This is a genomic window from uncultured Rothia sp. (genome assembly GCF_916715725.1).
Lineage (GTDB): Bacteria > Actinomycetota > Actinomycetes > Actinomycetales > Micrococcaceae > Rothia.
In genome coordinates, this window is sequence record NZ_CAKAPD010000001.1 from 288,357 (window position 1) to 403,699 (window position 115,343).

Genomic DNA, 115,343 nt, shown 5'->3' on the forward strand with positions numbered 1-115,343 from the left:
AGAGGGAGAATCTGCGATGGAGACGGAGACGACGTTGCCGTCAGCATCCTTGTTGATGCCGGAGATGTACACGCCGGTCTCAATCTCAATGCCGGTTGCCTTGATCTGGGCGTTCACGGCGTAACCGCCGCCCTGGTCAACCTCAACGGAGAGCAGCCAGGGTGCCACGTCCAGGATGGTGGGCTCTGCGCCCAGGTCCTTCAGACCCTCAGCTGCTTCGAGGCCGAGCAGACCGCCACCGACGACGATACCGCGGGGTGCGCGGCCGAGGGTGTCCTGCAGGCGCTTGACCTCGGAGACCATGTTCTTCACGTCGTCAATGGTGCGGAAGACGTGTGCGGCGTCCGAGTTAAGAATGGGGATGCGAACCGCGCGGGAACCGGTTGCGAAGACCAGCACGTCGTAGGGGTACTCGTTGCCTTCGGTGTCGGTGACGACGCGGCGGGTGCGGTCAAGCTTCTCTGCGCGGCAGTTGTTGACCAGGTTGATGTTCTCTGCATTCCACAGTTCGGGGTCACCGAGGGTCAGGTCCTTCTCGGTGTCCTTGAAAATCTTCTCGATAGCAACGCGGTCGTAGGGGATGTAGGGCTCATCGTTGAGGACGGTGATGGTGTCCGCTGCGCGACCGGCAGCTTCAGCGCCTTCGTGGTACGCGCGTACAAAACGCCACGCAGCGGGGCCTGCGCCGACAACGAGAATGTTGCGGGGGGTGTGCGACATGGATTTTCCTTCCTAGTTGTAATGCAGGTAGTTCATGGCACTTAATCTACCCTCAGTGTGCGGCTGGATCGTGCCCGGCATTGGAACTCCTAGTTTCCGTACCGTTGGGCTCGTACCTGATGCGTACCGAGTAGTTGGAGCGCCCGCTTCTTTAGAATGCATCTGAAAATTACGAAACATTTTTGTGTGGGATTATGTTGTTTTCTTCAGGCAGTCAAAAGGCGTTTTAAACTACGACTTTTATCGTACACTCTAGCGCGGGGTCGAAGCATCGAAAATCCGTATTTTTTGGGAAAATTTTCCAAAAAATCCGCGGAATACCGGGCTGAAATAGGGTATTCTTACCTTATCTAAACCTAATTTAGGTAAGGCTAATCTATAAAATTTGAGATCATCTTTTAGGGTAAAAATAACCTTTAGCACCCTCCGCGTGCCCCATTTCCAAATGTGGGTTTCATAAGGTAAACTCCAAACAAAGAACACACGAACCGCTATTGTGTCCTGCACCCCGCGCGGCGCAGACCACCACTTCGAAAGGAAACCCCCATGGCTGAGAACTGGGTACGCATCTGCGCCGAATCTGACCTCGAAGAAAACTGGGGCGAAGTCGCCCTGGTCGACGGCTACCAGTACGCCATCTACAAGACCAAGCACGGCATCTACGCTGGCGACCACCTCGACCCGCACAGCCAGGCACTGGTCCTCGCACGCGGCATCGTCGGCGAGAAGAACGGTAACCCCACCATCACCTCCCCCCTCTACAAGGAGGTCTACGACCTGACCACCGGTGAGTGCGTCTCTGACCCCTCCTACTCCATCAAGGTCTACCCCGTAGAGGTCCGCGACGGCGACGTCTACCTCAAGACTGCCTAAGCACTCAGCTACTTCAGCTACATACAAAAAACCTCGGGAACATTACGTCCCGAGGTTTTTTGTATGTGCTTTTAGAAGCCCCAAACTAAATTGGGCGAACAGCTAGGCGGCATCCAGCTGCGCAATAGCCGCATCCATGCGGTCAATAAAGCACTCCGCCACCACGGCAGCAGAAGCGCCACCCTGCGCGTTCACCAGCGGCGCGGCAACCTTCACCGGCACACCGGTCGACTCAGCATCACGACGCATCTTACCGGCGAAGAAACCCTCCGCCAGCAGGTAGGTCGCAGCAAACTTAGGCTGATGTTCGGCAACCACCTCGTGGAACTTCGGATCAATCGCGGCAACGAAGCCGTGATGCACCGGAGCGTTCAGTTCCTCAGCCAGCAGCTCAGCGGCACGGCTCATGTCCGCACGACCATCAGCACGAGAAGAACCCGCAGCACCCTGAACCACAGGGCCGTCACCGGGAGTCCAACCAGCCTCTTCCAGGCGGGCGCGGGTCAGCGCGGCAAGGCGCGCATCCGGGCCCAGAGACTCACCAATACTAATACGCTCAATACCGCTATTGCGTGCGGCACGGCGCAAATCCACCTGAGTGTGGAAGCCAGTCGACAGCAGAATCGGCACGATCACACAGGGCTCATCATTGGGCAGAGAGGCTGCGGCATCATCAACGCTGGGAGATTCCACATCCACATATGCGGCGTGGACACGGTACTCCACACCGTCGTTACGCTGGGCAAGCAGGAACTTAATCTGCTCACGAATCAGCGTGATAGCCTCGCGACCGGCGACCGAGTCGGTGCCGTGCGAGGTTGCGATTACATTCAGAATAGTCATATTTCCATTGTATGAAAGGAACACCCCGCTCCCCCACTCATGAACACGAGTGGCGAAACGGGGTGTTGCACGAACGCTAAATCTTAGCTCTTGCGGCGGCGAGCCACGACCAGTGCGGTACCTGCAGCCAGGGTGATAGCACCAGCTGCTGCGGCGAACATAGCGCCGGATGCGCCGGTCTGTGCCAGCTTCGAGGAAGAGTTACCGGAGGTCGAGGAGCTACCTGCGGAAGAACCACCGTTGGAGCCGCTCACACCCAAGTTGTCGGAGGCGCCGGAACCAGCGTCAGAACCGCCGTTGGAGCCGCCCTTGTGGCCGGCAGCGTTCTGATCGACAGTGGCGCTCTCAGATGCGGACGCACTCGCGGATGCAGACTCGCTCGCGGTTGCGTTCGAGGAAGCAGACTCGCTTGCGGAAGCCGACTGGCTTGCGGATGCGCTCGCGGACGCGGATGCACTCGCAGATGCAGACACGCTAGCGGACGCCGATGCAGACGCGCTCATCGAGGGGATCACGGCGGGAACGCTCGGAACCGCAGTCGGGGACGCGCTCACCGATGCGCTCGGGGACATAGAAGCACTCGGGGTTGCAGAAGGAGCTACAGAAGGAGCCACGGAGGCGCTGGGTGCCACGGACGCGGTCGGCAGAGACGGCGAGGTGGGCGCCTCCGAAGGCACTGCGGTGGGTTCTGCAGTCTTGGTGGGCTCAGCGGTTGCGGAGGGCTCCACGGTCGGCTCTGCAGAAGGTTCTGCGGTCGCGCTGGGCTCTGCGGTTGCCGAAGGCTCCACAGTCGGTTCTGCAGTTGCAGAGGGAACCTCGGTCGGAGCAACAGTCGGTTCTGCAGTCTTGGTGGGCTCTGCAGTCGGTGCCATGGTGGGAGCAACAGTCGGCTCAGCAGACTTAGAGGGCTCAACGCTCGGCTCTGCAGTAGGAGCAACGGTCGGCTCGGGTGCCTTAGTCGGCTCAGCAGAGGGCGCCACAGTGGGTGCAACAGTCGGCTCTGCAGACTTGGTCGGCTCAGGTGCCGGGGTCTGTTCCGGAGCCGGCGCCGAGTTTGCTGCCAGGCGGTTCAGCCACAGCTGATCCTCGTAGGTGTTCGGGTTCTCGAAGCTGGTCGGGTAGATAATATCGCCGTTGGGCAGTTCGAGAGCGTTGTAGCCGCCGCTCTTGTCGGTCTTGCGCATCGAGGAAAGAACCACCTCGTTCACCTTGTTCAGGGTGTCGTCCATGAACACCAGGCGGGAGCCGGATGCGTCCACCACAACCACGTTGCCCGCACGGGTCAGGAACATGGTGGCGACCTCGGTCTTCTCGAAGCCCTCAAGAGTTGCGGACTCGCGGACCACGCTGAAAGTGCCGTTCTCGTACTTGAGGATCTGCACCTTACCGCCGTACCAGTTGTTCCAACGGTAAATGTAGCCCTTGGGGCTGACCAGGGTCGAGGGCAGGGCGGTGTCATAGCCTGCGGGTGAAGAGTTCGGCACCAGGGACACGCCGTTGCTGCTCATGTGCAGCAGGTGACCCTTCTGAACCACCTTTTCGCCGGCCGCATCGTAGATGGAAGTCGACGGCGCGTACACGAAGCTGCCGTCGGGTAGCGGTGCGAGGGTCACGGTGTTGTTGGAGAACGAGTCACCGTAGTACTCGTCGAGCGAGTAGGCGTTCACAACCTGCGGGTCGATAGAGTCGGGCTTCGGCAGAGCCTGCGAGGTTGCCTTGCCGGATGCGTCAATGATGGTCAGCTTACCGCCGCCCTGGCCGTCAATGCTGACGATGCCCCAGGTGTTGTTGGCGGGGTTGTAGCCGATTGCCTTGACGGTGTTGGCGCCGAGCTCTGCGTCGGAGTAGGTACCGGAGGAGACGAGCTTACCCTCAGCGGTCACGGTGTACAGCTCGGGCTTGTTGGTCTCGCTGCCGATGACGAGCATGCGGTTGCCGTCAGCATCCACCGCGAAAACGCCCTTGATTGCCTTCAGAACGCCGGTGTCGGTCATCTTCAGGTTGGAGCTGGTCAGCACGGTGTAGGTGGTGTTGCCGCCGAAGCTCGGGGGTGCCACGTGCACGATGTGGTTCTGACCCAGACGTGCGGTGTTCTGGGGCAGGCTCACGCCCGCGCCGGTGTTGTAGGACTCGGCGACGCTGTAGGCGCTCTTGGGGGTGTTAGCTGCGCTACCGTTGTAGGAGATGCTCAGCGGGTCGAGGCTGGCGCCTTCGTTGTAGAAGTCGGAGAAGGCGTGGTTACCGTCGGCGGTCAGGTTCGCGGAGATGCCGCTGATGCTGACCACGCCGTCCTTCTCGCTCTGCTTAGCGGTGCCGGTGCTCAGGGTCGCCATCTTGACTTCCATGGGGCCCTCGAACTTGCCGGAGGCGTAGTTCTTGGTGCGCACGGTCATGTAGAGGGAGCCGGTGCCGTCAGCGAGGTTCAGTTCCACGCGGGGGTTGGAGAAGGTGAGGTTCAGGGCGCAACCGGTTTCGGGGTCCTGACCTTCGGCGCAGTGGCCGGTGAACCAGAGGCGGCCGGCAGCCTGCAGGGTGACCTGCTTGCCATCTTCAGAGACCGTGGTGGAGGTCGGGGTGAAGGTGAACTGCTTTGCGGTTGCGTCCCAGGATGCGCCGTCGGTCATTTCGCGGGGCATACCGTTGTAGGACAGGAAGGAGGCGCGCACGCCCCAACCGAAGGACGCGCCTGCAGTTGCCTGGTCGCCTGCAGCGACGTTCTGTGCGGCAACGTTCTGGGCAGCGATATTAATGTTCTCGGCGAGAACGGGTGCCAGGGGCAGGGCAACAGCGCCAGCAACGGCGAGGGCGCAGGCTCCCTTGGAGAGGCGGGTGCCAGATGTGAAAATCTTCATTGGTGTGCATCCATACTATCGACATTGTTAGGACAGGCTTACTATATCGATAGCGTGAGTATTTCTCAACATCAGGTTCCAAGAAACCGTTTTGTGACAAACCACCCCACAGCACACTGACAGGGCAATAAAACCACCCCACACCAGCACACCTCAACAGGCAACAGGGGCCACTACTCCCCCACCCCCCTACGCGACTAATCCTTCTTCGAGGTATGCATGCGTGACATGCCCAGAGCACCAAGAATCAGGCCACCGCCCAGGGTCACCAAAATCGGCAGAAGAGGCGAGCTCTTATCCATGTTGCGGGTAATCTGCGCCTCCGTTGCCTTCACACCGTTCGGCGATCCAGGCTCAGTACGAACCTGAGAGGAAGAACCGTTCAGAATCGCGGCACGGCGAGACTGAGCCGCCGAATCGGTACCCGAAGGTAGGTTAGAATCGGGGGTCGCGACCCGAACAGGCTGCGCCTCCTCAGTGCGGTACCCCAGAGCCGAGGAAGACTCGGTAGCGGAACCACCCGAGGGGCGCGGAATAGAAATCGTGGCGTCATTAGTACCCGGAGCCATGGCGGTATCAGCCTGAATACCGCGGGTCTTAGACTTAGAACCCGCAGCGGGTGCATCCGCAGTCTCAGAGGCAGACGCGGAAGGTACAGCAACCGGCTTCTCCTCGTTCACAGACGAAGAATTGGACGATGATCCACCGCCCTCAGAGGACGCCTGAGTCACCGTAAAACGCACCGTGTTGAGCTGAAGGTTACCGTCACCGGCAGCGTCAAAAGCCGCCACCAGGTACGTCTTACCGATCTGTAGGGACGCACCGGGCACACCAATCACAGCCTCGAACGCACCCGCAGAAATAGATTCCGGACTAACGTGCACAATGGCGAGCGCGTCACCCACGGTGTTGCCATTGGAGTCGACTTCCATGACGATCAGGTCGTAGCCCTTGTCGTTCTGGGGGAAGTTCGTGGCACGGACCGTGACAGGCTTCGTATCATCCTGAGAGTCACCCTGCGAATCCTGAATAGACATGTGCGCCTTGCCCTTGCGCTGATTCATCGGGTCATACACGCTGTTGTCTTCGGAGATAACGTACTGCCCAGAATCATGGTTCTGCGGGTTGTCCACGGTACGGCGAACCGCGTCACCATTCTCAGCGGTGGGTGATGTAGCGGTAGGCGAAGGCAGGTTTACCGCCTCGGGACTTGGGGTGGCACTTGCCTCAGCGGTTTCTGCCTCTTCACGCTCAATGTCGACCGGCGGTTCAGTAGGCTTTGCCTTACCGTTGCGCGGGTCAGCGGCCTCAACCAGGCGGTTCCCCCGCTCGGTGACAAAGAATTCGTAGGAGACACCGTGCGCGGTATCCTCCAGAACAATCACGTACACGACGTTAGAGTCCGTCGCCGGGCTCATCAGGAGGCGAAACTCCCCCTCCTTGGTCCCCTCAGCTAGGGTCGGGCTTTCCAGAACGGAGCCACCATACTCACCGGAAGGGGTGTAGAAGTTCACATCAACCAGAACGCTGGAGGCCTCCAGATCTTCAGGGAAACCCGTCCAACGTAGAAGGTAGCCACCATCCTTGAGCTGCGCCTTCATGGTGATGATGGAGGCGGCGCCCTGCGTCTCCTGATTGTCTTCAGCCCGGTTCGCGTTCAAAGTCGCGGTTTTTTGCACGGCAGAGTGCGTCGTGACGGGCGCTTCCGTTGCGACAGAGGGTACAACAAGCCCGCACTGAAGCCCCGCAACCAAAACGGTTGCGGTGACAATACGGTGCTTCGCTGAATAAATACTCATGCAATGCGTCTTTTCATGATGGAAATGTGCGTGCTACTGCCCGTTCTTCATGTGCCGCGCGGACCCCCGAGTGCGCCATACACCCGGATTCGTCGTACCATACTCCGCTTCATATTTCAGGTGAAGAAGACCTGACAATAGCTCGCATCTATTTATCGGTTATTTCAACCCTATCACGAACCTTAAGGTTTATTCACGCGAGGGTAGAGTTTTTTTGAACACCCTGAACGCACGACTCGCCCCCGCGATCTGCGCCAACAGATAGCGGGGGCGAGCATTCCTCATGAAACAACGAACATACTATGCGATGCCGTCAAAAAGCACGGATTAGGGGCGTTAGCCGCCGAGGACTCCCCTGCGGTGAGCCATCCATGCGGCACCAACCACCAGCGCCAAACCGGCGCCTCCAAGAGCCCAGAAAGCTACACCGTGCTGCGCAACCTCTTCACTAGCGGGAGACGCCGCCGAAGCTACAGCCTTCACGCCATCCTGACGATCAGCATTCGCGTTGGAGTGCACCTGGGTGGTATTCGAGTTCACCGTAGCGGAACGATTATTAGATTCCGAATGAACCACGGGGGTGAAACCCTTATTGCCATTACCAGAAGCTGCCGACGCCGCCTTTTCTTCATCCGTCAAAGCAGCCGAGTTCGCGGCAGCAGCGATAGATGCCGGATCAGAACCCGAACTGTACGCCGAAATCTGATTGGTGCGGGTCGGTTCAAAAGCCGAACGCGGAGCTATCGTACGTGCCTGAGCCAAAGCCTGCAGAGCCTGACGCTGACGCTCAGCCTTCGCTTCCTTTGCCTTGGACATGGCGCTCACCGCATCCAGAGTGGAGCGGGGTGCGCTCGCGGCAGACTGACCCGAGCCCGACTGGGTATCATCAGAACGAGTCGAGACGGCGCTAGTAGCAGCGGAGGGGCTACCCTGAGTGGCACCGGTCGCCTCGGCCGCATTAGTGCTGGGCGTGAGCGATGCGCTTGCATCCTGGCGGGGCGACTCATCCTTCGTCAAGGAGGTTGAGTTGCCGGTCGCCTCGCCACTGACCTTGAATCGCACCGAGACAACTTCTTCCGCATACTCAGTATCGTCCGCACGCACCAGGTAGGCGGTGTACACCGAGCCGGTCTTCAGCAGAGAGCCGGGCATGCCAACCTCTTCCTTGAACGCGCCATTCACGATGCGATCAGAGCTGATGCGTGTAATGGACAGCGCATCACCCTTATGGTTGCCACTCATATCGGTTTCAACCACGATCAGGTCGTAGCCAGCCGCATTCGCGGCCAGACGCTCTGCACTGATAGTCACCGGCTTGGTTTCCTTATCGGAGCGAACCTCAGCATAGGCGACCTTCAGTTCCGTAGCACTCAGGGTCTGAGTATCGCGAGAAGAGGTCGATCCACCGGGAATCTGCTCCAGCTTCTGCGTGTGGGTTTCGAGGTTCGGGTTTTCAGCAGACTCGGAAGGCACCTCAGTCTTAACCTTATCCTTGCTACCCTTCTGATCTGCAGCCTGCTGGTTCTTCTGCTCCTCTTCACGGAGCTTTTCCATCGTCTTCAGCTCGTCAATGGTCGGAACACGGTGGGCGTTTTCCTTCTTATCCACCATAACCTCGTCAGGGTCATCCTCAATCGGGATAACGTGCGGAACGAGGGAACCCTCAGAAATCATGAATTCGCCATAACCCGCGTCGGAGGTCACAAGATCCATGGCACTAATGGAGTAGTAGCCCTCCTGGGGCATCTGCGGCATCTCAAAGGTGACGAGCATCGAGCCGTCGTCCGCACGCTCAACCTGCATTGCGGAGGGCTCGTAAGTGTCAGACCCAAGCAACGTGCCAGTGGCGTCGTAGTACTGCATTACCAGGTACACCCTAGAGGCATCGCCCACGTAGCCGCCCTCATAGAGGGGCGCGAGCTTAATGGTTGCCTGACCGTCCTTGATGGACTGAATCTGAATCTCAATGGTATCGACCTCAATTTCGAGGTCTTCGTAGGGGCAGCTTGAATTAAAATCGCTATTAACCAGAGCCGCCAGGCAATCATTCACGTTAATTGCTTCAGCCTCTACTGCGGAGGCGCCAGGAAGCACAAAAGCGCTTGCACCTAAAGCGGCTACAAGCGAAAGAGCATGAATGCGTTTCGGAAGTCGAGTGATAGTCATGTGCGCCATTTCGATCGATGTAGGCGCAAAGCGTGGACTAGGGAAGGCTCACCACAAGCCGGTGTTTCTATCCAAGTATTTGCGCACCAGTACGTCGGTTACACCCTAGCCTAACACGGATATTGCACTTAATGTTGCATTGCATTCACGTGCTAAAACTTTATGTCGCGATAATTGCCGAAATAAAAGGGAATTAAATACTTTACTGAGATATAAATAACGCAAAATTCGAATGTCAAAATATATTCCCCAGAGTGCACCAAAAAGAGATTTTTACACCACCCCAAAGCGCACCAGACCACCGCGCAATAGAGTCAAACATCCGGGCACACAGAAGGCGCCCCACCAAACACGCACCCACACGGCACGCACCCGACAGAGCGCCTCCCACTCAACAAACTCCCCTACAGAGAGCCACGCCTCACAGCGCTAAGCAACAAATAGCTGAACTACTCAGCACCCAGCTCCTCAGCACCCTCAAGGCGACGACGATACACATTCACCGCCACAGCAGTACCCACAAAAGCAACCGAACCCAACAGAGCAATACTCAGCGGCAAGGTACCCTCCGGCAGCGGGCCATTATCCTGAGCGCTCGCCTCCAGCTTCGAACCGGCAGAATCACCGCGCGACTTCGAGCTACGCGTATAGAAACTACCCGAACCTGCAGCACCCACATTCTCCTGAGGCGAAGCAACAGTCACCGTCTCCCCCTCAGCAGACTGGTAACCCAACAGGTTCACCACGGTACGCCCCGGCAACATCACCGCATAACCAGACATCACCATCGTCGAAGGAACCACCGCAGTCTCAGCCACAGAACTACGAGCCTGCGCGGTAATCGCACGCGCCGACTGCTGCGCCTGCACAATATAGCCCAGAGCGCTATCCACCGAGGGAATCTTAGCAACAGAATCAGTCACCAAATCTTGAGCATCCGCAGAGGCACCTGAAGAATCCACAGTGCTCACGCGACCCGAAGGGGCCGAAGGGCTCACACGCTGATTCGCATCAGAAATCATCGGGACCTGCGGGTGAACAACAGTATTCGTAGGCTTCGGAGCCGGATCAACAGGAACCACACGCTGAATCACGCTCACACCAAAAGCACTGGTCGCCATGAGCTGCAGCTCCTCAGTGGAGTTACCACCCACCACAACCACACGATAGCGCTTACCCGCATTCAAAGAGGTACCGGGAACCTTCAAATCAGCAGAGAAAGAAGCATCAGTCACCTGCCGAGGGCTCACATGCGTGGTCGCCAGCGGCGAACCCACGGCACCGCCGTCAGCAGGCATCTCAAAGACCATCACGTCATAACCCAGGCCACTCTCCGCAACGTTCCTAGCGCGCACGCTAATCGGCTGCAGCTCATCCGATCCGCGCAGCTCTGCGGTAGAAATTTCCAGGGTCGCCTCACGGGTCTCCGAGGGAGCCCGATCGGAGCGAGAGTGCACCAGCAGACGATCCTCGGTCACCTCAGCGGGCGCCGCATCATCGGTAGAAGAACTCGCCGAAGCAGACTCACTCGCGGACGCACTCACCGAGGCGCTAGCAGATGCACTCGCAGAAGGACGAGCCGAAACTTTCTGCGATGCAGACGGCGCTTCAGAAGGTACCGGGGCGACCGTCGGGCGCGGGCTATCCTTCGCGGCGCTCGGGGATGCACTGGGGCTCAGGGACACCTCAGGGGCGGGATTCGCCTCCACGCGGTTAGCACGGGGAACGCCAGGGGTGTCAGGGAAGAAAATGTTCTGGCGGCTCGCCAGAATCTCATCAACGGTCGCACCCTGTTCAGGCATAAACTCAACCGAAATAGCATCCTTGGTGCTCAGGTTCTGCACCTCAACCATATACGGCTGCTCAACGTTCAGACGCTGGTGAATACTGACCTCTAGCGCACCCTCATCGTTCAGAGAGGCAGTCATCTGGGAGGCGGGCACGGTCATCGCCGCCACGATACCATCGTCAACGGAAATAGCGACCAGGCGAACCCTCAGATTCTCCAAAGAGGTTACACCGGTCAACGACAGCAGGGTGTAGTCATTGCTCTGAGCAACCAGGTTCAGGGTAAAGTCGTGGCTGACCACATCGGCGGCAACGGCGATGGGAAGTTCAGGCTTCGGAGTCTGCTGAGTCTGCGCGTGAGCGGCAGAGGCGAAGGTGGCGGGGGCCAGAGTTGCAGGCGCGACGGAGCCACCCAAACCGAGGGCGGCAGACGCTACTAGCGCCGCGCCGCGAGCAGTTCGCTGCGTGGAAAACATGGTCACCTATTTTCGTGAGTGAGTGTGATGAATCGTCGTGTGACTCCTGCGCCCAAAGGTCGGAAGTAGGCGCAGAATAACGGTTCTCTGATATCGGTGACCGGAGGCGCTTCACAGCGACTCCTCACCTCGGGTGAACGAGGTGGTAAAGAGTGATAGTACCGTCTATGACAGCACTCTAAATTATAGGTATAACCTTAGAAAAAGTTAAAGATGTAGGGACGCCCGAATCTTGCATTTCGGACGTCCCTACATCTATATGCGTATTTTGCCTAGTGGGGCAATAATTGACCCGTTTTAGCGGTGAGAACTGAGCTGCATCTCACTACGGCGACGGCGACTCAAACGCATACCGGCAAGCAGTGACAGCGATCCAGCGGCACTAATGACCAACATATTGGAGGCGCCGGTAGCCGCCAACTGCTCGCGCTTCTGCTGGGCACCGGAGGCAACCTTCTGGGAGCCAGATGCCTGTGCTTCAACCTTCTGTGCTTCAACCTTCTGTGCTTCAACCTTCTGTGCTTCAACCTTCTGTGCAGAAACATTCTGCGCGGGAGCACCCTGAACACCAGCCGGAGCGTCCTTCTTCTGCTCAGCACCGCTCTCCCCCGCCTTCTGCTCGGTAGCGGAAGCCTGATCAGCCACAGGCTCAGTAGGCGCCGAAGCATCGACCGCGGGAGTCTCGGCTGCGGAAGTGTCGGCTACGGGAGCCTCGACAGTGGGCGCATCCTGCTCAGGGGTAGTGGGCAGGGGGGCTGCGGGCTGGCTATCCACGCCATCGCGTTCGACAGTAAAGCCGCCATTGACCATGCGCACAGTACCCTGCTCATCCTCCGCCACAGCGCTCACACGGTAAGTAGTGCCGGGCTTGAGTGCCGAGCCAGGAATCTGCACCTGGGCAATGAAAGCACCGGAGGCATCAATCTCAGAGACATCAGCCGAAGCAATCACGCCGCCGGTTGCCACACCGTATTCGTCGACAGCACTAACCATCAGGTGTACCGAACTGACACCGGTGAAGCCCTCGCCACGCAGGGTCAGGGTCTTAGCTGAGTCGTTTTCAGGAACTACGGTTTCTTCTACGTGCAGGCGGGCGGTCATCACGGGGTTAGAGGTGTTGTTCTGTTCTTTAGTGGTGTCGTGGACGCGGTCGAAGACGGTATTGCGCGGCAGGCTGTAGTGGCGGCGCGGGTCATCCTCGGGCAATACGTGGTCGAACTTCTCGACGGGGCTCACGGCAACTACCTGCTCAGAATCAGCCTGGGCGTTCTGCTCGGGCTGCGCTTCCTCTGCAGGCTGCTTCTTCTCGAACTGTGCCTGCTCCGCCATTGCACGCTCAGCGGTAGCAACCGGAGCGGAGCCATTCTGTGCATTCCAACCATTCATGAAGGGAACCTCAACTTCCTGGGCGGTGTAACCATTAGCGGTAGAGGGCGCAACCTCAACGCTCAGCACATAGCGCAGGTCTTCGTGAACAGCCTGCACTTCTTCCAGCCTGGATCCGGGCACTTCAATGCCATCCAGGAGGGTGCCGTTCATAACGTCGGCGCGCGCGGGAGAGGCAGCGAGCAGGATGCGGTTACCCTGGCTATCCAGGGCGTAAGCGTAGGTCATGACTTCGAAAGCCTGCGCCTCACCCAGACCGGTGACCTTGTAGACGACAAGGTTCTTATCCTGCGGGATTTCCAGCTGCCCCGAAAGAATCTGAGCGTTGAGCGGCTCATCCTGGGTGTCCGCGGGCAGCAGCTCAAGGGGTGCGGAGGAGTTGTAGGAGGGGTCCTCGGTTGCGTAGCCCTTACCGGGGTCGACCACGGCAGTTGCGACGACGTACTGCTGGTTGGGGTCGAGGGTACCTGCAGGCAGGGTCAACTGGGTGCTGAAACGGCCACCATCCACATCGAGTTCGGGCACGAGGGTCATCGTCACTGCGGAGCCGCGACCCAGTGCGTAGAGGGGGTACTGGCGGTATTCGCTCACGTACACCGCCACGCCGTAACGTTCAACGGCACCGCCGGTGAAGCCTTCACCTGTGACGGTGATGCTCTGCGAGCGTGCGGGGTTAATGACGACGCCCTGCTCGACGTACACCTGCGGGGAGGTTTGGGTAGCGACGTTTTCGATGGGGGTTGCGTTTGCTGCGGAGGGGGGATTGTCGGGTTCTACCGCAGTCGATGAAGCAATTCCGCCAGTATTTTGCACCTGCACATCTGCGTGCGCAGCACCAACACCGGTAACGGACAGGACGGATGCAGCAATAGCGGCTGTTGCTCGGGTTTTTGAGTGAGCGGGTTCGGGCATGGAACACACCTTTTCTGTGAGTGTGAACGATACCCTCCGGAGGGTGCCACGGAGTGAAGATGGTTGGGTACCTCTTCAGGAATGAACGCTATAACGCACGGACTAGTCATAACATTCCTGTAATGGTGGAAGTTACCGCGAAGGGAATCGCTCTATTTATCGGTAATTCCACACTAACAATACTTTTTAGATTATTGCTGTAAATACGCTTTACGTCCTGACTATTTTCTTGTGCAATAACCACATGGAATATTTTTTACTCTCCAGAACAGTATCAAGAGCACTCAAATTGCATGGACTAGGCGAAATTTTTCAACTCTCCCTTGAGGCTCAAGGTTTTATTGCATGCATATGCAGTTTTAATGGATTTGAGATAAAAATATTCTGCACATCCATGCATTTAATTTATTTCTTTTAAGTGAAAAAATTGCAGGTCACAGCGCTTTTCCCCGCACATTGATTAAAAGCGTGCGTACCAATAACCACGCACAAAATAAGTCGACAAAATCATTCCGTTACGTCAGTCTGCACCCCCAATACGGAAGAGCCCCCCTCTCACCCCGCTTGCCGCACACACCTTGCCACACACAACTACCCCCCCCAGATCCAAAGAACAGCTCAACAAAAACTGCTAGCACGCAAAAGTGCCGCCAATACCCTTTCAGAGTATTGGCGGCACTTAAATCACTCACCTTGCGGCGAGTATCAGATATTCAGAACCTAGCCTATAGAGGCTGAGCTATTAGAGGCTGCGGCGGCGCAGGAGCATCAGTGCGGCACCAGCAATCAGAGCTGCGGCGCCAACGCCTGCGATACCTGCAACACCCTCAGCACCGGTGTTAGCCAGCTGCGGCTTCGAGGAAGCCGAAGAAGAGGTCGAAGTCGAACCCTTGGTGCCGGAGACACCTACAGTGTGCCCCTTGGAGCTAGAGGAGGTAGCAGCGGATGCGTTACCAACCTTAGCCTTGGGTGCCTGAGAAGAAGGCATGCGGGTCTCGGTTACGACAACCGAACCATCTTCGCGCATCTCAGCGGTGAAGACGCTGGTGGTGCCGTCGCCGTTATCGCGAACGGTGGTGTTCTCGTCCTCGGTAGCTGCCGGCAGGGTCGGTGCGGGGTTGTTCGCATCGCTCACGGTAGCGGTGGTGACTGCCACCTGGTGTACCAGGCCGTTGGGGTCACTGGTTGCCACCATTGCGTAGGCGTAACCGGGCTGCAGCAGTTCAGCAAGAACGCTGACCTTGACGCGGAAGGTGCCGTTCACGATTTCAGAAGCAGGCACATCGTGGGTTGCCAGAGCATCACCGGTGATGTTGCCGTTTGCATCCAGGCGGAAGATAGCGATCTGCACACCGTTAGCGACGGACTCGTGGGTGAAGCCGGAGCCATTGAAGGTCAGAACGTTGTACTGATCGTTCGGGTTCAGGGAAGCATCCTCGGTGGTGAGGGTTGCGTTCTCGGGTGCCGCGGGCGCCTCAGGAGCGGGGGTCTCGTCAGCCTTGGGGGCTTCCGGAGCAGGAGTTTCTTCCTTGGGAGTCTCAGTCTTGGGAGCCTCGGGTGCCGGGGTCTCATCAGCCTTCGGGGTCTCGGGCGCCGGGGTTACGGGAGCGGGAGTCTCGTCAGCCTTGGGGGTCTCAGGCTTGGGAGCTTCAGGGGCGGGGGTCTCTTCGGTCTTCGGAGCTTCGGGAGAAGCGGAATCGGTGACCTTGAAGGAGGAGAGAGCTACGAGCTTCTGATCGGGCTGACCCTGCGGGTTGCTGACAGCAACCAGAGCGTAGGATGCGCCTGCGGGCAGCTTGCTTGCCTCAACGGTGAACGCGGTCTTGAAGGAGCCGTCCTGAATCTGATCTGCAGACACAGAGACGGTAGCGATAGCATCGCCGGTGACCTGCTTGTTTGCATCCAGTGCGTAGATGCTGACCTGAACGCCAGGGCCAACCTTCTCACCGTAGAAGCCGGTGCCAACAACGTTCACGGTGTTGAACTGTGCGTCACCGGGGAAGTGAGCGTTCTCAATAACGACGGAGGGATCAGCCTGCTTTGCCTCGGGAGCCGGGGTGGAGGGGGTGGTCGGCTCAGGGGTTGCAGGAGCAGTGGGGGCAGGGGTCTCTGCCTTGGGGGTCTCTGCCTTGGGGGTCTCGGTTGCATCAGCCTTGGGAGCCTCGGTAGCGTCAGCCTTAGGAGCTTCGGTCTTGGGTGCTTCAGCCTTAGGTGCCTCGGTTGCAGGAGCGGTGGGGGCAGGGGTCTCAGTCTTGGGAGCTTCGGTTGCCTCAGCCTTAGGAGCCTCAGCCTTGGGGGTTTCAGCCTTAGGAGCCTGGGTTGCCTCAGCCTTGGGGGTCTCGGTTGCGTTGCCGCCAGGCAGGGAAGAAGTCTGAGCGGTTGCCTTCTGATCGACAACCTGCTGCTGGTCAGCGGGTGCTTCTGCCGCGAAAGTTGCCGGGATTGCTGCCACGGAACCGGCAGTAAAGGCTGCCGCTGCTGCGATCTTGTAAACGCGACGGGTAGTCTTCGACATTTTTCCTCGATCTCTGATTATCGGTGTTGAACCTACCGTGGTTCACCCCCGTCTTTGAAGGTGCAGTAGGCCCATACATGGGTGTGACTGCTAAAAGGCTAGCATTTGCCCCTGGACGTTTAGCATGCTTACCGTCATCTTTGCCCAACTGTAACGAAATCGTTATAAAACAACCCCTTAACTTGAGGGTTAATACAGACCAATCCGGGGATTTTGCACCCATCTACTGACATACGAGGACATATAACCCTATCTTTTGATTGCATTTGAAGAAAATATAGGGTGTTCCATAGGTGATTTCAGCTCGCCATTTTCACCTTAGTGAACCTTAAAGTCTCACGTACCACTTCACAGTTCCCTCAAGTTCTCCTTCATGCCTCTCCCCCGCCTCTCAACACCCCACGGGCACCTTCATGTATGCCTTCTCTACGCGCCGAGAACACAGAGAAACACCCCGCCCACATCCAGATAGGGATGCGGGCGGGGCTACCAAAGTCGATGCCTCACTGAGGCTCAAGCGTCACGGCGCGCCGCGAGCTTAGCTCTCCTTGCGAATCACCTTGAACTGGCTCGGCTGCGCCACCGGGCGAATAGTAATACGGTCAAGGTTCACGTGGTGCGGAACGTTCAGCGCAAAGGTCACGGTCTGCGCCACATCCTCGGCGGTCAGCGGCTTTTCAACGCCCGCGTAGACGCGCTCGGCGGCTTCCTTGGAACCCAGGCGGTTCAGAGAGAACTCCTCGGTGTGCACCATGCCCGGGCAAATCTCAATCACGCGAATATTATTCTCTGCCTCTTCCAGGCGGAGCGCCTCGGTCAGGCCGCGAGCGCCGAACTTCGCCGCATTGTATCCGGCGCCGCCTTCGTAGCCGTGCTCGGCAGCGGTGGAGGTCAGGTTCAGGATCGTGCCGTGACCGTTCAGGCGCAGAGCCTCCGCGAAGGCGCGCACCATGTGCAGAATACCCAGCACGTTCATCTGGTACATCTTCAGATAATCGGCGGTCTTACCGTCGGCGACCTTGTCCACGCCGATAGCGCCGCCGGCAATATTGACCAGGGCGTCAATGGTGCCCTGCTCTTCCAGAATCTGCTCGGCAACAAAGCGGACGGAGTGCTCGTCGGTCACGTCGCAGGTCACCGGGTGAGCACCGGTCTCCGCGTAGAGGGTGTAGAGGCGGTCGGTACGGCGCGCCAGGGCGTAGACGGTCCAGCCGCTCGCCACGAGCTGCTGCACGGTAGCGCGACCAATACCGCTGGATGCGCCGGTCACCACGGCAACTTTGCCGTCGCCGGTATGAGGCAGGAAAGGAGATGCAGGAATGTGGGTGTTCTCAGTCATACTTTAATCCTAGTAGAGTGATGCCCGCGGGTGCTCTGATCGAGCAGACTCGCGGGCATATATTTTGAAATTTTCGATAGTGAGATAGGCGCCGGTACCACAACCGCCCGACACCCCGTCAGGCTACTACCTGCGGCGGCGCGGCAGACCCCAGCGGCTCCTGCCGCCGTCACGGAATCCGAGGCGATGCTCAAAATACACGGGCGAGCTACTACCGGTCTTAATCGTGTCCGGAGGGACCGTACCCTCACGCGCCGACAGCAGATAAAGAATCGCAGCGCCGGGCATGAACACAATCAGCGGCAGCACGAAACGCATGCGCGCCTCGCCATAGCCGCTACGCACCGTCAAATGCCAGATGCACAACGCCACCAGCACCAGGTGCAGTATCAGCAGAACAGTTTCAGGCGTACCCAAACCAAAAATACTCAGAGAACTCATTGGCAGCTCCTTGAAAGTCGTGTACTTTCAGTCTACGCCGCGCCAGCGCCCCTGAGAAGGATTCGTGAGCTGTTGATAGGCAAGATTTTCACGCCTACACTGCAGATAACCGAAGCAGGATACGAGGGGCTCTCTCCCCCATCGCCTTTCCGCCGAGTTTTCCGCTGAATCGCCGATTACTCCTCATATAGGGAACCTCCACATGACAGCAACACCGCACCAGCGCATCGCCACTCTCCGAGAGCAGCGCCAAGCGCTCCAGCAGCGGGCGCGCACTATCCGTGCCACCACCGGAACCCCCTACAGTTCCGAAGTTCACCTACTGCTCGGGCAGAGCTACCTCGACCCCGCCAGCTGGCAGGAACTCTGTACCTCCACCGGGATACGCGCCGCAGTACGCAGGGTGCGTTTTGTGCGCCGATACAAGCCCCTCCTGGCACGTCTAGAAGCCGCCATCGAGCAGTACGAACAACGCAGCACAGCACAGAATTCCCCTGGAGCTGAGAGAATGCCGTGAATATGAGAAAATAGCCGTTATGGCTGAAAACATTTTGGGCTCAGACTCGCCCGTACAGATTAACGTTCCCGACCGCCCCGCCCTCGAAGGCCTCGAAGAGAAGCTCTCGCAGCGCTGGGCCGACGAGAAGACCTACTCATTCGACGAGAACACCACTCGCGAACAGGTCTACTCCATTGACACCCCGCCGCCGACCGCATCCGGCTCCCTGCACGTGGGTCACATGTTCTCCTACACCCAGACCGACGTCATTGCACGCTACCAGCGCATGACCGGCAAGAACGTGTTCTACCCCCTCGGCTGGGATGACAACGGCCTGCCCACCGAACGCCGCGTTCAGAACTACTACGGCGTTCTCTGCGACCCCTCCGTGGCAGACAACGAATCCTTCCGCGATCTGATCACCTGGAAGGCAGACGGCACCCCCAAGCCCGACCGCAGCCAGGCAAAGTGGCCGCGCATCTCCCGCAACAACTTCATTGAACTCTGTGAAGAACTCGCGGTTGAAGACGAGAAGGTCTTCGAAAACCTCTTCACCACCCTGGGTCTGTCCGTTGACTGGTCGCGCACCTACCGCACCATCGACGCGCACTCCCGCAAGGTCTCCCAGCTCGCTTTCCTGAAGGACCTGGAAGCAGGCAACGCCTACATGGCAGAAGCACCGACCATGTGGGACGTCACCTTCCGCACCGCAGTGGCACAGGCTGAGCTGGAAGATAAGGAACGCCCCGGTGCGTACCACCGCATCAGCTTCCACCGCCCCAACGGCGAGAAGGTCTGGATTGAGACCACCCGCCCCGAGCTGCTGCCCTCCTGCGTGGCTCTCGTGGCGCACCCGGACGACGAGCGTTACAAGCCGCTGTTCGGCACCACCGTCACCTCCCCGCTGTTCGGCGTTGAGGTCGAAATCAAGGCGCACCCGCTGGCACAGCCCGACAAGGGTGCCGGTATCGCCATGATTTGTACCTTCGGTGACACCACCGACGTCACCTGGTGGCGTGAACTGCAGCTGGACACCCGCGCCCTCATCGGTCGCGACGGCCGCTTCTCCCGCGAAATCCCCGAGTGGATCACCTCCGCCGAGGGCCGCGAGCGCTACGAGCGCATGGCAGGCACCACCGTCTTCACCGCACAGAAGACCGTCGTGGAAATGCTGGTTGAGGCCGGCGAAATGGACGGCGACCCCAAGCCGATTACCCACCCGGTGAAGTTCTACGAAAAGGGTGACAAGCCCCTCGAAATCGTTGCTTCCCGCCAGTGGTACATCCGCAACGGTGGCCGTGACGCTGCACGCCGCGAGAAGCTCATCGAGCGCGGCCGTGAGATGAACTGGTACCCCTCCTTCATGCGTAGCCGCTACGAGAACTGGGTTGAGGGCCTGAACGGCGACTGGCTGATTTCTCGCCAGCGCTTCTTCGGCGTTCCCTTCCCCGTCTGGTACCCGCTGGACGCTGAGGGCGAGCCGGACTACGAGAACCCGATTCTGCCTTCTGAGGACATGCTGCCGGTTGACCCCGCCTCTCAGGCTGCTCCCGGTTACACCGAGGATCAGCGTGGCGTAGCGGGCGGCTTCATCGCTGACCCGGACGTTCTGGACACTTGGGCTACCTCCTCCCTGACCCCGCAGATTGCGACCGGCTGGGGCGTGGACCCGGACCTGCACGCGAAGACCTTCCCCATGGATCTGCGCCCGCAGGGTCACGACATTATCCGTACCTGGCTGTTCTCCACCGCTGTTCGCGCGGAGACCCTGGCTTCCTCCGTGCCGTGGTACAACACCGCGCTCTCCGGCTGGATTCTCGACCCGGACCGCAAGAAGATGTCCAAGTCTAAGGGCAACGTTGTGGTCCCCAACGAGGTGCTGGAGAAGTACGGTTCGGACGCTGTGCGCTACTGGGCTGCTTCGGCTCGCCTGGGTGCTGACACCGCCTACGACGAAGGCCAGATGAAGATTGGCCGCCGCCTTGCCATCAAGCTGCTGAACGCATCCAAGTTCGTACTGAACCTGGGCGCTACCGAGAAGTCCGTCATCACTTCTCAGGCTCAGGGCCGCGTGCTCATCAACGCTCTGGACCGCTCCCTGCTGGCTCGCCTGGCGTACCTGATTGAGGAAGCAACCGCAGCGTTCGAGAAGTACGAGTACGCTCGTGCCCTGCAGATTTGTGAGAGCTTCTTCTGGTCCTTCACCGACGATTTCGTTGAGCTGATCAAGGACCGTGCGTACGGTGCTCGCGGCGAGCAGGAGCAGGCTTCTGTTCTTGCCGCACTGGCAACCACCCTGGATGCTCTGCTGCGCCTGTTCGCACCCTTCCTGCCGTTTGTGACCGAAGAGATTTGGTCCTGGTGGCGTGCAGGTAGCGTGCACCGCGCCGAGTGGCCGCAGGCACTGCCCATTCTGGAGGGTACCCTGCTGGCTGAGTACTCTGCCCAGAACCCGACTGCCGGCATTTCTGCTCAGTGGGTCCTGGCGGACGCTGACCCGGCTCAGATTGAGTCGCTGAAGCAGATCCTGCCGGATGTTGCTGAGGCTCTGGGTGGCCTGCGTAAGGCTAAGAGCGACGCGAAGGTTAAGCAGCGCACCGAGGTTGAGTCCGCAACTATTGCGGCTCCCCAGGCACAGCTGAATCGCATTGCCGCTGGCTTGGCTGATCTGAAGGCTGCCGGTAACGCTCGTGAGCTGTCCCTGGTGGCGGCTGAGGGCGAGCTGGAGGTTCGCGATGTGGTGCTCGTTGTGGAAGAAGCAGCTGAGTAATCGCGTCTTAGCGTTTATCGCTTGATTTTATGACGCCACTTTGGTGTTGGTAACGGGGCGGTACTGGTTTTCAGTACCGCCCCGTTTTCTGTGCCTGCTGTTCGTTGTAGCTCGCCGGGTGTGAGATTCCGACTGCGGACCTATACGGTGCTGACTTTGGGTTTTATTTCTGTGGGGCCCGCAAGTACCTGCGTCTGATTCGAAGAGCTTTCCTTAGCTTCCTTCCCCAACGATGTGGGTTTAGCCTGCTAATCTGTGGGGATTCTGTGGGATTTCCAACCCCTTTTTATATTCATCAATGTGCAAAGAGCATAATCAACCTTATGAGATTGACTGTCACTTTATGTATGATTGTTGATGCGAGGGTTTTACCATCAGGAACAACCCTCTATTCAACTTCAGCAACAGACAAATTACCGGTACGAGTAACGACATACCCCGACCAACCGCACGACAGTAAACCACCCGTCAGGCGCAGCGATGCGTCCTGACTCTGACCCGCGCCAAAGTAGGCGCACCCATAATTACTATGAATTCACGTTCTTCATCTTCCGGATTACCGCAAGAGCCTCAGGCGAGGCAGAGCTCAACCCCGAGCTCACCGCCAGGAGCGCAAGCAAACATTTCCCCCGACCAGCTTCAGCACTATCACACGAGCCTGAACGAATACATCAGCCAGGCACGTGAGCACGCCCAGGCGTTGCGTGCCAGCTACACCAACGAGGTGTACGAGCTCTGGCATCAGCATATTTCCACCAGCGCCGCCACCGATGAGGCGAGCATCGCCTCCGGTTCGTTGACCGCTCAGCAGCTTGAGGATCTGACCCGCAAGTGGGTGCGCCTCATGCGTGAAAGCCGCGACATGCTGCATCACGAAAGCACTATTGCTGCGGCACGCGCCGCGGTTGAGGCTAAGCCCCTCCCCGAGTAGGAATTCTCACTGTGGGAATTCCCCACGCAGTACATGCCTGCACAGTACATGCCTGCTTTGGGAAGGTACAAATAGGGCTAGCACTCCCCCTGTTTCTTCTATTGTTCATTTCTCCCTTTATTCAACGTACTTTCAGCGCACGCTCTGTACGTTGAAGCACCCCGCGATTCCGTCGCATTTCCGTGGCGGGGCGATCGAACCAAGCGATTAAGCCCTGCCCGGAATGCGTACTTCACACAACCTGCCCCCTTGCTATAGTTATGGATATTCAAAGACCCTAACTATGTTGCAGAAAGGGCGGGAATGTCCCACCAAAAACGCGTCCTGCGGCCTATACGTAGCGATGTTGCTCCCCCAGTTACTTCCCCACCGGTTTACCGTGGTGATATTGACGCGCGCGGCACGGCGCAAGACCTCGTCCCGCGCAGCTTGTGGGTCGATTTCTGGGACACTCTCTTCTTTATCTTCGCCGGCATCGCGGCCCTCGTGCTGACCTTCATGATTCTGGCGAATACGGTTGGCCATTCTTTCTGGGGTTTCCCCATTGCCTTCATTTTCTGGGCGGTCACCGCGTACCTGACGCTACCGCGTTTTCACGCCATCATGACCCGCATCTATGTGCCCGACTACTTTATTGGGCGTACCCGCACCCCGGACGGCCTGCTCGGCGACCCGGTCAATATCGGTCTGATTGGTACCGAGGAGCAGATTCACCAGGTCATGCAGGACGCAGGCTGGACCCGCGCTGACAACGTCACCCTCGTCTCTTCCTGGAAGATTATTCTCTCCACCATCACCCGCCGCTCCTACGCGGAGGCGCCCGTCTCCCCGCTGAAAATTTTTGGTAAGACGCAGGCTTTCGCCTACCAGAAGGAAGTGGACGGCAACCCCGAGAAGCGCCACCACGTGCGCTTCTGGAAAACCCCGGACGGCTGGCTTCTGCCGGGCGGTCACCAGGTGGATTGGTTGGCGGCGGGCACGTACGACTCTGGTGTGGGTTTCAGTTTCTTCACTCTGCAGGTCACGCACCGCATTGATGCTGAAACCGACTTTGAACGCGACTACATTGTGGAGTCCATTCAGTACGCTCACCCGGAAACTCACGTTGAGATTCTGCACGATTTCTCCTCCGGCTACCACGCCCGTAACGGCGGCGGCGACGCGATCCGCACGGACGGCGCACTCCCGGTCATCGTCCTGAACAATGAGGGCCTGGAGCCGCAGGAGCAGGAAGAAATTCACCTCTCCAGTGCGCACGACCTGGCGTACCGCATGCCGCTGAGCCTGCTGGTTGGTTCGGGTATGCTCATCGCTGTGACCCTCGCCGACATTGTCAACAGCGTCATTTTGGCGCTCAGCCGCCCGGCACTTCGCGCCAAACTGTTGGAGGAAGGCTCCGGCAACGATATTGAGCTGCTGAACCTCTTCGATCAGGTGGATAGCAACGTGCTGCTCACCATTACCGGCACCGTGCTGGTGGGTTTTGTAGCAATTTATTCGGCGGTGCACCTGTTCCTGCTGTGGAGTACGTTGCGCGGCTCGTCGAAGGCTCGTCGCCTGGCTCTGCTGTTGACGGCGCTGAACTTCGCAGCGATTACCGGTGGTGTGCTGTGGGGCCACCAGTCCCTGCCGCTGTCCACGATTTTCTTCCAGCTGGGCGTTGCGGTGTTTGCGATGCTGGCGTTCACCTCGGATGCGGCGGTCCAGTACACGGCAACCCGCACCTTCCACATGCGCGATACGAAGATCGTGCAGCGTGCAACGCACCCGAAGGTTCTGGAGCACAGGGCACAGCGCAAGGCTCAGAAAGCGCTGAAAGCACAGAAGGCGCACAAGGCTACCTCTGCAAGCAACCCTCACCGCGCGTAGATTGCACGTTTCAGCGCAACATAGTGAATAAAAAGTACCGCCCGGTCAGTACTGACCGGGCGGTACTTTTTTGCTCTACGACCGCAGACTCTACCGAGCCTGCGTGCATTGCAGGAATCTCAGCACATTGCAGGGTTCTTAGGCTTCGCCGTTTTCGCCGTGGAAAATCGGGCCCACGTTACGGGGGCGCTTGAGCTCAAAGAAGCCGGGGTAGGAAGCCAGCGCCAGGGCACCGTCGAAGAGCTTACCAGCCTCTTCACCGGCAGGGCTCGGGGAGATGACAGGGCCGAAGAAAGCGGTGCCGTTAATGGAAATCAGCGGAACACCCACATCGGTGCCGCCCACGGTCTCCAGTGCCAGATCCAGGGAGGCGCGCATCTGCTCATCGTACTGGTCGGTGAAGGCGACATCCGCCAGCTCTGCGGGCAGGTTGACCTCCTCCAGCGCCTTGACGATTGCGTCGCGGTAGGAATCAGCCTTGTTCTTGTTGTGGTGAATCTGCTCGCCCAGAGCGTCGTAGAGGGGCTTGATGACCTCGTTGCCGTGCAGCTCGCGCACAGCGGTAATGAGGCGGGTCGGCGCCCAGGACTGGTCCATCATTGCCTGGTAGTCGGCGGGCAGGTCGCGGCCCTGGTTGTGCATGGACAGGGAGAAGGGACGCCAGGTCACCTCAACGTTGCGGACCTTCTGCACCTCGCCAATCCAGCGGGAGGTAATCCAGCACCAGGGGCAGATTGGGTCGAACCAGAAATCAATCTGTGCGGGTGCGTTCTCAGCCATGAGTGTTCCTCTCTCATATGGTTGCGCCAGCCGCTTCTATGAGCCGGCGCTTATTCTTCGGTACACGCTCTTCAGGACATGCCAGCGAGAGCAGTACCTGCTAGTGAGCCGTCACCCCGTATAACCGGGGCGACGGCTTCTTTATTCCCTAGCCTATCGGCTGGAAGTATTCGGTTATGCCGCCTGACGGTCCGCTTCCTTCAGGGAGGCGGCCTTCGCCTCCCCCTTCACGGTGCGGGTGGTCTCGGTTTCGGGGTCGGGTGCCTGCAACACGTAGCGGGGTTCCGCGCCGTTGAGCACGGTGTCCTCACCGATGACGATGGATACCACATCGGTGCGGTCCGGGATGTCGAACATAATCGGCTGCAGAATCTGCTCCATCATGGAGCGCAGGCCGCGGGCACCGGTGCCGCGTTCGGCGGCGAGACGGGCAATAGCCGCGATCGCTGCGTCGTCGAGGACCAGGTCCACGCCGTCCAGGGCGAAGAGGTGGCGGTACTGCTTGAGCAGTGCGTTCTTCGGTTCGGTCAGCACGCGAGCCAGCTCTTCTTCGTTGAGCTCACTCAGGGTCGAGATGACCGGCAGGCGGCCAATCAGCTCGGGGATAATGCCGTAGTGCGCCAGGTCCTCGGGCATGATTTGGTCCAGCGGGTTCTTCACGGAGCCGCCCAGTTCAGCGCCGAAACCGATGCCGCCGGCGCCCACTCGGGCTGCGATGCGGTCGTCAATATTGTCGAAGGCGCCAGCCACGATGAAGAGAATGTTCGAGGTATCAATCTCAATATTCGCGTGTGCCGGGTGTTTGCGTCCGCCCTCCGGCGGTACGGTCGCCACGGTGCCCTCAATAATCTTCAGCAGCGCCTGCTGCACGCCCTCACCGGACACGTCACGGGTGATGGAGAGGTTCTCGCCGCCCTTGCGGGCAATCTTGTCGATCTCGTCAATGTAGATAATGCCGCGCTGAGCCTTGGCAATATCGCCGTCAGCGGCGTTGATGAGGCGCAGCAGAATGTTCTCCACGTCATCACCCACGTAGCCCGCCTCGGTGAGGGTGGTTGCGTCGACCAGGGCGAAGGGCACATCCAGCTTCTTCGCCAGGGTTGCCGCCAGGTAGGTTTTACCGCAGCCGGTCGGGCCGAGCATCAGAATATTCGACTTGCCCAGCTCCACCTGCTCCCCCGCGGTCGCCGAAAGAATGCGGGAGGTCAGCACCGGGTTATCAATATCGTGGATGCGCTTGTAGTGGTTGTACACCGCCACCGCCAGGGTGCGCTTCGCCGCGTCCTGACCGATGACGTAGTCGTTGAGGTAGCTGTAAATTTCGCGCGGAGTAGCCAGCTGAGGCGCGGGCGCAGCCGCGGGTGCCTTCACCTTCAGACGCTCTTCAGCGAGGATCTCTTCGCACAGCTCCACGCACTCGTCGCAAATGGAAACGTTCGGGCCAAGCACAATCTTAAAGACCTGCGCGCGAGTCTTCTTGCAGAAGGAGCATCGCATGCTGGCGTTGGGCTGTTCGGGAGGCACAATGACGTCTGTGGCCACGAAAATTCCCTTTCGATCGGCGTGGTGAAATCGGTGCAGAACATCAACGTCCTGATGTCTGCGGTGATTTCTCAGGAGGAGCACCGGCGGGTGGTGGGCGCCCTGGTTTGAGCGAGAAAACGGTATGAAATACTCGAATTTTCTCCTTCTCTAAGGCTACCGGAGTTCACCCCGGAACCAAGAATTACGCACCGCAAATGGACGGACTTACCGGGCATATGACAAAGCGCGTCTTTTATGACGGCGGCGGGCGCTTTCATATCGGCATATGACAGCAAAGCGCCGCAAGAAACCGCAAAGAAACCGCAGGTCAACGCCACATATCAGCTTGGTTCGCCGCACCCCACCCGACAAGCACAAAAATAGCGGCAAAGCATAAAAAGGGACGGCACCGCACCGCGCACCAGCCCGAAGGCTCGCACACGGAGCGATGCCGCCCCTCCCCCGAAAAACGCTCGGGGATATTCCTCAAAACTAAAGTTTAGGTGTGGGAAATAGCGGTGTTGGTCGCAGGCTTACGCAGCTTACGAGACTCCAGCACCTTATCGACCAGGCCGTACTCCAGGGCAGCAGCCGCAGTCAGAATGTTGTCACGTTCAATGGAGCGGTCAACTTCCTCGTAGGTCTTGCCCGAGTGCAGTGCCAGGGTCTGTGCAGTCCACTCACGCATACGCATAACCTCGTTCGCGTGAATCTCAATGTCAGATGCCTGACCGCCCTGCTGGCCGCTCAGCGCGGGCTGGTGAATCAGCACGCGAGCGTTCGGCAGTGCCAGACGCTTGCCGGGGGTACCGGCCGCCAGCAGAACCGCCGCAGCGGATGCCGCCTGGCCCAGGCACACGGTCTGGATCTCGGGGCGGATGAACTGCATGGTGTCGTAGATGGCGGTCATCGCGGTGAAGGAGCCGCCGGGCGAGTTAATGTACAGGGTGATGTCACGCTCGGGGTCCTGCGCCTCCAGAACCAGCAGCTGAGCCATGATGTCGTCAGCGGATGCGTCGTCCACCTGGGTGCCCAGGAAGATGATGCGGTCCTCGAACAGCTTTGCGTACGGGTCCTGACGCTTGTAACCGTAGGGGGTGCGCTCCTCGAAGCTGGGGAGCACGTAGCGGTTGCTCGGCATAGCCGGCGCCGAGGTGGTGATATCGTTCGGCAGGTAGTTCATGTGCATCTCCCTTATGCGTTCTTCGATTCGGGCAGCTTACCGGCGGTGGTGGCAATGTGGTCGAAGAAGCCGTATTCCAGGCCTTCTTCCGCGTTGAACCAGTTGTCGCGGTCGTTATCCTTCAGGATGGTTTCCAGGCTCTTGCCGGTGCGCTCAGCGGTAATCTCTGCCAGGCGCTTCTTCATGTCCAGAATCAGCTCAGCCTGGGTACGGATGTCCGATGCGGTACCGCCAATACCGCCGAGGGGCTGGTGCATGAGGATGCGGGCGTTCGGGGTTGCGTAGCGCTTGCCGATGGTGCCTGCGGTGAGCAGGAACTGACCCATGGATGCTGCCATGCCGGTCACCACGGTCACCACGTCGTTCGGGATGAGCTGCATGGTGTCGTAGATAGCCATGCCGGCGGTGACGGAGCCGCCGGGAGAGTTGATGTACAGGTAGATGTCTGCCTCGGGGTCTTCAGCCGAGAGCAGCAGCATCTGGGAGCAGATGAGGTTGGCGTTGGAGTCGCGCACCTCGGAGCCGAGCCAGATAATGCGCTCCTTCAGGAGGCTGTTATAGACATAATCTTCCTGGGCACCAACGATGGGGGTTGCCATAAACGGCGCGGGCGCCACGCCGGCTGCCTGGGAGGCGCCGATGGGCAGAGGCATGTAGCTGGACATTCTTCCTCTTCTTCTCTAATGGGTCTTCGCTGCATCTTTGCGCGATTTACGCGCCGGAGCGCACGCGAAAAGTTTCGTTGCTACTACCTTACCGATAGTTGCTCTCCCCCGCTTCCCTTCGGGTTGTTCGTTCGCCAGGGGGTGAAGCACAGCGCCGCACTCAGGCGCCGCTGACGAGCCTGCATACGCGTTCGGGAGCAAATCGGGGGTGATTCTGGGGACTAAAAGAGCCTCAGCGGGCACCCGACCGGTCAACCGGTGGATGCCCGCTGAGGCTACACGTTTCAAGCAATCAGCTCACCCTATTAGCGGGGTGGCTTCTTGCGGACCGTGGCGGGGATTTAGGCAGCTGCCTCTTCGCCCTCGCCCAGGTACTTGGACAGGTCAACAACGTTGCCCTTGGTGTCCTTGACCACTGCGGTCTTCAGCACTGCTGCCAGAGCCTTGGAGCGGCGAACCTCGCCGACCAGTGCGCCAGCCTGGCCGGAGCCGTCCAGCATCTGTGCGAACTGGTTGGGGTCCATGCCGTACTGGGAGCTCATGGTGATGATGTAGTTGATCATCTCAGCCTGGTCAACGGTCACTTCTTCCTTGTCCGCAACAGCGTCGAGAACCATCTCGTTCTTGAATGCGGTCTCGGTGTTGGCGCGAACCTCGGCGCGGTGCTCCTCGGTGTCGTGGTCTGCTTCAGCGTTGGGGTTGTTGAAGTGCTGCTCGAGCTGGTCCTCGATAACCTTCTCGGGGACGGGGATCTCGACGAGCTCAACGAGCTTTGCGAGGACCTTGTCGCGTGCCTGGGTGCCCTGCTCGGCAACCTTAGCTTCTGCAACCTGCTTCTTGATGTCTTCCTTCAGCTCGTCGATGGTGTCGAACTCGGAAGCCAGCTGTGCGAACTCGTCGTCAGCTGCGGGCAGCTCGCGCTCCTTGACTGCGGAAAGCTTGACCTTGATGACTGCCTGCTCGCCTGCGTGCTCGCCGCCGGAGAGCTTGGTCTCGAAGGTTGCGTCCTCGCCAGCGGACAGGCCGGTCAGAGCCTCGTCGATGCCGTCGAGCATGGTGCCGGAACCGATCTGGTAGGACAGGTCGTTTGCTGCGTCTACCTGCTCGCCGTCGATCTCAGCTGCGATGTCGATGGTTACGAAGTCCTTGTCAGCTGCGGGGCGCTCAACGGTCTTCAGGGTGCCGAAGCGCTCACGCAGAGCGTCCAGTGCCTGAACCTCGTCCTCAGCGGTGACCTCAACCTCGTCAACCTCAACCTCGAGGCCCTCGTAGTTGGGCAGCTCGATTTCGGGGCGAACGGTGACGGTAATGGTCAGCTTGACGTCTGCCTCACGGTTCTCGGTGGAGGGCTGGGACTGAACGTCCAGCTCGGGCTGCGCCAGGGGGGAGAGTTCGTTCTCGCCCAGTGCCTGTGCGTAGTAGTCGTTCAGAGCGTCGTTCAGGGATGCCTCGACGATGTAGTCGAAGCCCGCACGCTGCTCGATGAGCTGCTTGGGCAGCTTACCCTTGCGGAAGCCGGGAACGCTGATCTGACCCGAGAGGTTCTTGTAGGTGCGGTCCAGGTAGGGCTTGAATTCTGCGAAGGGAACCTCGACCTCAATCTTTGCGAGGGTCGGGTTGAGCTTCTCGACGGCGGTCTTCACGTCCGTGATCTCCTCATATAGTTTCGGTGCGGCACGAATCGTGTGTGCCGCGGTTGCTTAGTGGAAAGAGCGCCACGACCCTGTAGCGTCGCGGCAACCGTTTCACGTCGGGGCGACAGGATTCGAACCTGCGATCTCCTGCTCCCAAAGCAGGCGCGTTAGCCAAGCTACGCCACGCCCCGTGAAACCGACCGTGTTGCGCACTTGCGTGTTTAACACAGTCAGTGCCCTAGTTTACCTGTTTTCCCGCTAAATGCCCAACACAGCGGCTCGTGCACGGTTTATTTCCACTGAGCGCGTACTCCCCTGTCTCCCTTGGTTTTGCAGGGTGTTTTGTGTGGATGCGCGGTGAGGGGATGACGAGCTGGAGGGCGAAAATTCCGAGCGCGCGAGGAAACAAATCCGCATGCGGAAGGGATTCCCGTCACCCCGCAACACAAAAGGCCCCGGCACCCGCAGCCGACATTGAGGCCATGGCGGATGTGGTCATCCGTGGCGAGTACGGAAACGGGGCGGAACGCCGCGACCGCCTCGGTCACCTCTACGAGGCAGTCCAGGTCATCGTCAACCGCAAACTCATCTAACCCACATCTGCCTGACCGGCACTAGCGCCCTCACCTGTCACACCGGCGGGTGGGGGCACTTTCGTGCTCTACCGGGCAGAATTGTCCCCGAGGGAGATGTGGAGGAGTTCATAGGAGTCAACGTCGGCAACGGTGTAGTCCACCGGGGTGGTGGCGACGGTGACCAGGATGAGGCTCCATGAGGTGACGTCGACGGCACTGACCTTCCACACGACGTCACTGCCCGCGGTCGCGTGGAAATCGTCGGTCAGATTGGGGAGCACTTCTGAGGGGGCACTCCCGTCCGGCAGTGTGAGGGTCTTGATCGTCAGGCTCTTCGCTTGGGCAGCGGAGGCCAGGCCGGGTGTGGAGCGGTGGACCGTCCAGTCCTGGATGGGATGACGGCCGAAGTCCCGCACAATCGAGGCGTACCCCATCTCACCCCAACAGAAGGCACGCATGCCATCCACGTCATGCCACAGGTAGAAGGGCGCGTACGCATTGCGTGCCACACCACAAGCCTTCTCCTGGATGCCGTAGACCTTGAAACCAAGCCCGTCGAAGCCATCCATGAGGTGGCCCGTGCGTGCGACGCGCTCACGGATGATTGACATGTCGTAGTCGCTGGGAAGTGTGATCCGGTACTGCATGGCATACATGTCCGAAAATTCCCTTCTACTCGTTACAAACTGTTGACTGCTCGAGGGCGGCCAGTGACTGGAGGGCGCCGCGCACTGCGGCGTCAAATGCTGCTGGATCCTGCCCGGCTCGAGCCAGGACGTAGCCGCCCTGGATGGTGGCCACCACCATGGAGGCCACCTCACGCGCATCAACGTCAGCGCGCAGCTGCCCGCATTCGATCCCTTCGGCAATGACGCCCGCGAGGGTCTCCACCAGCCACGCCAGGGTCTGGGTGACCGGGGCGAGCAACTCGGGGGAGGTAAGCACGTTTGTGTCATAGGTCATGCGCCCGATCCTGCACCCCTTCAACGAGTCGCGCTGGCGCGTCAGATACGCCTTGACCCTGTCCACGGGCGAGCCCTCCCCATGCAGGAGTATCTCGGCGCTCGCCCTCATGCCAGCGGCTGTCTCCTCCAGTGCTGTGACCGCGAGGTCCTGCTTGCCGGAGAAGTGGTGGTACATGCTGCCCTGGCCCGCCTCAGCCTTCTGCAGGATGTCCTTCGGACTGGTGGCCGCGTACCCGCGCTCCCACAACAGCTCCTGCGTGGCGGCGATCAATCTGTCTTTCGTTCCCACACCCACTACTGTACATACCAGTAGTTACAGTTATCAACTTTTCAGTCTGTGCCCTCACTTTCCATACCGGAGGGTGGGGGCGTTTTTGTCGTCTAAGGGGTTATCAACGCTTGCTGGTCGCGGCCGGAGTCATCTTCAAGTCGGGGCACGAAATCGAAGTCGCCCTGTAACTCGCGAGTTCTTGGTTCTTACCAGGCCCGTCATCGGTGTTCCAATGGCGGACATTTTTGCTGCGAGAACCCAACCCGCCAAACACTGGTCAAACGCTCACACCCCCAAAGGAGCAACGCACCTAACACCAGTCAAACACCCGCAAACAGAAAGACCCCGGACTTATCACATCCGAGGTCTAATTGGAGGGGATGACGAGCTGGAGCATGCGGATTCCGAGCGCGCGAGGAAACAAATCCGCATGCGGAAGGGATTCCCGTCATCCCGCAACGAAAAAGGCCCCGACGCTTGCGTCGGAGCCTTTGAAGTGGAGGGGATGACGGGAATCGAACCCGCGTAATCAGTTTGGAAGACTGAGGCTTTACCATTAAGCTACATCCCCGGAATGGAACTTGACTATAGTATCGAGGTTCCATCTGGGCTGTCAAATATTTGAGTAGTTTTTAGACCTGGCAGCCGGGGCACCAGTAGAGTTTGCGGCCGGCGATTTCTTCCATGCGGATGGTGGTTCCGCAGCGGCGGCAAGGCTCGCCATGGTGCATGTACACGTAGTTCGCGTGGTCGGGCCATGCCTCAGTTTCGGGTACGCCGGGGCGGTCTTCCGGCTCGGTGGTGATGATGCGCCCCACACGCACGCCAATAACCAGCAGATGCTTGTTATCTTCCCAGAGCCGCTTGAGCTCCTCATCGCTCAGGCTCTTGCCGGGGCGCAGCGGGTCAATTTCCTGACGATACAGCGACTCGGCGCGGAAAATATTGCCCACACCGGAGATTGCCGCCTGATCCATGAGTATCACACCAATCGGACGGGAACTCTTACGCGCCGCGCGGTAGAACTGCTCGGGGTCGGCATCCGGGTTGAGCGGGTCGGGGCCGAGCTTGGAGCGGACGGTGCGCACCTCCTCCGGCGTGAGGGTGCGGCAAATAGTCGGACCCACCAGGTCAGCCCAGCCGTGCTCCGAAACAATACGGCAACGCACGGTGCTCTTCGGCTCGGGAGGACCGGCATACTCGGGCTCCTCCCCCGCAGCGTATTCTTTCTCACCAATCTTGCGGGGCGCGCCAATGCTCGAGGCACCCGTAAACGTCTCATCGCCGCCGAAACTCCAGTTGCCGTAAATGCCCAAGTGCACGTTCAAGGTCAGGTCGTTCTCGAAGGTCACGAACAGGTGCTTGCCGTGCGCATACGCGCCGGTGATGGTGTGGCCATCCAGCAGGGCGGCACCCTCAGCGTAGCGGCCCTGCGGGGAGGAAACCTGCACGCGCTCGCCGGTAAAGACGTCGCTGATTTGGCGGGCGATACGGTGAATAGAGTGGCCTTCGGGCACGGGTCCCCCTCAAAAACTCGGCGGCTAGAAATAGCGCGGGTATAAGCAGTACGGATTATCTGGAGTACAGAGACGACTGAGGCGCATAGCCTGCACTATGCGCCTCAGATTTTAGAGCTTAGGCAGCGTCAATCTGCTTGCCGGCAATGTCGCCGGTCTGCTCGTACTCGGCCAGCTGGCCGATACGGCGTGCGTGACGCTCTTCGTTGGTCCAGGGGGTAGCCAGGAAGACCTTGATGATTTCCAGCGCTTCTTCCTTGCTGTGCTGGCGGCCGCCCACAGCAACGACCTGTGCGTTGTTGTGCTCGCGAGCCAGTGCCGCGGTGTCGTGGTTCCACGCCAGAGCCGCGCGGATACCCTCAACCTTGTTCGCAGCCATCTGCTCGCCGTTACCGCTACCGCCCAGCACAATACCCAGGGAATCCAGGCCAGCCTCACGGTCACGCTTCACGCCAAGGGCTGCGTTAATGCAGAACGAGGGGTAGTCGTCCAGCGGGTCGTAGTCGGCGGGGCCGTGGTCAATCATCTTGTAGCCCGCAGCGGTGAGGGACTCGATCAGGTAGTGGCTCAGTTCGAGGCCAGCGTGGTCGGTTGCGATGTGTACGCGCATGGTACTCTCCTGGTGATTTTGTCTTGGTGTGACGTGCGTTTGTGCGTTCGTGGGAGGCGCCGGTTCTCAGTTCTGAGCGCCGTTGCTAGAGTGCGCCGCGCATCCATCAGGTGGGATACGCTCCCCGTTTGGGTTTTTTCTGTCTTAACTGTATCGAATTCGCGCGGGTTCGGGTAATGCGGAGCCTTCTAGACCCCCACCTATACGGTAGACTGTGGGATATGGCACTTTTTGGTGTCCCGATTCGCCGCGCCCAAACTTGAACGCCTCCAGCGCTACGTATGCAACGTCGCAGGAGCCGCGCACCTCGGGAACCAGCGCACCATGACAGGGCGTGTCAACACGGCACGCTATTCACATCTAAGGAGAGGGAGCTGTATGCCCGGCCTGAACCTAACCCGCAATGAGGCAACCGAACGCGCATCCATCATTAAGCGCGTGCACTCGTACCGTATTGAACTCGACCTTCCGAAGGACAAAGACGTCTTCTCCTCGAAGGTTGAGATTCGCTTCGACGCTCAGGAAGGTGCCTCCACCTTCATTGACGCCATCACCTCCTCGGTCAAGTCCATTAACCTCAACGGCGAAGAACTGAGCACCGACCTGGCGGACGGCGAGCGCATCCAGCTGCCGAACCTTGCCGCTGAGAACACCCTGATCATTGATGCAGAGATGTTCTACACCAACACCGGTGAGGGCCTGCACCGTTTCGTGGACCCCGCCGACGGCGAAGTGTACCTGTACTCCCAGTTTGAGGTGCCGGACTCCCGCCGCGTGTTCCCCGTCTTTGAGCAGCCCGACCTGAAGGCTGAATTCGAGTTTATTGTGCGCGTGCCCTCGCACTGGGTGGTTGTGTCGAACCAGCCCGAGGTGAAGGTTGAGGATAAGGAGTGCGGTTGCGGCCGTGCGAAGACCTGGTTCTTCAAGCCGACCCCGCGCATGTCTTCGTACATTACCGCGATTGTGGCTGGCCCCTACGAGAAGGTGACCAGCGAGCTGACCAACTCTGAGGGTCGCGTGATTCCGCTGGGCGTGTACGCTCGTAAGTCCCTCATGCCGTTCGTGGATGCTGAGGACATGTTTGAGCTGACCCGTCAGGGCTTCGAGTTCTACGAGGAGCAGTTCAAGACCCCGTACCCGTTCGAGAAGTACGATCAGCTGTTCGTGCCCGAGTTCAACGCCGGTGCGATGGAGAACGCTGGCTGCGTGACCTACCTGGAAACTTACGTCTTCCGCTCCAAGGTTGCGGAGGCTCTGCGTGAGCGCCGCGCTATCACCGTTCTGCACGAGCTGGCTCACATGTGGTTCGGCGACCTGGTGACCATGAAGTGGTGGAACGACCTGTGGCTGAACGAGTCTTTCGCTGAGTTCATGTCGACCCTGGCTGCTGCGGAGAACACCCGCTACGCGAAGGAGGCGTGGGCTACCTTCGCCGCATCGGAGAAGACCTGGGCGTACCGTCAGGATCAGCTGTCTTCGACTCACCCGATTGTGGCTGAGATTCGTGACCTTGCCGATGTTCAGGTGAACTTCGACGGCATTACGTACGCGAAGGGCGCTTCGGTGCTGCGTCAGATGGTGGCGTGGGTTGGCCAGGAAAACTTCATGGCTGCCCTGAAGGTGTACTTCGATAAGCACAGCTGGGGCAACACCGTTCTGGACGACCTGCTGGTTGAGCTGGAGCGCACCTCCGGCCGTGACGTGCGTGCGTGGAGCGCTAAGTGGCTTGAGACTGCTGGCGTGAACACCCTTGCCGTTGAGGTTGAGAACGACGAGGCTGGCAACATTTCGTCGCTGGGTATTCGCCAGTCCTACGCTGAGGGCTTCGAGACTCTGCGCCCGCACCGTGCGGTGATTGGTTTCTACAACCTGGTGGATGGCAAGCTGACCCGTACCGACCGCATCGAGCTGGACATTGACGGTGAGCTGACCGTGGTTGAGGAGGCTCTCGGTAAGAAGCGTCCCGACCTGCTGCTGCTGAACGATGAGGACCTGGCGTACGCAAAGATTCGCCTGGATGAGCGTTCCATTGAGACCGCTATCAAGCACCTGGGCGACATTGATTCGTCCGTGGCTCGCGGTGTGGTTTGGGGTTCGCTCTGGGATACCGTGCGTGACGCTCAGATGCCGGCGCGTAAGTACGTTGACCTGGTGCTGAACAACATCGGTAAGGAGACCAACTCCACCGCTCTGCGCACCCAGATCAACAACCTGTCCGCTACCCTGCACTCCTTCGTGGCTCCTGAGGCTCGCGAGGAGACCCGCCACCGTGCCGCTGACCGTCTCTGGGAGCTGGCATGCGTTGCAGAGCCCGATTCGGATGCTCAGCTGCAGCTGCTGCAGGCGTTCATCAACCAGACCCGCACCGAGGACCAGTACAACAATGTGCAGCGCCTCTTCGAGGGTGAGCTGACCCTTGAGGGCCTGGACATTGACGCCGACCTGCGTTGGAACCTGGTGTGCCGCCTGGCTACCGGTGGTCGTTTCTCCGCCGAGCAGATCGCTGCGGAGCTGGAGAACGACAACACCGCGAACGGTCAGCAGTATGCCGCTCAGGCATACGCATCGATTCCGACCGCGGAGGCTAAGGCTGAGTACTGGAACAAGATCATGGTGACCGGCGAGCTGTCGAACATGATTCAGCGTTACGCTATTTCCGGTTTCAAGTCCGGCAAGCCCGAGCTGATTGCCCAGTACAACGAGCCGTACTTCGAGCAGATTGAGGGCATCTGGCGTTCGCGTTCGCACGAGATTTCCATGCAGATTATTGGTGGCATGTACCCGAGCGAGCCGACCGCTGAGCTGCTCGAGCGTACCGAGAAGTACCTGGCGTCCCTGCCTGAGGATGCTGCGGCTCTGTACCGTCAGATTGCGGAGGCACGCGACGGCGTGGCTCGTGCGCTGAAGGTTCAGGCTGCTGACATCTAATAATGCTTGTGAGCTGAGGCGGGTTCGTTACCCGCTCTCATGAGTTTCTATTCGTCCCCTTCTACCCCGTTTGCGGGGTGGGAGGGGACGTTTCTGTATGGGGGTATGCCGGTTCTATTTTGGGTTGCGCCCCAAGTCGCGTACCGGTTTACGTGCCGGTTTGCGCAGCAGTTTCACACCGAGTTACACCCCAAGTTCAAAATATTGTCACTGCGGTGCATATTTTTTTGTTGTTTTCATTTGAATATCCCTCAAAAGCTCTCTACTTGGGGTTGCGCCTATCGTATACTGTTGTGCATGCCTTCTATCAAGTCTCCTATCGCGAAAGCTTCTTTGACCGGCGCAATCGTTGCTGTGGTTGCCGCCGGTTCCTTTGGCGTGTACTCCGCAGGAGGCTTCAACGCGCCCGGTGCCACTGCCGCTACCGCTGCCGCGGGCGCCGAGCCTACCCAGTCGGCGCAGGAAAGCCCCAGCGAGTCCCCCTCCCCCGAGCCGACTCCGGAACCGACTACCCCGGCTCAGAAGATGGAACGCACCGCGCAGAACGCCTTCGGCAAGGAAGGCGCGCAGGCAACCGGTGAGATTCAGGCTCCGTTCTCCACCTCCGCTGATGCCGCCGACATGCTGGTTCAGCAGTTCAAGGGCGGCGTGGTCATGTACACCCCCAAGTACGGCCCGGTCGCGGTGGAAACCGGCGTCTACACGCACTGGTGGAAGCAGCGCGAGTACAGTGACTTTGCTGGCTGGGAGGGTCTGCCGGTGAGCTGGCGTTCCGAGAACGGCGTTCTGTACACCAAGTTCGAGAAGGCTGAACTCTACTGGGATACGGCGAACAGCCTGACGCGCAACACCAACGTTCTGGGAGCCAAGGACGCCCTGGTGATTGGTGACTCGCAGGTGACCTCAACCTCCTGGGTTGGTTTGGGCTTGAAGCAGGCAGGTTTTGTACCGTACCTGTTCCGTTGCGGCGGCGTGGGTTTTGTGACCGCCCGCGAGGGTGTGTGCCCCTCCTACTATCAGGGTGTGATGGGCGGCCGTTGGGCTCTGCCGAGTGGTAACCCCGGCATCATTTACCTGGATGCCTCCGGTAACGACATTTACATCCACGAGGACGAGACGAAGGCTCGCGAGCACGTGAACGCGCACCAGACTCAGGTCATTGAGCAGCTGCGTCGCATGTACCCGTCGTCGAAGATCGTGTTCGGCGGCGTGGTGTCGATGAGCGAGGATGCTGCGGCTGATAAGCAGGTGGCGCATAAGCGTCACGTGGCGAACGAGGTTGCACGACAGGGTGCCCGCGAGACCGGCGTGCTGTTCATGGACACCGCGGACTGGCAGACCATCTACCTGACTGAGGGTGACATGGCTGATGGCGTGCATCTGAAGGAGAAGGCGCACCATAAGCTGGCGGGCCCCTTTGCGACTCGTCTACGTGAACTGCTCGGCACCGCGTAAACTAACTGTGTAATCAGCCGAGTACATCAGCTTCGATCAACGCATATGGCATCAAAAAATAAGGCGCCGGAAGGAAATACATCCTTCCGGCGCCTCATTCGTTTGAGTGGGTTACCCACCGCAGCTCTTAAGTTAGTGTGCAGGTTTTATGCCGCGACGCTTGCCTTGCGTTCCTTCGCCTCAGCCTTCTGGTGTGCAAGCACGCCCTCCGCAAGGCGACGCTTCTGACGCTCACGAGCGGCTTCCTTCTCACGCTGCTCGGCAGCCCAGGCGACCGGGTCAATGTCGATCGACTCGTAGTGCCATTCGCCGGTGTAGTCGCGAATCGGAGCAACCCAGGTCACGGGAATGCCGCGGCGCAGGTACACTTCGTGTTCCCTGTCTTCAAAAGCGTGGATAATGCGGTTGCCGTCAGCAACCAAGGACTCGATGATGGAGTCCTTCCACTCGGGGCTGTTGGAGCCGTCGTTGCCCGGCTTAGCGAACACGTATTTGGGGCTCAGGCCTGCGCGTTCAATAAACTGGTTCAGCTCCTTCATGTAGGAGCCGTCGCGACCGGTAATCACTGCAATCTCTGCACCGGTCTCTGCCGCAATCTCGCGGACACGGTCGGCAACTTCAACGTTAACGGTTGCGTGGCGAATCGCCTTAAAAAATCGGCGGTAGCTGGCGAAGAAACCGGTCAGGTACTTGTCCATCTGATCTCGGTTACTGGCAAGGGTACCGTCGATGTCGACTGCAATCAGATCCATGAAGGTCTCACTTTCGATCCGTACGGGAAGAATGCGCCTGGTGAGGGCGCGGCGGAAGAGTTCCCGTGCGGTGTGGCTGGTAAATCGGTGTGTCATAGACGCCCCGGTGAAGGGCGTAGTTTCTCTAGAATACCCTATTTTTGTAAAGTAATGCCCTATCAAACGTCATATTAAGCTCATCATCTTTATTTCAATACGCCGAGAAAAACCGCTGGTAGCGCAGGCAAAGAGCCCACGCCACCAGCATAAAAAGTCTAGAAATGTCTCAAGGAGCCGTTTAGAGCAGCGAGCCGGAACCGCGGCGCACCAGCACCATGCCGGCGGGCGCCACGATGCGCAGCCACTCCTCCGAACCGACATGCGCCGCAAACAGCGGCAGATCCCCGGTGAAGCCCTCCGGAATGAAACCGAACACGCGCAGGGCGAATGCCGCACCGGTCGGCACAAGCACGGTATCGAACTCGGGCAGGTACTCCAGCACCATATCGGAGGACCAAATACGCGAGCGCACCGTGGACAGCACCGCGGCGCCGGGGTTCTCGGGCAGGGCGCGTTCTACCGCTTCCAGGCCCTCTGCGGTGGCGCGGTGGAACTCTTCAACCGGGACGGTGCCAACCTCGTACCAGCCGCTGATTGGGGCGGACTTACCCGCCCAGCTAGCGTTGACGGTCACCGGAGGCATGAACAGCACCAGCTGCGGGTTCTCCCCATGAGCCTGCTCTTCTGCCTGCTTCTGCAGACGCGCCAGACGATCCAGCAGCGCCTGCGCCTGAACGGTCATGTCCAGGGTGGAATCAGCCAACAGGTGCAGGGCACGCAGACCCATAATGACCGGGGTGTTCGAGGAGGCGTCCTCCGGCTCCAGGGAGCAGGCGAATACCGCCACGACGCGGCCGCGTGCGGTCAGGCGGATTGCCGCATCGGGGTTGACCGCCAGGGCGCGAGAAATGTAGGTGGCAAGGTCCTTGACCACAGCGGCACCCTGGGCGCCGCCGGGCAGAATCAGGAAGGGCTCCTCCACACCTTCGTGGGGGTTGTACTTGAGCTCGATGGGTGCGGGCGCATTGTTCTGGTCGGGAGCGTTGTCCTGTGCGGTATCAGGGGTAGTTTCAGACGGCGTAGTCATTTCTGCTCCTTTTCGGCGTTGGCCTGCTCGGTGGCAAGTTGGTGGGTGATATATGCGATGGTGTGTGAAATAGATGATCCGGATTGATTGTCCGGGTCAATATTTCCTAGTCAGTGTTCCGAATCAACCTGTCGTGGTTGTCTCAGAGTATGCTCTCCCACTCTACGCCAGAAACCGGCTCATTGAAAACGTGCGAGAATAAAACCATGACCAAGCCCACTGTGACCCAAAACCTCATGCGGATGCTGGACCTCTCCCCCGTGGAGGCGGCGCCCGCCTCCTTCGGTAGCGATGAAGTGTCTACCGGTGTGACGCTCACCCGCGAGCAGCCGCGTACTTTCGGTGGTCAGGTTCTTGCCCAGTCGATTATTGCCGCCGACCGCACGGTGGAGGGCAAGGACATCCACTCGATTCACGCCTATTTTCTGCGCCCCGGCAATATTGAGCGTGAACTGTTCTTCGCCACTCAGCGTCTGAACGATAGCCGCTCCTTCTCGACCCGCCGTGTGCAGGTGTTCCAGGATGAGGCGCCCATGTTCTCGGCGATTATGTCTTTCCAGGCGGATAGCCGCGGCCCGGAGCACACCGCAGTGACCATGCCGGAGGTCCCGGACCCCGAGTCGCTGCCGCTGGTCAGCGACTACCTGGGCCAGCTCCCTCACCCCATTGCACAGGCGGTCGCGTGGGAACGCCCCATTGATATGCGACACGTGGATGCGCCGCTGTACACCCAGCCGGATTCATCCTCGACGGAGCCGCGTGCCTGCGTGTGGTTCAAGACCTTTGACCGTCTGGTGCGTGCTGATGGTTCTGAGGCCTCGGAGGCGGAGCACCGCGCCGCTATCGCCTATGCTTCGGATTATCTGCCGCTGGAGCCGGCTCTGCGCCGTCACGGCAAGTTCTGGCTGGAGCCGGGCCTCAAGAGCGCCTCGCTGGATCACGCGATGTGGTTCCACCGTTCGGCGCGTGCCGACGAGTGGCTGCTGTACGTGCTGGATTCCCCGAGCGCGCAGGGTGGCAGGATGCTCGCGCAGGGTTCGATTTTCAATCGTTCTGGCGAGCTGGTGGCGACCGTGGCGCAGGAAATGATGTTCCGCCTGCCCGAATACCGATAAACCCGAGTACCGATAAAGTCAAGCATCGATAAAGCAGAGTACCGCTAAAGCCGCAGGTACCCTAAAGCTTCGGCACAGCGACAGCTCAAAACGTTAGAGCATGCAGAAAGACCGTGTGAGGTGGTTGTCTCACACGGTCTTTCTTATGTTCTAGTGTACGGTCTAGAAGCCGTTTGGAAGCTCTTATTTGGCTTCGACGTCAATCACACCGTCCGGGGAAATGTGCACGGTGCGCTTGGTGCGGCGGGAAACGAAGAAGTCACCCACAAACACCAGACCAGCCAGCAGGAGCACCAGGGCAATCAGCCACACTGCCACCGCACCGAAGAACATCGGGAACAGCAGCACGAGCAAACCCAGAATCAGGGTACCGATAGCAGAGAACTGCAGGTGGCGTCCGGCGGTGAAGCTCAGGTACTTCAGGCCCTGAGCAGTCAACAGACGAATCAGCGCCCACGCAATCAGCCACACGCCCACAATAGTCGGAATGTACGTCGCCTGCGCACCAGCCGAAGCGCTCAGCAGAATCAGACCAACCACCACGGTCAGGATGCCGTTAACCAGGTCCCAGCCGGTACGTGCCGGCTTCAACGCGCCAAAGTAGCGGACCAGCTCAAACACGCCACCGAGCAGCACCGCAATCGAGAACACGAAACCCAGAACAGCCAGCGGGGTGGCGGGGTTGGCGAACATGTAGATCGCCGTTGCAACCAGCAGCAGACCGGTGGCTAAGGACATCCAGTTATATTTTGAAAGCATGACACTCTACCCTTCGTATCAAATGCGTTAGTTATACACGTCCATTAAACCGCGAATATGTACTCTGCTACGACGTACCGGTCACTACTGGGCGAACTATTTCTACCGGTGAACACACGCCCCCTCCCCTCGCGAGCGCATACTGTGTCCAGCGCATACGGCGTCCAGCGGACACAGTAAAGCCCCGCCTCCTGCGCCATAACAGCGTCAGGAGGCGGGGCTCACCACCAAACCCTATCGGGTCAGCTTGCGATGCACCACGCGGTGCGGCTTAGCAGCCTCAGGGCCGAGGCGCTCAATCTTGTTCTTCTCGTAGGACTCGAAGTTACCCTCGAACCAGTACCACTGATCCGGGTTCTCATCGGTGCCCTCCCACGCCAGGATGTGGGTTGCCACGCGGTCCAGGAACCAACGGTCGTGAGAGACGACCACTGCACAGCCGGGGAATTCCAGCAGTGCGTTTTCCAGGGATGCGAGGGTCTCAACGTCCAGGTCGTTAGTGGGCTCATCGAGCAGCAGCAGGTTACCGCCCTGCTTGAGGGTCAACGCCAGGTTCAGGCGGTTACGCTCACCACCGGAGAGCACACCCGCCTTCTTCTGCTGGTCCGGGCCCTTGAAGCCGAACGCGGAAACGTACGCACGCGAAGGCATTTCAACGTTGCCGACCTGGATGTAGTCCAGACCGTCAGAGACGACCTCCCAGAGGCTCTTCTCCGGGTCGATGTTCGCGCGGTTCTGGTCAACGTACGAGATCTTCACGGTCTCGCCGACCTTCAGGTTGCCGCCGTCGAGGGGCTCCAGGCCAACAATGGTCTTGAACAGGGTGGACTTACCCACACCGTTAGGACCAATCACACCCACAATGCCGTTACGGGGCAGGGAGAAGGACAGACCGTTAATCAGGGAACGACCGTCGAAGCCCTTCTGCAGGTTCTCAGCCTCAATAACCACGTTACCCAGGCGGGGTCCCGGAGGAATCTGAATCTCTTCGAAGTCGAGCTTGCGGGTCTTCTCAGCCTCCGCAGCCATCTCCTCGTAGCGTGCCAGACGAGCCTTCGACTTAGCCTGGCGGCCCTTAGCGTTGGAGCGGACCCAGTCCAGTTCCTCGCTCAGGCGCTTAGCGAGCTTAGCGTCCTTCTTGCCCTGAACCTCGAGGCGGGAGCGCTTCTTCTCCAGGTAGGTGGAGTAGTTACCCTCGTAGGGGTACAGGTTACCGCGGTCAACCTCGGCGATCCATTCTGCCACGTGGTCGAGGAAGTAACGGTCGTGGGTAATCGCGATGACGGCACCCTCGTAGGACTGCAGGTGCTGCTCCAGCCAGAGCACGGACTCTGCGTCCAAGTGGTTGGTGGGCTCGTCGAGCAGCAGCAGGTCAGGCTTCTGCAGCAGCAGCTTGCACAGTGCCACGCGGCGGCGCTCACCACCGGAGAGGTGGGTAACGGGCATGTCAGCGGGCGGGCAGCGCAGCGCCTCCATTGCCTGCTCCAGCTGGGAGTCCAGGTCCCATGCGTTAGCGGCGTCGATAGCTTCCTGCAGCTGACCCATTTCTTCCATGAGGGCGTCGAAGTCAGCGTCGGGCTCAGCCATGAGGGCGGAGATTTCGTTGAAGCGGTCCAGCTTGGACTTGATTTCGCCCACGCCTTCTTCAACGTTGCCCAGAACGGTCTTCTCTTCGTTCAGCGGCGGCTCCTGCATGAGGATGCCCACGCTGTAGCCTGCGGTCAGGCGCGCCTCACCGTTGGAGGGCTGGTCGAGGCCAGCCATAATCTTCAGGATGGTCGACTTACCCGCACCGTTCGGACCAACCATACCGATCTTGGCGCCGGGGAAGAACGACATCGTCACGTCGTTAAGGATGACCTTGTCGCCCACAGTCTTGCGGGCCTTGATCATCTGATAAATAAATTCAGCCATAGTTCCCTATTTTAGCGTGGATTTGCCGGGCAGTACGAGAGTTTTTGGTTGCGTGCTAGGCGGGGTACCGTGCGGGGCACTAGACTCGAAGCTATGAGCACAAACCCCTCCCCTAAACTTCAACTTCTGCGACCCGAGGACCTGGAGCCGACCCTGCACCGCCTCGCGCTCGCCATGCCGCTGGCGACGCGCGATCAGCCGTTCGGACCCGAGCACACGGTGTACCGGGTTGGCGGCAAGATGTTCGCCATGTACACGGAGGGTATCGGCTTCCCCATCGTGAACCTAAAAACCGACCCGGAAGAGTCGGAGGTGCTGCGGCGCATCTACCCGAGCATCATCCCGGCATGGCACATGAATAAGCGGCACTGGATTTCTGTGGGCACCGGCGAGGGCGTGACCGAGCGGGTGCTGGAAGAACTAGTCGAGGATGCATACCTGCGGGTCATGTACTCGCTGCCCAAGTCGAAGCGGCCCATCGAGTTCCGCGAGCGCCCGGTACCCGAAAAGCACTAGGTACAGGAACGCTAGGTAACGTATAGTCCAAGTCTGGGACGTGTAAAAGTCGGTTTTAAACAGCGGAGCGGGTGAGCTTCGGTCCGGACCACCGAGTTGCTCACCCGCTAAGCAAAGCACTTTTCTATCCGCGGCTGGGAGGGTCATCAACCACGATGAACGCTCGAACCACCAAGCTCCCATCCCATATATTGCGGGGTCCAGTACCATGCACCACTTGTGTGAATACGTGATAGTTGAGTCGGCTCCCCTGCCAGACCTTCCTATGCAGAGGAGGTACTCACACGGGTGCGCTGAATATTCCCTTGAGTGACTCGGCTGTCTCATGCGATGTAGCCGAGAGGGGATCGCTGTCCTCGCCCGAACTACCGGCACGGACGAAGTGTGCTCTCGGGAACAATAATAACCTTTTTGCATTAAAGTGTCACTTTCGGATTGAAGGATTTCAGGGGCATTTATTGACCATAATTCAGGTGTTTTATAGCGCCGAACCCACATATCCAACCACCACGAAATACCTGCAGATTTTATGCCCCGAAAAATCAAGGAGGGGTCGCATCAACCCTTCTTTATATCGCCTCCACATGGGCTAATACCCACTTAAAGCAATATTCAGAAAAGTTAGCGCGACCCCTCACTATATGAGATAAATTCTTTATCTCACATGGGCTTCAGCCATAAATCCGGTCAGACGCAGACAAACACAGATGTTAGTCGTCGAACTCCACCTTCTCGAAGCTCATGGTGCCATCAGCGTGAGAGACAACAGTGTTCGGGTCACGCTCACGACGAGCCGCCGCGTACGCATCGTGGCTCGCCTCATCAACCCAGCGGGTCACCACAAAGTAGTCGCCGCCCTCATCCAGGGGGCGCCACAGCTCAAAACCCTCAAAGCCGGGGAAAGAGTCAGCAATGTGGCGGGCAGCAGCAAAGCGCTTCTCCAGCTCAGCCTGGTTGTCGCCAACGACAGCAAGACGGTGAACCTTAACGACGGACATGTGTCCTCCTTCTCTTGAGTACGTGCTTTCAACGATGAAAGCGGGTTACAACCTCGCATCAGCTATAGATGAGCTATGTTCTTAGCGAGGTTAACCTCAGAATAACGGTTCGCGGGCACAAAAAATAGGGGTTAGCGCCAACTAACAGTTATATGACGCTAACCCCCATTCGGAGGATTACGAGGCGCTCGCAAGCGCCTATTTAAGGCTTAAGATTCAGGCTGGGTCTGCACAGTATTAGACTGTGCAGTATCAGGCTGTGCCGCCTGAGCCGCGCTATCAGCCTGCGGTGCGGGGTTCTTCTTCGCCTTCTTCTGAGCTGCCTTCGCCGGGTTCGCAAAATGCACCCCGCGCTCGGCCAAGAAGCGGCGATCCTTCTTATCCCACTGCTCCACCGGGTACGCCTCCAGCAGGTCGGGGCGGCGCTCCAGGGTGCGCTCAATCTGACGGTCACGACGCCAACGCGCAATCGCACCGTGATTACCCGACAGCAGCACCTCCGGCACTTCACGGTCGCGCCACACGGCGGGCTTCGTGTACACCGGGTACTCCAGCAGGCCGCCCGTATGCGACTCTTCCTCCAGGGAGGCGGGGTTACCCATCGCGCCCGGAATCAGGCGGGTGATAGCCTCAATCATCGCCATGACCGCAACCTCGCCACCGTAAAGCACATAATCGCCGAGGGACACGGGCATCACGCGGAAGCTCTCCTGCGCCCAGTCCAGCACACGCTCGTCAATGCCCTCGTAGCGCGCCGGAGCGAAGACAATATGCTTCTCCTCTGCCAGCTCGTACGCCATCGCCTGATCGAAAACGGCACCCGCCGGGGACGGGACAATCAGCAACGGGCGGGTATCAGCGGCGGGCTCAGTGCCCTCAGACTTGGCACCCTCAGTAGAGTCTTCGGAAGCGTTCAGAGGGGAGGCGGCAAGCACCTCATCCAGCGCCAAACCCCACGGCTCCGCCTTCATCACCATGCCCGCGCCACCGCCGTACGGGGTGTCGTCCACCGTGCGGTGACGGTCAAACGTGTACTCACGCAGGTCGTGCAGGTGCAGGTCCACCAGGCCCTTCTCGCGCGCCTTACCCAGCAGGGACAGCTTCAGCGGCTCCAGGTACTCGGGGAAAATCGTGACCACATCGTAGCGCACGGACTACTCCCCCGCCTGCTCAGTAGCCTGCTCAGCGTCCTCGAGCAGGTCAATCAGACCCGCCGGAGGGGTCAGCAGCACAAAGCCGGGCTCGTCCTCGGTCGAGGGAACCACCTCGGGCACAATCTCCTCAACAAACGGAATCATGATCTCTTCACCCGCGCCGGAGGCAAGACGCGGCGAACGAGCCAGCTTAATCAGCAGCAGATCCTGCACCGGCATGGTCTGCAGACCGGTCACCTTACCCAGCGGCTTGCCCACAGCCGGGTTATCCACGGGGCTCTCACCCTCGGGAACGTCCGCCAGCAGGTACACGGGCAGGTTCACCAGCTCCTGCTCGTAGAAGCCCTCTTCATCGCCCTCATCCTCGGGAACCTCGTAGACCAGGCGGCTGCCGCGCAGCTCCTCAGCCTGATTGCGGGTGGTCACCTCATCAAAACGGACCACCAGAATCTTCTTGTTCCAGCGGGCACCGGCAACCGTCAGCTCACCGGTAGGCGCCACCGAAGCGGCAGCAGAGCCGGGCTTGAAATTCTCGATACCGAGCACCTCACCGCGGGCAAAACGCTCCTGCGGGGCATCAGTAAAGAGCTGAACCGTCACCTCACCACGAATACCGTGAGGCTTACCGATACGAGCCACCACAACCTGCATAATTTTCCTCCGCTGGATACAAGCTAAAAACCTACGCCGTGCACGTGCACGGCTCCCACTATTCTACCGGGCACTTAGGACGGGCGCATTCTGCCGTCTCGCAACCTCTCCTCCGCGGTGACCGGGGCGAGCGCTCGCAAACTAGTTCCGGGTACGCGAAAGCCCCCGCCTCCGGAAAACCGGAAACGGGGGCTTCAAGCGTTTACGAGCTAGCGTCGCTTTTTGTCGGTGTCGATAATGTCGATACGCATCGGCTCGCCATCAGAAATAGCGTCCATCACCAGACGGATGCTCTTGGCGGTACGACCAGACCTGCCGATAACTCGGCCCAGGTCATCCGGATGCACGCGAACCTCAAGGGTTTCACGGTGACGCTGAGTGCGCAAGCGCACCTTCACGTCCTCCGGACGATCGACAATCCCTCGAACCAGGTGTTCGAGTGCGTCAGCCAACATAATTACTCAGCTGCTTCCTCAGCCTCAGCCTCGGGTGCTGCTTCCTCAGCAGCCTCTTCAGCCTTCTCAGCCTTGGGGGTGATAGCCTCGGGCAGGATCACGGAACCCTTTTCGGGAACAACGAACTCAGCCTTAGCCTCGACGGGCAGAACCTTGGACTCTGCCTTCTCGCCCTTGAATGCTGCCCAGTCGCCCGAGAGCTTCAGCAGAGCCAGAACCTGCTCGGTCGGCTGTGCGCCGACGGAGAGCCAGTACTGAGCACGCTCAGAGTTGATCTCGATACGCGAGGGGTGCTCGGTCGGGTGGTAAATACCAATCTCCTCGATGGTCTTACCGTCGCGCTTGACGCGCGAATCAGCGACCACAACGCGGTAACGAGGATCGCGGATCTTACCCATACGCTTGAGACGAATCTTAACAGCCACTTTAGTGGTTACTCCTGTTTCATAATTTGGTGCGAGGCACACGGTTCAGCACCCGTGGGGCGGGCCATTCACGGCGCCTCTATGGACACAACGGCGCGCGAAGAGAGGGGTCGCGCGTCGCCGGGTACTCAGCTAGGGTATCAGAGCCCAAGATTTTAAGCTAGCGACACGGAAAAATAATTGCCGCAGGCACCGAACATCACTTTTAAACAGCGTTCTGTGCCCGGTTTAGACTCAAGTAACTGCTCCCGGCGAGCCCCTCATCAACGAGCTCTAGTCGAGGTTGCTAGGAATTGATGTGGCTAGGAGTCGAGGTTGCTCATCTCCAGAGTCTCCCCCGTCTCCAGGGCGCGGTAGCACTCACGCAGACGCTCCACCATCGACGGACGCACGTAGCCTTCCAGGTTCTCCGGAGCAACCCACTCATAGGTCACCAGCTCAGCATCCTGCAGGGTAATCTTCGTATCCGCCGCAATCACGCCGCCGTCATACATGTAGTAGGTCGAATCGCCCCACACACCCAGCGACAAGCCGTGGAAAATCAGCAACACACGACCCAGCTTCACATCCAGGCCCAACTCCTCCACAATCTCACGCTCACAACCGGGCTTGGGCGCCTCACCAGCCTCCACGGTGCCGCCGGGAAGAATCCAGCCGTCCTTATAGTTCGGCTTCACCAGCAGCATCTCGCCGCACTCATTACGAATCAGCGCGCCCGCCGCCAAACGGCGCGTGGGGAGGGTCGCGATAAAAGCCTTCAGCTCTTCATCGCTCAGATAGGAATCCTTCATGGCTTCTTTCCTTTAGCGGTCGGTTTTCTTCGCAGCACGCTGCCTGATGCTACGCATCATACCCAGGGCACGCTCACGCAGTCCAGAGGGTGCCTGCTCCATGGACGGGGCGGCATCCTCCACCGTGCGGTAGTGACCCTCACGTAGGTCATCAATCAGAGTGCGCTTGGTCGAGGGATGCTCCCCTGCGGTGTCACCCGGATGCACCAGCTCAGCATCCGCCACCGGGCGGGCGTGCTTCTTCAACTGGGTCTGCTCGAAAGAACGCAGAACCGTCGGAATCAGAGCCGACTCGACCGTAGCGTTCAGCGCAAAGAGCGCGGCAGCCACCGAGAACTTACGGCTCGCCTTACCCCGCGCGCGGCGGCGGCGCGCCACATTCGCCAAGGTCAGGGCGATAGCGCTCTGAGCCGTCACATCCGCGCCCAGGACAAGACCCACGCGGCGGGTCTTCGCACGAATCTGCTCCGGCGTCAGGCGCTTGCGGCGCGAACGAGGCGCGGGGCTCTGAGTGGAGGTGCTCTGCGGTGCGGGGCTCTGGGACGCCGGTGCCTGAGGCTCGGCATCCTGCGATGAGTTCGGCGCAGGTTCATCGCCCGCCGCGGCATCGTTCTGATGCGCAAGGTCCTGATGAGTGAGGTCCTGATGCGCGAGCGCGGCAGAGCCCTCGGGAGCCTGCTGGCTCACCGTTGCTTCGTGCAATGCCTGCTCCTCGTTCAGTGCCGAGTCAGCCTCGTGCAGGGCACTGTCAAGAGACAGGTAGCCTTCCTCACTCTCCACGAAGGAATCCGGTGCAGATCCCTCCGGCGAACCCATGTGGGTGTACTCGTAGGGAATGTGCGCGTTATTGATCGCGTCCATCCACTCGGCGAGGGTCACGCGGCGACCGGTCGCAACGAGGCGGTAGCTACGGTCCAGGGGCGAGGTGTAGCCGCCCGGGTAGGGCTCGATTTCCTCGTCATCCTCGAAGGAAGCATCCTCTGCATCACCGGGCTCAACCGCATCATGGTCAGGGGCGAGTGCCTCGGCAACGGAGTTATCCAGGGGGAAGGTAACGTCCACAGCTTCAGCTGCCTGCGCATCAGTAGCTTCAGCCTCAGCTGATTCAGCAGAACCGGCAGGCTGCGCGAGCTCCTCATCCTCATTGCCGAAGATGCGCGCCGTGCTAATCGACACCACATCAAAACCGGTGGTCGGCACCAGCGCCAGCTCCGTGGGAACATCCAGCAGCTGCAGCACCGACTCCAGCGCCAGGGTATTGCTCGTATCGCGCAGGTACGCGTTCAGGCGGCGACCGGTAATGGAGTCAGCCTCCACACCAAACATCGCCATGACATTAGCGATGCCCTGCTCGATTTCATCCTCATCGGAACCGAAAATCTTCGAACCCGACAGCTCCGGGGCGCTACCGGGAAGCTCCGAGAGCAAATCCTCCAGCACACCGCCAAAACGTGCGACTTCCTCACGACTGAGGGCACGGTTCAGACGCTTAGGCACGCGCTGCCAGGTGAACTCCTCCACGATATTCTCGTAGGGTTCACCGAACGCCTCCAGGTACCATTCCTCATCCGAGTAGGGTTCGCGGGCGGGCTCCTCATAGACCACCAGGTGCTGCTGGTTCGCGTTGCCCTCAGCAATCAGGGCATTGCAGTTCAGCAGACCCAGCAGCGCCATCAGATCCACCGGGTCGGCAGAAATGAGGGCCCACTCCCCCGCCGGCGCTGCAACAACCTGCCGAGCGCCTGCAGGAAGGTACGCCAAAAGAAGCCCCGTAATCATGTCAATGGGCAGGTCAACGAGCATGGCGGCGTCACCGTCCACCAGGAACTCCAGCTCACCCTGTCCATTGGGTAGCTCCTCCCACACGGTCGCCTCACCCTCAAGGGCGGCACCGGTCACCGGCAGCTGATCCACCAGCTGCGCCACGTAATCCTCAACGGGAGTACCCACGTGCAGGTGGCCGTCAGCGACCTCAAGAACGTTCATGTAGCCCTCATCGTCCACGGCACACAGCACGTAGAGCTGCACCTGATGCTCACCCATCTCGTAAGCAATCAGCTCCGGGGAGGCGGCGGTCGCCTCAATGAGGGCGGCAATCAGCTCCTCATCGGTGGTGGAACGAGCCATGATGCGGCGGCGCTGAATCTTCTCCTCCAGCTCCATGGTCTGCTCGATGCGCTCATTGCGCTGCTTCTCGGCGGTGCGCTCCTCGTCCTGGGCGCGCAGGTACTCGGGGCTATCCGATTCGCCGGGTCCGGCGGGCGCGGGGGCGTCGTCCCACATGCCGGTGAGCTTATCGACGGTCCACTCTTCGCTCTCCAGGGCGACGGCGAGGCGGTCAACCTTCGTGCGGTCGTTCCAGGCGCGCTGCTTATCGGGGTCTTCCGCCTTCACCTCCTCGTGCATGTTGCGGGCTTCACGAATGAGGTTCAGGATGGTTGCGGCAACGTCGTCAACGGCGGGGTCGTCGCTCTCGCTGGAGTAGACGAGGTCGCCCGCCAGTTCAGCGGCGTGCTCCCCGTACTCGAGGGCGATACGCGCCCAGACGGGGGTGTACCCGGGAAGGATGCTCGAATCATTGTCGAAGCCATCCGCAAAATCGCCTGAAAGTTCGTCTACACCATCTTCTGCGGGAGCATCGGAGAAGCCCAGCGACCCCTCCTCAGCTACAGACTCAACGGCAGACTCGTCTACAGATTCGCCGGAAGATTCACCGGCAGGGTCCTCTACAGCATCATCAGCGAAGGCGCGCTGAGACCACGGCGCAACCTGCTTATTCAGCTGATCATCCGCGTTCTCTCGATCCCAATTCTGCTCGTTCTGAGCCATTGATACCTTCCCTTCACACACCCATTTACATGCCCAAACCGGGCACCATACCGGTACGGGTGCGCCCCGTCACCACGTGCGCACCCGTACCACCCCTCGCGGGGTTCATATTTGCTCTTACTGCAGGAACTTCTCGAAGCCCTTCGGCAGGTTCATGCTGGACAGATCCATCTCCTGGTTCTGAGCCTGCTGACCGAATGCAGCACCGGCGCGAGCCTGCTGCGCCTTAGCTGCTGCCGCCTCCTGCGCCGCACGCTTCTGCGGGTTGCCGGAGCGAGCCTTCTTCTTCTTGTTGTTGTTCTTCGCGTTCTTACGAGCGCCACCCGCCGCAGCCGCCATACCGGGCATCTGCATACCACCGGGCATGCCGGGCATCTTGCCCGAAGCGAGCTTCTTCATCATCTTCTGAGCCTGAGCGAAACGCTCCATCAACTGGTTCACCTCAGACACGGTCACACCCGCACCCTTAGCAATACGGGCACGGCGAGAACCGTTAATGATGCGCGGAGCCACACGCTCGTGCGGGGTCATGGAGCGAACAATCGCCTCCACGCGGTCAATCTCACGCTCGTCAAAAGCCTCAAGCTGCTGACGCATCTGAGCCGCACCGGGCATCATCATGAGCAGCTTCTTCATGGAACCGAGCTTACGAATCTGCTGCATCTGAGCCAGGAAGTCCTCAAACGTGAAGTCTTCCTGATCGATGAACTTCTTCGCCATGCGGTCGGCTTCAGCCTTATCCCACTGAGCTTCAGCCTGCTCAATCAGAGTCAGGATGTCACCCATATCCAGGATGCGGCTTGCCATACGGTCCGGGTGGAACTGCTCAAAGTCAGTGACGTTCTCACCGGTGGACGCGAACATAATCGGCTTGCCGGTCACCGAAGCCACCGACAGCGCCGCACCACCGCGGGCGTCACCATCAAGCTTAGACAGGACCACACCGGTGAAGTCCACGCCCTCGTTGAAGGCGTTAGCGGTGTTCACGGCGTCCTGACCGATCATCGCGTCGATGACGAACAGAACTTCGTGCGGCTCAATAGCGTCACGAATGTTGCGTGCCTGCTGCATGAGCTCAGCGTCAACACCCAGACGACCCGCGGTATCGACAATCACCACGTCGTGCAGCTTAGCGCGAGCCTCAGCCACACCGTCACGTGCCACCTGCACGGGATCACCGGTGGGCACATCAAACTCGCTGGTCACACCGGGGTGCGGCGCGTACACGGGCACGCCCGCGCGCTCACCAACGACCTTCAGCTGGGTCACCGCATTGGGGCGCTGCAAGTCGGATGCAATCAGCATCGGGGTGTGGCCCTGGCCCTTCAGCCAGTGAGCCAGCTTGCCCGCCAGGGTGGTCTTACCGGCACCCTGCAGACCCGCCAGCATGATGATGGTCGGGCCGCTCTTCGCCATGTTGATGCGGCGGGTCGAACCGCCGAGGATGCTCACCAGCTCCTCGTTCACAATCTTGACGATCTGCTGGGAGGGGTTCAGCGCCTCGGAAACCTCCGCACCGAGAGCGCGTTCCTTCACGTGGGCGGTAAATTCGCGGACCACGGGGACGGCGACGTCAGCGTCGAGCAGGGCGCGGCGGATTTCGCGTACGGTTGCATCAATGTCTGCCTCGGAGAGGCGGCCCTTGCCGCGCAGGTTCTTAAAAGTTGCCGTCAAGCGGTCGGAGAGAGAATTGAACACGATCCGTGATCACTTTCTTAACGTTGAGGTGGCCCCCAGCCGCGAAGGCGAACGGGGATGGTTAGTCAGTCTTTAAGGATACAGGATGCGCGCTTTCTCCCCCGCCTCCACCTGTGGATAAGTGGCGCCGGTTCACCCTGAGCTCAGGATTTACGCTCAGGATTTACACTCAACATCCCCTCCCGCACCCCTCAGCAAATGCGCGGCAGGTACCAGACTTACCCCCTCATAGACGCGCGACAGAAACCCTCAGCAGATGCTCCGCACCCCGCCTCAGCCTGCTCAACACGTCAGATAGATTAGATTTTCTAGACAGCCTGGGTTAGAATTCTAAAGGTGTTACGTACAAATGCGTGATACGCCCGAGTGGCGGAATTGGCAGACGCGCCTGACTCAAAATCAGGTTCTTCGGAGTGTGGGTTCGAGTCCCACCTCGGGCACCAACGCAAAAGCGGCGGGAAAGCTTCAAGCTTTCCCGCCGCTTTTGCGTATCTACCCTACGCCCACCCGGCCCACCTGGTCCACCCGCGCATCAGATGCGGCAACAATAAAGACGCAATAAAGATAAAGACACAAGAAACCGCCGCCCGGCCGTGAGAGTTCACGACCGGGCGGCGGTTCTACATACCGAGCGTACAGGCTGAGAATTACCCTCAGCTACGCATCGAAAAAGATTGGTGAGCGGCTTAGCGCTTGACCTCGTTCTCCTCGTAAGGACGCAGAGCCTCACGCTCGCCCTCAGCACCGTAGACGCGGTGTACCTGAACCATGTTGGTGGTACCTGCGCGGCCTGCGGGAGCACCGGCAGCAACGACGACCAGGTCGCCAGCTTCTGCCAGACCGTTCTTCAGCAGGTACTCGTCCACGAAGTGGAACAGACCTTCCTGATCGGTAATCATCTCAACCTGCTCAGCCTCAACGCCCCACAGCATGGACAGGAAGGAGCGAACCTTCGAGCTGGTGGTGAACGCGACAATCGGGGTCTCGGGACGCAGACGTGCCAGACGACGTGCGGAGTCACCGGACTGGGTGAAGGTTACGATGAGCTTTGCGTCCAGCTGGTCAGCGATGTTCACTGCTGCGCGGGTAATTGCGCCACCGCGGGTGCGGGGCTTGCGATCCAGCTCGGGCACGCGGTACAGGCCGCCCTTTTCGGTGTCCTTGACGATTGCAGCCATAGCCTGCAGGGTCAGGATCGGGTACTTACCGACCGAGGTCTCACCGGAGAGCATCACTGCGTCTGCGCCGTCGAGGATTGCGTTAGCACAGTCAGAAACCTCTGCACGGGTGGGGACGGGGTTGTCGGTCATGGACTCGAGCACCTGGGTTGCCACGATGACGGGCTTTGCCCAGCGGCGTGCCATGTCGATTGCCTTCTTCTGGACGAGGGGAACCTCGGAGAAGGGCAGCTCAACACCGAGGTCACCACGAGCGACCATGATGCCGTCGAACTTGTCGATGATGTCCTGCAGGTTCTCAACAGCCTGGGGCTTCTCGATCTTGGCGATGACGGGTACGCGGATACCCTCTTCGTCCATGATCTTGTGGACGGGGTCAACGTCTGCGCCGGTACGGACGAAGGAGAGTGCAATGATGTCTGCACCCATCTTCAGTGCGAAGCGCAGGTCGTTTGCGTCCTTCTCGGTCAGCGCGGGCAGGGAGACTGCTGCGCCGGGCAGGTTGATGCCCTTGTTGTTGGAGATGGGGCCCCCGACAACCACGCGGGTGCGAACGCGGGTGGGAGTTACCTCAATAGCTTCGAGGCGGATCTTGCCATCGTCGAGCAGGAGCTTGTCGCCGGGCTTTACGTCGCCGGGCAGGCCCTTGTAGGTGGTGCCACAGATTTCTGCGGTACCTTCAACGTCTTCGGAGGTGATGGTGAAGTCTGCGCCGGGCTCAAGGTATTCCTTGCCGTTTGCGAAACGCTCGAGGCGAATCTTGGGGCCCTGCAGGTCGGCGAGGATTGCAACGTCCTTACCAAGCTTTGCAGACTGTTCACGGATGGTGTCGTAGCGTGCCTGGTGCTCGGCGTGGTCACCGTGGCTCATGTTCAGACGGGCGACGTTCAGGCCAGCCTTGATTGCCTCGGAGATCTTCTCGGGGGACTCGATTGCCGGACCGATGGTTGCAACGATTTTTGCGCGCCTCATGTACCTAACCTTTGTGTGTTGTTTTGTGTGACCACTGTGGGTTCACACTGATTTTCAGGGGAAGACTGACGTCAAATTCCCAATTATTCCCACGCGTTCTAACAGGTAGCCACATGCCGGATGCGTGGGACTCTTTCTCAATTATAGGGGTTTTGCGCCCTCTTGGGTATGCTTCTCCCAACTCTTTCCACCGAAGAAATTGTGTTTCACGTCGCATTTTGAACATCACCCCTTCCCCATCAAACCCACCACAGAAAGTCGGCCTTCACCCCTACCACCCCCGCCTCGCCCGGAAAGTAAATTAGGGTACTTTTTACCCATAGATAACCAGTGCTGCACAATATTTAGTCGCATTCGAGAACGTTCGAGCATATTTCAAAAACATAGAGACACTCAGAGTGGGCTGTGAGAAGATAGATGGGGCACCCAAAAGCTAGGCGATTTCACATTTTCGCGCGCCTAGCCTATATTGGAACCCATAATTAGTATTTGAAATGCGAAATATATCTGGAAGGTTCACAGATGACTACTCGCGTGCTGATTATCTTCGGCTCCACCTACGGCTACACCGAACAGTACGCCACCTGGCTGGCAGAAGATCTGCGTGCACTCCCGCAGGCCCCCGAGGTTGAGACTGTCCCCGCCTCCAAGGTCACCCCCGAGCAGGCTGAGGCATTCGACGCTTTCGTCATTGCCGGCAGCGACTACGGTGGATTCCTCAACGGTGCACCGGCACTTCGCAAGAAGATTCTGCCGATCATTGCGCCCAAGAAGAACCGCACCGCGTTCTTCACCGTCTCCTTCACCGGTGAATACTCCAAGAAGCTGCTGGACAAGGCTGTCGCCAAGAGCTACACCCCCGAACTGACCGAAGGTCGCCCCGTCTACCACCTGCGTGGAGGCATCGACTTCGATAAGATTTCGCTGGCTCACAAGACCGCCCTGAAGGGCCCGGTGCGCGCATGGCTCATGGCGAACCCGCACCCGAACGAAGGTATTCAGCAGATGCTCGAATGCTACAAGACCGGCAAGGCTGAGTACATCGATCGCGAGACCCTCAAGCCGCTGATTGAGGACATCGCGAAGTTCCTCTAAGCCTTTCGGGAAACACAAGCTTTCGCCTCTTCCCACCCGTCTCTTTCAGCCGGACATCAGAACCTGAAAGAGCGGGCGGGAAGAGCCGAAATAAACGTGCCAACAGGCACCATATACGTGGTCGATGACTCTTCATCTCTCCTGCATCGACCATGAAACTCCGGGTGCCGGTGCGAGGCCGCGCCAAATACAGTACCCGGAACATGAGGGGTGGGTCTTTGTGTGTGCGGCCCACCCCTTTCCTTATGCCCAAAAGCCGACTCAAAAGTCGCAAGAGGCACCGCCCGGCGCATCAGCACCCGACTGCATCCCGGCAACGTAGCTCTAGATGCTGCAGCCTACCCTGGACAACGAACCGACGCAGCAACACCCCAATACAGCGGTCCACAGAGTGAAATTCGCAACGCCTCGGCGTGTCGCGTGCCTAAAATTTTGTCCCAAAAACTTGAGCCAATAAATGCACCGACAAGCCACAAAGTAAAACAGACACCCCAAAGATTCCAGGTTACTGTGCACTCTGCGAAAGATATGCCGCCAGAATGACACCCCAAATCATTGCGCACATCGGTGCAGGTACCGTACGCTGTTAGCTGTGTCAGCCGCTTGACATACCCGGCAACCGACACACATCACTTCAACTACCCCACATATTCACTCGTGCCAGAAGCCCCCGCACAGGGCCACATCGGCACATCCACCTCTCAAACACAGGCAAAATCTATGAAGAAACTCCAGACTGCCGCGCGCTCCGCGGCAGCCCGCTCCATCATGGCGTCCGCAGGTGCACTCTCCCTGGTCGCCGCATCCCTCACCTCCGTTCCCGCCGCCTTCGCCGCTCCCAGCGCGAGCGCAGCCGCAGAGGTCAACCCCAACGCATCCTACGAGGAGCTCACCTACGCCCCCGCCCCGGATGCATCCCTGGTCGAACGCTCCAACCCCGCCATGGGTGCGGGCGAGCGCGAACGCCTGGGCACCGCCAATGCACGCACCGGTGCCATCTCCCCCGCTTCTACCGCAACTCTGAGCGGTATTTCCGCGACCCAGAGCTCCGCGCAGGGTCTGGGAGCTGGTCGAGCTCCGGCAGCCGGTCAGGCACTGGCACCCGGTCAAGCGCTGGCACAGGGCCGCTCCGCATGGACCCCCTCCGGCGGCACCCTCGGTATGGACGTCTCCTCGCACCAGCAGAACGTGGACTGGGCGAGCGCCTACGCCGCAGGTTCCCGCTTCGCCTACGTGAAGGCAACCGAGGGCACCTACTACACCAACCCCTACTTCGGTCAGCAGTACAACGGCTCGGCGCAGGTCGGCATGGTGCGCGGCGCCTACCACTTCGCAAACCCCCGCACCTCCTCGGGTGCCGATCAGGCACGCTACTTCGTGCAGAATGGTGGCGCGTGGACTGCCGACGGCAAGACCCTGCCCGGCCTGCTGGACATCGAGTTCAACCCCTACCCCGCCTACGGCAACACCTGCTACAACATGACCCCGGCGCAGCTGACCGCCTGGACCCGCGACTTCGTGGACACCTACCGTTCGCTGACCGGGCGCAGCCCGATGGTGTACACCGCAACCTCCTGGTGGTCGCAGTGCGTGGGTTCGCAGCAGTTCGGCTCCCTGACCCTGCACCTGGCGAGCTACTCCACCGTGGTCGGTGCAATTCCGGCGGGTTGGAGCGGCTACGACATTTGGCAGTTCACCGACTCGGGCCCGTTCGTGGGTGACTCGAACTTCTTCCCCGGCACCGTGAACGATCTGAAGGTTCTGGCGAAGAACCCGAAGGCTGTGCACCGCAACTGGTCGAACGGCCAGGATCGCGCAGCGGAAGACCGTTCGGCAGAAGACCGCGCGGTACAGGATTCGAACGTGGTGACCACCGCGACCGGTTCCATTGATATTCGCACCGGCATCGGTAACTTCTGGAATAAGAATCGTTCCTTCTACGGCAACCCGATTGGCACCGAGTACTCTCTGGGTCACGGCGTGTATGCGCAGAAGTTCACCAACGGCAAGACCATCTACTGGACGAACTCTCACGGTTCGCACTGGCTGGTCACCAACGGCGGCCTGGATTATAAGTTCCGCTCGGACGTGGCACGATTCCGCGGCCTGACCACCGACGAGGAAACCCGCTCCGACACCATCGCAGTCTCCTTCGCTAACGGTGAAGGCGCCTACTGGTCCAACGCGTACGGCACCCACATCATCAATGAGCGCGGCTCCATCTACGCGACCTGGCGTGCAGCTGGCATGAGGGGCGTGCCTACCACTGACGAGCAGAATCTGGGCAACGGCATCATCAAGCAGGAATTCACCGGCAGCACCACCTACGTGTGGTCCGCACAGACCGGCACCCACCGCCTGCACACCGGCGGCGCGTTCTACCACCGTTTCCTGCAGCACCGCGGCACCTGGGGTGCACCGGTGACCGATGAAACCGCCACCTCCACGGGTGCTCAGGTGCGATTCGCCTCCGGCAAGGTACTGCTCTGGTCGGATGCGTACGGTGCGTACGAGACCAACGGTAACGGCGCAATCTTCAAGCACTGGGAGAAGAATACCGCTCGCTACGGTGCGGCACGCGGCGACGAGTCCTACGCGAACGGCGTGTACTACATGGACTTTGAGCGTGGCACGATCCGCTGGACCGCGCGGCGCGGTATCTACTAAGAGCGTGGCATTTACTCAACGGCGCGGCAGCTAATAAACACTGCAACGCGCATATAAAAACGAGGGGCACCTGGCAGAGGTGCCCCTCGTTCTTTTGCTACAGGAAGCATCTTCTGAACAACACAAAAATCAAGATGCGTTCTGCAGCGGGTGGGTTACCGAGTGAGTAGAGAACCCGGCTATGTTACCCGTGCCGGCAGGTAAATTTATAGCGTGGCGGGCGAACCACCACGAAGTCATGCAGTGTCCTAAAAGCCCCGGATTAGTGTGGCGGACATAGTCCCCATTGACTATGTCCGTGGGGCCCACACTAATCGTTGGTGAGACCTCAATCCGAAGGTGTCTAGAGGGGCGCCTGGCCGGAATTAAGGACTCAACGGTGAATAACGGCACGGTACGAAGATGCTGAAATTCACCCGGGTATGGCGTTCTGGGAGAAGGAATCGATATCTAGGAGGGCCGAAACCTTCACACGTCATATCCCGTTACATCTAGGGTAGGTGCAGGGGCGTTCGAAACCTATCTCTTCGGCAAATATTACGCTTCAACCAGTGGTTGAATGTTTACAATACAAGTATGCATTTTGAGGCCTATAGATGTCAAACAAAATGCTATATTGAACTAATTTTGTGAAAATTTTGAGATATTCCCCGATATTTTCAAAAATAAATTCCCGCGTATATTACGTTTAGGTGCCTAGTACTCACAGAGGTTTTCAGCTCCTCACGATAACGGCTCTCAAAACTCGGAACCCTAAAACGCCGCGTTAAAAACACTAAGGCGCACCCCGCGTCGTATGCACAGCAGAAAGAGTACCCCTACTCCCCCGCCACACGGGATGCGCCCTAGGCGCTATAACCATCGAAACTACCGGCAAGACCCCAGCCGAGTGAGACCTTGAAGCCCTACCGGGCGCCTCGACCCATCCGCTAGCTTAGAGGCTAGCGAAGTCCAGAACCATACGGCCGGTAATCTTACCCGCCGCCATTTCCTCGAAGACAGCCGGTGCCTCGTCAACCTCACGCAACTGAACCACCGGAACCACGATGCCGTCAGCACCGAACTGGAACGCCTCCGCCAGATCCTGACGGGTACCCACCAGGGATCCCACCACGCGGATGCCATCCAGAATGATCTTCACAATGGACAGCTCCATCATCTCCGAAGGCAGACCAACAGCCACCACGGAACCGCCAGCGCGAACCGACTCGACAGCCTGGTTGAACGCAACCTTCGACACTGCGGTCACCACAGCAGCGTGAGCGCCGCCGCCGGTCAGCTCGCGAATACGAGCCGGAACGTCCTCAACCTCGCGTCCGTTGATGACGTGATCAGCACCGGTCTCACGAGCCAGAGCCAGCTTGTCGTCGTTGATGTCAACAGCGATAACCTTGGCGCCGAAAACCTTCTTAGCGTACTGAACAGCCAGGTTACCCAGACCGCCCGCACCGTAAGCAACCAGCCACTCACCGGGACGAACCAGCGACTCCTTGATTGCCTTGTAGGTGGTCACACCAGCGCAGGTAATGGAGCTTGCCTGTGCCGGGTCCAGACCCTCCGGAACCTTCACAGCGTAGTCAGCGGTCACCAGGGTGTACTCGCTCATGCCGCCGTCAACCGAGTAGCCTGCGTTCTTCACAGAACGGCACAGGGTCTCACGGCCCGAGGTGCAGTACTCACAGTGGCCGCAACCCTCGAAGAACCAAGCCACCGATACGCGGTCGCCTTCCTTCAGGGACTCAACACCCTCGCCGACCTTGACGACACGGCCGATGCCCTCGTGACCCAGAATACGACCCGGAACCTCACCGAAATCGCCGGAAGCCACGTGCAAGTCAGTGTGGCACACGCCCGAGTACTCAATCTTCACGAGCGCCTGGCCGTAACCGACAGCCGGAACGGGAACCTCACGGACAACAACCGAACCGTCAACCTTCTCAGGGACAACAACAGCCTTCATGGTTTCCTTGCACATGACCTATAACTCCTTAGTCATTGGTTGCCGCGCTCAAGCCGCAATCTGCAATTTGCGCTTTGCAACCTAGCGGGGTGGGCGCGCGTATTCTTTACATTTCCACCGTAAAATGATGAGCCGCCAATCTAAAGGACTATCCCCAAATATGACAGAGGGGTTATTTAGGGGTCGGAACGCGAGCGAGGATGAGCTTTCGATAAGGTCTATTCCGACCAATGCGCTAAACCGCCAAAGGTTGATATGACGCTATGACGAAGCAACACAGAAGATGAGAATGCCTCCCAAACAAGCGGTTTGGGAGGCACTCAGAAAAAATTTAAATATTAAGTTTGAGGCGCATACCACCCTAAAGAAAGGGTTCAATCTGTACCTATACGATTCCTAACGAATCTCAGTAGCTCTGCGCGGCAGCCTAGAAGCAGAAAGCAACCTCAATATAGCCGGCACCGCGCTCACCCGGACCATTCGGAGCGTTCAACGCCCAACCCAAATCCGTCACACGCACCGTAGTATCCATGAACGTACCGCCGCCAGCGCCACCGCCAGCCAGCTGCACCGAACCCACCGCGTAGCGGGCACGAGCCGCATCATTATTCCACTTCTGCGACACCACACGAGCCGAAACGCTCAACGCAGCACCCGAGCCGCCGCCGCCATAACCGGCGCCACCGCCTCCAGAAACCACCGACTGGTAGCCGTTAAACAGCTCGCCAGCATTCGACGGGCGGTTATCGACACCCTCCGGAGTCTGATCCCACTGGTACGAATAGCTCGCCACACCATCGGCGCCCTTCGCGCGGAAACCGCTCGCGCCCGCCGCACCCGCCGTCGCGGTGCTCACCAGCTTCTGAGTGGAGGTGCTCGAAAAACCAATCACCGAACCATCGGTGGTCGGCGGGTTCAGCTTCTCGCCGCCAGCACCGCCCACACCACCGGCTGCACCCGAACCCGGGTTCACCGTCAGAATCGGCTCAGACTGCACCTCGTACGAAGTGAAACCAACAAAACCGGGCGAACCGTCACCGTCGCCCGAACCAGCACCGCCACCGGTGCTGAACTGGTGCTCACCACCGGAGCTATCCAGCGAATAGTGCGCGGTCGGGCGCACAGCACCCGCATTCGCGGGGTTCGGCAGCACCGTCGCGTACGACGCCAACACACCCGCACCGCCGCCGCCACCGGCAACAATCATCGGCACGCCGTCCACCTCAATAGCGGACGAGCCACCGCCAGACGCCGAATACAGCACAGCGCTCATGCCGCCGCGGCCCGTCACGCCGCCAGAAATGCGGGTCAGGTTATTGATTGCAGAAACCACGTTCGCGGGAACCGGCGAAGAAGCCTTCGAAGAGCCGCCCACGCCGTAGCCGTCGCCGCCTTCAGCGGGGTTCAGCTCGCCATTACCGATACCGCCCGAACCGGCAGTCAGGGTAATCACCTGGCCGCCGCGCACAGCCATCGAGCCCTCAACCATGGCGCCGGAACCAGCATCAGCCACAGTGTAGTTCGTGCCGCCAGCACCGCCCACAGCCACAAAACGCATACGCTTAGCGCCCGCAGGAACCGTCAACACGGCAACCTTCTTCACACCGTCACCGGCGGTAATCGTCGTCGAATCCTCAAAGGGACCGGTGCACTCGCCCTCCTCATCAGACGCCGCATACGCAGGAATCACCGACGACGCCACCACAACCGGGGTAGCCCACGCCGCACCAGCCACCAGGCGGCGACGCGACAGACCAGGACGGGACAAAGCCGGACTGGAAGAAGAAACGGGGCGCGAAGAATCGCCAGAAGAAGAGCTCACGATAAAAATCCTGTAGTTGAGTGGGTGTTTCTAAACGCAGACGCGGCAGGCACCATCGCTCGAAGAGTTTCATACTCCACAGAGCCTCATACTCCACAGAGCTTCGTATTCCTCATGGGCACCCGCCACACGCAGTATATCTATTATGCCTTCTCAGCGGCCCAAATCCGTACAGGGCGCCAGCACACGCCAGCATAAGAACATCCACCTGCAAGAAGCAGACAGCAAGCACAAATAGCGGGCATAAAAAACCACCGGACGGGGCGCTCCCCCATCCGGCGGTTTTTCTATGAAGTTTTTCTATCAAATTGAGGTTGAGCTAGGAGCTCTTAGTTGAAGACTCAGCTTCGGAAGAATCAGAGTCTTCAGAAGATTCAGCCTTCTCGGATGCCTTCTCCTCAGCGTCCTCTGCGGTCTTACCCTCGACGGGCTTCGGAGCGAACTCCGCAGGAGCCGGCTCAATACCCGCAGCAGCCTTCGCCGCCGCACGACGACCAGCCACCACAAAACCAGCAGCACCCAGCAGAACCAGCAACAGAGCAGTCCACACGTGAATACGAACGCCCCAGAGCATCTCCGAGGTATCAATACGCAGGAACATCTCAATGAAGAGGCGACCCACACCGTAGTAGAACACGTACAGCCACAGGGTCTGACCCAGCTTCAGCACGCCCTTCCTGCCCAGCCACAACAGCAGCGCCACGCCCAGCAGGTTCCACAGCGACTCGTACAGGAACGTCGGATGGAACAGCGTACCCGCCGGATACTGCGAGGGGAAATTACCGCTCGAGGTGCTAATCTCCAGGCCCCACGGCAGAGTCGTCGGCTTGCCGAACAGCTCCTGGTTGAACCAGTTACCCCAGCGGCCAAACGCCTGCGCCAGCAGAATACCCGGCGCTACCGCATCCGCAAAAGCCGGGAAATTCATGCCATAGCGGCGGCAACCATACCAGGCGCCCAACGCACCAACCGACACGGCACCCATAATGCCAATGCCGCCCTCCCAAATCTTCAGGAAAGCCCACGGATCAGCAACATTCGGACCGAAATAGCTACCCGGGTCAGTAATCAGCACGTGGTAGGCGCGGGCACCAATAATGCCCGCCGGAATAGCCCACATCGCCACGTCAAAGACGCGTTCGCCCGTGCCGCCCATCGCCTTCCAGCGGCGGGCACCCAGCCACAGGCACACCGCCATACCCGCCAAAATACACAGGGCATAGAAATGCACACGGAACGGGCCCAGCTGCAGATACGAAACGCTCGGAGAGGGAATCGAAGCTAGCGGAATCGAAGCCAGCACGTTAGCTACCGGCACGCTCGCCAGCGACAGAACACCGGACATTAAGCCTCACGCCCCGCCAGCTCACGGGTCAGCTTAGCCACCGCCTCAACACCGCCAGAAGCCAAAGCCTTCACCAGCGCGGTACCGACGATCACGCCGTCCGCATACTCGCCGATCTCCTCGACGTGGGCACGAGTCGAAACGCCCAGACCCACGCACGCACGAGGCGCACCGGCAGCCTTAATGTCCGCAACCAGGGTGCGAGCCGCCTCCGACACGGAGGTGCGGGCACCGGTCACGCCCATCACCGACACGGCGTACACGAAGCCGCTCGACGCCTTCGCAATGGTCGCCAGACGCTCCGGCGAAGAAGACAGAGCAGCCAAGAAAATACGATCCAGACCGTACTCGTTCGACGCCTCAAACCATGCCGATGCCTCGTCGGGCACCAGGTCCGGGGTAATCATGCCCGCGCCGCCGGCAGCCGCCAGGTCACGCGCAAAGTTCTTCACGCCGTACGCCAGCACCGGGTTCCAGTAGGTCATCACGACGACCACCGCGTCGGTAGCCTCGGTAATGCGGCGGACCGCCTCAAACAGCTGAGACAGCTTGAAACCGTTCTCCAGCGCCACACCGGTCGCCTTCTGAATCACCGGGCCATCCATGACCGGATCAGAATAAGGCACGCCCAGCTCAATAATGTCCGCGCCGTTATTGCCCAGAGCAATCGCCGCGTCAATCGACTCATCCAAGGTCGGGAAGCCCACCGGCAGGTAGCCAATCAGCGCCGCACGGCCCTGCTTCTCGCACTCAGCCAGACGAGCCGCCAGAGGGGATTCAGCGTTCGGGGCGGGGAAAGAACCATCCAGCACCGTAAAAGGTGCCGACTGAGAAATAGCGTCCTGGTAGCTCATTACTTAGCCTCACTTTCAGCCTGTGCGTTCTCTGCAGCAGCGGATGCGGCAGCTTCCTTATTACCGGTCATCAGGGTCGAGGACGGAATCGCCTTACCCAGGCCGAACCACTTCAGAGCGGTCTCCATGTCCTTATCGCCGCGGCCCGACAGGCACACAATCATGGTCTTCTCGCGTGCTGCCTCCGGGTCCTCAGCAGCCCAACGCTGGCACACGCGCAGCGCGCCCGCCAGGGCGTGCGAGGACTCAATCGCCGGGATAATGCCCTCGGTGCGGCAGAGCAGGCTCAGGGCATCCATTGCCTCGGTATCGGTCACCGGCTCGTAGGTCACGCGACCAATATCGGACAGGTACGAGTGCTCCGGACCCACGCCCGGGTAATCCAGACCAGCCGAAATCGAGTGGGACTCGATGGTCTGGCCGTCCTCGTCCTGCATCAGGTAGGTCATCGCGCCGTGCAGCATGCCCGGGCGGCCCAGGGTAATGGTCGCCGCGTGACGGCCGGTCTCCACGCCGTCGCCGCCAGCCTCAAAACCGTAAATCTCAACCGAAGAATCGTCCAAGAACGCGTGGAACAGACCAATCGCATTCGAACCGCCACCCACGCAGGCAGCAATACCATCGGGCAGGCGGCCGGTCTCAGCCAGAATCTGCTCGCGCGCCTCCGCACCGATAGCGTCGTGGAAGAAACGCACCATCGCCGGGAACGGGTGCGCACCCGCCGCAGTACCCAGCAGGTAGTGGGTGTTCTCAACGTTCGCAACCCAGTCGCGCAGCGCCTCGTTGATAGCGTCCTTCAGGGTGCGGGAACCGTTCTGAACCGCAATCACCTTCGCACCCAGCAGCTGCATACGAGCCACGTTCAGCGACTGACGCTCGGTGTCTTCCTCACCCATGTAGACCACGCACTCCATGCCGAACAGCGCAGCAGCAGTCGCAGTCGCAACACCGTGCTGACCCGCGCCGGTCTCAGCAATCAGGCGGGTCTTACCCATGCGCTTAGCCAGCAGAGCCTGACCCAGCACGTTATTAATCTTGTGGCTACCGGTGTGGTTCAAATCCTCACGCTTGAGGAACACACGCGCACCAGCATGCTCAGAGAACTTCGGAACCTCAGTCAGCAGCGACGGACGGTTCGAATACTCAGCAGACAGACGCTGGAACTCGGCAATAAACTCGGGGTCGTTCTTCGCCTCGTTGAAGGTCGCCTCCAGCTCATCCATGGCGGCAATCAGCGACTCGGGCATCCACCGCCCGCCGTACTCACCAAAATAGGGGCCGGGGGCATTCTTCAACGACTCACCGTTGAGGAAAGCTTCTGCCAGGTTCTCGCTCATCACTATTCCTTCCCTGGATGGTTGCCGCCGGATGCACGCCGCGGGTAGGGCGGGGCATCAGGCCTGATCACAACGAAACACCACGCCAACCGCGAATAGGGCGGGCGGTGTTCACGCATATCCCCCTATAGTACCCGGGCGCGGGCAGTGAACAATACCTTGAGGTGCACATGACCATTCCTAGGACATGTGACGTTCGCCGGGATGCGGGCGCGGCGGACTACAGCAGCTCGCGCAGCTCCTCCATCTGCTGAGAAAGCACCGTCGACACACCACCGCGCATCGACACCCCGTACAGGGTCTCCGCAATCTGCATCGTGCGCTTCTGATGCGTCACCACAATCAGCTGCGAACGCTCCCCCAGCTCACCAATCACCTGCAGCAGGCGCGAAAGGTTACGGTCATCCAGCGCCGCCTCAACCTCATCCAGGGCGTAGAACGGCGACGGACGAGACATGTAAATCGCAATCAGCAACGCCAGCGAGGCGAGCGAACGCTCACCGCCGGACAGCAACGACAGGCGCTTAACCTTCTTACCCGCCGGGCGCGCGTGAATCTCCACACCCGAGTTCAACGGATCGGACGGGTCGTCCAGCTCCAGGTGGCCCTCGCCTCCCGGGAACAGGGTCTCAAAGATACGGCGGTAGTGGGTGTTAATGTCCTCCATCGCGGCGGTGAACACCTCCGCAATGTGGCTGCTGACCTCGTCCATGACCGTGTTCAGGTCGCGGCGGGTCGCCTTCAAGTCCTCAATCTGCTGATTCAGGTAGGCGTGGCGTTCGGACAGCGCCTCGTACTCCTCCAGTGCTAGCGGGTTAATGGCGCCCAGTGCTTCCAGTTCGGCACGGGTCGCCTTGAGGCGAGCGCGGACGCTCTCGGTGGAAGCTTCGGCGGTCTCGGATGCCGGTTGGGGCGCGGTTTCGGGTGCGGAATTTTCGGATGCCACATTCTCGGAGGCGGCGTTCTCGGGAGCCTCCTCAGCAGGCACGTCAACCGGCAGCTGCTCGGAGTATTCCTCCTCCAGCTGCTCCAGGGTCAAACCGGTCACCAGGCGGGCACGCTCAGCCAGCGCTTGCACACGCTCCTGTACGCGCGCCGCCTCCGTCTGGGTGCGCGCCAGCAGGGTCAGTGCCGCCGCGTGCGCCGCCTGCAAATCCTGCACCTCATCGTTCGTGCTGGTCAGGCCCTCCTGGGCGTTCTTCAGAGCGCCGCTCAGCTCGTGCAGCTGTTGCTCACGCTCACCCACCTGCTCGGCAAGCACCTCGCCCAGACGCTGGGCTCGGCGCTCAATCTTTGCCACCGGTGCCTGCTCCCCCGTGCCCGCCAGGTAGGAATCCTCGCGGGTACGCGCCGACTCGTAGGCGGTGCGCGCTTCGGCTACGGATTCCTCCGCGGCGGTGAGGCGCTCGTTCAGTCGGGCACGCTCATTCTGAATGTTCTGCGCGGAGGCTTCCAGGGACTCCGCCTGGGCGCGGGCGCGGGCATGCTCGGCGCTCGCCACGCCCGCCGCCTTCGCTGCCCCACGTTCTGCTTCGACCGCCGATTCTGCCGCGGTCTGAGCCTGCTGAACGGCCTGTTCGGCTTCGTCCAGTTCGGCGCGAGTGCGGGTCACGACCTGGGAGGCGGCACGGCATGCGGCGGCAAGTTCCAGGGGGCTGGCGCCTTCAGCCGGGTAGAGCAGGCTGTAGCGGGTGTGCTCGGTGCCTGCGGGGTCAAAAATACGCCAGATAGTGCGCTGACCTGCGAGGGTATTCTCTGCGAGCAGGCGCAGGGCTTGCTCTGCGGAGGCAGCATCCGGCGCGAACAGTACGCCCGCCAGGCGCTCACCCAGCGCCGCGGTGACGCGCGCCAGGGCGTGCTCGTCGATGCCGGCGAGCGCGGCGGCATCCTCGCTGAGCGGCTCAATCATCTCGGTTGCGGGGCGGATACCCAGCTCGCGCAGCTCGGTGGCGCAGGGTTCGGGCAGGGTGGATTCGGGCAGTTCTGTTGAAAGTTCCTTCGCGGCAGATTCGCTACTTTCATCACCCTTATCGCTATCTTTGTCACCACGCAGCTGCGATACCTCGGCGCCCTCAACCGGCACGCTCAACGCCGCGGTCGCCAGCGAGGTCAGCGCCGCAGAAGCCGCGCGCGCATACTCGGGGTCAATCTGCACGGCATCCAGCACGCGCAGCAGGCTCGCGCCCTCGCTCGAAGGATCCATGAGCTCGCCGGTCTCGGGGTCGAACACCGCCTCGGCAGATTCAGTGTCCATTTCGGCGGGTGCTTCACCCAGGCTCTGGCCCAGCGCCTCACGCAGGGTTGCGGCACGCTCAGCCGCCGCCGCGTAGGCGCGGGTCGCCTCCACCGCCGCGGCGCGGGCGGCATCCAGCCGGGCCTGGGCGCGGGCACGAGACTGCGCCGCTTCACCCGAAGCGCGCTCGGTCTGTGCGACCTCGGCTGCCGCCTTCTCAACGTCCTTCAGCGCCGCATCGTAGCGCTCCTCAAAGCTGGCGTAGCTTTCCACGGCGCGCTCTGCCTCTTCGCGGCGCTCCTCGAGCAGTTCCAGGGCGCGTTCGTAGCCGGCGCGGGCGGCGGCGGTCGCCTCGGTCAGCTCCACGCGGTAGGTGCGCACACGCTCGGCGGCGATGGACTGCACGGTGCGCACGCGCGCGGCGGACTCGCGCAGGGTCGACACAGCCTTCTGGCAGGCGGTGACCTCTGCATTCAGGCGGTTCTGCTCCTGCTGATGCTTAGCGGATGCCGCACGTGCCGCCTCCAGCTGTTCTTTCAGGGTTTCGGCGCGACGGGTGCCTTCTGCCTCGGAGGCGAGCGCCTGCCCCTGCTCCGCCTGCAGAACACCCAGCTGACGAGCCAGAAGCACCGCCTCCAGCTGGCGGATGCGCGCCTGCAGCTGACGCGCGGTCGCGGCGGATTCCGCCTGCTCGCTCAGCGGCTGCAGTTGCGAATCCAGCTCGGCAACCAGGTCGCTCAGGCGGGTCAGATTCGACGCCACAGACTCCAGCTTGCGGCTGGTCTTCTCCTGGCGGCGGCGGTACTTGACCACGCCCGCCGCCTGCTCGATCATGTCGCGGCGCTGCTGCGCGGTGGCGTGCAGGACCGCATCCAGCTGGCCCTGGCCAACGAGCACATGCATCTGCTGACCCAGACCCGCCTCCGAGAGCAAGTCCTGAATATCGGCGAGGCGCGCCGGGGAGCCGTTAATCTCGTACTCGCTGCCGCCGGAGCGGAACATGGTGCGTGAAATCTGCACCCGATCAGCGGGAATGCTGAGGGTGCCGTCAGAATTATCGAAAGTCAGGGTGACTTTGGCTCGGCCCAGGGGCGCACGCTGGGCGCCGTCGCCCGAACCTGCCTCGCCGGAGCCCGCGAAGATGACGTCCTTCATGCTGCCGCCGCGCAGGCTCTTCGCGCCCTGCTCGCCCATGACCCAGGCGAGCGCATCCAGCACATTGGACTTGCCGGAGCCGTTGGGGCCGACCACCGCGTTAATGCCGGGGGTGAACTCGAAAGTGGTTGCGGAGGCGAAAGACTTGAACCCGCGCAGGGTCAGCGACATCAGGTGCACAAGGGGCCTTTCTGCAGAAGAACTGGTGTGTGCCGGGCACGTTCTGTGGTGCGTGGCGGCATCCCTCTAGTGTACGCGGTGCGGCGGGCGGGCGGCGTGAACGTGCACGAGGTGAAAGGGGTTCAAAGTTCCTCAGTGTGCATCATCTTACGCGCGGGGTGAACGGGGGCGTTCATATTGGGTCTATGGATACGGGTTCGCCCGACCGGTGCGGTAGATTGGAATGAGCATCACGAATTCTGCGGGGCCGCTATTCGCATCCCCGCGGTTTTTCTATGTATCCCACTGACTTCTATTTTCAAGGGCCACACCATTGTTGAATGCACCCGCCGATAAGGTCGGCACGAACTCTGACATTCGCCACGCTAATGCAGCTCTGCTGTCCATCACCCACGAGCTGCCTCCGGAGGTCGTCTCGAGCGACTACTTCGATGAGCAGCTGGCCCAAACCTATAAGCGTCTGCGCATGCCGAAGGGCCTGCTGGAGCGTCTTGCCGGTATTAGTACTCGCCGCGGCTGGGCTGAGGGTCAGACCTTTGAGGACGGCGTGGTTGCCGCAGCTGAGAAGGCTATCGAGCAGGCGGGTATTGACCGTTCGCAGATTGGTCTGCTGATTAACGCTTCGGTGACTCGCGATAACTTTGAGCCCGCCGTTTCGGTGGGTGTGCACGACCGCCTGGACCTGCCGCGTCACGCCCTGAACTTCGATATTACGAACGCCTGCCTGGGCTTCGTGAACGCGATGACCGTCGCCTCCACCATGATTGATGCGGGCGCTATCGACTACGCCCTCATCGTCGCCGGTGAGGACCCCTCCCCGTGGCACCGTACCGCGGTGCGCATCCTGAACAACCCCGATTCGACCCGCGAGGACGTGCTGGCTCAGTTCGCGACCCTGACCCTCGGTTCGGGTGCGGCGGCGGCTGTGATTGGTCGCGCTGACCGCCACCCGGAGGGTCACCGCATCGTCGGTTCGGTGTCCCGCGCGGGTACCGAGCACCGCAACCTCTGCATTGGTGGCGAGGCTGACCAGGGCATGAACACTGACGCTGAGGGCCTGCTCAAGCACGGCCTGGAGCTCGTGGCGCAGGCGTGGGAGCAGGCGCATCAGGACGGCTGGGAGTGGAACGACATGACTTCCTACGTGACCCACCAGATTTCTAACGCCCACACGAACGCCATTATTGAGGCGGTCGGTATTGAGCGCGAGCGCATCCCCATGACTTTCCCGAAGTGGGGCAATGTGGCTGCGGCGGCTCTGCCGATGACTCTCGCCGAGTGCGCGCCGACCTACAAGGAGGGCGACCGTATTCTGTGCATGGGTGTGGGTTCTGGCCTGAACACTGCCCTGCTTGAGATTCAGTGGTAACCCGTTAGCCGGCAGTCCTTAACCCCCGTTAGCCGGCAGCCCTTAACCTCTGTGCGGTAGACATTCACCGATTCGATCCGGAAGGATTCCCCCAGCATGCGCCATTTGAATTTCCCTAAGGCTCAGCCTCCCTACAACTCGGAGGAATGGGCGGGCGTGAACCCGCGCTACTCCCACCTTCTGGAGGTGCCCACCACCGCCCCCATTGAGCAGCGGGCGCAGCAGGCTGGCGCGCGCCGCTGGCACTACCTGGATAACCTTCCGGTGCTGGTCGAGCAGGGTTTGGAGCCGATTGGCACGATCCTGTGCGTGCACGGTAACCCGACCTGGTCGTACCTGTGGCGTACCGTGCTGGATGCGGGCGTGAATGAGCGCGCCCCGTGGCGTGTGGTTGCGGTTGATCAGATTGATATGGGTTATTCGGAGCGCACCCACCTGGATTTGGAGGGCGAGCGCCGCACCCTGACCGACCGCATCGCTGACCTGGGTGATTTCACGAAGGCGCTGGGTCTGGATGAGACCGATAAGCCGCTCGTGACCCTCGCCCATGACTGGGGTGGGCTGGTGTCCTTTGGTTGGGCGCTGGAGCATCGTGAGATTCTTTCGGGCGTAATGCTGACGAACACCGCGGTCTACCATGACGGCATTGAGAATATCCCTGCCGCCCTGCGCCTGGCGTTGGGTGTGCACGAGTGGGGTACTCACGATTCGACCGCGTTTATTGATGTGACCTTGGGTTTGGCTCAGAATGAGGGCCGCCTGCCCGCGCCAGGTTCTGCCGGTGCCGGGGCGCTTGATGGTGCCCTGCCGCAGCCGGTGGGTCAGCAGCCCAAGCGCCTGTACCCGAGCCCTCTGAACGAGGCGATTTACCGTACGTACCGTGCGCCGTACGCTCATTCGGCGTGGCGTGAGGGTGTGCGTAATTTTGTGGGCGATATTCCGACCGGCACCGATATTCCTTCCTATACGCCGATGCAGCGTATTGCCGAGCAGATCCGTGACCTGGACGTGCCCGCGTTCTTCCAGTGGGGCACGAAGGACCCGGTGTTCCAGCGCCGCTACCTGTTCGATCTGATGGAGCGCATGCCGCAGGCGAAGGTGCACCGCTACGAGAAGGCCTCGCACCTGGTCATTGAGGATTACGATATTGCCTCCCCCATGATTTCGTGGCTTGCGCAGACCTTCGGCGCAAGGGAGGATGGCGCTCTGGTGCCCCCGCACAACGTTGAGGCGGAGCATCGTGCCGCCCGCGCGCGCCGCCACGGTCTGACTACCTGCGAGGGCACCGCCGCTGAGGGCGCTGTTCCCGCGGCGTTCCGCCCCATGCTCGCTGCCCTCACCAAACGCGCCAACGACGCCTCCACCGCCGTGGTGGATATGGACCCCAAGGGTGACGGCGCCACCGTGAGCATGACCCTGACCTGGGCTGAGCTGAACCAGCAGGTCAACGCCGCCGCGACCCGCCTGCACGCCCTGGGTGTGCGTCCGGGTGACCGCGTGAACCTGATGGTGCCTCCGGGTGCCCGCCTGACCACCCTGATTTACGCCTGCATGAAGCTGGGCGCTGTCATTGTGGTGGCTGATACCGGTCTGGGTATTCCGGGTCTGACTCGCGCATTGAAGGGCGCTAACCCGAGCTTCCTGGTGGGTATTCCCGCCGCGCTCAGTGCCGCCCGCACCCTGCTGTGGCCGGGTGTGCGTATTTCTGTGGAACCGCTGGGTTCGGTGCAGGAGAAGCTGCTGGGCGTTGTCGGTTCGGTGTTTACCGCTCCCGCCGCCGATGGCACTCCGGGCGCGCCGGTGCCCACCCCGACCGTGGTGGAGTTCCCCTCCCCCGTGCCGGATGCCGATGCGGCGGTGCTGTACACTTCCGGTTCGACCGGCCCGGCTAAGGGTGTGGTGTACACGCAGCGTCAGCTGGCTGGTATGCGTGATGCCATTGCGAATACGTACGGTTTTGCGCCCGGTAGCGGCCTGGTTGCAGGCTTCGCGCCGTTTGCGCTGTTGGGCCCGGCACTGGGTGCTACCAGCGTGACCCCGACGATGGATGTGACCCGCCCGAAGACTCTGACGGCCTCTGCTTTGGCGTCGGCTGCGGCGGCTATTGATGCGTCGGTCGTGTTTGCTTCCCCCGCCGCCCTGGTGAATGTGGTGGCAACCGCCGATGAGCTGAACGCTGAGCAGCGTGCGGCGTTGGCTAAGGTTCAGACGGTTCTGAGCGCTGGCGCGCCGATTCCTGTGCCCCTGTTGGAGGCGCTCTCCGCCCTGGTGCCGAACGCCTCCCTGCACACCCCGTACGGCATGACCGAGGGTCTGCCGGTGACCGATGTATCTTTCGAGATGATTCGCCAGGCGATTGCTGAGGGCACCCCGAACGCCGCCGGTGAGGTGCTCGACCCGTTCGCCCGTGACGGCGTGTGCGTTGGTTTTGCGGTGTACGGTGCGGCGGTGGCCATTGCCCCGCTGTTGCAGGACGGTTCAGTGGCGGATGAGCTGACCCATGAGCCGGGTGTGACCGGTGAGATTCTGGTGTCGGCGCCGCATGTGAAGGACCGCTACGACACCCTGTGGGTGACCGAGGAGCAGTCCATTAGCACTCCGGGTTGGCATCACACCGGTGATGTCGGTCATCTGGACGCTTCGGGTCGCCTGTGGGTTGAGGGTCGCCTCGCCCACGTACTGCTGACCTCGCAGGGCGTGCTGACCCCGGTTGCGGCTGAGCAGTCCGCCGAGTCCCTGCCCGAGGTGCGCCGCGCCGCCCTGGTCGCGGTGGGTCCTGCCGGTACTGCCGCCCCGGTGCTGGTCATTGAGGCTTCCGCGAACACCGCCGCCCTGGAGGCGCGCCAGTCCGCATCCGCGTTCAAGCGCGCCCTGCTCGATCGCGTGCCCGGCCGCTTCCCCATTGCGGAGGGTGTGGCGCCCTTCGAGCTGTCCCAGCTGGTGCGTCAGAAGGTTGCCGAGGATACCGGCGTGGAGCTTGCCGCCGTGCTGGTGGTGCACGAGCATCCGACCGATATTCGCCATAATTCGAAGATTGACCGCCCCGCCCTGGGTGAGTGGGCGTCGAAGGTCCTTGCGGGGGCGTAAGCGCCTGCCGGATCTCTAAGTCTAAGGAGTATGATGTCCCCTCATTCTTCGCGTGAGTCCTCTTCCCATGAGCCCGCACCCCGCCTGTCGACTGCGCATGCGGTGACCTCCCCGACGGCGCGGTTCCGCAAGCCTGCGCAGCCTTTGGCGGCACGCTACACCGACCCCGCCCCGCGTTCGCTGCGCCCGGTTGAGGAGCCCGATTTCGCGCCGCGTATTGGCGAGCGCATCCTCTTCACAGGCGCGTCGGGCCTGCTGGGTCGTGAGAGCGTGCTGGCGTTGCTGCGTGCCGGCTATGATGTGCGCGTTTTTCAGCGTGGTGATTCGGGTATTGCGGCGCTTCTGCCCGATTCGATTCGCCCGCGTTTTGAGCAGGTGCGCGGCGATATTACGAACGCGCAGGCTGTTGATTTGGCGATGACCGGCGTAAACGGCGTGGTGCATGCCGCGGCGAAGGTTTCGGTCAGTGGCGAGTGGGCTGATTATGAGCGCATCAATATTAAGGGCACCCGCACCCTGTTGCAGGCGGCGCTGAATCACTCAGTGGGTTCGTTCCTGTATATTTCCTCGCCGTCGGTGGCTCATGCCGGCGCGGCGATTGTGGGTGACGGTGCCGGCGTGGCGTCCCCGGAGCATGCGCGCGGTAACTATGCGCGTTCGAAGGCCGCCGCTGAGCTCCTTGCCCTGGAGGCGAACGGCACTCCCCTGCCCGGCGGTGGGGTTTTGCGTGTGGGTGCGTTGCGTCCTCACCTGATGTGGGGTCCGGGTGATACTCAGCTGGTCGAGCGTATTCTGGAGCGTTCCGCTGCGGGTCGCCTGCCGCTGCTCTCTGGCGGTACGGGCCTGATTGACACGCTCTACATTGATAACGCCGCCGACGCCGTGGTGCGCGGATATCAGCGCCTTGACGCTTTTGCGGGCCGGGCGCTGGTGGTGACGAACGGCCAGCCGCGCACTATCGCCGAGCTTCTCGGTGGTTTCTGTGAGGCGGTGGGCGTTCCCGCCCCGCGTTTCTCGGTTCCGGCGAAGGTTGCGGCCCTGGCGGGTAAGGTCATTGAGCGCGTGTGGGAGCGTCTGCCGAAGAACGTAACCGCCGGTGACGAGCCGCCCATGACGGAGTTCCTTGCCGAGCAGCTGTCGACCGCGCACTGGTTTGATCAGCGCCGCACCCGCGAGCTGTTGCAGTGGGAGCCCTCCGTGTCGATTGAGGAAGGCTACGAGCGCCTGGGCCTGTTCTACGGGGATAGGTACAGCCGCTAAGTCGCTTCTTTTTGGGTCGGCTCCCCCAGCCCTTTCCAGCCCAGCTTTAAACGAATGACGGCATAGCTACATCCCCCGTGTGGGAGGAACGTAGCTACGCCGTCATTTTTGCGCCGGAGCGTCTATCTAGCGTGATGCTTTACGGAGCCTTTATCTAGCGTGCGCTTTTACCTAGCCCGCGCTTTTGTCTAGCCCGCACCTATACCTAGCGAGAGCGCGGCGCCCGCTGGCAATGCGGGCAACGGTAGGACGAACGGTTCTGGAACGGTTCGCGCACGATCAGGGAGGTGCGGCCCGCCTCCGCGCAACGGTGGCAGGGCTCCCCGGCACGACCGTAGGCGTTCAGCGAGCGCTCAAAGTAGCCCGACTCGCCGAGCACGTTCACGTACAGGGCGTCGAAGCTTGTGCCGCCAGCCGCTAGGGACTCGCGGAGTACCTGGGTGACCGCCTCCAGCAGTTCGCGGGTCTGGGCGGCGGTCAGGGTGCGTGCGGGCTTCGCGTAGTGTAGTCGCGCACGCCACAGCGCCTCGTCGGCGTAGATATTGCCCACCCCGGAGATGACCGACTGGTCCAGCAGAACCTTCTTAATGCCGCTGGAGGTGCGCAGGAACTTACGGCGCACCGCCGCGGGGTCGAAGAATTCGTCCAGCGGGTCGCGGGCAATATGCTTGACCGCCTCGGGTACAAGAAAACGCTCAGGTACTTCGCTCTGCCCCAATTCACCGGGCGCTGTTTCATCCGCCGTAGCGGGTACGTCCGGCACGAGCGGGCTGAGGAACATACCGCCGAAGATGCGCTGATCCACGAAGAGCAAGCGCTGCCCGGTACTTACCCGGTTGGTGCTCGCCGCGCTCTCCGAATTTCCCGCCGGTCCTAGCTCGAGTGCCACGCGCAGGTGCCGCGGCTGCTCATCGAACGCCGCACGAGCCTTAGATTCACTGTCCATATCGCCGCCCGGCTCATCGCGCACGAGCAGCTGACCACTCATGCCCAGATGCACCACGAGCGCCTCGTCGGCAAGCGTGCCGTCCGCCTCGCTCAGGGTCAGCCACAGGTACTTGCCGCGGCGGTAGGCACCGCGCAGCGTCCTGCCGGTGAGTGCCGCCTCAAAGTGGGCGGGACCGGGCAGGTGCCTGCGCAGCGAACGGGCATCGACCACGCGCACCGCCCGCACGGGCCGACCCAACGAATGGTCGGCGATGCCCGCGCGAACGGTTTCCACCTCGGGCAGTTCGGGCATGGTTCCCTCCAATCAGCGGGGCTGCAGAATCAAGAGCCCGCAGAGCTAACAGACCTGCAGGATGCTTGAATGAGCCTAAACCAGAACGCGGTACGCCTGCTCAGCGGCAAGGCGCTCCGCCTCCTTTTTGCTCGGACCCACACCGGTACCTGCCTGCTGGTTCGCCACAATAGCGACCGCAGTGTACACGCGCGCGTGATCGGGGCCCTCGCCGGTGACCTCGTAGCGCACATCTCCCCAGCCGCGGGCGGTGGCAAGGTTTAGCAGCTCAGTCTTCCAGTCGCGTCCAGAGTTCAGGACCTTCTCATCGTCGAGCAGCGGCGCGATCAGGCGTAGCACCAGGTCACGAGCCGCCTCGCGACCGCGCTCCAGGTAGGTCAGGCCAAAAATCGCTTCCATGGTGTCGGCAAGGATCGAGTCCTTATCGGCGCCGCCGGTGTGAATCTCGCCCTTACCGAGCAGGATGTACCGGCCCAGATCCAGGTCGCGTGCCACCTTCGCCAACGCCACCGTAGACACCACCACGTGGTGCAGCTTCACGAGCTCACCCTCGGGCAGGTCGGGGTAGCGTCGGTACACTTCTTCAGCGATCGCCAGGGAAAGCACCGAATCGCCCAGGAACTCCAGGCGCTCGTTATGCTCCACTCCGGGGTTCTCGAAGGCGTAGGAGCGGTGGGTTAGGGATAGCAAAAACGTCTCGGCGTCGATATCGACTCCGAGACGTTTACGCAACTCCCTAGTATCAACACTAGGAAATTCAGTCATAAGGATTCACCGCTTCTTAGGCGTCTGCAACCTTACGTCCCTTGTACTCCAGGAACAGGGCGTTGCCTGCAGCGTCGGTTACAACCTTTGCCTGGTGGGGCAGGCTGTAGGTCACGCGACCGTTTTCAACGGTCTTAACCAGCTGGGGCACGGATGCCTTCCACTGGGAACGGCGTGCGCGGGTGTTAGCGCGGGACATCTTGCGCTTGGGAACAGCCACAGCTATCTCACAATCTCTAGTAACAACAATTTAGTTTTCGGTATCTGCACCGAGCAGGCCCTGTAGGGCCGACCAGCGCGGATCCAACACCTCGTGATGATGCCCGGGGTCATCCTCCAGGCGCGCACCGCAATCGGCGCACAGACCCTGGCAGGTGTCCCTACAAACAGGCTGGAACGGCAGTTGAAGGATTACTGCGTCCCGCAGAGCCGGTTCAAGGTCGATGGAATCATCCTCAACGGCGTACTGCTCATCTACTTCGTCTTCGGGGCCGCCAGCCGGGGCCTTCTCAAAGACGAAAAGCTCTTGAATATTGGCCGACATCTCGTAATCAATCGGATCCAAGCAGAGGCTACACTCGCCGTGTACATCCACAACGACGGAGCCGGTAACTAGGATACCATCAACAACAGACTCCATACGAATATCGAGGTCAATATCCGAACCCTCTTCCACGCCGATGAGCGTGTTACCCAGGTCTGCCGGTGCGGGCAGAACCTCAGTGAGAGTTTCCATGGTGCCGGGGCGGTGAATCAGGTTAGTAACCGATACCACCAGCGGCGATGCGTCTGCACGTGAAATGGCGTTTCTCCTTACGAAATGTATAAACCAAAGTCCCATTTTAGGGGTCATTCGCACCGTTAATCAAGATTAAGCGCCTTTTAAATCTCTTTAAGTGGCGCTCACCTCTTAAATATCCCCTTAAGGAGGCGCCGCGCGGCATTTAATCGGTCGGTCGGAGCTACTGCTGGGGGACTTAAATGCCCGGCCGGCGGTGCGAGTTATTCTGCCGGGGCCCTGCCGGTGGGCGTGTCGGGCGTGTCGGGCGGGTGCGCGCCTGGGGTTGCCCGGGTTGATGAGGTGTTTTAGGCGCTCTTCAGGGCGCGGGCGACCGCCTCCGGCACGAAGGGAGTCACGTCACCACCCAGCGACGCCACCTCACGAATAATCGTGGACGACACCGCACCGTAGCGGTCCTCACCCGCCAAGAACACCGTCTCAACCTGCGCCAGGTGGCGGTTCATGCTCGCCATCGGAGCCTCATAACTGTAGTCCGTCGCCGAACGCAGACCCTTCACCAGCACCTTCGCACCACGCTCCGCCGCGTACTCGGCAAGCAGCACGCCCGGCGGAATCGGCTCCACGCTCACACCCTCAATGCCGAGCTCCTGCAGGGACTCACGCACCAGCTGCACGCGCTCCTCCAGGGAGAAACGGTACTTCTTGGAGCTATTGTGCGCCACGCCCACAATCACCTCGTCAAAGAGCTGAGCGGCGCGGGCAATGATTTCCAGGTGGCCGTGGTGCACGGGGTCAAAAGATCCGGGGCAGAGGGCAATCATGGCGGTCCCTTCACGAATAAATATCAGACGTTGGAATGAGTAGATGCGGGCGGATTTAGGATGCGGGTTAGTGGCATGCGGGCGAGCACAGGCTGAGGCAGCAAGCTGCGGCGGCAATCTTAGGTAGCAATTTTAGGCGGCGAGCTCTTCAGCATCCTCGCCAGATTCGTTGTCGAACTCGTCGCCCGTCTGCTCCTCCACCTCGTCAGGCTCCACATAGTAGAGAACCGTCTCGCCGTGCTGACGAGTCGAAAAACAGTACAGGCCCTCGCCCCACACCGGCTCCGGGTCGCGCGAAGAACGCTCCACCACGACCACGGCACCCTCGGCAAGCTTGGGGGTCAGCGCCTGCAGCAGCTCACTGACCTGCTCGTTCGGCATGGCGTAGGGCGGGTCAACAAACACCAGATCCCACGGACCGGAGGCGGACTTCACGTAGGTCAGCGCCTGAGACTGCTGCACGCGCGCCGCAGAACCGGTGCCGGTGCGCCCCATCGCCTTCTCCACCGCGGCAACGTTCTTGCGAATCACCGCAACAGCCTTCGGGTACGTATCCAGCAGAGTCACGGAGGCGGCACCGCGTGAGAGTGCCTCGCAGCCCAGCGCACCCGAGCCACCAAAGGCGTCCAGCACGCGGGCGCCACGAATAATGTCGTAGCTCTCCAGCTTGGAGAAGAGGGATTCCTTCACCCGGTCGGTGGTGGGGCGAGTATTATCCCCCGGAACCGAGGCAAGGCGAACGCCTCCGGCAGCACCGGAAATAATACGGCTCATAGGTCTCTCCTCTTAACTAGTGCGGTGTGTTGACGTCAGGGTTTCAGCGAGTGGTGGGCAAGGCTGGTTGATGGGCGGAGCGGGCAGAGCGTTCTGCCCCGTTGGGCGCTTATCCCCTGCCGAGGAACGCCTCACGGTCAGCGTCCAGAGCGCGGTCAATCGTACGCGCCAACGACGGGTGCTTAGCCAGCGTCGGGTCCTTCTCCACCACCGAGCGGGCATCCTCGCGGGCACGCTCAATAATGTCGGCATCGGCGAGCGCCCGCAAGAACCGCAGGGTACTCTTCGAGCCCGATTGTGCAGCACCCAGAATATCACCCTCGCGGCGCTGCGCCAGGTCGATGCGGGAAAGCTCAAAGCCGTCCGTGGTGGAGGCGACCGCATCCAGGCGCTCGCGGGACACGCCACCCTCCTCCTGGCGGGTCACCAGCAGGCAGGTGCCCGCGTAGCCGCCGCGGCCCACACGACCGCGCAACTGGTGCAGACCCGAGATGCCGAAGCGGTCGGCATCCATGATGATCATGAGCGTGGCGTTCGGGACGTTCACGCCCACCTCAATGACGGTGGTGCTGATGAGCAGGTCAATCTCTCCGCGCTCGAAAGCGGTCATGACGGCGGTCTTCTCCGCCGGGTCCATGCGGCCGTGCAGGGTGCCGATACGCACGCCGACGAGGGCGTCCTCAGTTCTCAGGTAGGAGTACATTGAGGCGACCGAGGTCAGCTGAACCTTGCCGTCGCTACTCGCGCTACCACCCTGACCGAAATAGCCCTGGGCAGAGTTGCCCGCACCCGCGCCAGTTCCAGCACCGTTCAGGCTGGATGCGCCAAAGAACGCGGCACCCTCCTCCATGCCGTCGCCGTCCTCCCCGATTTTGGGCACGACAACATACACCTGGTGGCCCGCGTCAATTTCTTCGCGGGCGCGCCTCCACAGCCGGGACGCCCAGGCGGGCTTCTCGGCGAGGGGCACCACGTGCGTTGAAATTTTCTGGCGGCCCGCGGGCAGGGTGTCGAGCACGGATACGTCCAGGTCACCGAACACGGTCATGGCGACGGTACGAGGAATAGGCGTTGCGGTCATGACCAGGCGGTGCGGCAGGGCGCCGCCGGTGCCGCGAAGGCTGTCGCGCTGCTCCACGCCGAAACGGTGCTGCTCGTCCACGACGACCAGACCCAAATCGTGGAAGCTCACCTCATCGGAAAGCAGGGCGTGGGTGCCAATCACAATCTGGGCGGTGCCGTCGGCGAGTTCCTGCAGTACCTTGCGCTTGGCGCGGGTACCCATGGAGGCGGTCAGCAGGCGCACGCGCACACGGCCGGGTTCCGCCCCGCTCCCCGCGGGGATCCCCTCGGCGGAACCGGCGGCAGAATCGTCAGCATCAGAGTCTTCGGGCGCCGCTATATCCCCCAGAATGTCCAGCACCGAACGCAAATGCTGCTCGGCAAGCACCTCGGTCGGGGCGAGCATCGCGGACTGGCCGCCCGCATCGGCAACCTGCAGCATGGCGCGCAGAGCCACCACGGTCTTACCGGAACCCACATCACCCTGCAGCAGGCGGTTCATGGGCGATTCACTCGACAAATCCGCGGCAATCTCAGCGCCCACCTTCTGCTGTCCCTCGGTCAGCTCGTAGGGCAGAACCTGAAGCAACCGATCGGCGAGGCCGCCCTCCACGGCGGGGCGCGGCTGGGTCAGGTGCGCGGCACGCACCGAATGCAGGCGGGCGAGCGCGCTCTGCAGTACGAACGCCTCACGGTAACGCATCTGTGCCTGCGCGGCACGCCAAGTGTCCTCAGAGTCGGGGGTGTGCAGGGCGCGGTACGTCCACTCCAGGGACGGTACCTTGCGGGCGCGACGAATCGTGTAGGGTACCGGGTCTTCGAGCTCTTTGAGCGGAACCTTTTCGAGCAGCTGCGCCATGTAGCCGCTAATGCGGTCGGTGGGCAGCTTCACGGGGGCGCGGTAGACGGGCACGGGGGCGGTGGCGGCGTCGGTGACGTCCGCGCCGGAGGCGTCCTTCGAGAGCAGGGCGTAGTGCGGGTTGGTGAGGGTGTATTCGCCGCGGTAGATGCCGACCCTGCCGGAGAACATCATGGTTTCGCCCTCGCGGATTTCGCGGGCGGCGGTCCAGGCGTTGAAGAAGGAAAGCTTCATCTGCGACCCAATGAGCACGCCCGCGCCGGGGTTCGTCATGCTGGGCGCGGGCACGCCAAAGAGGCCTCCCTGCGCGAAATCATCCTGGCCGTAGCTGTCTGCGTAGCCGCTGTAGGAGGCGGGCTGCGCTCCCCTGCCCTGTGCCGGGTTCTGGGCAGTGGGGTTCTGGGCAGCTGGGTTCTGCCTGGAGTTAGCGAGCGCATTAATGCGCGGGTTGTGCATCCCGGTTGCCTGCCAGTTCTGCGCGGGCGCACCGGATACGCCGGATGCACCGGATGCGCCGGATACGCTGGATGCGCCGGGGCGGTTAGCGCGCCCGGGCACCACGGATACAGGACCGCCAGCCCCAAAACTAGCGGCGCCAAAACCGCCAGCCCCAAAACCGGCGGGTGCGTCCTGCCCGGTGGCGTCGGAAAGCCGGTCGGTGATGGTCACTTCCGTGATTTTGCCGCGGCGCGCCGCCATAGTTCGGGTGCTCACGTGCACCACGCGGGCAATGATGGTGACGTCCTGACCTTCGACGAGTTCGGCGAAGGAGCTGAGCTCACCGCGCGGCAGGTATTTGCGCGGGAAGTATTCGAGCATCTCCCCGACGGTGTGCAGATCCAGATGCGTGGCGATTGCCTTGGCGCTGGGCGCGGGCAGGTACTTTTTGAGCGGCGCGTTTTCGATGCGGTCTTCGGAGGCGTAGCGCGCCAGGGCGCGGCTCTTAGCCTCCGCAGCGGCTGATGCGGAGGCTGCATCGGGCTTCTCAGCCGCAGCTTTCTTAGTAGCTGTCTTCTTCGCGGAAGCTTTCTTCGCAGGGCTTTTCGGCGCAGCGGTCTTCGGCTTTGCCGGAGTTTTCTGCGCTGGGTTTTTCTGCGCAGTGGTCTTGGAATCAGCTACCTTCTTCGCCGGGGCTTTGGAAGTGTCCGATTCTTTGGCGGGCTCAGCCGGCACCTTCTTGGTGGTCTTCTTAGCGGTAGCAGATTGAGCGGCGGCTGCTTTCTTAACGGGAGCGGTCTTCTTCGCTGTTACCTTTTGGGTCGCGGGCTTTTCAGCTTCTACCTCGGGCACGCTCTTCTGTGCATCAGGCATCTTCTGCGCAGGCTTCTGCTCACCCTCTTCGCTCGCCTTCGTTGCCTCTTGCGGGCGCGCCGAAGTAGCCCGCACGGGAGTCTCATTCTCCTGCGGGCTCGGTTCGTTCTGAACTAGTTCTTTCTGGGCAGGTGCCTTCTGAACCGTCTTCATCTGGGTAGGGTTCTTCCGCGCGGGCGCTTTCTGAGCGGGCGCTCTGCGGGTTGACTTCCTCTGGGCGGGATCCTCAGTCTGAGGCGCTCCCGGCTGCGCCGCCTGCCGCGCCGCCAAAGCAATATCGACCAGCTCGTAGAGAGCGTCATCGGTCATGGTGTGCGCGGCGGGACCCAGCGAATGCTTGAGGGCCTTGAGTGCCTTACGGTAGGGCGCGCTGGCGCGCTGTTCCGCGCGTTCGCTCAGTTCGACGCGGCTCACCTCTCCGCGGGCGTAGGCGGCAAGATCGCGCACGGTCAGCTCGGCGGTGGTGCGGAGCTGCTCATCGCTCAGCAGCGGCGCGCCCTTTGTCGCTCGCTGAGCTCGGGTCACAGGCTTAGTACGGGTCACAGAGGCGGCGCGGGTAGGCTCGACAGCCGTTGACTCCATGGGCTCACCCTGCGCATCCTCAGTCTTCGCAGGCTTAGTCTTTACCGGCGCAGGCTTGGCGGGTGCAGGCTCGGGAAGCCCCAAGTCCAGGGCTTCCTGCTGCGGGTTTACGGAACGTCGGGAGGGGCTCATACGCCGCCCTCCGCAGCGCATGCGTGGTCGGCGTGATGACCATCCGCCAGGGAGGAAATACGCTCATCCGACCACTGACCGTAGCCCATAATCAGCTTGCGGGCGGGGTCGACTTCGGGAACGTGCACGTGCAGCGCCCAGAGTCCAGCCGCCATGTCCAGGGGCGTAATAAGCAGGCTGTCACCCATGGCTTCAAGCTCGGGGCGCATCTGCGCCAGGGCGAGGGGCTCACAGGTCAGCGTACCCATAAGCTCCCAGCCGCTCTGCTCCGCGTGTTCTGCGTGCTCGGCAGGTTCAGCGCCCGCCTGTTCAGAACCCACTCGTGCCGCAGAACCGGCTACAGAAGTCACACCGGCAGAGGGTGCACGCAGCATGGACTCCACCTGCGCCTCGTTCAGGGTCGCCCCCTCCCAACGCGGGTTGGAGTGCACCACGGCAAGGTAGAAGCCGAGCGCACCGGCATCCACGAAACCGGCAAGCTCGGGCGAGGGCGGGAACTGCGCGGTACGTTCCAGAGCGGCACGCATCAGCGCACGTCGACGCTCTTTCAGCACCTCGTCAGCGGCTTCTGCGTCCTGTGATGCATCATAGTGTGCGTCCAGGCGAGCGAGCTCCACCATGACCGACAGCATCGTGGAGGGCACCATCTGCTCCCCCACGCTGGCACGAATGCGCTCAGCCGCGAACGCCATCGCGCGCGCCTCCGCGTGGGCGTACTCCAGCTTCACTTCGCGGTGCTTCGGCAGGGAACCGCCAGCCAGCACACGCTCGTAGTCTGCCTCCAGGGCGCGCACGAGCGGCAACTCGGCAGCCGCATCGCCAAGCTCCTGGGCGAGGTTTCCGGGCAGGAACCAGTAGCTGCGCACCGCCTCAAGCGCCCAAGCGCAAAGCAGAGTACCAGAGTTGCCGCGCGCCACGCGGGATGCGCGCATAATCGCGTGCTCGTAGATGCCGCCCAGCTGAATCCACAGGTGGGCGAGGGTTTCTTCTTCGGAGGTGCCCGCCGCCTCGGGCACGCACGTGCCCTCCCCGCCGGGATTTTCGCCAGCGGGAAGAACCTCGCTGGGCAGAACCTGCTCCATGCCCCGCTCAAACTCTTCGGTCAGGGTCAGCAGGGTGTGGGCGATATTGGAGCCGGTGTCCTTATCGGGCACGGGGAACCCGTTGAGTTCGTTGAGCGCCTCGCGGTAGCGTTCGATGGTGGTGCGGGCGGCGGTGGACCACGCTACGCCGAAGCGGTAGGCGCGCACGCAGGCGCGGCGGTAAATCTCGCGCTCTTCGGTGCGCTGGTTCTGTTCTGCGTTCACGCTACCCTCCTCGTCAGTTTCGTCAGTTTCGCGCGGTTCTTGGCTGATTTCTCAGTGCCCGCGGCACGGGCGGAATCCAGCCTATTTCGTACTTCTATTCTAGGTAATTTCGGTTAAATGTACGGTATTGCCCGTCGTCTATCCCGCGGGATGAAAGCCCGGACTAAACTTACAAACTGCACGCACCTCACGGCACTCGGCAACACTCGGCGGAGCTCCTACGCGGAAGCCCCGTAGTGTTCCCAGCCCATGCCGTCCAGGGAGCGGCCGTCCATGACGACCGCCGCGCCGGTCACCGCATTGTGGCGGCGCTCGGCACCGTAGAGCTCGGCACTCAGACCGCGCTCCGGGGCGTCCGCCACGCAGGTGCCCAGGGGCACGAACTCTTCGGGCACCTCACCGGGGAAGGTCGCCAGCAGACCGTGGTCTTCCCCGCCAACCAGCACGAAGGTGCGCGCCAGGGATGCGGGGCTCTCCCCCGCTTCGTTGCGCTCACCAATCGCCAGCAGCAGGCGCGCCAACGGTAGCAGCGGCTCGGCGAACGCATCCACGGCGGCACGGTCGAGGCGCATCTGCACCCCGGAGGCGGCGGCAACTCGCCCGGCGTCCTTGACGAGTCCGTCAGAAAGATCCAGCATGGAGCTCGCCTGATGCTGGCGTGCCATCTCACCGGCGGGGATGGGGCTGACCGGGTGGTGCTGTGATTCGACGGCGCGCTCGCAGACCGCAATCATGTGCGCGGCATCTTCGGGGGTGAGGGTGCGGGCAAGCTCGATAAGCCCTTCGGAAAGAGCGCCAGTAGGAAGAGCGCCAGAGCCTTCAGCTTGCTTCTCAGCTTGCCGCTGAGCCCACGCCTGAGCTACCGCCCCCAGCGCTGCCTCAACACTCTGACCTGCGGCAATAGCACGCAACAGTGCCGTGGCGGGCAGGGAGAGCGGGTTGAGTAGCAGGCGCAGACCGGCATCGGACCAGGCGGTACGCCCCGCCAGGGCGATAGTGTCGCCGGGGCGCGCACCGGAGCGTAGCACGGCGCGATCCGTGTAGCCGAGGGCGGTGACGGTCACCGACATTTCGGTGGAGTCGCCAATATCGCCGCCGCCAATCACGCATTCGGTGGCTCCGCAGGCGTTGATTCCGTCCACAATGCCGTGGGCGAAGCCGTCAATCCAGCCGTAAGGAGTGCTACCGGGCAGGCTCAAGGAGATGAAGAGGCTCACCGGGCGCGCACCCATGGCGGCAACGTCGGCAAGGTTCTGGGTCGCGGCTTTGCGCCCCACATCGTAGCCGCTACTGCAGGCGGGTTCCAGAATGAGCTCACCGTCTTCACCCGCCCGTGCGATACCGCCGGGCCACAGGTTCATGAAGTCCTGGTCTTCAACGAGAGTGTCGGTGGTGACCACGGTACGCTGACCGGGCGCGGGCTCGGCGAGGACGGCACAGTCGTCACCGGGACCCACCTCGAGGGGTTCGATGCGCCCCGCCTGGCGTGCTGCAGCGGCAACCTTCTCGTTATGGGCGTTGATAATCGGCATGAAAGCGCGCAGAACGCGGGACTCGCCCAGCTGCGAGAGAGGAGTCTCTCGCATGGGGTTGTCCCGCGTTTCGCTAAAAGTCTGAGGATTCACATCCTCTATTATCGCGTATTCTTACGCGTTATGTTCGCCTTATGCTCCGCGGCTGAAGTAGCGGATTGCAAGAGCAATCAGCACCAGACCGATGAGTGAGAAGAGGATCAGCGGTGCAATGCCGGAAAGTCCGGAATCGTCCGCGTCCGCATTCTTCACAGCCTGCTCCTGGGCGGCGTTCGCGCCATCAGCCTTTGCCACGCTCTTTGCGGAGCGGCTGGCGCTAGCCGAGGTGGAGGAGCTAGGCGATTTCGAAGCGGATACCGAGCTTGAGGAGCTCGAGGGGCTTACCTCGCGGGAGTGGTCCTCGTCGGTCTTATTGCGCGAGAGGTATCCAGCAACCCAGTCAGCCGCACCCGGGATGGAGTCATTCGAGCCGTTATTAGCTGCGATTCGTCCGAGGGTGGTGCCGCCAGAACGCAACGGATCGTCATCCTCGCCATCAAGCCTGTCGCTCGGTGCCTTGCTCGGTGAAGAGCTCGAAGATCCCGAAGAGGAACTTGAGGATTCAGAGGAGTTGCCCGGTCGCGGAAGCTCAATGGAGATGATGACATCTTCCCCAGAGACTTCCTGACGGTTTCCAGGGACGGTCACCGGGTTGTTCGCCGGAGGAATCGGAGCAACAGGTTCGGTCTCAATCGGGGTAACCGACTTGGAGTCCGAGCTGCCCTTGTTATCCTCTACCGGAGCTACGGGAGCTACCGGAATCACGGGGATGACCGCGTCCTTGGTCGGCTCGTTAGTCGGATCCTGAACCGGGGCCGGAACGACCGGAACCTGAGAGGGCTCCTGGGTCGGTTCGGGAGTTACATCCTTCGTCGGCTCGGGAACCGGGACGGGATCCTGGGTCGGCTCCGGGTTCGGTTCCGGAGCGGGGTCCTGGGTCGGCTCCGGAGTCGGTTCGGGAGTTACATCCTTCGTCGGCTCGGGAGTAGGTTCAGGAGTGGGCTCCGGATTCGGTTCCGGTGTGGGGTCCTGAGTAGGCTCTGGGGTCGGCTCGGGAGTTACATCCTTCGTCGGCTCGGGAGTAGGTTCAGGGGTGGGCTCTACCGTAGGCTCAGGAGTCGGATCCTGAGTAGGCTCAGGAGTTGCGTCCTTGGTGGGTTCCGCGGTGGGCTCCACAGTAGGCGCAACGGTCGGCTCCGGAGTGGGAGCAACAGTAGGTTCTGCCGTCGGCTGGACCGTAGGCTCTGCAGTCGGAGCTACAGTCGGCTCAGCCGTCGGAGTTGCGGTAGGAGCAACACTCGGTTCGGCACTTGCGCTAGGAGCTACGGTCGGCGTAGCGGTAGGTTCAGCGGTCGCATCCTTAGAGGGCTCTACGCTAGGACTCGCCGTAGCACTCGGGGTTGCGGTAGCACTCGCAGAAGCGGTGGGCTCGGCAGTAGGCTGCGCGGTAGCGTTCGGGGTAGGAGTCGCATCCGGGCTGGGCGTAGCACTTGCGGAAGGCTCGGCGCTAGCAGTGGGCTGAGCGCTCGAAGAAGCGCTAGGCTGAGCGGTGGGCTCTGCCTGCGCTTTGTCAGTCTTATTGTCCCCCTGAGCGGTGGGCCATGCGCTCACGGTTGCGAGCGTGGGTACTGCCGCCTGAGAGGAAGATACCGCGTTTGCGGTGGGGTCCAGGGTTTGGCTTGCGGTGCCGACAGGGTTGGGCGGAACCTGAGACGCTGCCTCCTGCACATCTTGAGCAAATGAGGCTACGTAGGGGCTTCCGGAAGCAACCAGTGCTGTCGCCAGACTCGCAGAGACCACCTTACGGTTTCGTTTTCCCAAAGGTTGTCCTTGACTTTCTGATACGTTGTGAGTGAATAGATACCCAATCGCTAGGGCAGATTGGATATACCTTCATCTATTCTACCGAATCGGCTTTTTCTTCATTACTCATTTTAGCGCTTTCATACCAATCTTTGAGCTTCAAGATGTGCAACGACCATCTAACGAATCGTTTCATGATTTAGAAGCATCATTTCATGCACTTATGAGCAGAATTACGTTTTGCCTTATCAATACCGCTTTAGAACTTGCATTCCACTATTTAATCGGCCTCAAGGTGGGTGCAAGTGATTTTTCTCATGGGTGAAAAACGAGCGATTCTCATCAGCGTTTAGGACTCAATACGTACCAATTACCCCTCCCGCACAGGCATTAACTTGCCTACCGCGCAAAAAACGCCCCGGCACGAATCCCTCAAAAATTCGCGCCGGGGCACCTCGCGGCGGGGGCTACCACTCCCCTACCACTACGTATTCAATGACTGAGCTTAGCGCAGACCCAGGGGGCGTTCCATTGCCAGGGTCAGCAGCTCGCTAATCAGATCAGTGTAAGAGATACCGGTGTTCTCCCACATGGTCTTGTACATCGAAATCGGGGTGAAACCGGGCATGGTATTCACCTCGTTGATGACCAGGCGGCCGTCCTCGGTGTAGAAGAAGTCCGCACGCGACAGGCCCTCGCCGTCCAGCGCCAGGAATGCCTTCACCGCCAGTTCGCGCAGGCGCTCCTGCACGTCCTGCGGCAGGTTCGCCGGGCACACGGTCACGGCCGAGGACTCAGAGACGTACTTCGCCTCAAAGTCGTAGAAACCGTGGTCCTGATCCACAACCTCGATCTCGCCGGGGTAGGATGCGCGGGGCATCTCGCCGTGGTGACCGTCGAGCACAGCGCACTCGATTTCGCGGCCCACAATACCCGCCTCAATAATGATCTTCGGGTCGTGGCGGCGTGCCTCTTCAATCGCGGGCACGAGCTCCTCCACCGAATCTACCTTGGTAATACCGAAGGAAGAACCTGCGCGGGTCGGCTTCACGAACATGGGGAAGCCCAGCTTCAGCACGCGCTCCAGAATCTGCTCGCGGTCCTCGTGCTCCCACTGACGGTTGGTAACAACCTCGTAGGGGCCGACCTCCAGGCCAGCGGACTCGAAAGCAACCTTCATAAAGTGCTTGTCCATACCCACAGCGGATGCGGTCACACCGCAACCCACATAGTGCAGGTCAGCCATTTCCAGCAGACCCTGCACGGTGCCGTCCTCACCGAAGGGGCCGTGCAGCAGCGGGAACACAACGTCTACCGGTGCGGTGCGGGTAACGTTACCCTCAGCATCCACCAGGGTCAGGCGGGAATCGCCGGCGCCCATGGGCAGGAACACCTGCTGGGTACCCTCGGGGAACTCTGCGGTACCGCGAGTGCCAGCGGTCAGCTCAGCGAGCTGCTGCTCATCGGTCAGGTACCAGCGGCCGTCACGGGTAATGCCGATAGTGATGACGTCGTAGGCGGTGCGGTCAATAGCGCCCAGAACGCCGGCAGCGGTAATGAGCGAAATCGGGTGCTCGGAGGAGCGGCCACCGCACAGCAGGGCGACGGTCTTCTTCTCGGTCATATATTTCTCCCTGTTCGTTTCGGGGCGTACCCGCCCCACTTACAGCCCATTGTATCGTCTCTTACGGGCCTTTCTGACACTAGTACCCAAGCTGCGGTAACCGCAGATACCGGGGTCATGGCGCACGGTGAATACGCAGCACAGGCCCATCAAATAAGGCGGTAATCAGCTGATGCATGTGCGCATCGTCGGTGGTGAGAGTGGCGGTGCGGGGGCGCCTGGGGTGAGTTTTTACCGGTTCCATCACACCTGTACCCGCCAGATGATGAGCGGTAATAGTTAGCACCGCCACACGTTCACGCCGCGTTGGAAACTCAGTGTGCAGTATCTGCCGCAGATATTCAGACACGTTCATGGTGTCCTCGGCAGAACCTGCGGCTGCGAGCACTATAGCGGTTTGAGGCAGCAGGTATGCCCATCGGCGGAATGCCATGACCCCCGTCATCTCCTCGGGGCACGAATCAGCCTGTTCGCCCCAGGGAACCACCACAATATCGGCGCTCTCAAGAGCCTCGTATATATCGGTGGTGTAAGTCACCGGAAGCTGGTGCGCGGTTTCTCCCATATCGGCGGGTTCCCACAGGTATACCGGGCGATCGCACTCGGTTTTTTGAGCTACCGACCCTGTAGCTGCAGCACACAGCGCCCCATACCCTGCGGAGCCCAACACAGCGGTGGTTACCGAGCTCAGGTTCATTGCGTGCTCTTAATGCCCTTCATGCTTGAGGCGGCGACCCAGCAGCTGAGGCGCCAAATCCTCAATGCCGATACGGCCCGAAAGCACAGCCACCACAGCCTCAACAATGGGCATCTCCACGCCGTGACGACGAGCCAACTCAGCCACCACCGGCGCCGACTTAATCGACTCAGCAGTCTGGCTCATGTGCTCATGCAGGCGGTCAGGGGTAATACCCTGCGCCAGCAGACGGCCCGCCGTGTGGTTACGAGACAGCGGCGAAGAGCAGGTCGCAATCAAGTCGCCCATACCGGCAAGACCGCTCATCGTCGCAGCCTCGCCACCCAATGCCACCGCCAGGCGGGTAATCTCCGCCAGGCCGCGAGTCATAATGGACGCCTTCGAGTTATCACCGTAATTGCGACCCTCGCAAATACCCACGCAAAGCGCAATCACGTTCTTCACCAGGCCGCCAATTTCGGTACCCACCACATCCGTGTTGGTGTACGGGCGGAAGTACGCGCACGCAATCGCGTGAGCAACAGCCTCAGCCACCGGCAGGGTACGAGCCGCAACCACGGAGGCGGTAGGCTCCTCCCCCATGATTTCCTTCGCCAGGTTCGGGCCCGACAGCACGCACACGCGGTGCGGAATATGACCAATCGCGCGCACATCAGCACCGCGCAGAGCCATAGCCTCTTCCAGCTCCTCGGTAATGACCTGCGACATGCGCAGACCCGTACCGGTCTCCAGGCCCTTCGCCAAAGACACCAGCATGGCGTTCGGGTCAATATAGCGGGCGAAACTCTGCAACTGCGAACGCAGAACCTGCGCGGGCAGGGCAAGAACCACAATATCCGCACCGGCAAGCGCCGCGGGGGCATCCGCCGTGAAGTGCATGTTATCCGGCAGCTTCATTCCCGGAAAATAGCGGGCGTTCTCGCGGGTGCGCTCGCACTCAGCCATCACCTGCTCATCACGACCGATGAGGGTCACGCGAGTGTCATCGCCGCGCTCACGGGCAGCGTCCGCCGCAATCTTAGCGAAAGCGGTGCCCCAGCTACCGGCGCCGAGCACCGCAATAGACTGTACGGTTGCCGGAGGGGTAAATTCAGGGCTTGCTGCGGGGGTGCGTCCAAAGAAGGTCACGAAAACACCTGCTTCTCTTCCTTGCGAGGTTATTGTGCAAGTCCCTGACAGGCGCCTCAGCGAATAGCCGCGGTTTCTGTCAGGGCCTCTACGATTTTCCCAGCTGGGATGCTACTTTTCGTCCGGTTCGCCAAGCGCGCCACCAACCGGACCCGAGGGGGTGCCGGGGGCTTCGCGACGCTTAGTGCGCGGGTTCCAACGGCCCTCCGGAGCCTTCTCGCCGCGGATCTTCTCCAGCTCGGCGGTGATAGCGTCCAGCATTGCGTCGGTGACCACGCCCAGCTCGGTGCGGGTGTGCTTAGCCTCGGGGCTGGAGTCCTCAACGAGGGAGGCAATGTCCAGCGCCTTGCCGACCTTCACGCGAACGGTCTTGCGCGGGAACAGCGAAATCTTACGCTTCTCCTTGATGCGGCCGTCCTCGCCGGCCTCGTCCACGTAACCGAGAATCTGCTCGTCACCCCAGTGCGCCACCGGGAAGACGGGTGCGCCGGTCGCAAGAGCCAGGCGAGCCGCACCGGTACGCGCCTGCATGGGCCACAGCTGCGGATCGTGGGTGGTGGTGCCCTCCGGGAAAATCACGACGGCACCGCCAGCCTCAACAATCTTGCGGGCAGTAATCAGGGACTTACGCGCATCCACCGAACCGCGAACCACGGGAATATGCGCGAGCTTGCGCATAATGTAGCCGAGCACGGGGGCGCGGAAGAGCGAATCCTTCGCCAAGAAGCGCGGCAGGGCGCCCTCAACGAAAGCAGGGAAAGCCACGGTCACCGGGTCAAGCTCGGTGGTGTGGTTAGCCACGATAATGTACCCGCCGCTCTTGGGCAGGTTCTCACGGCCGGTAATCTCAACGCGCGCGATGAGCTTGTACAGCCCGCGCGCAGCGTTACCGAGCACCTTGTACAGAGCATCACCGGAGGCGGTGGGCTCAATCTCCGGCAGAGCCTGCTTTCCCTGCTGTCCGCTCACTAGTCCTGAACCTCAACTTCCTCGGGCTCAACAACAACGATTGCTGCATCGGGCTTGGGAGCCTTCGATGCCTTGCGTGCCAGCACCTCAAAGTTGGCACCCAGGCCCTTGAGCTTCTCCTCGAAGTTCTCGTAGCCGCGAGCAATCAGCTCAACACCGCTCACGTGAGAGGTGCCCTTAGCAGCCAGAGCAGCAATGATGTGGGAGAAGCCGCCGCGCAGGTCCGGAACCTCAATGTCGGCACCGGTCAGCGGGGTGGGGCCAGAAATAATAGCGGAGTGGCCGTAGCCCTTACCCTCGAAACGGCAGGGTGCGCCGCCCACGCAGTCACGCATAACGACAATATCTGCACCCATCTGCTTCAGGGCGTTGGTGAAGCCGAAACGCTCCTCGTACACGGTCTCGTGCACGATGGACGCACCCTTAGCCTGGGTCAGCGCCACCACGAGGGGCTGCTGCCAGTCGGTCATGAAGCCGGGGTGCACGTTGGTCTCAAAGACGATGGGCTTCAGCTGAGCACCGGGGGTGCGCTGAGCCGGGTGGGTGAAGCGAATACCCTCGGCGGTCACCTCGTACAGGCCGCCCATCTTGCGGAACTGGTTCAGGAACGCGGTCATATCCTTCTGCGCTGCACCGCGAACGAAAATGTCGCCGCCGGTAGCCAGCGCCGCAGAAGCCCAGGAAGCGGACTCGTTGCGGTCGGGCAGGGACGCGTGATCGTAGCCGGTCAGCTCATCCACGCCCTCAATGACGATGGTGCGGTCCTCGTTAATGAAGATGATTGCGCCCATCTTCTGCAGAACAGCAATCAGGTCAATAATTTCGGGCTCAATCGCAGCGTTACGCAGGATGGTCTTACCCTTAGCGCGGACACCGGTGAGCAGAACCTGCTCGGTAGCACCCACGGAGGGGTAGTTCAGCACAATCTCTGCACCCTTCAGACCCTCTTCGGGAACAATCAGGGTGGTGCCGGTTTCGTCGTCCTTCTCAACGACCGCACCGAACTTGCGCAGTGCAGACATGTGGTAGTCAATGGGTCGGTCACCGATCTTGCAGCCACCCAGGTTGGGGATGCGCGCGGTACCGAGAGTGTGCAGCAGCGGGCCCACCATCAGAATCGGGATGCGAGAGTTACCGCCGAAGAGCTGAATCTCCTCTGCGTTCTTTGCAGCGGTGGTTGCGTCCTGCGCGGGGTTGAGGGTGAGAACACCGGCTTCACGGTCGTAGTCGACCTTCGCACCGTGCAGCTCCACGAGGGTGGTAACGATTTCAACATCGCTCAGGTCAGGAACGTTACGCAGGGTCGAGGGAGTCGAACCGTGCAGTGCTGCGACCATAGCCTTGGGCACCAGGTTCTTGGCGCCTCGAACGTGAACCTCACCAACGAGCGGAGTGCCACCTTCAATGCGAAGCTTGCTGATGTTCTCAGTCATTAAAAATCCTTTGTGGAGTCGGCTGGTTTACGCCGAACTTTAACAGTGTGCCGATACGCCGCGTTCTGTCGTGCCGCGCCCCTGCCGGTAGCAGGGCGAAACGGGCGCATATATTCATCATTATTCTAAGCCCTGCGTAAAGGTGCTCCAAACACTGAAGAGCCTTTGGAACTCGCGACTAGGATTTTGCTCTGATGCGTATGTGAAAAACCGGTCTGAACCCTCAGATTCAGAGCCGGAAAAAACAAAAAGATACACAAATATTCACACTAATGCAAACATTTTTAGGTTCTTCACCGAAATTTGACGCTAGTTTCGTCTTTTTGACGCACGAATTTGAACTTGAGAGCAACCTCACCCCTACAATAACGTGCACACTCGTGCCCACTGAGCGGCGCCTCCACTCTCAAGGAGAAGCCAACCAGCTCTCAACTGCGGCATCGGCGCCGGCGTTGCCGTTGCTCCACGCAGTACGGCGCCACACGGCAGGGAACGGGCGTGCAAACACTGCATACAACCTTGCGATGACGCCCAACTAAAACGGTTCGGCTTCCTGATTCACTTCAACTTCAAAAATTCACTTCAACATTACCGTAAATATTCGAAAGTCAACCGAAAACCACGGCGCATCGCAACCAACCACAGGTTACTTCGCGGCTGCATCCGCGAATTACCGGAGGACCCCAAAAATGACACATCACAACACTGCATCACGCATTTCGCGCCGTCGCCTCGTACAGGGCGCTGCATGGAGTGCCCCCGTCATCCTCGCCAGCGCAACCGTCCCCGCATGGGCGGCAAGCGGCGAGCCCACCTGCTCCCCCGCCCTGACTCTCAAGCCCACCGCAACCGGCTACGACGACAAGGCAGGCGCATACACCGAATGGCTCGTCCCCGAAGGCGTTGGACGAGTCCGCTTCGACCTTGTAGGCGGTGCCGGCGGTGCAGCAACCTCCTTCACCCCCCGCTACCTGACCGAGGTCACGAACGCCTCCCTGGCTGGCGGCGGTGCCGGTGCACAGCTCAGCGGCGTTCTGGCGGTCAAGTCCGGCGATATCCTGCGCGTCTGGGCGGGTAACGGCGGCGTCGGCTCTGCATCCGGCGCGAACCCCGCACTCGGCGGCGAAGGCTACGCTGCAGGCGGCGACTCCACCGGCTCCAGCACCGCAACCGGCAGTGCGCAGGTAGTGGGCACCGACAGCGGCTACGTGTACGGCGCGTCCGGCGGCGGTTCCTCCGCGGTCGAGCTCGTTCGTGACGGCTCAGTCACCGTCGTAGCCGTGGCAGGCGCGGGCGGCGGCGGTGCACAGCTGGGCACCCTCACCACCCACCAGCACATCTTCGACACCCAGCCCAAGGATCAGCTGAACCCGGCACTGCGTATCGCCATGGAACACAGTGATGCCAACAGCACCGCGGGCGGTAGCGCAGGCGGCGACCTGGGCACCGACAACACCGGTCAGGGTGGCATGCTCGTGGCAAGCCCCTACCAGGAGTTCAAGCCCCTCGACGAGGACGACAAGCCCCTCGACATGCGCTTCATGGTCACCGGCGGTACCGCCGGCCGCTCCGGCGTGGCGGGCACCCTCGGCGAGGCAATGATCGGCATCCTCGACGAGAACAACGAGCTGAAGCTCATGCCCATGTCTACCTCCTGGTTTGAGTCGTACGATTTCCCGCGCTACTACCTCTACGGGGGCGACTCCGTGCATGAGGGAGAAAAGGGCACCGGCGGTGCGAACGCAACCGGCTCTTACCGCGGTAAGGGCGGCTCGGGCGCACTGCTTTCCCGAACCCAGGGCAAGCTCTCCCTCACCTCCGTAGCATCCGGTGGTGGCGCCGGCTACGGCGGCGGCGGCGCAGGCCTGAACATCTGGACCGTTGGCTCATACTACGAGGGCGTTTTCGGCCGCCAGGTGCAGTTTGAGAACGAAGGCAACATCTACTCGCTCAGCGCCCTGAGCAGCGGCGGCGGCGCGGGCGGCAGCTACATTAACCACGAGGTGGTTTCTGACTTCGCTCTTGCCACCGCGCAGAACGCAAACCCGACCGCGGGCGTGCGCTCCCCCGGTTCGGCGGCACTGTACAGCTGCACCGAGAACGCAACCCTGAACACCCCCATCACTGAGGGTGCACTCTAGATAGTCAATGAATGCGCCTCCCCGGAAGAATACTCCGGGGAGGCGCATTTATATATGTGCCAAGGTTCTGGGCACAAAATAGCTCAGGATAGCAGAAAAGCTCGAAGGAGGCGACTGATTCAGTCACCGCCTTCGAGCTTTATCTAGAGATGTCTAGGGCTTAGAGCGCTCGGCTTAGAGCTCCCCCTATTTAGAGTTCCTGAGTACGGGGCATCCAGGAGGGACGCTTCGCCTCGTACGCCTCGATAGCTTCGAGGTTCTGCAGGGTCAGACCGATGTCGTCCAGACCCTCCATGAGGCGCCAGCGCACGTAGTCGTCAATCTCGAAGGGAACGACCAGCGCACCCACGGTCACGGTCTTGGACTCCAGGTCAACGGTGATTTCGGTGCCGGGCTCGTGCTCCAGAGCCTTCCAAATCAGCTCGATGTCGTCCTGTGCGACCTGTGCGGTCACCAGGCCCTGCTTACCCGAGTTGCCGCGGAAAATATCGGCAAAACGAGCGGAGATAACGACCTTGAAACCGTAGTCGCGCAGCGCCCACACCGCGTGCTCACGGGAAGAACCGGTACCGAAGTCCGGGCCCGCAACCAGCACGCTACCGTGCTTGTAAGGCTCCTGGTTCAGGATGAACTCGGGGTCCTTACGCCAGTTAGCGAAGAGGGCATCATCAAAGCCGGTCTTGGTCACTCGCTTGAGGTAGACGGCGGGAATGATCTGGTCGGTGTCAACATTCGAAGAACGCAGCGGCACGCCAATGCCGGTGTACTTAATAATGGGTTCCATAATGGCTCCTTAGCTATAGCGGCGTGCTAGGCCACGACGTCGGACGGGGCGGACAGGGTACCGCGCACAGCGGTTGCGGCGGCAACCACCGGGGAGACCAGGTGGGTGCGGCCACCCTTACCCTGGCGGCCCTCAAAGTTACGGTTCGAGGTGGAGGCGCAACGCTCACCGGGTGCCAGCTGGTCGGGGTTCATGCCCAGGCACATGGAGCATCCGGCGAAGCGCCAGTCGGCGCCGAAGTCCTTGAAGACCTTGTCCAGGCCTTCTGCTTCTGCCTGCGCGCGGACCTTCTGGGAGCCGGGCACGACCATCATGCGTACGTTCTCGGCGATGGTGCGGCCGCGCACGATGTCTGCTGCGGCGCGCAGGTCCTCAATGCGGGAGTTGGTGCAGGAGCCCAGGAAGACGACATCCACGGGGATTTCCTTCATGGGGGTTCCCGCCTTCAAATCCATGTATTCGAGGGCGCGTTCTGCTGCGACCTTGTCGTTCTCGTCCTCGAAGTCGTCCGGGGAGGGAACGGCGTGGCTCAGCGGCACACCCTGACCGGGGTTGGTACCCCAGGTGACGAAGGGTTCGAGCTCGTCAGCGTTGATGAAGATTTCCTTGTCGAAGACGGCGCCTTCATCGGTGGGCAGGCTCTTCCAGTACTCGACCGCCTTGTCCCACTCTTCGCCCTTGGGCGCGTGCTGGCGGCCCTTGATGTACTCGAAGGTGGTCTCGTCGGGGGCGACCATGCCGGCGCGTGCGCCCGCCTCAATGGACATGTTGCACATGGTCATACGACCCTCCATGGAGAGGGAGCGGATCGCGGAGCCGCGGTATTCGAGCACGTAGCCCTGACCGCCACCGGTGCCAATCTGCGCGATGACGGCGAGGATGATGTCCTTAGCGGTCACGCCGGGCTTGAGGGTGCCTTCAACGTTGATTGCCATGGTCTTGAAGCGTGCCAGGGGCAGGGTCTGGGTCGCCATGACGTGCTCCACCTCGGAGGTGCCGATGCCGAACGCGAGAGCGCCGAACGCACCGTGGGTGGAGGTGTGGGAGTCGCCGCAGACGATGGTCATGCCGGGCATGGTCAGACCGAGCTGCGGGCCAACCACGTGCACGATGCCCTGTTCCTCGTCGCCGAGGGAGTGGATGCGCACGCCGAATTCCTTGGCGTTGCGGCGCAGGGTCTCGATCTGGGTGCGGCTGGTCAGGTCGGCGATGGTGCCGAAGATGTTGTCGGTGGGGGTGTTGTGGTCCTCGGTGGCGATGGTCAGGTCGAGGCGGCGCAGGGGGCGGTTCTCGATGCGCAGACCTTCGAATGCCTGGGGCGAGGTCACTTCGTGCAGTAGCTGCAGGTCAATGTAGAGCAGGTCGGGCTTGCCGTTTTCACCGGGGACGACGACGTGTGCGTCCCAGACTTTTTCTGCCAGGGTGCGCGGACGGGTGCCCGCGGTGGTTGCGTTCTGTTCGCTAGTCATGCTTTCTCCTGCTTGATGCGTTCCTACGGTGGATGCGTTCGGTGTGATGCGTGCCGCTGGTTTGCGGATTGAGGGGCGGATTATGTACCCGATGGGACCCTCAAACCGGTATTTCCCTGCGGCGTGTCGCACATTTTTTCACGGATTCTTAGCCTGTGAGACGGCCTAGAAACACCCCGAACCAGCGAGTGTTTTTATGTGGGTTTACTCTATGACTCCAGGGTAATTTTGCGGGATTATCCGCATTTTTCTGCGACTTTTCGCATATTTTCACCCATAAACCCACATAAACACTTATTATGAAAAGCTCATAATTTATCCCGTAGGGGGTGATTCCATCTTCAGCTCTGCACCCAAAAGAGTCCATGAAGTCCGGGGTATCTTTCATATTCTGAGATAGAATATAAGAATGACTCCTTCCGCCTCACGTTTTAACGCACACGGAATGCGTCACCCCAACGCATCCACACACCACAACGCACCGGTTGTCGACCCCGTCAAGCCGCCCGAACACATGGCCGCCGACGAGCAGATGGTAGAGGTACACTCCCACGGCTCCTCCGGCGTTGGCGTGCTCGACAAGGCAACCCTCATTCTTGATTGCCTCGAGGCAGGCCCCGTATCCCTGGGCGACCTCGTCAAGGCAACCGGCCTGGCACGACCCACCGCGCACCGCCTCGCCGTGGCACTGGCACATCACCGCCTCGTAGCCCGCGACGTGCAGGGACGCTTCATGCTCGGCCCCCGTCTGACCGAACTCGCCTCCGCCACCATTTCTGATGAGCTCATCACCGTGGCCGACCCGATTCTGCAGAAGCTCAGCCTCGAAGCTGACGAGTCCACCCAGCTGTACCGCCGCCAGGGCGACTGGCGCGTGTGCGCGGCGACCGCTCCGCGCCCCTCCGGCATGCACGAATCTATTCCGGTCGGTACCCAGCTGTCCATGCAGGCTGGTTCCGCTGCCCAGGTTCTGCTCGCGTGGGAAGACCAAAATCGCATTGTTGAAGGTCTGCGCGATGCGCACTTCAGCGCCGCCATGCTCGCGGCTGTGCGCCGCATCGGCTGGGCGCAGTCCGTGGGTGAGCGCGAGCGCGGTACCGCCTCGGTTTCTGCTCCGGTGCGTGCCCCCGGCGGCAAGGTCATTGCGGCTGTGTCCATTTCGGGCCCGATTGACCGCATGACCCGCCAGCCGAACCGCAACTACCCCGAGCTGGTCGTTAAGGCTGCTCAGGCGATTACGGACGGTCTGCGTGAGCTTGCGGCGTCTCAGCAGGCGCCGTGCGCTGAGGCTTCTGACGAAGACTAAGCTTCAGTAGCGTATAGATTTAATGGAAGAATCCCTCCCCGCCTCGATTGAGGTGGGGAGGGATTCTTCTGTGCGCGCTTTGAGTCTGCCGGACGGTTCGGCTAGATGTCCAGCGCCTTGCGGTATGCGTTCAGGCGCTTTGCCTCCTGCTGTATCGGTGCGACCACGCAGGTCTGTACTGCCTTCTCCACGCCGGTCTGCAGACGGCCCCGCAGTTTGCGTGCGTAGTAGCGTGAGCCCATCGCGGTGAGTAGCCTGCCCACGCCCGCCGAGGCGATACCAAGCAATACGCCCAGCAGCAGAAGCAGGGTCGGCAGGGGTACCGGGGAGCCTTCGGGGGTCGGGGCGGGCGGTAGCTGAATCTGCAGGTACGCCATGCCGGAGATCAGGGTCAGCCAGGCGACACCCACCAGGGCGCTGAGTAGCGCAATCCACTGTAGGGCGTTGAAGATGACCCAGGGGGCGCGGGTGCGGCCCAGACCGTAGTCGATGCGCACCATATCGCGTTCGAGCAGGTCGGGTAGCTCTGCCTCGCGGGAGAGGGCGGCTTCCTTCATGCTGCGCTTCCAGGGTTCGTCGATGCGGTTCGCCATCTGCTTGCTGTACTGGCGCACGGCGTTTGCCATGCCCGCCTTCTGTGCGGCGCTCAGCGGAGGTAGTGAGGATGCCACCAGCTCGGGTGCATTCTCGCTATCGGGGCCGAGCATTCCCGCGAACTTCTCAGCCTTGGATTCGCTCTTCTTCTCGTCCTGCTGTCCCAGGTGCAGGCGGCGCAGGGGGTCGGCCTTCAGTCGGCTCATCCAGCGGGTGAGAATCCAGCCGGTGTGCTGACCCGCCGCGCGGCGGTAGGAGGCGGTTGCCGCCTGCAAAACCTGCTCGGCATGGCTGGAGGTGTAGCATGACTGCACGAGCTTCTGCTCCGCGTCGAGGGCGTAGGCTCCAGCGAGGACGGCGCCCTCTCCCCCGGCGTAGGTGCGCAGCTGGGAGGCGGTGGCGTGCAGCTGCGCGTCGGTTCGTTGCAGGGACAGGCTCTTGGCGGCGGCTACCTGGGCGAGCATATCGCGGAGCGCGTCCACGCCTTCGCCGGTTCGTGCCGAAACGGCGATGGGTGCGGCGAGCAGGTGCGCCTCGGTGCCCTCAGCCTGGAGCAAACGGGTGAGGGATGCGAGCACGGCGGGCACCTCGGCGGGTGCGAGCTTGTCCGCCTGGTTGAGCACGCAGAGCGCCTGCGCACCGGAGGCGGCGAGCGGCACCATAAAGTCGCGATGGATGACGGCGTCGGCGTACTTTTGGGGGTCGACGACCCAGACGAGCACGTCCACGTAGCGCATCATGCGGGCGGCGAGGTCGCGGTTGGTGGTGGTGACCGAGTCGAAGTCGGGCATGTCCAGCAGGATGAGTCCGCCGGTGCGGGTGCGCATTTCGCCGCGTCCGCCGACGGCTCGGCGGATGCGGTTGAAGAGTCCAGGTGCGGGTTCGGTGACGGCGTTGGGTGCCGCTACTCCCCCGCCAGCCCCGTTACCCTCGGTTGCTTCTCCTTCGGCGGTGAGCGCCTGAGTTTGCGGGTAGACGCGCTTGTCGATGCCGAGCCAGTCGAGCAGTTCTTCGCTGCCTTCTGCTTCCCAGATTGCTGCCTGCACGGTGGAGGTGGTCGGGCGCGTGGGCGCGGAGAGGGCGATGTTCTGCCCGGCGATGGCGTTGAAGAGGGTGGATTTGCCGCTGCCGGTCGCGCCGAAGAAGCCGATGACGGTGTGTTCGGTGGAGAGTTCGCGGCGTTGGCTGAGGCGTTCGAGGGTTTCGGAGGCGTCGAGCAGGACGGTCTCGGGGACTCGTCCTTCGCCGTAGCTGATGGCTTCCTTGAGGGATGCGACGGAGCGTGCGAAGGGCGAGGTCGCCACGCCGGCGGGGGCGGTGCCTCGCTCGGTGTTGCGCTCGGTATCGCGCTCAGTGTTCTCGAGTTTGTTCTCGGGGGTAGTCATAGTGCGTTTTTCTTCGTCTGTGGTGCGCGGTCAGGTGGTGCGGGGTGCCTGTCCGGGGTGGTTTAGCGGGCAACCGTGCCGTTAGCGCGGGCTGCGGCTTGGCGCTGTGTGGTTTGACTCTGCGCGCTCATTTCTGCGGCGATTGCCTGCACCTGCTCGGCGGCGCGGTGAATGTCCTCGGCGTCAGCCTGCGGATCGGTTTCTTCGAGCACGGCGGTGAAAGGCTGGGCGTGCTCAGTGAGCAGATCAGCCATGCGTTCAAGCAGGTCGGTGCGGGCGCGGGTTGCCATGCGGCGCACGGCATCTTCACCAAAGATGGACTCGAGCAGCTTGGTGCCGACCACGCCGCTACCGCCCGCAATGCCCGCCTCAATACCGGTGATACCGCCGGTGAGGCTGAACGCGGCGACCATGAGCATCACGGCGGTGGCGTTCACACCCAGGGATAGGAAGCGGGCGCGTTTACGCTTGTCGGCGCCTTCTTCGCGAATCATTTCGAGCACGGAGCCCTGCCAGAGGCGAATCTGCTCGGCTACGGCGGCGGAGAAGATGTCTTCGGCGGACTGTACCTCACCCTTAGCTTCTGCGTTCTGTTCGGGTACAGCAGAGGTAGCCTGCGGCGCATCCAGGCGTGCCAGCAGGGAGCGTCCGGCGCGGCTGGCACGCCAGCGGGTGCGGGTGTTTTCGGAGGCCCGGGCGGCCGCATCCAGCACGACGGCGTGGATGCCGCTTTCGAGGGCGTCTTCTACCTTCTGGGCGGCTGCAGGCTGGCCTCGCAGGGCGGAGCCGACGCGGTCGCGCAGGCGACCGATGGTGCTGTCGAGGGAGCGGAAGAAGTCGCCGGTTCCCACGAAGTCGTGCCAGCGCGAGAGCACTTCGCCGCGCAACAGGGAACCGTCGGAGAGGGCACCGTCGATGGTGGTCAGCGCGTCCTCGTATTCTTCGGCGGCGATGGTGGCAAGCGACTGGTGTGCCGCCTGCTGGCGTGCCTGTTCGGCGGCAAGCACCTGCAGGTTTCCGGCGAGGGTTTCGACGGCACCGGCCAGGGTCTGCCGGGCGATGGCGGCGCGGGCAGGTGCGTCGGCGCCGAGTTCGCGGATCCACAGGGTCAGCGGGGCGAGGCTGACGGGTGCGAGCATGCCGCTTTCGTCGCGCGGCTGTTCGGTGACGGTGTGAATCAGTACGGCGTGGATTCCGGCCTCGTCGAGCATGCGTCGCAGGTCGTTTTCGATGGCTTCTTCGTCGCCTTCGGGCACACGGTTGAGCACCACGGCGATGGCGATGGAGCGTGCGGCCGCTTCGTGGAGCAGTTCCCAGGGCACGGCGTCGGCGTAGCGGTTGGCGGTGGTGACGAAGAGCCACAGGTCTGCGGCGGAGAGCAGTTCCTTGGCGAGGGTGCGGTTTTCCTCGGAGACGGAGTCGATATCGGGTGCGTCAATGAGCGCGATGCCCTGCGGTAACGCCGAGGTAGTAATAGGAATGAGGGCGCGCGCAATCTTCGGGTCGAGGCCGGGTAGTGCTTGCGATCCGGCGTTCATGCCGGAGGTGCGGGTGCGCGGCAGGGTGGGAAGGAAGCGTTCGGGTGACAGCGCCGCTTCGTCTTCTGCGCGGTGCAGGAGTACGGGGTGGCGGGTGGTGGGTCGAATCGCGCCGGACTGGGTGAGCGGTTCGCCGAGCAGGGTGTTGACGAGGGTGGATTTGCCGGCGCCGGTGGAGCCTCCGACCACGATGGTGAGGGGGTTGTCGACGCTGGCGCTGCGGGGCAGGATGTAATCGTCAAGTTGGCGTGCCATGGCGGCGAGCAGGGTGCGCGCGGTGGCGGTGCCGTGCTCGGCGGTGCCGTCGTGGGTGACGGTGTAGGGGGTGCCGGGGGTTTCGCCGGCTTCTACGTCGAGCGGGAGGGGGATTCGAGTGAGCAGTTCGCGAGCTGCTTTGAGCTGCGCATAGTCGGTGGTAGTCACAGCGCTATTGTCCCATAGGGTGCACCTGCTTCATGCCATGTGTGGGCGTTGCGGTGGGCGCGTTACGGCTACGGGTTGTTTGGGGGCTCATATTGAGGTGTTTTTGATAGGTGTTTGGACAACCTGAAGAGGTTGAGATACTACTTGCACGTTTGGTGCAACAACTCCAATTTATGATTTATTCATAAGAAGAGCAGGTGAGAAAATCCTTGAGTTTCCGCAGGAAAGCGGCATATTTTAATGCGGTTATCCGAAACACATTGGTACGTTTTATAACCCGCATAAAACGGGCAAATATTAAGATTTGATAACTTTTTACGCTCAAGCGCAGATATGGTCATTGTGAACCTGAAAGTACGCTTAGAATCATTGAGCACGACAACCAGGCAGGTCACAACCCACACCGATTCCTTCAGGAGGCTTCTGGCCTGCCCTTTCTATCGTATCCGTACTCACCGCGGTATGCCACACCCATCGGGAACGCTCACCGAACCCTCACGCAACTGCATGCAAAATTTACTGCCGTTGAGGTTCACTGCATCCGAGCTACCCATTACTGCCTGCCCGTCTTTACTCTTGCGAAAGGTTGCGTATGTTCGGCTCGCTGTCACGTCGCCATCTTCTTGCTCTTTCTTCCGGAGCAGCATTGAGTGCACTCGCAAGCGCCTGCAGCCCCAGCGCAGTTTCTCGCCCTCAACCACTCGCTAACCCTTCCCCTACTAAAGCTGCTCCTCAGAGCACCCAGACTAAATCTGCGACCACCACGCGCAGCATCACCTACGCCGAGCCCCTGCCCGCATCCGCCCTGGACGGTCGCGGCCCGGCGGTCCTGCCCGATGAGTTCTTTGAGCGCGTCGGTAATTTCTCGAACGGCACTCTCAGCCACCGTGCCGTCAATGTCCCCCGCCCCACCATGCCCCCGGAAGCTAAGGAACGCACCGTCGAGGGCCTGCACGCCTTCCTGCAGTACTGGGGTGCGGCGCAGAACTACATGCTTCTCACAGGCGACACCGATCCCTTCATGAATCTGCCCGGCCAGGAGCACTTTAGTCAGATGGCGCAGATGTACCGCGATATCTACCGCTACAACATTGGCTGGCTGGTCTCTAAGAACAACCACCCCATGTGCATTAACCTGAGCTCCCCGCAGCCGGTGCCCGCCTCCGAGCAGGACGTCTACTGTTGGAAGGCAACCCTGAAGGTGGACGAGAACGCGTTCCTGTTCAACCATGAGACCCGTCAGCGTGAGCAGCTCACCGGCATCTACGGCAGCAATCAGAAGGCGGATGCGTACGTCTACTTTGGTGAAGAGGGCTGGCAGATGCTGGAGGATCCGAACTCTTCCCCGAGTGCTACCGCTACCCCTGCGGCTACCGCTGAACCGTCCGCGAATATTCCGAGTGCGCACCCGACCCCGAATGAGAGCACTTCTTCTAAGGCGGCTCGTTATATTCGAGGCTCAGCCTAAAGCTTCTTTGTATCCGTGCCTCAAAGAACCCGTCATATTGGGTGATATGAGGCACGGATGAGAGCTTTTATTTGTGTGCCACGCGTGAAATCTATAGGCTAGGGCTAGATGAGGTCCGCCCACTTTCGCCTCAATACGCGTCTACCCGCCCTGCGGGTGACTGCTTCGCGCCCTCCTGTAGGGGGTGTGATGTTAGGCTGAAAATTGGAGCGTGAGCTCTTCACTTATCACCGATACTTCCGCATACAGCACATTCAAGGGGATCACTATGATTCACAGCCGCCGCCACTTTATTGCGCTTACGGGCACCGCCGCCCTGGGTGCGATGCTTGCCGCTTGCGGTTCCAAAAAGACTGAGGAGGCGACTGCCTCCCCCACTGCTTCCGCTTCGATTGCGGGTGCCTACGACAATCTGTCGGGCGAGCTGAAGTGGACTAAGTACATTGCGGGCAACGGTGCGGCCCCGATGAGCAGCACCGACCCGGAAACCGGTCAGGTGTACACGATTGAGCCGACTGCCGGCCCGGCAAGCGTTGATTCTAAGGCTAGTGCCGTGCCCATCCCCATTGAGGATGAGAGCATGTACGAGAAGAACGCCCGTAGCCTGCGCGCCACCTTTGCGTATTTTGCGGCGGCGGTGAACTATGCCCGCATGACCGGTGACCCCGGTCCTGCTCTGCAGGTGGTTCAGGCGCAGAACTCTACCGACCGTGCGGCGCTGGAGAAGTTGCGTGCGTTCTATGCTCCCGGTACGAACTGGCTGGTGGGCGGCGAGTGGACGTTCCGTCTGACTGACAAGCAGCCGACGACCCGCGGCACGAAGTATTCGTGGGCGTGCACCGTGACTCAGGCACACGGCATACGAGTTGAGAAGGCAACCAATACGACCAAGCCTCTGGAGGACACTGAGGCCCCGGAGATTAAGGCTCTGTACGCTGAGTACGATGAGGAAGCGAAGCGCTGGGTCGTGATTTCGCCTCAGCAGTACGATCCTGCGTTGGCTCCGAAGCCGACTCAAACTCCGCGCGCGCATCCTTCCTCGACCTATACCCCGACGGTGACTGATGACAGCACTGTGGCAGCTAATGCTGGCGCACACACCGGCGCGAATACTTCGGGTAACGGCGCGGCTCAGGGCACTGCTCAGAATGGTGCCGCACAGAACGGTGGTGCGCAGGCTCCTGCCGCCCAGAATGGTGCAGGTCAGGGCGGTTCCCGTCAGTACACTGGTTCCCAGAATGGTGGCGCACAGACCGGCACCGGTCAGGGTGGCGCGGCTCAGGCTCCGCAGCCTGCCGCTACCCAGGCGCCTGCGGCTACCGCGCAGCCTGTGGCAACTCAGCCTGCCGCTGCGACGGTTCAGCCGAGCGTAGCGCCCGGTGCCCCCGATGCGGGCGGTGCTGCTGGCGGCGCTGAGGCACCTGCCGGTGTTCCCGGTGGTGTTCCCGGTGAGGGCGCCCAGTAGCCCCTCCCCCTATAGACGATGAACGCGTCCCCTCTTTCACCCCATCCGGTGCGATGCTCCCGCTGGTTCCACTAAGTTCCTAGTCACGGTAAGTTCGCTGATGGGCGGCATATCACGCTCCTTTGAGCACTGGTACGCACGGGTGTGAAGGCGGGGGCGCGTTATACTTAGGACTGTCTCTAGAGGGATGTCCGCGTGTGATATCCGCTCGTCGAGGCGTTCTCTCACTCGTCTCTCACCTGAGATTCTCATTCGAAAGGTATTCCGTGGCGCTTTTCCCCATGATCTCCGGGCTTCCCAGTTCCACTACCGGCATCAGCCGCCGTTCTGCTCTGCGTTACGCGGGTGCGGGCGTTGCGGGCGTGTCTTTGAGCGCCCTACTGGTTGCGTGCGGTGGTTCTTCTTCCACCAGCGAAAACGCTGATGCGGATACCCCTCAGATTTCCCCTTCGGCTTCTGCGCGTACTGATTTTAGCGGCGAGGTCACCTTCGACAACTATGAGAAGAAGGGTGATTTCGTTCCGGCGACCGAGTCTGCGCCCGCTCAGAACGTGCCGTTCCCCAAGCGCCCTGCGAGCGCGTCGGAGAACTCGGTGCAGGGTCTGTACGATTCGATTGCTTTCGTGTATGCGGCGATTAACTACCTGGTGCTGACCGGTGATGCGGCTCCGCTGCGTGAGTCGAAGGCTGATGAGAAGTTCGTTGCGTCGTTCTCGTCGTTTATGGATGAGTCGAATGAGAGCTCGCAGAATCGTGACTGGTTTGTGTCGCCGAAGGTGACCATGTCTGCGTTCACTGCGGTTCCTGCGCTGGTGAAGAAGAGCGTGCAGTGGACCTTTGATCTGGTGATTGATTTGGGTCCGACCGTGGTGATTGACGGTGCTCCCGCGGAGATGTCTGAGAAGGTGCGGCGTACTGAGCGCGGTCTGGTGGTTACCGGTGTGCGCCACGATAATGACTGGACTCTGACGATTCAGGATGAGTACGAGGCTCAGGCGTCGGCTCAGCCGCAGAATGGTGCCGCTAACGGCGGTAATGCTGGCAATTCCGGCAACTCCGGTAATGGCGGCAATTCTAATGGTGACAACCTTTAAGCCCTCAGATGGATGAGGCGTCATGCCCTAACTCGCACTCGGGTTAGGGCATGATCTGTTTTACTCTGGTAGTAACGAGCTTTCCTGGATTCAAGGTTTTTCTCTTATGTCTTCTGTTTCTCAGTCTTTCTCTCGCCGTTCCCTGCTGCGCCTGGGTGTGGGCGTTTCTGCTGTTGCCGGTTCTGCGGCGCTGTTGAGCGCTTGCGGTTCGGGTGGATCTAGCCAGCAGTCTGGTTCTCAGGGTGGTAGCCTGAACGGTTCGAAGTCGAGCGCTAACCCGAATGGGTACAGTGATGATGGTAAGAACTATTCGGGTCTGGTGGAGTACACCCACTATGAGGGTGCGGTGAATTATGAGCAGGGCACGGTGGATCATCCGCCGCGTAATGCTCCGAAGCCGAAGGTGACTGATGCTCTGTCGGCGAATACGGTGACGGGTTTCCATGAGGCGATTGCTTATTTTGCGGCGGCTATGGATTATCTGGTGAAGACCGGTAGCACGGATGCGTTCTCGACCGGTATTCAGCTGTCGTCGAAGACTCGCTCTGAGGTGGATGCCCTGTCGGCTTCTATTCTTGCGGGTGTGGAGAAGGGTTCCTGGTATGTGAATCCGTCGGCTTCCTATGCGCTTTCGAGCGCTCAGCCGTCGATTATGAGTGATGGCAACCTGCTGTTTAAGGGCAAGTACACTCTGGATTTCGGTACGGAGGCGGTGGCAGAGGGCAAGATCCAGCCGGTGGTCACTTCCACGAGTGCTTCTGCTTCTGCTGAGCCTACTGAGCCTTCTGAGGATGCGCTGGTGTCTGACGCGGCGTCCCCGAGTGCTTCTGCTACTGCGGCGGGTCCTGCTTCTCGGGTGACGGTTCAGGAGTGCGATTTCCGCGGCCGCTACCACGCTGATTCTAAGATGTGGGAGCTGAGCGTGGCGTACGGTGCTACTGTTCAGGGTGCCGCCACCCAGGGAGGCGCTACTCAGGGCGGTGTTTCCTCCGCGAGCGCGGCGGCGTCCGGCGCGGCTTCCCCGGCTACTTCCGCATCCTCTTCTGCCGCCGCTTCTGCTGAGGCGTCTGTCACCTCCGCGGCGTCATAGTTCGTCATAACGCTTTTATCTGCGAGGCGCTTCTCACGCTTCGCCCGCTCAACTCTGTATCCTGTTGGGTTTGCGGCTAAACTGGTTGCAATCACCGACTGACTGAAAGGTATCACTATGTCCGAGAACCTGACCCGCCGCGCGGCGCTGGGTGTGCTGGGCGTCAGCTCTATGGCTTTGCTGGCGGCTTGTGGCTCTAAGGCTACTTCTGAGGCGTCCGCTTCCGCTTCTGGCTCTGAGAGCGCTTCTGCTGCGGCTTCTGAGTCCGCTACCGCGTCCCCGTCGGCTTCGGCGTCTGCTTCCCCTTCCGCTTCTGCGTCGGCTTCGGCTTCGGCGTCGAGCTCTCCGCTGCCCAACGACAATAAGGATTACAGCGGCGTGGCAAAGCTGGAGAAGATGGAGGATCACGGCGAGTACCAGCCGGGTAATGCTGAGCACCCGCCGCAGAACGTGCCGTCCCCGATTGTTCCGGAGGCTATGCACCAGAATTCGGTGGCTGGCTTCGCGGCGGCTCTGGCGTACTTTGGTGCGGCGTTTGAGTACCTGCTGCGTACCGGTGATATGCACTACATGAACGAGGTCAGCACCGATCAGGAGACCCTGGCGGCGATGAAGAAGTACGCGGATTCCACCAAGGCAGGTATTGAAGAGAAGAAGACCTGGTACGTGAACCCGACCGCTACCCTGACTATCGGTACTAAGCAGCCGGTTCTGGCGCAGGGTGCGTACAACTGGACCGTGACTCTGAACGTGGATCTGGGCGAGAAGCTGTTCAAGGACGGCAAGGAGCAGACCGTGGCGGCTGATAAGCGTCACGTGAAGATGTTCGGTGAGGCTGTTGGTCGCTACTTGAACAACAAGTGGGACCTGCACATGGACATCAACTAGTCCTCTGCGGCTGGTTTTCTCCCGCGCTTTTGCGTCTTTTCCATCTCAGGATGCGGTTTTTCACTGTTTTTTCCATTGATGGCAATAAAATTTGTGGCTCCAGCTTGCGGTGAACAGAGTTCATCACTACTCTTATATACAGAGGTTGTCTTTTGGGCTACATAATGTTTCTAGAGAGCGCCGCACATTCATCATCCTTTATCGAGAAAGGGTTTGTGCGGCGCTTTTCTGTACCCTCTTTTTGAACCTCGTTCCCTGAGGTTTTTCTCTGGCATTATTACGAACTGTGACCGCAGGTTTAAACCTGCCGCCGGTGAGTAGTAGAGTTGCCACGTAACCGATTATTCATTGCGGAGACCCCGTCGCGGCTGGCCTCCCCCAGGCTCATGTAAGGAGCACCCCATGGCAAAGATTCTCAACAGCATTGTTGAAGCAACCGGCCAGACCCCCCTGATTAAGCTGAACCGACTGGACGAGGGTCTTCCCGGTAACGTCGCGGTCAAGCTTGAGTTCTACAACCCCGCTGGTTCGGTCAAGGACCGTATCGGCCTCGCCATCATTGACGCTGCTGAGAAGTCGGGTGCGCTGAAGCCCGGCGGCACCATTGTTGAGGGTACTTCCGGTAACACCGGTATTGCGCTGGCTATGGTGGGTGCTGCTCGCGGTTACCGCGTCATCCTGACCATGCCGGAGACCATGTCTGCTGAGCGTCGTGTCCTGCTGCGCGCTTACGGTGCTCAGATTGTGCTGACCCCCGGTACCGAGGGTATGCGCGGCGCTGTGGAGAAGGCTAAGGAAATCGTTGCTACCACCGAGAACGCTATCCTGGCGTCTCAGTTCTCCAACGAGGCAAACCCCGCTATTCACTACAACACCACCGGTCCCGAAATTTGGGAAGCAACCGACGGTAAGGTCGACATCTTCGTGGCGGGTATTGGCACCGGCGGCACCATCTCCGGTACCGGTAAGTACCTGAAGGAACAGAACCCGGATGTGAAGGTTGTTGCGGTTGAGCCGAAGGACTCCCCGCTGCTCTCTGAGGGTCGCGTTGGCCCCCACAAGATTCAGGGTCTGGGCGCTAACTTCGTTCCCGACACCCTGGACCGCGGCATCTACGATTCCGTGACCCCGGTCAGCGCTGAGGACGCTATGCGCACCTCCCGCCTGCTGGCTACCCAGGAAGGTATTCTGGGCGGTATTTCTTCTGGTGCGGCTGTTTGGGCTGCTCTGGAGGAGGCTAAGAAGTCTGAGAACAAGGACAAGCTGATTGTTGCTATCGTTCCCGACTTCGGTGAGCGTTATATCTCCACCGCTCTGTACGAGGACATCCGCGGCTAATTGAGCTTTTAGCTAACGCCTCGTCTGCCGGTTGCATACACGGCAGGCGGGGCGTTTTGCGTGCCCCAATCTAGCGTCTGCGGGTGGAGGCTCTTGGCAGGGCCGTACGGGGCGTAAATATTACGTTCTGCACGGAATTGTGACCGAGATTTCGGAGGGGGCGTCCACTATGACAGCTGAGGGTGCGGGAATAGGTGATTGGGCCTCATTGTTGGTACCTTTGGAAAGGTCGCACACATACAGAGCACGACCGATGAGGGAAAGGGAACCCATGAGTTTTATTGCGCGTCTGCGTGAAGATATTGAGAACGTCCGCCAGCACGACCCTGCTGCGCGTGGCGCTGTCGAGATTGCGCTGAACTATTCGGGCATGCACGCTATTTGGGTTCACCGTCTGACTCATAAGCTCTGGCAGAAGGATGAGACGAAGGCTCTGGCTCGTACCCTTTCGCAGTTTGCTCGTTTTCTGACCGGTGTGGAGATTCACCCCGGCGCGACCATTGGCCGCCGTTTCTTCATCGATCACGGCATGGGCATTGTGATTGGTGAGACTGCTGAGGTTGGTGACGACGTGATGCTGTACCACGGCGTGACTCTGGGCGGCCGTTCCCTGGAGAAGGTGAAGCGTCACCCCACGATTGGTGACCGCGTGACCATTGGTGCCGGTGCGAAGGTGCTGGGTCCGGTGGTTATTGGTGCCGATAGCGCTATTGGCGCGAACGCCGTGGTGGTCAACGATCACCCCGCCGACTCGATTATTACCGGCATTCCCGCGAAGCACCGCCCGCGCACCCCGGAGAAGAAGAAGCCGCTGGTGGACGCTGTGGAGTACATTGACCCCGCCATGTGGATTTAGTGCTTGGCAAGCGTTTTGAGGCGGTAGAGACGCACCTGGCGGCTCCTCACTAGGCTCCGCGCTCCTCACCGGGCTCCGCAGGTCTTCTCCCCTGCTATGCATGCCCCTCAAGATACCCTGAGGCATCTCGGGGGGTGCCCCGTCAAGACATAACGAACAAGACATAACGAAAGCCCGCCTTCGATCGGATTCTCATCCAGCCGAAGGCGGGCTTTGACGTATTCAGCTACGTGAGCTTAGTGAACGTGAATGTCCGCTGCGTTCACCTCGGAGCGGTCACCGCTCCACATGGTGTGGAAGGCGCCCTCTTCGTCAATACGACCGTAGGTGTGCGCACCGAAGAAGTCACGCTGACCCTGAATCAGGGATGCGGGCAGGCGGTCGCGGCGCAGACCGTCGTAGTAGGACAGTGCGGAAGCGAACACCGGCACGGGGATGCCCAGTGCGGTTGCCTTAGCCACCACGCGACGCCAGGAGGGAACGAGCTCCTCCATGAGGTTCTTGAAGGCGGGTGCCAGCAGCATGTTCGCGGGAGCCTCATCTGCGTAGGCAGCCATGATGTCGCCCAGCAGTTCTGCGCGGATGATGCAGCCTGCACGCCACAGCGATGCGATGGTGTCCAGCTTCAGGTCCCAGCCGTATTCCTTGCCTGCGCGGGTCAGCAGGTCCATGCCCTGTGCGTACGCAACGAGCTTGGATGCGAAGAGTGCGCGGCGCACATCCTCAACGAACTCGGGGTCGCCTGCACCAACGCCGGTGGTTGCAATCAGGCCGGCGGGCAGTTCGCGCTGTGCCTGCTCGCGCTGCTCACGCTCGGAGGAGGAGAGGGCACGTGCGAACACGGACTCTGCGATAGCGGAGACGGGGGAACCGAGGTCCAGGCCAGCCTTAGCGGTCCACAGGCCGGTGCCCTTCTGGCCCGCTGCGTCAACAATCACGTCGACCAGCGGCTTGCCGGTCTTTGCGTCTACCTGTGCGAGCACCTCAGCGGTGATTTCAATCAGGTAGGAGCTCAGGTCGGTCTTGTTCCAGGTCTTGAAAATCTCTGCCTGCTGTGCGGGCTCAATGCCTGCCACGGAGCGGAGAATGTCGTAAGCCTCGCCGATGACCTGCATGTCGGCGTACTCGATGCCGTTGTGGACCATCTTCACGAAGTGGCCCGCACCGTCGGTGGAGATCCATGCGCAGCAGGGTGCACCGTCCTGGGGTGCCTTCGCTGCGATCTTCTCGAGCATGGGGCCGAGGTGCTTGTAGGACTCTGCGGAGCCGCCGGGCATCATGGAGGGGCCCCAGAGAGCGCCCTCTTCGCCGCCGGAAACGCCAACGCCCACGAAGTGCAGACCCTTTTCAGCCAGGGCGTGCTCGCGACGGATGGTGTCGGGGAAGTGGGAGTTACCGCCGTCGATGATGATGTCACCCTCGTCGAGCATGGGGGTGAGCTGCTCGATAACAGCGTCGACGGGTGCGCCCGCCTTGACCATAATCAGGATGCGGCGGGGAGACTCGAGGGAGTCGACGAGTTCCTGCAGGGACTCGGTGCGGATGAAGTCGCCGTCTGCGCCGTGCTCAGCCAGCAGTGCGTCGGTCTTCTCTACGGAACGGTTGTGCAGTGCCACGGTGTAGCCGTTACGTGCCAGGTTGCGGGCAAGGTTTGCGCCCATGACAGCAAGGCCGGTGACACCAATCTGTGCCTTCTTGTTTTCAGTCATGTATATAAGGATACGCGCTGAGGGCAGGCTATATATAGGTGGAGTGCACTTTTATGCTCGAAGGAATCGCAGTCCCGACCGAATTATCTTCGTGAGCCTCCCGCCGGGTACCCTCGCGGCAGGTCAATGGGTAAATACAACCGGGTAAACAAAAACCCCGGTACCTTGCGGTACCGGGGTAATCGGTGGGTCCTACCGGGATCGAACCGATGACATCCACGGTGTAAACGTGGCGCTCTACCAGCTGAGCTAAAGACCCGTAGTTCTCGCTGTTTCGTTTGACGACCCAGTGGCGAACACAAGATAAAACTATACGGGCTTTCGGTATGACATGCAAATCCATGGAGCGTGTTCTATGTCTCAATATTTTTTTCCTTTTCCCACTGCACCCCACACCAAGCCACACCAAGCCATAGTTGACGCTCTCCCCTCAGATGGGCCACACCCCCTCATTCCGCGCCATTCCGCCAACCCCACCATTCCGCGCCATTTAGGTGCAAAAAGACCCTAACTAGTACTTTTGATGCGTATTTTTCCCACTCAGATAGTCACAATACGAAACCCACATCACAAAAACCCTCATTTGAGACCAAGAGAGGCGCCTTTAGGTCTAAGATAGTAGAGATAAGAAGCGATGTGGGTCTTACGGACCTATAGCGCTTAAACACAAAGATTGTTCGACAACGCAACATCGCGGGGCGGGCGATCTCACAACCGCACAGAAGAGAGGTTGGATTAGTTTGGCTAACGTACCGAACGAGCACTCCCTGAGCACCCTTCTCGATGGCTTCAAGGACATCGACGTAGAAGAGACCCAGGAGTGGGCCGAGTCCCTCGAGGACCTTATCAAGACTCACGGCACCGAGCGTGCAGAGTACATCCTTCGCGCACTGCTCAAGGAGGCTGGCGCAAAGGGCGTAAAGGTCCCGACTCTGGTCAAGACCGACTACATCAACACCATCCCCGCCGACCAGCAGCCCGAGTACCCCGGT

Annotated in this window: 82 protein-coding genes and 4 tRNA genes (2 of these 86 cut by a window edge); 25 read left to right on the plus strand and 61 right to left on the minus strand. The window is 60.8% G+C overall.

The features are described 5' to 3' along the window. Positions 1-720, minus strand: the 5' portion of a protein-coding gene (gene nirB / locus QZ822_RS01090) for a nitrite reductase large subunit NirB (protein ID WP_294641946.1). The gene continues 1,950 nt to the left of window position 1, outside the view; the window shows 720 of its 2,670 coding nt (coding positions 1-720); the start codon lies at positions 718-720; its stop codon lies beyond the left edge, outside the window. 546 nt (positions 721-1,266) lie between these two features. On the opposite strand from nirB, the gene nirD reads away from it, so the two are divergent. After that, positions 1,267-1,593, plus strand: a complete 327-nt coding sequence (gene nirD / locus QZ822_RS01095) for a nitrite reductase small subunit NirD (RefSeq protein ID WP_294641948.1) — start codon at positions 1,267-1,269, stop codon at positions 1,591-1,593. 102 nt (positions 1,594-1,695) lie between these two features. Here nirD and QZ822_RS01100 read toward each other — a convergent pair whose 3' ends face one another. From QZ822_RS01100 to QZ822_RS01140, 9 genes are all read right to left on the minus strand, one after another. Further along, positions 1,696-2,436 carry a sirohydrochlorin chelatase gene (locus tag QZ822_RS01100; protein WP_294641950.1) on the minus strand — a complete coding sequence of 247 codons (741 nt, stop codon included), beginning with the start codon at positions 2,434-2,436 and terminating at the stop codon, positions 1,696-1,698. Positions 2,437-2,519: 83 nt separating this feature from the next. Further along, complete coding sequence (locus QZ822_RS01105) at positions 2,520-5,288, minus strand: HtaA domain-containing protein (protein ID WP_294641951.1); 2,769 nt, start codon at positions 5,286-5,288, stop codon at positions 2,520-2,522. Positions 5,289-5,485: 197 nt separating this feature from the next. Further along, positions 5,486-6,949 carry an enoyl-CoA hydratase gene (locus QZ822_RS01110; RefSeq protein ID WP_294641953.1) on the minus strand — a complete coding sequence of 488 codons (1,464 nt, stop codon included), beginning with the start codon at positions 6,947-6,949 and terminating at the stop codon, positions 5,486-5,488. 474 nt (positions 6,950-7,423) lie between these two features. Then, on the minus strand, positions 7,424-9,253 hold the full coding sequence (locus tag QZ822_RS01115; RefSeq protein ID WP_294641955.1) for a hypothetical protein: 1,830 nt from the start codon (positions 9,251-9,253) through the stop codon (positions 7,424-7,426). A gap of 449 nt (positions 9,254-9,702) precedes the next feature. Next, entirely contained in the window at positions 9,703-11,517 is a 1,815-nt protein-coding gene (locus QZ822_RS01120) for a propanediol dehydratase (RefSeq protein WP_294641957.1), read from the minus strand. 297 nt (positions 11,518-11,814) lie between these two features. Then, positions 11,815-13,815, minus strand: a complete 2,001-nt coding sequence (locus QZ822_RS01125) for an adhesin (RefSeq protein WP_294641959.1) — start codon at positions 13,813-13,815, stop codon at positions 11,815-11,817. A 742-nt stretch (positions 13,816-14,557) separates the two neighbouring features. Continuing rightward, a complete protein-coding gene (locus QZ822_RS01130) occupies positions 14,558-16,330 on the minus strand; it encodes an LPXTG cell wall anchor domain-containing protein (RefSeq protein ID WP_294641962.1) in 1,773 nt (590 codons plus the stop codon). A gap of 538 nt (positions 16,331-16,868) precedes the next feature. After that, positions 16,869-17,669 (minus strand): SDR family oxidoreductase, encoded by an 801-nt coding sequence (locus tag QZ822_RS01135; RefSeq protein WP_294641964.1) that lies wholly within the window; start codon positions 17,667-17,669, stop codon positions 16,869-16,871. A 126-nt stretch (positions 17,670-17,795) separates the two neighbouring features. After that, positions 17,796-18,110, minus strand: coding sequence for a penicillin-binding protein (locus QZ822_RS01140; protein ID WP_294641966.1), 315 nt, complete (start codon positions 18,108-18,110; stop codon positions 17,796-17,798). A gap of 536 nt (positions 18,111-18,646) precedes the next feature. Here QZ822_RS01140 and valS point away from each other — a divergent pair. The 3 genes from valS (at position 18,647) to QZ822_RS01155 (ending at position 24,179) form a co-directional block, all read left to right on the plus strand. Continuing rightward, a complete protein-coding gene (valS, locus tag QZ822_RS01145) occupies positions 18,647-21,379 on the plus strand; it encodes a valine--tRNA ligase (RefSeq protein WP_294641967.1) in 2,733 nt (910 codons plus the stop codon). A 529-nt stretch (positions 21,380-21,908) separates the two neighbouring features. Continuing rightward, on the plus strand, positions 21,909-22,310 hold the full coding sequence (locus QZ822_RS01150) for a hypothetical protein (RefSeq protein WP_294641969.1): 402 nt from the start codon (positions 21,909-21,911) through the stop codon (positions 22,308-22,310). A 303-nt stretch (positions 22,311-22,613) separates the two neighbouring features. Further along, a complete protein-coding gene (locus QZ822_RS01155) occupies positions 22,614-24,179 on the plus strand; it encodes an LssY C-terminal domain-containing protein (protein ID WP_294641971.1) in 1,566 nt (521 codons plus the stop codon). Between the two features lie 138 nt (positions 24,180-24,317). On the opposite strand, the gene QZ822_RS01160 is transcribed toward QZ822_RS01155, so the two are convergent. The 6 genes from QZ822_RS01160 to QZ822_RS01185 all read right to left on the minus strand — a co-directional run bounded on the left by QZ822_RS01160 (position 24,318) and on the right by QZ822_RS01185 (position 30,156). Next, positions 24,318-24,959, minus strand: coding sequence for a DsbA family protein (locus QZ822_RS01160; protein WP_294641973.1), 642 nt, complete (start codon positions 24,957-24,959; stop codon positions 24,318-24,320). A 174-nt stretch (positions 24,960-25,133) separates the two neighbouring features. Then, positions 25,134-26,456, minus strand: a complete 1,323-nt coding sequence (gene clpX, locus QZ822_RS01165) for an ATP-dependent Clp protease ATP-binding subunit ClpX (RefSeq protein WP_314988413.1) — start codon at positions 26,454-26,456, stop codon at positions 25,134-25,136. A 526-nt stretch (positions 26,457-26,982) separates the two neighbouring features. After that, positions 26,983-27,666 carry an ATP-dependent Clp protease proteolytic subunit gene (locus QZ822_RS01170; protein ID WP_005505720.1) on the minus strand — a complete coding sequence of 228 codons (684 nt, stop codon included), beginning with the start codon at positions 27,664-27,666 and terminating at the stop codon, positions 26,983-26,985. An 11-nt stretch (positions 27,667-27,677) separates the two neighbouring features. Beyond that, positions 27,678-28,331, minus strand: coding sequence for an ATP-dependent Clp protease proteolytic subunit (locus QZ822_RS01175; RefSeq protein WP_294641977.1), 654 nt, complete (start codon positions 28,329-28,331; stop codon positions 27,678-27,680). A gap of 341 nt (positions 28,332-28,672) precedes the next feature. Further along, positions 28,673-29,974, minus strand: a complete 1,302-nt coding sequence (gene tig / locus QZ822_RS01180) for a trigger factor (RefSeq protein WP_049354539.1) — start codon at positions 29,972-29,974, stop codon at positions 28,673-28,675. A gap of 107 nt (positions 29,975-30,081) precedes the next feature. Continuing rightward, positions 30,082-30,156 (minus strand) — tRNA-Pro (locus tag QZ822_RS01185). A gap of 174 nt (positions 30,157-30,330) precedes the next feature. On the opposite strand from QZ822_RS01185, the gene QZ822_RS01190 reads away from it, so the two are divergent. Further along, positions 30,331-30,558, plus strand: a complete 228-nt coding sequence (locus QZ822_RS01190; RefSeq protein ID WP_294641980.1) for a hypothetical protein — start codon at positions 30,331-30,333, stop codon at positions 30,556-30,558. A gap of 68 nt (positions 30,559-30,626) precedes the next feature. On the opposite strand, the gene QZ822_RS01195 is transcribed toward QZ822_RS01190, so the two are convergent. The 5 genes from QZ822_RS01195 to QZ822_RS01215 all read right to left on the minus strand — a co-directional run bounded on the left by QZ822_RS01195 (position 30,627) and on the right by QZ822_RS01215 (position 33,903). Then, complete coding sequence (locus QZ822_RS01195) at positions 30,627-31,196, minus strand: DUF4865 family protein (protein WP_294641982.1); 570 nt, start codon at positions 31,194-31,196, stop codon at positions 30,627-30,629. A gap of 16 nt (positions 31,197-31,212) precedes the next feature. Next, complete coding sequence (locus QZ822_RS01200; protein ID WP_294641984.1) at positions 31,213-31,794, minus strand: TetR/AcrR family transcriptional regulator; 582 nt, start codon at positions 31,792-31,794, stop codon at positions 31,213-31,215. A gap of 479 nt (positions 31,795-32,273) precedes the next feature. Then, positions 32,274-32,347, minus strand: a tRNA-Gly gene (locus QZ822_RS01205). A 61-nt stretch (positions 32,348-32,408) separates the two neighbouring features. Further along, positions 32,409-33,293 (minus strand): Fpg/Nei family DNA glycosylase, encoded by an 885-nt coding sequence (locus QZ822_RS01210; RefSeq protein ID WP_294641986.1) that lies wholly within the window; start codon positions 33,291-33,293, stop codon positions 32,409-32,411. A 118-nt stretch (positions 33,294-33,411) separates the two neighbouring features. Beyond that, positions 33,412-33,903, minus strand: coding sequence for a ribose-5-phosphate isomerase (locus QZ822_RS01215; protein ID WP_049356738.1), 492 nt, complete (start codon positions 33,901-33,903; stop codon positions 33,412-33,414). Between the two features lie 378 nt (positions 33,904-34,281). On the opposite strand from QZ822_RS01215, the gene pepN reads away from it, so the two are divergent. Continuing rightward, positions 34,282-36,831, plus strand: coding sequence for an aminopeptidase N (pepN, locus tag QZ822_RS01220; RefSeq protein WP_294641988.1), 2,550 nt, complete (start codon positions 34,282-34,284; stop codon positions 36,829-36,831). A gap of 297 nt (positions 36,832-37,128) precedes the next feature. Beyond that, complete coding sequence (locus QZ822_RS01225; RefSeq protein ID WP_294641991.1) at positions 37,129-38,286, plus strand: SGNH/GDSL hydrolase family protein; 1,158 nt, start codon at positions 37,129-37,131, stop codon at positions 38,284-38,286. 146 nt (positions 38,287-38,432) lie between these two features. Here the strand turns inward: QZ822_RS01225 and QZ822_RS01230 are convergent, their stop codons facing one another. Next, on the minus strand, positions 38,433-39,038 hold the full coding sequence (locus QZ822_RS01230; RefSeq protein WP_294641993.1) for a peptidase: 606 nt from the start codon (positions 39,036-39,038) through the stop codon (positions 38,433-38,435). Between the two features lie 277 nt (positions 39,039-39,315). Beyond that, positions 39,316-40,164 (minus strand): transcriptional regulator, encoded by an 849-nt coding sequence (locus QZ822_RS01235; RefSeq protein ID WP_294641995.1) that lies wholly within the window; start codon positions 40,162-40,164, stop codon positions 39,316-39,318. Between the two features lie 206 nt (positions 40,165-40,370). Between QZ822_RS01235 and QZ822_RS01240 the strand changes: the two genes are divergently transcribed. After that, positions 40,371-41,279, plus strand: coding sequence for an acyl-CoA thioesterase II (locus QZ822_RS01240; RefSeq protein ID WP_294641997.1), 909 nt, complete (start codon positions 40,371-40,373; stop codon positions 41,277-41,279). Positions 41,280-41,462: 183 nt separating this feature from the next. Here QZ822_RS01240 and QZ822_RS01245 read toward each other — a convergent pair whose 3' ends face one another. Then, the gene (locus QZ822_RS01245; RefSeq protein WP_294641999.1) at positions 41,463-42,017 is read right to left on the minus strand and encodes a DUF308 domain-containing protein; all 555 of its coding nucleotides are present in this window, start codon (positions 42,015-42,017) and stop codon (positions 41,463-41,465) included. A gap of 255 nt (positions 42,018-42,272) precedes the next feature. After that, a complete protein-coding gene (gene ettA, locus QZ822_RS01250) occupies positions 42,273-43,952 on the minus strand; it encodes an energy-dependent translational throttle protein EttA (protein WP_279754147.1) in 1,680 nt (559 codons plus the stop codon). A gap of 93 nt (positions 43,953-44,045) precedes the next feature. Here ettA and QZ822_RS01255 point away from each other — a divergent pair, with 93 nt between their 5' ends. Continuing rightward, positions 44,046-44,468, plus strand: coding sequence for an MmcQ/YjbR family DNA-binding protein (locus tag QZ822_RS01255; RefSeq protein WP_049354581.1), 423 nt, complete (start codon positions 44,046-44,048; stop codon positions 44,466-44,468). 710 nt (positions 44,469-45,178) lie between these two features. Here the strand turns inward: QZ822_RS01255 and QZ822_RS01260 are convergent. From QZ822_RS01260 to ffh, 8 genes are all read right to left on the minus strand, one after another. Next, positions 45,179-45,466 carry an antibiotic biosynthesis monooxygenase gene (locus QZ822_RS01260; RefSeq protein ID WP_012903365.1) on the minus strand — a complete coding sequence of 96 codons (288 nt, stop codon included), beginning with the start codon at positions 45,464-45,466 and terminating at the stop codon, positions 45,179-45,181. Between the two features lie 209 nt (positions 45,467-45,675). Continuing rightward, a complete protein-coding gene (trmD, locus tag QZ822_RS01265) occupies positions 45,676-46,617 on the minus strand; it encodes a tRNA (guanosine(37)-N1)-methyltransferase TrmD (RefSeq protein ID WP_294642004.1) in 942 nt (313 codons plus the stop codon). Positions 46,618-46,620: 3 nt separating this feature from the next. After that, the gene (gene rimM / locus QZ822_RS01270; RefSeq protein WP_219101206.1) at positions 46,621-47,271 is read right to left on the minus strand and encodes a ribosome maturation factor RimM; all 651 of its coding nucleotides are present in this window, start codon (positions 47,269-47,271) and stop codon (positions 46,621-46,623) included. Between the two features lie 209 nt (positions 47,272-47,480). After that, positions 47,481-47,726 (minus strand): RNA-binding protein, encoded by a 246-nt coding sequence (locus QZ822_RS01275; RefSeq protein WP_005505691.1) that lies wholly within the window; start codon positions 47,724-47,726, stop codon positions 47,481-47,483. Between the two features lie 2 nt (positions 47,727-47,728). After that, on the minus strand, positions 47,729-48,151 hold the full coding sequence (gene rpsP, locus QZ822_RS01280) for a 30S ribosomal protein S16 (protein WP_049358453.1): 423 nt from the start codon (positions 48,149-48,151) through the stop codon (positions 47,729-47,731). Between the two features lie 302 nt (positions 48,152-48,453). Next, positions 48,454-48,942: an NUDIX hydrolase gene (locus QZ822_RS01285; RefSeq protein WP_294642007.1), complete on the minus strand. Its 489-nt coding sequence runs from the start codon at positions 48,940-48,942 to the stop codon at positions 48,454-48,456. Between the two features lie 12 nt (positions 48,943-48,954). After that, positions 48,955-51,771, minus strand: coding sequence for a hypothetical protein (locus QZ822_RS01290; RefSeq protein WP_294642010.1), 2,817 nt, complete (start codon positions 51,769-51,771; stop codon positions 48,955-48,957). A 117-nt stretch (positions 51,772-51,888) separates the two neighbouring features. Next, on the minus strand, positions 51,889-53,469 hold the full coding sequence (gene ffh / locus QZ822_RS01295) for a signal recognition particle protein (RefSeq protein ID WP_049342095.1): 1,581 nt from the start codon (positions 53,467-53,469) through the stop codon (positions 51,889-51,891). Between the two features lie 360 nt (positions 53,470-53,829). Between ffh and QZ822_RS01300 the strand changes: the two genes are divergently transcribed. Next, positions 53,830-53,912: transfer RNA gene (locus tag QZ822_RS01300), tRNA-Leu, on the plus strand. Positions 53,913-54,155: 243 nt separating this feature from the next. On the opposite strand, the gene pyk is transcribed toward QZ822_RS01300, so the two are convergent. Continuing rightward, on the minus strand, positions 54,156-55,619 hold the full coding sequence (gene pyk, locus QZ822_RS01305; protein WP_294642011.1) for a pyruvate kinase: 1,464 nt from the start codon (positions 55,617-55,619) through the stop codon (positions 54,156-54,158). Between the two features lie 522 nt (positions 55,620-56,141). Here pyk and QZ822_RS01310 point away from each other — a divergent pair. Both QZ822_RS01310 and QZ822_RS01315 read left to right on the plus strand, forming a co-directional pair. After that, positions 56,142-56,714, plus strand: a complete 573-nt coding sequence (locus tag QZ822_RS01310; RefSeq protein ID WP_049354549.1) for a flavodoxin domain-containing protein — start codon at positions 56,142-56,144, stop codon at positions 56,712-56,714. Positions 56,715-57,434: 720 nt separating this feature from the next. Next, positions 57,435-59,381 carry a GH25 family lysozyme gene (locus tag QZ822_RS01315; protein ID WP_294642013.1) on the plus strand — a complete coding sequence of 649 codons (1,947 nt, stop codon included), beginning with the start codon at positions 57,435-57,437 and terminating at the stop codon, positions 59,379-59,381. A gap of 934 nt (positions 59,382-60,315) precedes the next feature. Here the strand turns inward: QZ822_RS01315 and adhP are convergent. The 6 genes from adhP to QZ822_RS01345 all read right to left on the minus strand — a co-directional run bounded on the left by adhP (position 60,316) and on the right by QZ822_RS01345 (position 70,258). Further along, positions 60,316-61,356, minus strand: coding sequence for an alcohol dehydrogenase AdhP (adhP, locus tag QZ822_RS01320; protein WP_005505671.1), 1,041 nt, complete (start codon positions 61,354-61,356; stop codon positions 60,316-60,318). A gap of 412 nt (positions 61,357-61,768) precedes the next feature. Beyond that, positions 61,769-63,163, minus strand: a complete 1,395-nt coding sequence (locus QZ822_RS01325) for a phosphoenolpyruvate synthase (protein WP_294642016.1) — start codon at positions 63,161-63,163, stop codon at positions 61,769-61,771. Positions 63,164-63,482: 319 nt separating this feature from the next. Next, the gene (gene lgt, locus QZ822_RS01330; protein ID WP_294642017.1) at positions 63,483-64,508 is read right to left on the minus strand and encodes a prolipoprotein diacylglyceryl transferase; all 1,026 of its coding nucleotides are present in this window, start codon (positions 64,506-64,508) and stop codon (positions 63,483-63,485) included. Then, positions 64,508-65,362, minus strand: a complete 855-nt coding sequence (gene trpA, locus QZ822_RS01335; protein WP_294642019.1) for a tryptophan synthase subunit alpha — start codon at positions 65,360-65,362, stop codon at positions 64,508-64,510. Before trpA ends, lgt begins: the two co-directional genes overlap by 1 nt. Then, positions 65,362-66,699, minus strand: coding sequence for a tryptophan synthase subunit beta (gene trpB / locus QZ822_RS01340; protein WP_294642021.1), 1,338 nt, complete (start codon positions 66,697-66,699; stop codon positions 65,362-65,364). The genes trpA and trpB overlap by 1 nt, the downstream gene beginning before the upstream one ends. Positions 66,700-66,919: 220 nt before the next feature. Then, positions 66,920-70,258, minus strand: coding sequence for a chromosome segregation SMC family protein (locus QZ822_RS01345; protein WP_294642163.1), 3,339 nt, complete (start codon positions 70,256-70,258; stop codon positions 66,920-66,922). Between the two features lie 322 nt (positions 70,259-70,580). On the opposite strand from QZ822_RS01345, the gene QZ822_RS01350 reads away from it, so the two are divergent. From QZ822_RS01350 to QZ822_RS01360, 3 genes are all read left to right on the plus strand, one after another. After that, on the plus strand, positions 70,581-71,636 hold the full coding sequence (locus tag QZ822_RS01350) for a 3-oxoacyl-ACP synthase III (protein ID WP_294642023.1): 1,056 nt from the start codon (positions 70,581-70,583) through the stop codon (positions 71,634-71,636). A 96-nt stretch (positions 71,637-71,732) separates the two neighbouring features. Further along, on the plus strand, positions 71,733-74,723 hold the full coding sequence (locus tag QZ822_RS01355) for an alpha/beta fold hydrolase (RefSeq protein ID WP_294642026.1): 2,991 nt from the start codon (positions 71,733-71,735) through the stop codon (positions 74,721-74,723). 33 nt (positions 74,724-74,756) lie between these two features. Then, positions 74,757-75,983 carry an NAD(P)-dependent oxidoreductase gene (locus QZ822_RS01360; RefSeq protein ID WP_294642164.1) on the plus strand — a complete coding sequence of 409 codons (1,227 nt, stop codon included), beginning with the start codon at positions 74,757-74,759 and terminating at the stop codon, positions 75,981-75,983. A gap of 205 nt (positions 75,984-76,188) precedes the next feature. Here QZ822_RS01360 and mutM read toward each other — a convergent pair whose 3' ends face one another. From mutM to murA, 15 genes are all read right to left on the minus strand, one after another. Continuing rightward, a complete protein-coding gene (gene mutM / locus QZ822_RS01365; RefSeq protein ID WP_294642028.1) occupies positions 76,189-77,223 on the minus strand; it encodes a bifunctional DNA-formamidopyrimidine glycosylase/DNA-(apurinic or apyrimidinic site) lyase in 1,035 nt (344 codons plus the stop codon). Between the two features lie 75 nt (positions 77,224-77,298). Next, on the minus strand, positions 77,299-77,988 hold the full coding sequence (rnc, locus tag QZ822_RS01370; protein WP_294642031.1) for a ribonuclease III: 690 nt from the start codon (positions 77,986-77,988) through the stop codon (positions 77,299-77,301). A gap of 16 nt (positions 77,989-78,004) precedes the next feature. Beyond that, positions 78,005-78,208, minus strand: coding sequence for a 50S ribosomal protein L32 (gene rpmF / locus QZ822_RS01375; RefSeq protein ID WP_005505656.1), 204 nt, complete (start codon positions 78,206-78,208; stop codon positions 78,005-78,007). A 30-nt stretch (positions 78,209-78,238) separates the two neighbouring features. Continuing rightward, entirely contained in the window at positions 78,239-78,847 is a 609-nt protein-coding gene (locus QZ822_RS01380; protein WP_012903341.1) for a DUF177 domain-containing protein, read from the minus strand. Positions 78,848-79,074: 227 nt separating this feature from the next. Then, complete coding sequence (gene coaD / locus QZ822_RS01385) at positions 79,075-79,551, minus strand: pantetheine-phosphate adenylyltransferase (protein WP_049337936.1); 477 nt, start codon at positions 79,549-79,551, stop codon at positions 79,075-79,077. 132 nt (positions 79,552-79,683) lie between these two features. Continuing rightward, positions 79,684-80,325 (minus strand): 16S rRNA (guanine(966)-N(2))-methyltransferase RsmD, encoded by a 642-nt coding sequence (gene rsmD, locus QZ822_RS01390; protein ID WP_294642033.1) that lies wholly within the window; start codon positions 80,323-80,325, stop codon positions 79,684-79,686. Between the two features lie 109 nt (positions 80,326-80,434). After that, positions 80,435-84,271, minus strand: a complete 3,837-nt coding sequence (locus QZ822_RS01395; RefSeq protein ID WP_294642035.1) for an ATP-dependent DNA helicase RecG — start codon at positions 84,269-84,271, stop codon at positions 80,435-80,437. Beyond that, the gene (locus tag QZ822_RS01400) at positions 84,268-85,578 is read right to left on the minus strand and encodes a Dak phosphatase (RefSeq protein WP_294642037.1); all 1,311 of its coding nucleotides are present in this window, start codon (positions 85,576-85,578) and stop codon (positions 84,268-84,270) included. Before QZ822_RS01400 ends, QZ822_RS01395 begins: the two co-directional genes overlap by 4 nt. Positions 85,579-85,796: 218 nt before the next feature. Beyond that, a complete protein-coding gene (locus tag QZ822_RS01405) occupies positions 85,797-87,164 on the minus strand; it encodes a thiamine-monophosphate kinase (RefSeq protein WP_294642039.1) in 1,368 nt (455 codons plus the stop codon). A gap of 78 nt (positions 87,165-87,242) precedes the next feature. Continuing rightward, positions 87,243-88,970 carry a hypothetical protein gene (locus QZ822_RS01410; RefSeq protein WP_294642040.1) on the minus strand — a complete coding sequence of 576 codons (1,728 nt, stop codon included), beginning with the start codon at positions 88,968-88,970 and terminating at the stop codon, positions 87,243-87,245. Positions 88,971-89,457: 487 nt separating this feature from the next. Beyond that, complete coding sequence (locus tag QZ822_RS01415) at positions 89,458-90,576, minus strand: D-alanine--D-alanine ligase family protein (RefSeq protein WP_294642041.1); 1,119 nt, start codon at positions 90,574-90,576, stop codon at positions 89,458-89,460. 115 nt (positions 90,577-90,691) lie between these two features. After that, a complete protein-coding gene (locus QZ822_RS01420; RefSeq protein WP_141752172.1) occupies positions 90,692-91,141 on the minus strand; it encodes a hypothetical protein in 450 nt (149 codons plus the stop codon). 141 nt (positions 91,142-91,282) lie between these two features. Beyond that, positions 91,283-92,401 carry an NAD(P)H-dependent glycerol-3-phosphate dehydrogenase gene (locus QZ822_RS01425; protein ID WP_294642042.1) on the minus strand — a complete coding sequence of 373 codons (1,119 nt, stop codon included), beginning with the start codon at positions 92,399-92,401 and terminating at the stop codon, positions 91,283-91,285. A gap of 111 nt (positions 92,402-92,512) precedes the next feature. Continuing rightward, a complete protein-coding gene (locus QZ822_RS01430; RefSeq protein ID WP_070831210.1) occupies positions 92,513-93,370 on the minus strand; it encodes a 1-acyl-sn-glycerol-3-phosphate acyltransferase in 858 nt (285 codons plus the stop codon). Then, complete coding sequence (murA, locus tag QZ822_RS01435) at positions 93,370-94,803, minus strand: UDP-N-acetylglucosamine 1-carboxyvinyltransferase (protein ID WP_070831212.1); 1,434 nt, start codon at positions 94,801-94,803, stop codon at positions 93,370-93,372. Before murA ends, QZ822_RS01430 begins: the two co-directional genes overlap by 1 nt. Before the next feature lie 689 nt (positions 94,804-95,492). Between murA and QZ822_RS01440 the strand changes: the two genes are divergently transcribed. After that, positions 95,493-96,944, plus strand: a complete 1,452-nt coding sequence (locus tag QZ822_RS01440; RefSeq protein ID WP_294642043.1) for a transcriptional initiation protein Tat — start codon at positions 95,493-95,495, stop codon at positions 96,942-96,944. Between the two features lie 190 nt (positions 96,945-97,134). Here QZ822_RS01440 and leuD read toward each other — a convergent pair whose 3' ends face one another. Both leuD and leuC read right to left on the minus strand, forming a co-directional pair. Next, entirely contained in the window at positions 97,135-97,728 is a 594-nt protein-coding gene (leuD, locus tag QZ822_RS01445) for a 3-isopropylmalate dehydratase small subunit (protein ID WP_294642044.1), read from the minus strand. Positions 97,729-97,754: 26 nt separating this feature from the next. After that, positions 97,755-99,197 (minus strand): 3-isopropylmalate dehydratase large subunit, encoded by a 1,443-nt coding sequence (gene leuC, locus QZ822_RS01450; protein WP_294642045.1) that lies wholly within the window; start codon positions 99,195-99,197, stop codon positions 97,755-97,757. Positions 99,198-99,729: 532 nt separating this feature from the next. Here leuC and QZ822_RS01455 point away from each other — a divergent pair. Continuing rightward, positions 99,730-100,503: an IclR family transcriptional regulator gene (locus QZ822_RS01455; protein WP_294628273.1), complete on the plus strand. Its 774-nt coding sequence runs from the start codon at positions 99,730-99,732 to the stop codon at positions 100,501-100,503. A 101-nt stretch (positions 100,504-100,604) separates the two neighbouring features. On the opposite strand, the gene QZ822_RS01460 is transcribed toward QZ822_RS01455, so the two are convergent. Both QZ822_RS01460 and QZ822_RS01465 read right to left on the minus strand, forming a co-directional pair. After that, positions 100,605-102,482: a GTPase gene (locus QZ822_RS01460; protein WP_294642046.1), complete on the minus strand. Its 1,878-nt coding sequence runs from the start codon at positions 102,480-102,482 to the stop codon at positions 100,605-100,607. Between the two features lie 62 nt (positions 102,483-102,544). Then, positions 102,545-104,443 carry a dynamin family protein gene (locus QZ822_RS01465; protein WP_294642048.1) on the minus strand — a complete coding sequence of 633 codons (1,899 nt, stop codon included), beginning with the start codon at positions 104,441-104,443 and terminating at the stop codon, positions 102,545-102,547. A gap of 646 nt (positions 104,444-105,089) precedes the next feature. Between QZ822_RS01465 and QZ822_RS01470 the strand changes: the two genes are divergently transcribed. The 7 genes from QZ822_RS01470 (at position 105,090) to epsC (ending at position 112,642) form a co-directional block, all read left to right on the plus strand. Then, the gene (locus QZ822_RS01470; RefSeq protein ID WP_294642050.1) at positions 105,090-105,911 is read left to right on the plus strand and encodes a DUF6318 family protein; all 822 of its coding nucleotides are present in this window, start codon (positions 105,090-105,092) and stop codon (positions 105,909-105,911) included. A 268-nt stretch (positions 105,912-106,179) separates the two neighbouring features. After that, complete coding sequence (locus tag QZ822_RS01475) at positions 106,180-107,376, plus strand: DUF6318 family protein (protein WP_294642051.1); 1,197 nt, start codon at positions 106,180-106,182, stop codon at positions 107,374-107,376. 266 nt (positions 107,377-107,642) lie between these two features. After that, positions 107,643-108,470, plus strand: a complete 828-nt coding sequence (locus QZ822_RS01480) for a DUF6318 family protein (protein ID WP_294642052.1) — start codon at positions 107,643-107,645, stop codon at positions 108,468-108,470. Between the two features lie 106 nt (positions 108,471-108,576). After that, on the plus strand, positions 108,577-109,560 hold the full coding sequence (locus QZ822_RS01485) for a DUF6318 family protein (protein WP_294642053.1): 984 nt from the start codon (positions 108,577-108,579) through the stop codon (positions 109,558-109,560). 117 nt (positions 109,561-109,677) lie between these two features. After that, on the plus strand, positions 109,678-110,448 hold the full coding sequence (locus tag QZ822_RS01490) for a DUF6318 family protein (protein ID WP_294642054.1): 771 nt from the start codon (positions 109,678-109,680) through the stop codon (positions 110,446-110,448). Positions 110,449-110,850: 402 nt separating this feature from the next. Further along, a complete protein-coding gene (cysK, locus tag QZ822_RS01495; protein WP_294642056.1) occupies positions 110,851-111,786 on the plus strand; it encodes a cysteine synthase A in 936 nt (311 codons plus the stop codon). A 271-nt stretch (positions 111,787-112,057) separates the two neighbouring features. Beyond that, a complete protein-coding gene (epsC, locus tag QZ822_RS01500) occupies positions 112,058-112,642 on the plus strand; it encodes a serine O-acetyltransferase EpsC (RefSeq protein WP_005507433.1) in 585 nt (194 codons plus the stop codon). Positions 112,643-112,878: 236 nt separating this feature from the next. Here epsC and gndA read toward each other — a convergent pair whose 3' ends face one another. Continuing rightward, positions 112,879-114,351: an NADP-dependent phosphogluconate dehydrogenase gene (gene gndA / locus QZ822_RS01505; protein ID WP_049342124.1), complete on the minus strand. Its 1,473-nt coding sequence runs from the start codon at positions 114,349-114,351 to the stop codon at positions 112,879-112,881. A 186-nt stretch (positions 114,352-114,537) separates the two neighbouring features. After that, positions 114,538-114,610, minus strand: a tRNA-Val gene (locus QZ822_RS01510). A 481-nt stretch (positions 114,611-115,091) separates the two neighbouring features. On the opposite strand from QZ822_RS01510, the gene aceE reads away from it, so the two are divergent. Beyond that, positions 115,092-115,343 carry the 5' end (the start) of a pyruvate dehydrogenase (acetyl-transferring), homodimeric type gene (gene aceE, locus QZ822_RS01515; RefSeq protein WP_294642058.1) on the plus strand. Its footprint extends 2,481 nt past the window's final position, so the window shows 252 of its 2,733 coding nt (coding positions 1-252); it begins with the start codon at positions 115,092-115,094; the stop codon falls past the right edge of the window.

Coding starts and splice junctions, on each gene's coding strand:
- nirD (WP_294641948.1), top strand. CDS start 1,267: ATGGCTGAGAACTGGGTACGCATCTGCGCCGAATCTGACCTCGAAGAA.
- QZ822_RS01100 (WP_294641950.1), bottom strand. CDS start 2,436: ATGACTATTCTGAATGTAATCGCAACCTCGCACGGCACCGACTCGGTC.
- QZ822_RS01105 (WP_294641951.1), bottom strand. CDS start 5,288: ATGAAGATTTTCACATCTGGCACCCGCCTCTCCAAGGGAGCCTGCGCC.
- QZ822_RS01115 (WP_294641955.1), bottom strand. CDS start 9,253: ATGACTATCACTCGACTTCCGAAACGCATTCATGCTCTTTCGCTTGTA.
- QZ822_RS01120 (WP_294641957.1), bottom strand. CDS start 11,517: ATGTTTTCCACGCAGCGAACTGCTCGCGGCGCGGCGCTAGTAGCGTCT.
- QZ822_RS01125 (WP_294641959.1), bottom strand. CDS start 13,815: ATGCCCGAACCCGCTCACTCAAAAACCCGAGCAACAGCCGCTATTGCT.
- QZ822_RS01130 (WP_294641962.1), bottom strand. CDS start 16,330: ATGTCGAAGACTACCCGTCGCGTTTACAAGATCGCAGCAGCGGCAGCC.
- QZ822_RS01135 (WP_294641964.1), bottom strand. CDS start 17,669: ATGACTGAGAACACCCACATTCCTGCATCTCCTTTCCTGCCTCATACC.
- QZ822_RS01140 (WP_294641966.1), bottom strand. CDS start 18,110: ATGAGTTCTCTGAGTATTTTTGGTTTGGGTACGCCTGAAACTGTTCTG.
- valS (WP_294641967.1), top strand. CDS start 18,647: ATGGCTGAAAACATTTTGGGCTCAGACTCGCCCGTACAGATTAACGTT.
- QZ822_RS01150 (WP_294641969.1), top strand. CDS start 21,909: ATGAATTCACGTTCTTCATCTTCCGGATTACCGCAAGAGCCTCAGGCG.
- QZ822_RS01155 (WP_294641971.1), top strand. CDS start 22,614: ATGTCCCACCAAAAACGCGTCCTGCGGCCTATACGTAGCGATGTTGCT.
- QZ822_RS01160 (WP_294641973.1), bottom strand. CDS start 24,959: ATGGCTGAGAACGCACCCGCACAGATTGATTTCTGGTTCGACCCAATC.
- clpX (WP_314988413.1), bottom strand. CDS start 26,456: ATGCGATGCTCCTTCTGCAAGAAGACTCGCGCGCAGGTCTTTAAGATT.
- QZ822_RS01170 (WP_005505720.1), bottom strand. CDS start 27,666: ATGAACTACCTGCCGAACGATATCACCACCTCGGCGCCGGCTATGCCG.
- QZ822_RS01175 (WP_294641977.1), bottom strand. CDS start 28,331: ATGTCCAGCTACATGCCTCTGCCCATCGGCGCCTCCCAGGCAGCCGGC.
- QZ822_RS01190 (WP_294641980.1), top strand. CDS start 30,331: ATGACGAGCTGGAGGGCGAAAATTCCGAGCGCGCGAGGAAACAAATCC.
- QZ822_RS01195 (WP_294641982.1), bottom strand. CDS start 31,196: ATGTATGCCATGCAGTACCGGATCACACTTCCCAGCGACTACGACATG.
- QZ822_RS01215 (WP_049356738.1), bottom strand. CDS start 33,903: ATGCGCGTACACATCGCAACCGACCACGCTGGCCTCGAACTGAGCCAC.
- pepN (WP_294641988.1), top strand. CDS start 34,282: ATGCCCGGCCTGAACCTAACCCGCAATGAGGCAACCGAACGCGCATCC.
- QZ822_RS01225 (WP_294641991.1), top strand. CDS start 37,129: ATGCCTTCTATCAAGTCTCCTATCGCGAAAGCTTCTTTGACCGGCGCA.
- QZ822_RS01230 (WP_294641993.1), bottom strand. CDS start 39,038: ATGGATCTGATTGCAGTCGACATCGACGGTACCCTTGCCAGTAACCGA.
- QZ822_RS01235 (WP_294641995.1), bottom strand. CDS start 40,164: ATGACTACGCCGTCTGAAACTACCCCTGATACCGCACAGGACAACGCT.
- QZ822_RS01240 (WP_294641997.1), top strand. CDS start 40,371: ATGACCAAGCCCACTGTGACCCAAAACCTCATGCGGATGCTGGACCTC.
- QZ822_RS01245 (WP_294641999.1), bottom strand. CDS start 42,017: ATGTCCTTAGCCACCGGTCTGCTGCTGGTTGCAACGGCGATCTACATG.
- ettA (WP_279754147.1), bottom strand. CDS start 43,952: ATGGCTGAATTTATTTATCAGATGATCAAGGCCCGCAAGACTGTGGGC.
- QZ822_RS01255 (WP_049354581.1), top strand. CDS start 44,046: ATGAGCACAAACCCCTCCCCTAAACTTCAACTTCTGCGACCCGAGGAC.
- QZ822_RS01260 (WP_012903365.1), bottom strand. CDS start 45,466: ATGTCCGTCGTTAAGGTTCACCGTCTTGCTGTCGTTGGCGACAACCAG.
- rimM (WP_219101206.1), bottom strand. CDS start 47,271: ATGCAGGTTGTGGTGGCTCGTATCGGTAAGCCTCACGGTATTCGTGGT.
- QZ822_RS01275 (WP_005505691.1), bottom strand. CDS start 47,726: ATGTTGGCTGACGCACTCGAACACCTGGTTCGAGGGATTGTCGATCGT.
- QZ822_RS01285 (WP_294642007.1), bottom strand. CDS start 48,942: ATGAAGGATTCCTATCTGAGCGATGAAGAGCTGAAGGCTTTTATCGCG.
- QZ822_RS01290 (WP_294642010.1), bottom strand. CDS start 51,771: ATGGCTCAGAACGAGCAGAATTGGGATCGAGAGAACGCGGATGATCAG.
- pyk (WP_294642011.1), bottom strand. CDS start 55,619: ATGAGGCGCGCAAAAATCGTTGCAACCATCGGTCCGGCAATCGAGTCC.
- QZ822_RS01310 (WP_049354549.1), top strand. CDS start 56,142: ATGACTACTCGCGTGCTGATTATCTTCGGCTCCACCTACGGCTACACC.
- QZ822_RS01315 (WP_294642013.1), top strand. CDS start 57,435: ATGAAGAAACTCCAGACTGCCGCGCGCTCCGCGGCAGCCCGCTCCATC.
- adhP (WP_005505671.1), bottom strand. CDS start 61,356: ATGTGCAAGGAAACCATGAAGGCTGTTGTTGTCCCTGAGAAGGTTGAC.
- lgt (WP_294642017.1), bottom strand. CDS start 64,508: ATGTCCGGTGTTCTGTCGCTGGCGAGCGTGCCGGTAGCTAACGTGCTG.
- trpA (WP_294642019.1), bottom strand. CDS start 65,362: ATGAGCTACCAGGACGCTATTTCTCAGTCGGCACCTTTTACGGTGCTG.
- trpB (WP_294642021.1), bottom strand. CDS start 66,699: ATGAGCGAGAACCTGGCAGAAGCTTTCCTCAACGGTGAGTCGTTGAAG.
- QZ822_RS01345 (WP_294642163.1), bottom strand. CDS start 70,258: ATGTCGCTGACCCTGCGCGGGTTCAAGTCTTTCGCCTCCGCAACCACT.
- QZ822_RS01355 (WP_294642026.1), top strand. CDS start 71,733: ATGCGCCATTTGAATTTCCCTAAGGCTCAGCCTCCCTACAACTCGGAG.
- QZ822_RS01360 (WP_294642164.1), top strand. CDS start 74,757: ATGTCCCCTCATTCTTCGCGTGAGTCCTCTTCCCATGAGCCCGCACCC.
- mutM (WP_294642028.1), bottom strand. CDS start 77,223: ATGCCCGAACTGCCCGAGGTGGAAACCGTTCGCGCGGGCATCGCCGAC.
- rnc (WP_294642031.1), bottom strand. CDS start 77,988: ATGACTGAATTTCCTAGTGTTGATACTAGGGAGTTGCGTAAACGTCTC.
- coaD (WP_049337936.1), bottom strand. CDS start 79,551: ATGATTGCCCTCTGCCCCGGATCTTTTGACCCCGTGCACCACGGCCAC.
- rsmD (WP_294642033.1), bottom strand. CDS start 80,325: ATGAGCCGTATTATTTCCGGTGCTGCCGGAGGCGTTCGCCTTGCCTCG.
- QZ822_RS01395 (WP_294642035.1), bottom strand. CDS start 84,271: ATGAGCCCCTCCCGACGTTCCGTAAACCCGCAGCAGGAAGCCCTGGAC.
- QZ822_RS01405 (WP_294642039.1), bottom strand. CDS start 87,164: ATGCGAGAGACTCCTCTCTCGCAGCTGGGCGAGTCCCGCGTTCTGCGC.
- QZ822_RS01415 (WP_294642041.1), bottom strand. CDS start 90,576: ATGACCGAGAAGAAGACCGTCGCCCTGCTGTGCGGTGGCCGCTCCTCC.
- QZ822_RS01420 (WP_141752172.1), bottom strand. CDS start 91,141: ATGGGAGAAACCGCGCACCAGCTTCCGGTGACTTACACCACCGATATA.
- murA (WP_070831212.1), bottom strand. CDS start 94,803: ATGACTGAGAACATCAGCAAGCTTCGCATTGAAGGTGGCACTCCGCTC.
- QZ822_RS01440 (WP_294642043.1), top strand. CDS start 95,493: ATGACACATCACAACACTGCATCACGCATTTCGCGCCGTCGCCTCGTA.
- leuD (WP_294642044.1), bottom strand. CDS start 97,728: ATGGAACCCATTATTAAGTACACCGGCATTGGCGTGCCGCTGCGTTCT.
- leuC (WP_294642045.1), bottom strand. CDS start 99,197: ATGACTAGCGAACAGAACGCAACCACCGCGGGCACCCGTCCGCGCACC.
- QZ822_RS01455 (WP_294628273.1), top strand. CDS start 99,730: ATGGTAGAGGTACACTCCCACGGCTCCTCCGGCGTTGGCGTGCTCGAC.
- QZ822_RS01460 (WP_294642046.1), bottom strand. CDS start 102,482: ATGACTACCCCCGAGAACAAACTCGAGAACACTGAGCGCGATACCGAG.
- QZ822_RS01475 (WP_294642051.1), top strand. CDS start 106,180: ATGATTCACAGCCGCCGCCACTTTATTGCGCTTACGGGCACCGCCGCC.
- QZ822_RS01485 (WP_294642053.1), top strand. CDS start 108,577: ATGTCTTCTGTTTCTCAGTCTTTCTCTCGCCGTTCCCTGCTGCGCCTG.
- QZ822_RS01490 (WP_294642054.1), top strand. CDS start 109,678: ATGTCCGAGAACCTGACCCGCCGCGCGGCGCTGGGTGTGCTGGGCGTC.
- cysK (WP_294642056.1), top strand. CDS start 110,851: ATGGCAAAGATTCTCAACAGCATTGTTGAAGCAACCGGCCAGACCCCC.
- epsC (WP_005507433.1), top strand. CDS start 112,058: ATGAGTTTTATTGCGCGTCTGCGTGAAGATATTGAGAACGTCCGCCAG.
- gndA (WP_049342124.1), bottom strand. CDS start 114,351: ATGACTGAAAACAAGAAGGCACAGATTGGTGTCACCGGCCTTGCTGTC.